The 114,343-nt window shown below is 70.5% G+C and carries 105 protein-coding genes, 1 tRNA gene and 4 pseudogenes (2 of these 110 cut by a window edge); 53 read left to right on the forward strand and 57 right to left on the reverse strand.

Annotated elements, in window-relative coordinates; all coding sequences use genetic code 11:
* The 4 genes in view from zwf to BLS43_RS16480 are tightly spaced (at most 57 nt apart) and all read left to right on the forward strand, a layout consistent with a single transcriptional unit that may run on beyond the window.
* A protein-coding gene (zwf, locus tag BLS43_RS16465) for a glucose-6-phosphate dehydrogenase (RefSeq protein ID WP_093085358.1) crosses the window boundary here: on the forward strand, positions 1-276 show its end. 1,215 nt of this gene lie to the left of the window's left edge; 276 of the gene's 1,491 nt are visible here — the last part of the coding sequence; the start codon falls outside the window, past its left edge; it ends in the stop codon at positions 274-276.
* A gap of 49 nt (positions 277-325) precedes the next feature.
* Positions 326-2,176: a phosphogluconate dehydratase gene (edd, locus tag BLS43_RS16470; RefSeq protein ID WP_093085360.1), complete on the forward strand. Its 1,851-nt coding sequence runs from the start codon at positions 326-328 to the stop codon at positions 2,174-2,176.
* On the forward strand, positions 2,173-2,850 hold the full coding sequence (gene eda, locus BLS43_RS16475) for a bifunctional 4-hydroxy-2-oxoglutarate aldolase/2-dehydro-3-deoxy-phosphogluconate aldolase (RefSeq protein ID WP_093085363.1): 678 nt from the start codon (positions 2,173-2,175) through the stop codon (positions 2,848-2,850). Before edd ends, eda begins: the two co-directional genes overlap by 4 nt.
* Before the next feature lie 57 nt (positions 2,851-2,907).
* Positions 2,908-3,990, forward strand: a complete 1,083-nt coding sequence (locus BLS43_RS16480) for a hypothetical protein (protein WP_093085366.1) — start codon at positions 2,908-2,910, stop codon at positions 3,988-3,990.
* 125 nt (positions 3,991-4,115) lie between these two features.
* Here the strand turns inward: BLS43_RS16480 and BLS43_RS32050 are convergent, their stop codons facing one another.
* Positions 4,116-4,388, reverse strand: a complete 273-nt coding sequence (locus BLS43_RS32050; protein WP_425438552.1) for a transcriptional regulator — start codon at positions 4,386-4,388, stop codon at positions 4,116-4,118.
* Positions 4,389-4,744: 356 nt separating this feature from the next.
* Between BLS43_RS32050 and BLS43_RS16490 the strand changes: the two genes are divergently transcribed.
* A complete protein-coding gene (locus BLS43_RS16490) occupies positions 4,745-5,776 on the forward strand; it encodes an alpha/beta fold hydrolase (RefSeq protein WP_218129862.1) in 1,032 nt (343 codons plus the stop codon).
* Between the two features lie 9 nt (positions 5,777-5,785).
* Positions 5,786-6,469, forward strand: coding sequence for a TetR/AcrR family transcriptional regulator (locus tag BLS43_RS16495; RefSeq protein WP_093085369.1), 684 nt, complete (start codon positions 5,786-5,788; stop codon positions 6,467-6,469).
* 502 nt (positions 6,470-6,971) lie between these two features.
* On the opposite strand, the gene BLS43_RS16500 is transcribed toward BLS43_RS16495, so the two are convergent.
* The 6 genes from BLS43_RS16500 to BLS43_RS16525 form a co-directional block, all read right to left on the reverse strand.
* Positions 6,972-8,615: an SWIM zinc finger family protein gene (locus tag BLS43_RS16500; protein ID WP_093085372.1), complete on the reverse strand. Its 1,644-nt coding sequence runs from the start codon at positions 8,613-8,615 to the stop codon at positions 6,972-6,974.
* The gene (locus tag BLS43_RS16505; RefSeq protein ID WP_093085375.1) at positions 8,615-9,022 is read right to left on the reverse strand and encodes a UPF0158 family protein; all 408 of its coding nucleotides are present in this window, start codon (positions 9,020-9,022) and stop codon (positions 8,615-8,617) included. Before BLS43_RS16505 ends, BLS43_RS16500 begins: the two co-directional genes overlap by 1 nt.
* On the reverse strand, positions 9,016-9,312 hold the full coding sequence (locus tag BLS43_RS30050; protein ID WP_093085378.1) for a hypothetical protein: 297 nt from the start codon (positions 9,310-9,312) through the stop codon (positions 9,016-9,018). The genes BLS43_RS16505 and BLS43_RS30050 overlap by 7 nt, the downstream gene beginning before the upstream one ends.
* Complete coding sequence (locus tag BLS43_RS16515; RefSeq protein ID WP_218129863.1) at positions 9,309-10,424, reverse strand: plasmid pRiA4b ORF-3 family protein; 1,116 nt, start codon at positions 10,422-10,424, stop codon at positions 9,309-9,311. The genes BLS43_RS30050 and BLS43_RS16515 overlap by 4 nt, the downstream gene beginning before the upstream one ends.
* Positions 10,425-10,956: 532 nt before the next feature.
* Positions 10,957-11,472: a PIN domain-containing protein gene (locus BLS43_RS16520; protein WP_143030073.1), complete on the reverse strand. Its 516-nt coding sequence runs from the start codon at positions 11,470-11,472 to the stop codon at positions 10,957-10,959.
* Positions 11,473-11,497: 25 nt separating this feature from the next.
* Positions 11,498-12,637 (reverse strand): ImmA/IrrE family metallo-endopeptidase, encoded by a 1,140-nt coding sequence (locus tag BLS43_RS16525; RefSeq protein ID WP_093085384.1) that lies wholly within the window; start codon positions 12,635-12,637, stop codon positions 11,498-11,500.
* Positions 12,638-13,047: 410 nt separating this feature from the next.
* On the opposite strand from BLS43_RS16525, the gene BLS43_RS16530 reads away from it, so the two are divergent.
* Positions 13,048-13,917: a hypothetical protein gene (locus BLS43_RS16530; protein ID WP_093085386.1), complete on the forward strand. Its 870-nt coding sequence runs from the start codon at positions 13,048-13,050 to the stop codon at positions 13,915-13,917.
* 465 nt (positions 13,918-14,382) lie between these two features.
* On the opposite strand, the gene BLS43_RS32055 is transcribed toward BLS43_RS16530, so the two are convergent.
* Positions 14,383-15,882: a protein kinase domain-containing protein gene (locus BLS43_RS32055; protein ID WP_093085389.1), complete on the reverse strand. Its 1,500-nt coding sequence runs from the start codon at positions 15,880-15,882 to the stop codon at positions 14,383-14,385.
* 2,103 nt (positions 15,883-17,985) lie between these two features.
* Here BLS43_RS32055 and BLS43_RS29430 point away from each other — a divergent pair.
* Entirely contained in the window at positions 17,986-19,512 is a 1,527-nt protein-coding gene (locus BLS43_RS29430; protein WP_143030074.1) for a pentapeptide repeat-containing protein, read from the forward strand.
* A 1,360-nt stretch (positions 19,513-20,872) separates the two neighbouring features.
* Here the strand turns inward: BLS43_RS29430 and BLS43_RS16540 are convergent.
* Complete coding sequence (locus BLS43_RS16540; RefSeq protein WP_245707545.1) at positions 20,873-24,697, reverse strand: AAA family ATPase; 3,825 nt, start codon at positions 24,695-24,697, stop codon at positions 20,873-20,875.
* Positions 24,698-24,880: 183 nt separating this feature from the next.
* Positions 24,881-25,024: pseudogene (locus BLS43_RS31160) on the reverse strand (translation initiation factor IF-2 N-terminal domain-containing protein); the annotation flags it as partial.
* Between the two features lie 372 nt (positions 25,025-25,396).
* Between BLS43_RS31160 and BLS43_RS16545 the strand changes: the two are divergent.
* Positions 25,397-25,969: a hypothetical protein gene (locus tag BLS43_RS16545; protein WP_093085392.1), complete on the forward strand. Its 573-nt coding sequence runs from the start codon at positions 25,397-25,399 to the stop codon at positions 25,967-25,969.
* Between the two features lie 11 nt (positions 25,970-25,980).
* Here the strand turns inward: BLS43_RS16545 and BLS43_RS16550 are convergent, their stop codons facing one another.
* Both BLS43_RS16550 and BLS43_RS16555 read right to left on the reverse strand, forming a co-directional pair.
* Positions 25,981-26,238 carry a hypothetical protein gene (locus BLS43_RS16550; protein WP_143030075.1) on the reverse strand — a complete coding sequence of 86 codons (258 nt, stop codon included), beginning with the start codon at positions 26,236-26,238 and terminating at the stop codon, positions 25,981-25,983.
* 65 nt (positions 26,239-26,303) lie between these two features.
* On the reverse strand, positions 26,304-26,858 hold the full coding sequence (locus BLS43_RS16555) for a hypothetical protein (protein WP_093085398.1): 555 nt from the start codon (positions 26,856-26,858) through the stop codon (positions 26,304-26,306).
* Between the two features lie 552 nt (positions 26,859-27,410).
* Between BLS43_RS16555 and BLS43_RS16560 the strand changes: the two genes are divergently transcribed.
* Complete coding sequence (locus BLS43_RS16560; RefSeq protein ID WP_093085401.1) at positions 27,411-27,647, forward strand: hypothetical protein; 237 nt, start codon at positions 27,411-27,413, stop codon at positions 27,645-27,647.
* Here BLS43_RS16560 and BLS43_RS30055 read toward each other — a convergent pair.
* Positions 27,638-27,784: a hypothetical protein gene (locus BLS43_RS30055; protein WP_176921364.1), complete on the reverse strand. Its 147-nt coding sequence runs from the start codon at positions 27,782-27,784 to the stop codon at positions 27,638-27,640. The genes BLS43_RS16560 and BLS43_RS30055 overlap by 10 nt on opposite strands.
* A gap of 72 nt (positions 27,785-27,856) precedes the next feature.
* Here BLS43_RS30055 and BLS43_RS16565 point away from each other — a divergent pair, with 72 nt between their 5' ends.
* A complete protein-coding gene (locus BLS43_RS16565; RefSeq protein WP_093085404.1) occupies positions 27,857-28,210 on the forward strand; it encodes a hypothetical protein in 354 nt (117 codons plus the stop codon).
* 465 nt (positions 28,211-28,675) lie between these two features.
* Here BLS43_RS16565 and BLS43_RS16570 read toward each other — a convergent pair whose 3' ends face one another.
* Positions 28,676-30,640 (reverse strand): thiol-activated cytolysin family protein, encoded by a 1,965-nt coding sequence (locus BLS43_RS16570; RefSeq protein WP_176921365.1) that lies wholly within the window; start codon positions 30,638-30,640, stop codon positions 28,676-28,678.
* Between the two features lie 197 nt (positions 30,641-30,837).
* Positions 30,838-31,323, reverse strand: coding sequence for a hypothetical protein (locus BLS43_RS30060; RefSeq protein WP_176921351.1), 486 nt, complete (start codon positions 31,321-31,323; stop codon positions 30,838-30,840).
* Between the two features lie 337 nt (positions 31,324-31,660).
* Here BLS43_RS30060 and BLS43_RS31165 point away from each other — a divergent pair, with 337 nt between their 5' ends.
* Both BLS43_RS31165 and BLS43_RS16585 read left to right on the forward strand, forming a co-directional pair.
* Positions 31,661-32,338 carry a response regulator transcription factor gene (locus BLS43_RS31165; protein WP_245707536.1) on the forward strand — a complete coding sequence of 226 codons (678 nt, stop codon included), beginning with the start codon at positions 31,661-31,663 and terminating at the stop codon, positions 32,336-32,338.
* Positions 32,331-34,457: a sensor histidine kinase gene (locus BLS43_RS16585; RefSeq protein ID WP_093085420.1), complete on the forward strand. Its 2,127-nt coding sequence runs from the start codon at positions 32,331-32,333 to the stop codon at positions 34,455-34,457. Before BLS43_RS31165 ends, BLS43_RS16585 begins: the two co-directional genes overlap by 8 nt.
* A gap of 192 nt (positions 34,458-34,649) precedes the next feature.
* Here the strand turns inward: BLS43_RS16585 and BLS43_RS32060 are convergent, their stop codons facing one another.
* A complete protein-coding gene (locus BLS43_RS32060; RefSeq protein ID WP_093085422.1) occupies positions 34,650-35,204 on the reverse strand; it encodes a helix-turn-helix domain-containing protein in 555 nt (184 codons plus the stop codon).
* Positions 35,205-36,211: 1,007 nt separating this feature from the next.
* On the opposite strand from BLS43_RS32060, the gene BLS43_RS30065 reads away from it, so the two are divergent.
* Complete coding sequence (locus tag BLS43_RS30065; RefSeq protein ID WP_176921366.1) at positions 36,212-36,379, forward strand: hypothetical protein; 168 nt, start codon at positions 36,212-36,214, stop codon at positions 36,377-36,379.
* A 119-nt stretch (positions 36,380-36,498) separates the two neighbouring features.
* On the opposite strand, the gene BLS43_RS16595 is transcribed toward BLS43_RS30065, so the two are convergent.
* From BLS43_RS16595 to BLS43_RS30070, 3 genes are all read right to left on the reverse strand, one after another.
* Positions 36,499-37,341: a hypothetical protein gene (locus tag BLS43_RS16595; RefSeq protein WP_143030077.1), complete on the reverse strand. Its 843-nt coding sequence runs from the start codon at positions 37,339-37,341 to the stop codon at positions 36,499-36,501.
* A 108-nt stretch (positions 37,342-37,449) separates the two neighbouring features.
* Positions 37,450-37,731 carry a hypothetical protein gene (locus BLS43_RS16600; RefSeq protein ID WP_143030078.1) on the reverse strand — a complete coding sequence of 94 codons (282 nt, stop codon included), beginning with the start codon at positions 37,729-37,731 and terminating at the stop codon, positions 37,450-37,452.
* Positions 37,732-37,760: 29 nt separating this feature from the next.
* Entirely contained in the window at positions 37,761-37,937 is a 177-nt protein-coding gene (locus BLS43_RS30070; RefSeq protein ID WP_176921367.1) for a hypothetical protein, read from the reverse strand.
* Between the two features lie 211 nt (positions 37,938-38,148).
* Between BLS43_RS30070 and BLS43_RS16610 the strand changes: the two are divergent.
* A pseudogene (locus BLS43_RS16610) lies at positions 38,149-38,484 on the forward strand (histone-like nucleoid-structuring protein Lsr2); the annotation flags it as partial.
* A gap of 417 nt (positions 38,485-38,901) precedes the next feature.
* Here the strand turns inward: BLS43_RS16610 and BLS43_RS16615 are convergent.
* Together BLS43_RS16615 and BLS43_RS16620 are read right to left on the reverse strand one after the other, a co-directional pair.
* Complete coding sequence (locus BLS43_RS16615; protein WP_218129864.1) at positions 38,902-40,491, reverse strand: YfjI family protein; 1,590 nt, start codon at positions 40,489-40,491, stop codon at positions 38,902-38,904.
* Positions 40,488-41,360 carry a bifunctional DNA primase/polymerase gene (locus tag BLS43_RS16620; RefSeq protein ID WP_093085682.1) on the reverse strand — a complete coding sequence of 291 codons (873 nt, stop codon included), beginning with the start codon at positions 41,358-41,360 and terminating at the stop codon, positions 40,488-40,490. Before BLS43_RS16620 ends, BLS43_RS16615 begins: the two co-directional genes overlap by 4 nt.
* Before the next feature lie 70 nt (positions 41,361-41,430).
* Between BLS43_RS16620 and BLS43_RS16625 the strand changes: the two genes are divergently transcribed.
* Positions 41,431-41,856, forward strand: a complete 426-nt coding sequence (locus tag BLS43_RS16625) for a hypothetical protein (protein ID WP_093085432.1) — start codon at positions 41,431-41,433, stop codon at positions 41,854-41,856.
* 2 nt (positions 41,857-41,858) lie between these two features.
* Here BLS43_RS16625 and BLS43_RS16630 read toward each other — a convergent pair whose 3' ends face one another.
* From BLS43_RS16630 to BLS43_RS16670, 10 genes and pseudogenes are all read right to left on the reverse strand, one after another.
* The gene (locus tag BLS43_RS16630; protein ID WP_425438553.1) at positions 41,859-45,032 is read right to left on the reverse strand and encodes an AAA family ATPase; all 3,174 of its coding nucleotides are present in this window, start codon (positions 45,030-45,032) and stop codon (positions 41,859-41,861) included.
* Positions 45,033-45,122: 90 nt separating this feature from the next.
* Positions 45,123-46,082, reverse strand: a pseudogene (gene mobF, locus BLS43_RS32065) (MobF family relaxase); the annotation flags it as partial.
* 292 nt (positions 46,083-46,374) lie between these two features.
* Positions 46,375-47,166 carry a hypothetical protein gene (locus tag BLS43_RS16635; protein WP_425438554.1) on the reverse strand — a complete coding sequence of 264 codons (792 nt, stop codon included), beginning with the start codon at positions 47,164-47,166 and terminating at the stop codon, positions 46,375-46,377.
* A gap of 83 nt (positions 47,167-47,249) precedes the next feature.
* Positions 47,250-47,912: a hypothetical protein gene (locus tag BLS43_RS16640; RefSeq protein ID WP_093085685.1), complete on the reverse strand. Its 663-nt coding sequence runs from the start codon at positions 47,910-47,912 to the stop codon at positions 47,250-47,252.
* Positions 47,909-48,325, reverse strand: coding sequence for a hypothetical protein (locus tag BLS43_RS16645; protein WP_093085438.1), 417 nt, complete (start codon positions 48,323-48,325; stop codon positions 47,909-47,911). The genes BLS43_RS16640 and BLS43_RS16645 overlap by 4 nt, the downstream gene beginning before the upstream one ends.
* Before the next feature lie 2 nt (positions 48,326-48,327).
* Entirely contained in the window at positions 48,328-50,067 is a 1,740-nt protein-coding gene (locus tag BLS43_RS16650) for a type IV secretory system conjugative DNA transfer family protein (protein WP_245707538.1), read from the reverse strand.
* Between the two features lie 99 nt (positions 50,068-50,166).
* Complete coding sequence (locus BLS43_RS16655; protein WP_093085440.1) at positions 50,167-50,685, reverse strand: hypothetical protein; 519 nt, start codon at positions 50,683-50,685, stop codon at positions 50,167-50,169.
* A gap of 245 nt (positions 50,686-50,930) precedes the next feature.
* A pseudogene (locus BLS43_RS31170) lies at positions 50,931-51,152 on the reverse strand (WhiB family transcriptional regulator); the annotation flags it as partial.
* Positions 51,149-51,358: a hypothetical protein gene (locus BLS43_RS16665; protein ID WP_245707539.1), complete on the reverse strand. Its 210-nt coding sequence runs from the start codon at positions 51,356-51,358 to the stop codon at positions 51,149-51,151. The pseudogene BLS43_RS31170 and the gene BLS43_RS16665, both read right to left, overlap by 4 nt.
* Positions 51,359-51,365: 7 nt before the next feature.
* Positions 51,366-51,626 carry an excisionase family DNA-binding protein gene (locus BLS43_RS16670; RefSeq protein ID WP_093085445.1) on the reverse strand — a complete coding sequence of 87 codons (261 nt, stop codon included), beginning with the start codon at positions 51,624-51,626 and terminating at the stop codon, positions 51,366-51,368.
* 254 nt (positions 51,627-51,880) lie between these two features.
* Between BLS43_RS16670 and BLS43_RS16675 the strand changes: the two genes are divergently transcribed.
* On the forward strand, positions 51,881-52,891 hold the full coding sequence (locus BLS43_RS16675) for a helix-turn-helix domain-containing protein (protein ID WP_143030080.1): 1,011 nt from the start codon (positions 51,881-51,883) through the stop codon (positions 52,889-52,891).
* Between the two features lie 20 nt (positions 52,892-52,911).
* Here BLS43_RS16675 and BLS43_RS16680 read toward each other — a convergent pair whose 3' ends face one another.
* From BLS43_RS16680 to BLS43_RS16690, 3 genes are all read right to left on the reverse strand, one after another.
* Positions 52,912-53,811: a 1-aminocyclopropane-1-carboxylate deaminase/D-cysteine desulfhydrase gene (locus tag BLS43_RS16680; RefSeq protein ID WP_176921369.1), complete on the reverse strand. Its 900-nt coding sequence runs from the start codon at positions 53,809-53,811 to the stop codon at positions 52,912-52,914.
* Complete coding sequence (locus BLS43_RS16685; RefSeq protein ID WP_093085450.1) at positions 53,808-55,298, reverse strand: tyrosine-type recombinase/integrase; 1,491 nt, start codon at positions 55,296-55,298, stop codon at positions 53,808-53,810. Before BLS43_RS16685 ends, BLS43_RS16680 begins: the two co-directional genes overlap by 4 nt.
* Positions 55,299-55,406: 108 nt before the next feature.
* Positions 55,407-55,483: transfer RNA gene (locus BLS43_RS16690), tRNA-Thr, on the reverse strand.
* A gap of 123 nt (positions 55,484-55,606) precedes the next feature.
* On the opposite strand from BLS43_RS16690, the gene BLS43_RS16695 reads away from it, so the two are divergent.
* Positions 55,607-56,071, forward strand: a complete 465-nt coding sequence (locus BLS43_RS16695; RefSeq protein ID WP_093085453.1) for a hypothetical protein — start codon at positions 55,607-55,609, stop codon at positions 56,069-56,071.
* A gap of 9 nt (positions 56,072-56,080) precedes the next feature.
* On the opposite strand, the gene BLS43_RS16700 is transcribed toward BLS43_RS16695, so the two are convergent.
* The 4 genes from BLS43_RS16700 to BLS43_RS16715 all read right to left on the reverse strand — a co-directional run bounded on the left by BLS43_RS16700 (position 56,081) and on the right by BLS43_RS16715 (position 62,289).
* On the reverse strand, positions 56,081-57,226 hold the full coding sequence (locus BLS43_RS16700; protein ID WP_093085456.1) for a DNA polymerase III subunit delta': 1,146 nt from the start codon (positions 57,224-57,226) through the stop codon (positions 56,081-56,083).
* A complete protein-coding gene (locus BLS43_RS16705; RefSeq protein ID WP_237195240.1) occupies positions 57,223-59,250 on the reverse strand; it encodes a bifunctional MFS transporter/dTMP kinase in 2,028 nt (675 codons plus the stop codon). The genes BLS43_RS16700 and BLS43_RS16705 overlap by 4 nt, the downstream gene beginning before the upstream one ends.
* A 107-nt stretch (positions 59,251-59,357) precedes the next feature.
* On the reverse strand, positions 59,358-59,828 hold the full coding sequence (locus tag BLS43_RS16710; protein WP_093085462.1) for a hypothetical protein: 471 nt from the start codon (positions 59,826-59,828) through the stop codon (positions 59,358-59,360).
* An 88-nt stretch (positions 59,829-59,916) separates the two neighbouring features.
* On the reverse strand, positions 59,917-62,289 hold the full coding sequence (locus BLS43_RS16715; protein ID WP_245707540.1) for a penicillin-binding protein: 2,373 nt from the start codon (positions 62,287-62,289) through the stop codon (positions 59,917-59,919).
* A gap of 163 nt (positions 62,290-62,452) precedes the next feature.
* Between BLS43_RS16715 and BLS43_RS16720 the strand changes: the two genes are divergently transcribed.
* Positions 62,453-62,761: a WhiB family transcriptional regulator gene (locus BLS43_RS16720; protein WP_281245842.1), complete on the forward strand. Its 309-nt coding sequence runs from the start codon at positions 62,453-62,455 to the stop codon at positions 62,759-62,761.
* Positions 62,762-63,056: 295 nt separating this feature from the next.
* Here the strand turns inward: BLS43_RS16720 and bagB are convergent, their stop codons facing one another.
* Positions 63,057-64,166, reverse strand: coding sequence for an ArsA family ATPase (gene bagB / locus BLS43_RS16725; protein ID WP_093085500.1), 1,110 nt, complete (start codon positions 64,164-64,166; stop codon positions 63,057-63,059).
* Positions 64,167-64,170: 4 nt separating this feature from the next.
* Positions 64,171-65,151, reverse strand: a complete 981-nt coding sequence (gene bagA / locus BLS43_RS16730) for an ATPase BagA (protein ID WP_093085503.1) — start codon at positions 65,149-65,151, stop codon at positions 64,171-64,173.
* Between the two features lie 110 nt (positions 65,152-65,261).
* On the opposite strand from bagA, the gene sp36 reads away from it, so the two are divergent.
* From sp36 to BLS43_RS16750, 4 genes are read left to right on the forward strand one after another with little or no spacing between them, the layout of a single operon-like run.
* Entirely contained in the window at positions 65,262-65,429 is a 168-nt protein-coding gene (gene sp36, locus BLS43_RS16735; protein WP_093085506.1) for a Sp36 family protein, read from the forward strand.
* A complete protein-coding gene (locus tag BLS43_RS16740; RefSeq protein WP_093085509.1) occupies positions 65,426-65,887 on the forward strand; it encodes a RidA family protein in 462 nt (153 codons plus the stop codon). Before sp36 ends, BLS43_RS16740 begins: the two co-directional genes overlap by 4 nt.
* Positions 65,887-66,444 carry a hypothetical protein gene (locus BLS43_RS16745; RefSeq protein ID WP_176921370.1) on the forward strand — a complete coding sequence of 186 codons (558 nt, stop codon included), beginning with the start codon at positions 65,887-65,889 and terminating at the stop codon, positions 66,442-66,444. Before BLS43_RS16740 ends, BLS43_RS16745 begins: the two co-directional genes overlap by 1 nt.
* A 12-nt stretch (positions 66,445-66,456) precedes the next feature.
* On the forward strand, positions 66,457-69,423 hold the full coding sequence (locus BLS43_RS16750) for a hypothetical protein (protein ID WP_093085512.1): 2,967 nt from the start codon (positions 66,457-66,459) through the stop codon (positions 69,421-69,423).
* 180 nt (positions 69,424-69,603) lie between these two features.
* Here BLS43_RS16750 and BLS43_RS16755 read toward each other — a convergent pair whose 3' ends face one another.
* Positions 69,604-70,152: a TetR/AcrR family transcriptional regulator gene (locus BLS43_RS16755; RefSeq protein WP_093085515.1), complete on the reverse strand. Its 549-nt coding sequence runs from the start codon at positions 70,150-70,152 to the stop codon at positions 69,604-69,606.
* A 70-nt stretch (positions 70,153-70,222) separates the two neighbouring features.
* On the opposite strand from BLS43_RS16755, the gene BLS43_RS16760 reads away from it, so the two are divergent.
* Entirely contained in the window at positions 70,223-70,612 is a 390-nt protein-coding gene (locus tag BLS43_RS16760) for a DUF2867 domain-containing protein (RefSeq protein ID WP_093085518.1), read from the forward strand.
* 27 nt (positions 70,613-70,639) lie between these two features.
* On the opposite strand, the gene BLS43_RS16765 is transcribed toward BLS43_RS16760, so the two are convergent.
* On the reverse strand, positions 70,640-71,542 hold the full coding sequence (locus BLS43_RS16765; protein ID WP_093085520.1) for a Gfo/Idh/MocA family protein: 903 nt from the start codon (positions 71,540-71,542) through the stop codon (positions 70,640-70,642).
* A gap of 66 nt (positions 71,543-71,608) precedes the next feature.
* Between BLS43_RS16765 and BLS43_RS16770 the strand changes: the two genes are divergently transcribed.
* Positions 71,609-72,424, forward strand: a complete 816-nt coding sequence (locus BLS43_RS16770) for an NUDIX hydrolase (RefSeq protein ID WP_176921371.1) — start codon at positions 71,609-71,611, stop codon at positions 72,422-72,424.
* Entirely contained in the window at positions 72,424-73,200 is a 777-nt protein-coding gene (locus BLS43_RS16775) for an MBL fold metallo-hydrolase (RefSeq protein ID WP_093085523.1), read from the forward strand. The genes BLS43_RS16770 and BLS43_RS16775 overlap by 1 nt, the downstream gene beginning before the upstream one ends.
* Here BLS43_RS16775 and BLS43_RS16780 read toward each other — a convergent pair.
* The 3 genes from BLS43_RS16780 to BLS43_RS16790 all read right to left on the reverse strand — a co-directional run bounded on the left by BLS43_RS16780 (position 73,165) and on the right by BLS43_RS16790 (position 75,574).
* Positions 73,165-74,388, reverse strand: coding sequence for an MFS transporter (locus BLS43_RS16780; protein WP_093085526.1), 1,224 nt, complete (start codon positions 74,386-74,388; stop codon positions 73,165-73,167). The two genes, BLS43_RS16775 and BLS43_RS16780, sit on opposite strands and share 36 nt — an antisense overlap.
* Positions 74,389-74,467: 79 nt before the next feature.
* Positions 74,468-75,142 (reverse strand): Crp/Fnr family transcriptional regulator, encoded by a 675-nt coding sequence (locus BLS43_RS16785; protein ID WP_093085529.1) that lies wholly within the window; start codon positions 75,140-75,142, stop codon positions 74,468-74,470.
* Between the two features lie 183 nt (positions 75,143-75,325).
* A complete protein-coding gene (locus BLS43_RS16790) occupies positions 75,326-75,574 on the reverse strand; it encodes a hypothetical protein (RefSeq protein WP_093085532.1) in 249 nt (82 codons plus the stop codon).
* Positions 75,575-75,721: 147 nt separating this feature from the next.
* On the opposite strand from BLS43_RS16790, the gene nth reads away from it, so the two are divergent.
* The 5 genes from nth (at position 75,722) to BLS43_RS16815 (ending at position 79,669) form a co-directional block, all read left to right on the forward strand.
* On the forward strand, positions 75,722-76,516 hold the full coding sequence (gene nth / locus BLS43_RS16795) for an endonuclease III (RefSeq protein WP_176921372.1): 795 nt from the start codon (positions 75,722-75,724) through the stop codon (positions 76,514-76,516).
* Positions 76,513-77,133, forward strand: coding sequence for a TlpA family protein disulfide reductase (locus BLS43_RS16800; RefSeq protein ID WP_176921373.1), 621 nt, complete (start codon positions 76,513-76,515; stop codon positions 77,131-77,133). The genes nth and BLS43_RS16800 overlap by 4 nt, the downstream gene beginning before the upstream one ends.
* A 109-nt stretch (positions 77,134-77,242) precedes the next feature.
* Positions 77,243-77,941: an NUDIX hydrolase gene (locus tag BLS43_RS16805; protein WP_093085535.1), complete on the forward strand. Its 699-nt coding sequence runs from the start codon at positions 77,243-77,245 to the stop codon at positions 77,939-77,941.
* A gap of 10 nt (positions 77,942-77,951) precedes the next feature.
* Positions 77,952-79,145 carry a MarP family serine protease gene (locus BLS43_RS16810; RefSeq protein ID WP_093085538.1) on the forward strand — a complete coding sequence of 398 codons (1,194 nt, stop codon included), beginning with the start codon at positions 77,952-77,954 and terminating at the stop codon, positions 79,143-79,145.
* Between the two features lie 116 nt (positions 79,146-79,261).
* Positions 79,262-79,669, forward strand: a complete 408-nt coding sequence (locus BLS43_RS16815; protein WP_093085541.1) for a PaaI family thioesterase — start codon at positions 79,262-79,264, stop codon at positions 79,667-79,669.
* 65 nt (positions 79,670-79,734) lie between these two features.
* Here BLS43_RS16815 and BLS43_RS16820 read toward each other — a convergent pair whose 3' ends face one another.
* Entirely contained in the window at positions 79,735-81,015 is a 1,281-nt protein-coding gene (locus tag BLS43_RS16820; protein WP_093085544.1) for an adenylosuccinate synthase, read from the reverse strand.
* A 140-nt stretch (positions 81,016-81,155) separates the two neighbouring features.
* Between BLS43_RS16820 and BLS43_RS16825 the strand changes: the two genes are divergently transcribed.
* The 9 genes from BLS43_RS16825 to alc all read left to right on the forward strand — a co-directional run bounded on the left by BLS43_RS16825 (position 81,156) and on the right by alc (position 89,108).
* Positions 81,156-81,737 carry a hypothetical protein gene (locus tag BLS43_RS16825; protein WP_176921374.1) on the forward strand — a complete coding sequence of 194 codons (582 nt, stop codon included), beginning with the start codon at positions 81,156-81,158 and terminating at the stop codon, positions 81,735-81,737.
* A gap of 51 nt (positions 81,738-81,788) precedes the next feature.
* Positions 81,789-82,091 (forward strand): urease subunit gamma, encoded by a 303-nt coding sequence (locus BLS43_RS16830; protein ID WP_093085547.1) that lies wholly within the window; start codon positions 81,789-81,791, stop codon positions 82,089-82,091.
* A 76-nt stretch (positions 82,092-82,167) separates the two neighbouring features.
* The gene (locus BLS43_RS16835) at positions 82,168-82,512 is read left to right on the forward strand and encodes an urease subunit beta (protein WP_093085708.1); all 345 of its coding nucleotides are present in this window, start codon (positions 82,168-82,170) and stop codon (positions 82,510-82,512) included.
* Positions 82,509-84,209: an urease subunit alpha gene (locus tag BLS43_RS16840; protein WP_093085551.1), complete on the forward strand. Its 1,701-nt coding sequence runs from the start codon at positions 82,509-82,511 to the stop codon at positions 84,207-84,209. Before BLS43_RS16835 ends, BLS43_RS16840 begins: the two co-directional genes overlap by 4 nt.
* Positions 84,209-85,018 carry an urease accessory protein UreF gene (locus BLS43_RS16845; RefSeq protein ID WP_093085554.1) on the forward strand — a complete coding sequence of 270 codons (810 nt, stop codon included), beginning with the start codon at positions 84,209-84,211 and terminating at the stop codon, positions 85,016-85,018. The genes BLS43_RS16840 and BLS43_RS16845 overlap by 1 nt, the downstream gene beginning before the upstream one ends.
* Positions 85,019-85,029: 11 nt before the next feature.
* On the forward strand, positions 85,030-85,737 hold the full coding sequence (gene ureG, locus BLS43_RS16850) for an urease accessory protein UreG (RefSeq protein ID WP_093085558.1): 708 nt from the start codon (positions 85,030-85,032) through the stop codon (positions 85,735-85,737).
* Positions 85,716-86,528 (forward strand): urease accessory protein UreD, encoded by an 813-nt coding sequence (locus BLS43_RS16855; protein ID WP_093085561.1) that lies wholly within the window; start codon positions 85,716-85,718, stop codon positions 86,526-86,528. Before ureG ends, BLS43_RS16855 begins: the two co-directional genes overlap by 22 nt.
* Positions 86,529-86,541: 13 nt before the next feature.
* A complete protein-coding gene (gene allB / locus BLS43_RS16860; RefSeq protein ID WP_093085564.1) occupies positions 86,542-87,882 on the forward strand; it encodes an allantoinase AllB in 1,341 nt (446 codons plus the stop codon).
* Positions 87,879-89,108 (forward strand): allantoicase, encoded by a 1,230-nt coding sequence (alc, locus tag BLS43_RS16865; RefSeq protein WP_245707541.1) that lies wholly within the window; start codon positions 87,879-87,881, stop codon positions 89,106-89,108. Before allB ends, alc begins: the two co-directional genes overlap by 4 nt.
* A gap of 45 nt (positions 89,109-89,153) precedes the next feature.
* On the opposite strand, the gene BLS43_RS16870 is transcribed toward alc, so the two are convergent.
* Both BLS43_RS16870 and BLS43_RS16875 read right to left on the reverse strand, forming a co-directional pair.
* Positions 89,154-91,832, reverse strand: coding sequence for a molybdopterin-dependent oxidoreductase (locus tag BLS43_RS16870; RefSeq protein WP_093085567.1), 2,679 nt, complete (start codon positions 91,830-91,832; stop codon positions 89,154-89,156).
* Positions 91,829-92,623: an FAD binding domain-containing protein gene (locus BLS43_RS16875; protein WP_093085570.1), complete on the reverse strand. Its 795-nt coding sequence runs from the start codon at positions 92,621-92,623 to the stop codon at positions 91,829-91,831. The genes BLS43_RS16870 and BLS43_RS16875 overlap by 4 nt, the downstream gene beginning before the upstream one ends.
* 141 nt (positions 92,624-92,764) lie before the next feature.
* Between BLS43_RS16875 and BLS43_RS16880 the strand changes: the two genes are divergently transcribed.
* On the forward strand, positions 92,765-93,619 hold the full coding sequence (locus tag BLS43_RS16880) for a phytanoyl-CoA dioxygenase family protein (RefSeq protein WP_218129865.1): 855 nt from the start codon (positions 92,765-92,767) through the stop codon (positions 93,617-93,619).
* A gap of 76 nt (positions 93,620-93,695) precedes the next feature.
* Here the strand turns inward: BLS43_RS16880 and uraH are convergent, their stop codons facing one another.
* Positions 93,696-93,995: a hydroxyisourate hydrolase gene (gene uraH / locus BLS43_RS16885; RefSeq protein ID WP_093085572.1), complete on the reverse strand. Its 300-nt coding sequence runs from the start codon at positions 93,993-93,995 to the stop codon at positions 93,696-93,698.
* A gap of 63 nt (positions 93,996-94,058) precedes the next feature.
* Here uraH and BLS43_RS16890 point away from each other — a divergent pair, with 63 nt between their 5' ends.
* The 4 genes from BLS43_RS16890 (at position 94,059) to BLS43_RS16905 (ending at position 98,776) form a co-directional block, all read left to right on the forward strand.
* On the forward strand, positions 94,059-94,799 hold the full coding sequence (locus BLS43_RS16890) for an aspartate/glutamate racemase family protein (protein ID WP_176921375.1): 741 nt from the start codon (positions 94,059-94,061) through the stop codon (positions 94,797-94,799).
* A 125-nt stretch (positions 94,800-94,924) separates the two neighbouring features.
* Positions 94,925-96,400 (forward strand): NCS1 family nucleobase:cation symporter-1, encoded by a 1,476-nt coding sequence (locus BLS43_RS16895; RefSeq protein WP_176921376.1) that lies wholly within the window; start codon positions 94,925-94,927, stop codon positions 96,398-96,400.
* Positions 96,401-96,518: 118 nt separating this feature from the next.
* A complete protein-coding gene (gene pucL / locus BLS43_RS16900) occupies positions 96,519-97,412 on the forward strand; it encodes a factor-independent urate hydroxylase (RefSeq protein WP_093085578.1) in 894 nt (297 codons plus the stop codon).
* A complete protein-coding gene (locus BLS43_RS16905; protein WP_093085581.1) occupies positions 97,412-98,776 on the forward strand; it encodes a nucleobase:cation symporter-2 family protein in 1,365 nt (454 codons plus the stop codon). The genes pucL and BLS43_RS16905 overlap by 1 nt, the downstream gene beginning before the upstream one ends.
* 50 nt (positions 98,777-98,826) lie before the next feature.
* Here BLS43_RS16905 and BLS43_RS16910 read toward each other — a convergent pair whose 3' ends face one another.
* A complete protein-coding gene (locus tag BLS43_RS16910) occupies positions 98,827-100,074 on the reverse strand; it encodes a DUF6986 family protein (RefSeq protein WP_093085584.1) in 1,248 nt (415 codons plus the stop codon).
* 7 nt (positions 100,075-100,081) lie between these two features.
* The gene (locus BLS43_RS16915; protein WP_425438551.1) at positions 100,082-100,753 is read right to left on the reverse strand and encodes a lysophospholipid acyltransferase family protein; all 672 of its coding nucleotides are present in this window, start codon (positions 100,751-100,753) and stop codon (positions 100,082-100,084) included.
* Between the two features lie 322 nt (positions 100,754-101,075).
* On the opposite strand from BLS43_RS16915, the gene BLS43_RS16920 reads away from it, so the two are divergent.
* Positions 101,076-102,662 carry an ABC-F family ATP-binding cassette domain-containing protein gene (locus tag BLS43_RS16920; protein WP_093085590.1) on the forward strand — a complete coding sequence of 529 codons (1,587 nt, stop codon included), beginning with the start codon at positions 101,076-101,078 and terminating at the stop codon, positions 102,660-102,662.
* A 391-nt stretch (positions 102,663-103,053) separates the two neighbouring features.
* Positions 103,054-104,256, forward strand: coding sequence for a reverse transcriptase family protein (locus BLS43_RS16925; protein ID WP_093085593.1), 1,203 nt, complete (start codon positions 103,054-103,056; stop codon positions 104,254-104,256).
* 70 nt (positions 104,257-104,326) lie between these two features.
* Here BLS43_RS16925 and BLS43_RS16930 read toward each other — a convergent pair whose 3' ends face one another.
* From BLS43_RS16930 to fbaA, 3 genes are read right to left on the reverse strand one after another with little or no spacing between them, the layout of a single operon-like run.
* Entirely contained in the window at positions 104,327-105,412 is a 1,086-nt protein-coding gene (locus tag BLS43_RS16930; protein WP_237195137.1) for an FUSC family protein, read from the reverse strand.
* Between the two features lies 1 nt (position 105,413).
* Positions 105,414-105,827 (reverse strand): DUF3151 domain-containing protein, encoded by a 414-nt coding sequence (locus tag BLS43_RS16935; protein WP_093085725.1) that lies wholly within the window; start codon positions 105,825-105,827, stop codon positions 105,414-105,416.
* 33 nt (positions 105,828-105,860) lie between these two features.
* Complete coding sequence (gene fbaA, locus BLS43_RS16940; RefSeq protein ID WP_093085596.1) at positions 105,861-106,895, reverse strand: class II fructose-bisphosphate aldolase; 1,035 nt, start codon at positions 106,893-106,895, stop codon at positions 105,861-105,863.
* A gap of 100 nt (positions 106,896-106,995) precedes the next feature.
* On the opposite strand from fbaA, the gene BLS43_RS16945 reads away from it, so the two are divergent.
* From BLS43_RS16945 to BLS43_RS16950, 3 genes are read left to right on the forward strand one after another with little or no spacing between them, the layout of a single operon-like run.
* Complete coding sequence (locus BLS43_RS16945; RefSeq protein ID WP_093085599.1) at positions 106,996-107,619, forward strand: RNA polymerase sigma factor; 624 nt, start codon at positions 106,996-106,998, stop codon at positions 107,617-107,619.
* 13 nt (positions 107,620-107,632) lie between these two features.
* Positions 107,633-107,851, forward strand: coding sequence for a hypothetical protein (locus tag BLS43_RS30075; protein WP_176921377.1), 219 nt, complete (start codon positions 107,633-107,635; stop codon positions 107,849-107,851).
* A 36-nt stretch (positions 107,852-107,887) separates the two neighbouring features.
* Complete coding sequence (locus tag BLS43_RS16950) at positions 107,888-108,589, forward strand: DedA family protein (protein ID WP_093085602.1); 702 nt, start codon at positions 107,888-107,890, stop codon at positions 108,587-108,589.
* On the opposite strand, the gene BLS43_RS16955 is transcribed toward BLS43_RS16950, so the two are convergent.
* Complete coding sequence (locus BLS43_RS16955; RefSeq protein ID WP_093085605.1) at positions 108,561-109,607, reverse strand: glycoside hydrolase family 76 protein; 1,047 nt, start codon at positions 109,605-109,607, stop codon at positions 108,561-108,563. The genes BLS43_RS16950 and BLS43_RS16955 overlap by 29 nt on opposite strands.
* A 55-nt stretch (positions 109,608-109,662) precedes the next feature.
* Between BLS43_RS16955 and BLS43_RS16960 the strand changes: the two genes are divergently transcribed.
* From BLS43_RS16960 to BLS43_RS16970, 3 genes are all read left to right on the forward strand, one after another.
* Positions 109,663-110,109 carry a DUF4262 domain-containing protein gene (locus BLS43_RS16960; RefSeq protein ID WP_093085608.1) on the forward strand — a complete coding sequence of 149 codons (447 nt, stop codon included), beginning with the start codon at positions 109,663-109,665 and terminating at the stop codon, positions 110,107-110,109.
* Positions 110,110-110,179: 70 nt separating this feature from the next.
* Positions 110,180-111,388 (forward strand): thiolase family protein, encoded by a 1,209-nt coding sequence (locus BLS43_RS16965; protein ID WP_093085611.1) that lies wholly within the window; start codon positions 110,180-110,182, stop codon positions 111,386-111,388.
* A complete protein-coding gene (locus BLS43_RS16970; protein ID WP_093085614.1) occupies positions 111,388-112,071 on the forward strand; it encodes an SDR family oxidoreductase in 684 nt (227 codons plus the stop codon). The genes BLS43_RS16965 and BLS43_RS16970 overlap by 1 nt, the downstream gene beginning before the upstream one ends.
* Positions 112,072-112,186: 115 nt before the next feature.
* On the opposite strand, the gene BLS43_RS16975 is transcribed toward BLS43_RS16970, so the two are convergent.
* Together BLS43_RS16975 and BLS43_RS16980 are read right to left on the reverse strand one after the other, a co-directional pair.
* Complete coding sequence (locus BLS43_RS16975) at positions 112,187-112,840, reverse strand: TrmH family RNA methyltransferase (RefSeq protein WP_093085617.1); 654 nt, start codon at positions 112,838-112,840, stop codon at positions 112,187-112,189.
* Between the two features lie 130 nt (positions 112,841-112,970).
* Positions 112,971-114,343: the 3' portion of an AAA-type ATPase lid domain-containing protein gene (locus BLS43_RS16980; RefSeq protein WP_093085620.1), read on the reverse strand. 52 nt of this gene lie beyond the right edge of the window; only the last 1,373 of its 1,425 coding nucleotides appear in the window; its start codon lies beyond the right edge, outside the window; the stop codon is at positions 112,971-112,973.

A 114,343-nucleotide genomic window follows, 5' to 3' on the forward strand; every position in this document is an offset into this window, starting at 1 on the left:
GCGGCGCTCGACCTGAGCTTCGCCACCACGTTCGGCCGGCGGCTGCCCGACGCCTACGAGCGGTTGTTGATGGACGTGCTCAGAGGCAATCCGACGCTCTTCATGCGGCGCGACGAGATCGAGGCCGCGTGGTCCTGGGTCGAGCCGATCCTGAACGGCTGGGGGCGCTCGAGGCACGGGCCACGCCCCTACCCCGCAGGAACCTCGGGCCCCGCCTCCGCCACCGCCCTGATCGAGAGGGACGGACGGACCTGGCACGGCGACGAGGACGACTGATCGCCCGACAGTCGCCTTCCCGACTCCCGCTCCACGAGAGGACCGTCCCATGAGCACCCTTCACCGCCGGACCCGGGCCGCGGAGTTGCACCCGGTCGTCCGAGATGTCACCGACCGGATCCGCGGCCGCAGCGCGACAGGACGCGCGGACTACCTCGCCCGGATCCGCGACGCGTCCGCCACCGAGCCGGGTTCTCGCCGCGCCGGGCTCGGCTGCGCCAACCTCGCTCACGGCGTCGCCGCCTGTGGCGGCGACGATCGTGCGCGCCTCCTCGAGCTCACCGCCGACGGCGGCCACACGCTCAACCTGGCCATCGTCACCTCCTACAACGACATGCTCTCGGCCCACCAACCCTTCGGCGACTATCCCGACCGGATCAAGCAGGCGGTTCGCACGATCGGCGGCGTCGCACAGGTCGCGGGCGGGGTCCCGGCCATGTGCGACGGAATCACCCAGGGCAGACCGGGGATGGAGCTGTCGCTGTTCAGCCGAGACGTCATCGCCATGTCCACCGCCATCGCACTCTCGCACGACATGTTCGACGCGGCTGCTCTCCTCGGGGTGTGCGACAAGATCGTTCCCGGGCTGGTGATGGGCGCGCTGGCCTTCGGTCACCTGCCGGCCGTGCTCGTGCCCGCGGGTCCGATGAGCAGTGGCCTACCCAACGATGAGAAGAGTCGCGTACGCCGCCGCCACGCGGCGGGCGAGATCGGCCGTGACGAGCTGCTCGAGGCCGAGACCCGCAGCTATCACAGTCCGGGGACGTGCACCTTCTACGGCACTGCCAATTCGAACCAGCTGCTCATGGACGTGATGGGCCTTCACCTTCCCGGTGCTGCGTTCGTCCCCCCTGCGACGCCGCTGCGCGCGGAGCTCACCGCCGCAGCCGCGCGCCAGGTCCTGGCGAACCGCCGTGAGGGTGTCGGCGCGCTCGGAGAACTCGTCGACGAGCGCACGATCGTCAACGCGGTGGTCGCGCTGTTGGCCACCGGCGGCTCGACCAACCACACGATGCATCTGGTGGCGATGGCAGGCGCAGCAGGCATCGACCTCACCTGGGACGACTTCGACGATCTCTCCGCCGCGGTTCCTCTGGTCGCCCGGATCTACCCGAACGGCCGGGCCGACGTGAACCACTTCCACGCCGCAGGCGGCACTCCGGTCCTGATCGGTTCGCTCCTGGACGCGGGCCTGCTCCACCCCGACGTCACCACCGTCGTCGGGAAGGGTCTCGACCACTACCGCCGCGAACCGCACCTCGACGTCCACGGATGCCTCGCCTGGCGCGATGCACCCCTCTCCAGCGCCGATCGCGGAGTCCTCCGCGGCATCGACGACCCGTTCGCCCCCGATGGCGGCCTCCGCACCGTCCGGGGCAACCTCGGCCGAGCCGTGGTGAAGGTGTCCGCCGTCGACGACGCCGACCGTGTCATCACCGCCCCCGCCCAGGTCTTCGACGAACAGGTCGATCTCCGGGCGGCGTTCGATGCAGGCCGACTCCGCGGCGACATGGTGGTGGTCATTCGCCACCAGGGCCCGCGCGCCAACGGAATGCCCGAGCTCCACGGACTGACCCCCGTCCTCGAGGTTCTCCGGTCGCGTGGACAACGCGTGGCGCTCGTGACCGACGGCCGGATGTCCGGCGCCTCCGGCGCGATCCCGGCCGCCATCCACTGCACCCCCGAAGCGTCAGCGGGCGGGCCACTCGCACGGGTGCGCGACGGTGACCCCATCCGGCTCGACACGCGTGCCGGGACTCTCGACGTCCTCGGCGACCTCGACACCCGATCCCCCGCGCCGCCGCCTACCCGACACGGAACGGGTACGGGGCGGGAGCTGTTCGCCGCGTTTCGAGCCGTGGTCGGTCCTGCGGAGCAGGGGGCGGTGGTAGCCCGATGAGCGTCCCCACGCCCCACACGACCCCGCCGTTCACCTCACCGCTCGACCTCGCGCCCGTGCTACCGGTCGTCGTCATCCGCGAGGTCGAGCTGGCCGTGCCCCTCGCTCGCGCCCTCCTCGCAGGCGGCCTGCCCGCGATCGAGGTGACGCTGCGCTCCCCCGCCGCCCTCGAGGCCTGCAGACGCATCTGCGCCGAGGTTCCCGAGGCTGTCGTCGGCGTGGGGACTGTTCGCACACCCGCCCAGGTCGGGGAGGCCCACGCGGCCGGTGCCCGGTTCCTGGTCAGCCCCGGAACCACCCCGAACCTGCTCGCCGAGATGGTCCAGTGCGGACTGCCGTTCCTGCCCGGAACCGCGACCGTGTCGGAGATGATGAGCGTCGCCGAGCGCGGAATCACCGAGATGAAGCTGTTCCCCGCCGACGCGGTCGGCGGGGTGGCCCTGCTGGACGCCGTCCGCGGGCCGTTGCCGGGCCTGCGGTTCTGTCCCACGGGCGGAATCCGCGCCCACACCGCACACAGATACCTCGCACTCCCGAACGTCGGCTGCGTAGGGGGCACCTGGCTGACTCCGGACGACATGCTCCGCGAGCGGGAATGGGGGCGGATCACCGAGCTGGCCGCCGCCGCAGCAGCACTCGACCGAGGCCGTGACGACCCCGATGACGCGACCTGACCGCCCGACACCCGCGCCGCGCTCCCAGCCGGCCGGTCACACGGCGCCATGACCCGGATGTGGCTGCCGAGCTCACCGTCGACGTCCGCCACGCACGGGGTCGCCCACGAGCACTTCCCGCTGCCGCGGACTCAGTCGTCGCCGTGGGGCCGATCAGCCGCGTTCGTCGGCAGGCTCTCCCGGATCAGACGGGAGCACGGGCAGACCTCCGCCCTGCTGTGGACCTCGGGCATCTCCATCGCCCTCGGCGCGGCGAGCCTTGCCGCCGGGATGCTGGTCGAGGATCAGGGGTGGGTCCAGGACCGGCCGCTCCTGGCCATCGTGTTCTCCGGCCTCACCGGCGCCCTGTTCGGCACCCCGGTCGTTCTGCTCGCCGTCGAGAGGATCTCCTTCGTGCAGGCGCAGAAGGCCCAGCGAGTAGCGGCAGGCACACTGGCCGGTACGGCCGCCGATAGACTCGCCGACGCGATCCGTCGCCTCGTCGCCTTCACCGACTCGCCCGCGCTGGTTCCCGCCATCAACCGCCTCGGCGAGACGGCACGCAGGGTGGAGGCACAGAGGGAGCTGTGGCGGTCGAAGTTCAAGGCTCGTGCGGAACCCTCCTCGTGCCCGGGTCGAGTGTCACCGGATCTGGAACCGAGGCTCTGGGCGGACCTCGCGGAGGCCGCGGCGGACGCACGCACACTCATCGACGAGATCGATGCCGCCGGCGAGGCCCTCAGCTCTGTCATCGGAGACGACGAGCAGCGCAGACGCCTCGCGAGTCAAGCCTCCGCGGCGTGGCGCTTCATCGACGACAAGGTCAAGCCCCGCCTTCTCGAGATCGACGCCCCGTGGCTCGACCAGGCGCTGAGCGGATACCTGCAGACCGTGTTCCACAAGAGTGCTCCGCGCGGAGCCCAGATCTCCCGCTTGTCGAAAGCTCTTGAACGTGGTCGCGATCGGCTCGTCGCCGTGGCCGTTCGTCCACAGCGACTGCTCGGCTCGGGCTCGCACAGCTTCACGGAAGCGGACCTGGTCGGATGGATCGACCTCGACATCGGTGCTGCCCTGACTGAGCTCGAGGATCTGCGACGGCTCGAGGAGAGGGTGACACTCGCACTCCACCAGCTCCGACGAGCGGCGCACGCCGGCCCGTGAGCGCGAGAAGCCGGCGCCCTCAGCCCGACACGGCAACCGGCTGCCTCGCGAAGGAACCTCCCACTCGACGCGCTCGCCGCTCTTCGACCTGGCCTGGGATCTGCACGGTCGCGCGTCAGAACGTGTCACGAAGGCTGAACGGATCCGGCGACGATCTGCTGGAGTGCGCGGACATGGCTTCGGTAGGCCGACCTGCCTCGTGTCGTCAGTGTCAACCAGACGCGTCGAGAGTCCTTCTGAGAGCGTTCCTGTGTGACATATCCAGCGTCGACGAGCGCTGCGACCTGCTTACTCAGCGCGGATGCGCTGAGGCCGACGACGCCCTTGATGACAGCCATCTCCACTGTGGTGCCGGCATCGAGCAGGGCGCAGATCTTCAGCCGGCGAGTCGGGTGGATGACCGGGCCTTGAGCCTGGCGGAGGCCTCACGCGGATCCGGGTCCGGATCGATGGTTGCCATGGCGGCAACCAGATTCGATGGTTTCCTAGGGCAACTATCGGTCCGCCTCGAGCACTACCTGAGACACCCGAATCTGCCACTCACCCAGAAGTGCGCCATCACCAGCGGGACCGGCCAAGAGTGACACATCTGACCGATGCGGCCATTGAGCGGAGACGCAGCTGTCGGTCATCGCAACGGTCGCGGGTCAGGCCTCCGCTGTCGACTTCTCCGCCCTCGCTCTCGCAGCTGCGCTGTTCGGCTAGCGCGGTGGCATCGCCGGCGGCAGCGGCAGACTTGCCAAGTAGCTGACCGATGGTCAAACTACTGACCATGAGTCAGTGCCTGGAGATCGATTCGCAGCGGCGGAGCCGCGGACTGATCGCCGTTGTCGTCGTTGCACTGATCGCCTCGGTCGGTGTCGCGACCGTCGGGCGCTCCACTCCGGTCGGTCACTTCACCTCGGCCGAGGCAGCCGACCGTTACCGCGCCGCGTACGACCTCGCCATGGCGGATCTACCCAGGCCGGAAGCGGTCCTCGACGTGCGCACAAGCTTCGGTGTCGTACGGGCATATCGATTCGCCGGTGCGAACCCCGGCGCCGCCCCCCTCGTGCTGCTGCCGGGCACCATGTCCGGAGCGCCGGTGTTCGCGGACAACTTGCCGTCCCTACGTGCGATGCGGGATGTATGGCTCATCGACCTCCTCGGCGAGCCCGGCCGCAGTATCCAGGACTACCCGATCACAGACGACACGGACAAGGCCCGCTGGCTGCACGAGACCCTCGCAGCGCTGCCGCCGAGGCGCTTCCACGTCATCGGCTTGTCCATCGGCGGATGGACCGCGGCCAACCTCGCGCGTCATGAGCCTGCCGATCCGGGCCGGCGGGTTGTCGCCAGCGTGACATTGCTCGACCCGGTCCACATTCTTGGCGACATCCCACTCGGCACCGTCATCCGCTCGATCCCAGCCACCTTCGACTGGATGCCGAAGTCCTGGCGGGATTCGTTCAACTCCTACACCGCGGGTGGCGCGCCGCTCGGAGACGAACCGATCGCTGCCATGATCGAGGCCGGAATGAGCGGTTACACCATGGTCCAGCCACAGCCCACCACCATCCCGCTCGAAGAGCTGCAAGGCCTCCGTGTTCCCGTCCTCGCAATCATTGCCGGCCGCTCAGTCATGCACGACCCGGCCACCGCAGGACGCGTCGCCGAAGCCGCGTTCGGCGCGCCGAATGTGCGCGTCTACCCCGAGGCCACCCACGCCCTCAACGGAGAGCAGCCACAACGGATCGCCGACGACATACGAGCCTTCCTCGCCCGGCTCGACCCGGTACAGCCCTAGGATCATCAGATGCCGCGACCCCGGACGTTCACCGAGAGCGCGCGGCGTGAGCAACTCATCGCCGTCACTGTGGACCTCGTCGCCGAGCACGGTCGCCGCGGTCTGTCGCTCCAGCGGATCGCGGACGCGGCCGGGATCTCAAAGGCGGCCGTGCTCTACTACTTCCCGTCGAAAGACGCCGTCGTCGCAGCGGCCTACGACACCGTCATCAGCGATCTCGTCGCCCACGTCGGCGCCGCGGTCGAGGCGGCCCCCGACGCGGCGACCGCAATCGAGGCCTATCTCGACAGCCTCCTCACTCATCTCTCCCAGGACGCGCGGCGAGCCCGGCTCCTCGCCGAAGCACTCGGTTCCCACGAGCCACCCGCCGTCGACGCCGGGCCGTCGGCTCCGCACCGCTGGGAGGCGCTCAGCGAGTTGATCAGCACGGCTCAGCGGGAGGGCACCGTCCGCACCGACGCCGACCCACGACTGTCCGCGATCATGCTCTGTGGGCTCGTCGATGCCGTCGTCGCAGCATCGTGGGAGAGCCCAGCGGTCCGCCTGCACGACGCCCGCCCTCATGTGAACGCCTTCGCCCGCCACGCGCTCAAACCCGACACCATCCACCCCGGGCAGGACTCGGTCGCAGACGCGGCCGTGGCCTCCGTACCCACGCCCTCCACACCATCCGGTAGACGCACTTCCGGTTGAGAGCGCTGCGCTCAGCCGAGTCGCACCGCGCCCGCGGACATCGGACTGCGAGCTGCCTGGCTGGCGCTTGACCCGCGCCGGCTTACCGCCGACCGTCTCGGCGATGCAGGTTCGGGGCGTGACCCCGCCCGCCGCAAGACCCTCAGCCAGAAGCGGGCCCGGCGGACCGACGCTCGGCACGGTCGCCATCGAGCACCTGCGACCACGCCTCGATCGTCTCGTCCGGCACCGGCCGGCGAGCTTGCCCGCCGAGCGACCAACCCGACCACTGCCCACCCGGGACTTGACCAGCTTCAGGTGCGCCCCGGGACGCACGCCATGGCGCGCCGGCTCGGCGGCAGGGACCATCAGGCTCCCGTCACTGCTGACGACGACCTCGAACGAGTCCGCGGTCTCAGGCGTGGTGCTCGTAGCTCTTACACGCCATCGCTCGAGCATCGACCTCCAGGCGATCGACGCTGCAAGGCAAGTGTCGATCGGGACGTGGCACACCCCGACACCGTCACCAGCCCCGCGCAGCGAGCAAGGCCACGAGGTTGCGCTTCGCCCGGTGTCTGCGACGCAGCTCAACAAGGTAGTCGGCGAACCCATCCGTCTCGAACAGGGATTTCACCTCGACGAGCAATTCGACGGCCTCGGCGTAGGCGGAGTTGTTCTTTCGACCGATCGCGGCGTCGATCTCTCGTTGGTACAGCGGGATCACCTCCTGCGGCCGCAGCTCCCGGCAGGCTCGAGCCAGCCGCATGACCGTCGAGCCCGAGCAGCCACCCCGCTGTGCCTGCGCCCAGGCGCCGTCGGGGTCGCCCTCCCAGAGCAGCACCTCGACGAGCGGGGAGGCGTCTGCCGCCGGCTGCCAGCGGTACCGCGGAGGTTCGCGCTGGTCGACCTCGACGCGCAGGCGAGCGAACGCGTCGTCGCGTCGAGCCGCCCATGTGCCGGCTCGTCGGGCGTGCTCGGCGAGACGCTGGTAGTTGCCGACGGTCGGTGCTCGGTCGAGCACTCTCCCGAGCAGATCGGCGGCCGCAGCGCCGCGTCCGGCCCGGTGGTGCTCCTCCGCCGCGAGGTCGACGAGCCGTGCGTCGGTGAGACCATGGCTCTCCAGGCCACGCTCCGCCCACCGCAGCGCGTCGTCGTGGCGGTCCGCGCGCTGGAGCCGCTCCGCGATGCGCAGGTACTGATAGCCGGACGACAGGTCCCGGGCCATCGCCGCCACCTCGGCATCGACGTCACCGGTGAGGGCGGCGAGCGCCTCCAGCGTGCTCAGGATCCGCCGACGAGCCGGATCGAAGCCGCCTGCCTGCTCGGGAAGAGCCGCCCAATCCCGCTCGACGAGCTCCCGGTAGAGGGCGAGCCCGGGCTCGCCGAGGAGATCCGCATAGCGGCTGACGGCGTCGTCGAACAGGCCGAGGTCACCGCCTGCCGACTCGCGGGAGTGGAGCCTCCTGGCCAGCTCACGGGGATCGGGACGGATCGCCTCGCACGCCGCCAGGTGAAGGTCTGCCAGCCGGTCACGGAGTCCACCAAAGAGGCCGTCCGAATCGTCGACGTACTCGACGGCCCGCTCGGCACAGTCGCCGGCGTACTCGGTGAGCTCGAGGACCAAATCCGCACGGCCAGCGTCCAACAGAGCCGCCACCCGGTCGACGACGGCATCGACGGTCTGCAGGTGGCCGTACGCCTCGTCGTAGCGCACGTATCCGTGCGGAACGATCGCGTCGTACAGGATGCGCCGCAGGGACTCCGGCGCACCGGGGTCCGCCGCGGCGGCGGCGAGCCGGGTGTGGAGCATCTCGTCGCGGCCCGCGGCGTCCAGGAGCATGTCGATCAGCTCGTCGCGGCCCAGCGTCTCCAGGTAGGCCCGGGGGTCGGCAGCGGTGCCCGGCGAGCCCGCAGCCACGAGCGCGAGCGCCACGCAGTGCTTGCAGAAGGCACCGGTCACGCCGACCGGGCAGGAGCAGCGGAACTCGACGCCGTCCGGGCCGGAGGCCAACTCGACGGCGTAGGGCTCCGAACCGGTCACGGTGGCTCGAACCCCGTCGGCGACGTGCCTGACCGGTCCGACCGCACCCTCGTCGGCGTAGTCGCGTCCACGCCGGACGGTGACCGGGTCGGCCAGCCGCTCGACCTCGGCGACGTCGATGCGCATCAGCGGCTCGCCACCCGGAACCCGAGGTCCGTGAGCCAGGCACGGGCTCGGCCGCGCTTGCGTTCGCCCACCCACTCGAACCAGCGGCTCAGGTCGTGCTCGGAAGTCCTGCGGAGTGTGTCGGCGAACCGCCGGAAGGCACCCCGACCGTGGATCGCGTCGTGCAGGCGCTCGGCGAGACGCGCATCGGCGATGGTGTCGATGAACTCGACCATGTCGCGGTCGCCGTCACGGGAGTCGCCGTCCGCCCAGCGGAAGCGGTCCTCGTCCTCGAAGTCTGGCGCGTCCACGTCCGCACCGTCCTCCGCGGCGTACTCGATCGCCGAACGCGGCCACACCTCGCCCGTCCGCAGGTCGAGGGCACCTCCGGTGGTCAGCGGATCACCCTCGAGGATCTCGCTCAGCATCTCGAGATCCACCGGGAGCGGACGCAGCAGTGGCATCGGCCCGGTCCCAGCGAGCCCGTCGAGCCGCTCAGCGAGCTCGACATCGCCGATCCAGCCCGCGCACGCAACGCGGAACCGCAGTCGGCGGCGAGCGTGGCTGCCCCGTCGACCCGCTGGGCGAGTGCTGTCGCCATCCCGTCCCCAATGAGCTGCCACAGCGGGAGCCGGTCCTCTGCGGCGAGGAGTTCGACGACCGCGGCGCCGTCGCCGCGGTCGACCGCGCCGCGGAGCTGCTGCACCCAGCCTGTCATGGCTTCTCGGCGGCGAGCAGTACCGCGAGTGCCGTCGCACGCGGCAGCAACGTACGGGCCGAGGGACCCGCCTCCCACGTGCGCCATCCTCCGCCGAGAAGATCGAGCGCGCGCAGCTCGGCGGACATCCAGCCCAAGGACGACTCGTGATCGTCGGCCGTCGCGGGACGCCCGCCGACACCCCACCCGTGGCCCATCAGCAGCACGACCCTGCGGACGAGCTCGTCCCGGGCGAGCGGGCCGGATGCGGCGAGGAGCGCAACCGCCGTCGTGGCCAGCATCTCCTCATACCCGCCCGGATCGAACCAGCGACGCAACCGCCGCACGACCTCCAGATCGTCGCGCGCGGCCCGGGTGGGACGCAGCACGCCGCGAGAGAGCCGGGCCGGCCCGACCTTACGCAGGATGTCGTGCAGCACCGCCAGCGCAGGCAGGTCCTCCTCGATCGACGCAGGCCGGCCCAGCGAGTACCACTCCGGACGCCGCTCCTGCACCGCCCGCACGACCACCCGCGGCAGTCGCCCACCCGGCGTCAGCTTCACCCCGCCCGCGAGGAGATCGAGGACGATCCGCACGCTCGCCGGGACCTCGCCCACCGTCTGCCGGACCAGCAGACTCGTCGCCTCCTGGTCGAAGACCGGAAGCTCACCCGCCCACTCCCGCAGGTGTTCGTACTCCTCGTGACCCGGGTCGGCGAGCACCTCGAGCATGTGCTCGTACCCGGGCGCGCCGCCGCAGTCCTCCGGCGGGCAGGCACCCTCGCCCTCCACGCAGCCCGGGACCTCATCGCCGACCCCGACGACCTCGACAGTGTGCTCCCAGCTGTCGCCGAAGTCGTAGTGGTACTCGAAGCGCTCCGGCATTTCCCTGAGCAGGACCGTCGCCTCGTCCTGCGGCTGGAGCTCGTCCTCCCAGTCGGGATCCGGCACGCCGTACCGCGTGCCGCCGACCTCGAACATGTGCAGGTGGCTGTCGGTCCACCCGAGCGCCACCTGCAGCAGATCGTGCAGCTCGGCCAGCGTGGAGGCGGCAGGCACGTCGACCACCCGCACGGCCCGTGGCTCGACGTCTCGCATGGTGATCCGCAGCCGGGTCGTCTGCACGACGGTCACGGTACCGATGCTCTCCAGCACCCGAACCCACAGGAGGGACCCACGTGACCTGTCGCGGATGCCCCTCCGTCATCGGCATTACCGGCATGAGTGCCCATCACAGGACGGCCGGAACCCTGACCCGCCACCCATGCCCGCTCCTACCCCTGACGCGCACGATGATGAACGCACACCAAGAGAGGCCACGCCATGACGCCCTGACCTGCGACTATACGACGAGGGGAGGCCACGCAGATCCTGTCGCAAAGAAGTGGATCCTCACCCAGGCGCCTGACCTGCGAAAATGGAGCCGCCTTGGGGAGTCGAAGCCTAGACCTACGCATTACGAGGCAACCGCTGTGCGTCGCTCAGCGCTCTACCAGCACCGATCGCGCGTCTCACGGCTCTCGCGGCCCTGAGCTCGCAGGCGGAACTAGGGGAGCCATGCCCCGAGCCATGCCCCGCCGGGCCCGCGAAAGGTGCGCCTCTGTCGACACACGGTTACCGCCTGACCGACGTCGAGGCCCGGCTGACCGAACACGATCTGTCCCGCCTACAGCTCCGGCACCACTACCGTCTCGTCGGTCAGCAGTTCCTTCGCCTCGCCCTCCAGCCAGTCCATGAATGGCTTGGGTGGGCAGTGGACCAACCCGAGTCGGCCGCATGCCGTCCGCACCGAGATCTTCAGCGGCTGCCGGTCGATGACATCGTTGGTCACCAGGACAACCTGGCTGGCGGGATGGCGCTCCATCAGCTCGAGCGTCATCGCCAGGACGTAGGGGTCCGCGGGGTCGCGCGTCTCGTCTGCGGCGACGACATCGGAAGCCACTCCCATCACGCGGACCATCGTCTGCTCGGTCGGCTGCGGGTGGCGAAGTGAGTTCTTCGCGTGGGCGATCCAGGCGCCGGGGGCATCCGGATGCTTCACGCCGCTGAGCTCCGTCGCGACCTGCCTGGGGAAGGTCAGCGCACCGAGTTCGACCCGCTGCCCCATCTCGAGCAGCAAGGCCCACAGCTTGTCCACGCCGACGGTCGACTTCATGTCGATCATGATGTTCGCGTCGATCACACAGATCACGGGGGGCGGGAAGTCGTCAGGGGACACGAAGCTCCGGCATCTCGGCGGCGAGTCGTCGTGCGTCGGGCACCTCGATGCGGAGGACGCGCAGCGCGTCAAGGGTCGGCAAGGCCTCGAAGACGGTCTGAATCACGCCAGACCCGTAGGACCGCAGCCGGGCTTCGTAGCGCGGCGGCGACTGCGGGGTGCCCGACGACTTCTTGGCGGGCCGGAACGCGGCCACGACGGCGCCGTATAGGTGCGGCGAGGCCCAGCCCAAGGCGATCAATCGCAACGCGGCAGCTCGGCCACTAACGCGAGCTCGGCGCATCAGCAACTTGACCGTCTCGAGGTCGGCCTCTCCTGCCGCGATCCCGGCTTCCTCGGTGACGGTGCGCACCAGCGTGCTCGGCATGAGCAGCGCGGCCGCGAACTCTTCGCACCACCGCTCGATCACCGGGCCGTCCGCCAGGTCCACCTCGTCGGGGTTGAGGCAGGTGGCGTCGAGGCGGGCGACGAGGTGGCCGAGCTCGTGGCCCATGGTGAAGATGCGGGCCGGGGGCGTGACTCCGCTGGTGTTGAACGCAATGAGCGGAGCGTGATCGTCCCAGGTCGAAAATCCGCGCACCTCGTCCGCGCCGAGCTGCAGCGCGAATACCAACAGGCCGCGAGCCTCCAAGGCCTCCCGCCAGGCGGCCAAGGCCTGATACTCGGTCTTCCAGCGGAGTTGCACAGCCTCCTCGATACCGAGCCACTCGCGCACGACTCTGGCGGCCTGCACCGCGCTAGTCGATGCGGGGCTGAGGATCGGGACATCCACGGGCTCGGCCTCGCGACGAGCCCACGCGACCGTCGCCTGGATTCTGCGTGACTCTCGACCGGCGCGTCGGATCTTCGGGCTCACGTTCCGGGCCACTCCCGGGGGGTGGCGGAAGCTGGACGGCAGGCTCGCCGCCTCGGGTGGGGCAGGCATGAAGAACAGCACGCGGGGCCTACGGAGCTCCTTGGCCAGCGACGTCACCTGACCCCGCGTGGGAGCGGCGTCTCCGCTGGCCCAGGCCTGCACATCGTCGACCGGGACCTTGAGAGCCTCGGCCAGATCCTCGAAGCTGCGACCGTCCTCTTCGATGGCCCACGCGACCACGGTGGGTGTGACGGGTGAAGTGGCAGCGGCCATGACGTCACACCTCCTCGTGCTTCTCTGGGTTCGGTGAGTTCCAGACTACGGCGACGAGCCGCTCACCTGCAGAACTCGTCCCCCTTGCTGAGGGTCGCGCTCCACACCAGGCCCGTTACGAAACCCGGACGCTAGCGTGATGGGACGACCTTTTCGGACAGCAGATGACGGCACGGTCGAGCGATGCACAAGGGGCGAGGGCCCGTAACGCTCAGTACACCCGCCTCGATCATGAAGATCATGGCCCGACCCGTCCCGCCCGAAGGGCGTGAGCGCTACAGGAACCCCCGACCCGGCGTCGTCGCAGGATGCCCGAGCGGTGGGCTTTGGCTCATCCAGTCCGACGTCGACCGTGGCAACGGCCAGCGATGCCACGAGGACTTCACCGTCGATGCCCCGGACCACGCGTAGTGGGCAAGGCAAACCGGCTGCGCAAGCAGCGGCAGATGTGCGTGTTCTGCGGGACCCGTCCGGCAGACAGCAAGGAGCACACCTGGGGGAAGTGGACCCAGCAGGTCCTGCCGGATCCGACCGAGCAGCTCTCCCACACCCACATGACCACGTCGTTCCCCACGCTGGTGGACGGCCGGACCGTTCAGGTTGCGGAGTTCCGGCGGCAGAACGGAGCGATTCGCGCCCACCGTCAGCGCATCGTCTGCTCGCCCTGCAACAACGGCTGGATGAGTGCGCTGGAAACCAGCGCGAAGACGATCCTCAAGCCAATGATGTTCGGCGAGCCCCGAGCGCTCAGCCCTTCCGATCAGGCCTCCCTAGCGCTGTGGGCCGATAAGACCGCCATGGTGAACGAGTTCGGGCACAGGCCGTCCGTCACCGTGTCGGCCGACCAGCGCCGCGATCTCTACCAGCAGCAGCCAGCACCACACACACGGGTCTGGCTCGCGCGCTTCCACGACACCCACGCCAACCTGCATAGCCTCCGCAACGGTCTGACCGTCTTCCCTCGGGACGGCGTCAACCCGGGCCCCAATTTGCGTACCGACACGTTCCTCGTCGGGCGCGTGCTCTTCCACGTCCTCGGCGCTAGCGACGACATCGCCGCTCAGTTCGTCGAGATGGACATCACACGGCCAAACGCGAAGTTCCAGCTCATCCAGATCTGGCCGGCCGCGCAGGAGGCCGTGAGCTGGCCACCCTCCGGGGAGGACTGGACCGACAGCGCGTTCGACCTCCTCGCGCGGATGGCGAAGGAGGAACTGGACAGTGCCCTTCCACCCGGGGAGTTCACCACTGCCGAAGCGATCGGCTTGCCCACCGAGTAGGTGGCCGTCCCGGGTCAGCCCGCGTGCACGACGTCTCGGAAGGTCTCCAGCAGGGCCGCGGCTCGCCCGGCGAGGGCGAAAGAGTCCCGTCTGCAGGATGCCAGCCATCTGATCCGTAGTCGCCGTACGAGCGTGGGCATGAGCGGCGACACGGGAAGATGTGGATAGACCGGCTGCCGGATAGGGCAACAGAGGCAGCAGCGGGACGCAGTTGGTGGCCAAGACCGTGGCCAAAGATCAACTAAGGTTGGGCTCGCCGTGCGGTACGAGAGCTTGCTGCCTCAGCTCGGGCTGGGCGACAACACTCCGAAGCAACCGACGTGCGTCACTCCCTGCTCTACCAGCACCGATCGAGCGGCATTGGGCATCTTGTCCCCGCCGAGCCGCCAAGATCAAGTGCTATGACCAGCTGAACTCAAGGCCGACTCCGGTGTCAAGAAAAAGCTTAGCGAGGGCGCCCGGACGTCAAGTCTCCGACGAACTCATCAGGTTGCCGTTGATTGCATCGAGCGGACTACGCCACCGACGCTGCCGCCCGCCAGCCAACTCGGTCAGAGTGTACCTAACAGTGTCGAGGTCTGGCCGTCGCTCAGGGTCCGGATCAGTCATGCTGAAAGTCAGCTCTACGAGCTTACGAGCAATGCGACGTGAACAACCTGGATGACGAGCACGAATCACATCCCCAAGGTCGTTATCGGGCCTCCTGCGACCCGCGCTCACAATCCGCCCCACTACCCCGATTTCTCGTTTTCGGGTCGCGTCAGCTTCAGAACTCCGCCTGCTAACCCTACTTCGTCCTTCAGTCGGATTCGACACGTAACCAGTCACGCAGAAGCCTAGGACCAAGCCAATCGAGTAGACCTCAGACGACACGCTAGGCGGTCGCCCATCGATTACCTCAGGGTCCGTGAATCTCAAGGTATACATCCTCTTCCTGGCACTATCACGCAAGGACTGCATTGCTCCAAAATCAATGAGAACTAAACCTCTGGAAGGAGTAATAATACAGTTGCTTGGCTTGATGTCGCCATGCATTAGCGGATTTCCGGCCGAATGACTAACGGACGCCAAGGCTGCACATGCGGCTGCGAGGTCCTTCACGTAAGTAAGCAGCTCCACCAGAGAGGCGCGCTTACCGTGGACTACTTCATCGAGCGTCGGACCTTCTACCCACTCCATCACGACATAAGATGCGTCCCCCCTATTTCCGCTCCACAGGTCACCGCGCACATGGGGAGGGGCACCCGTGAATGCATCATACATGCGAACCAGATGTGAGTTCTCTGCAGACAACGAATTCAGAACCGGGAACCAATCCCGAAAGAAGTCAACCGAACCCAGTGCCTCATCCCGATGCTGCCAGGTACGTCTAAACATCTTGACTGCGATACGCACGGGAGAAGAAAGATTCCCCCGGTACTGGGCCGGATAGACAGTTCCCTCACCACCGCTTCGCCCTGGACCCAGCAAGGCGTATCGATCGGGCGCCTCCAGCGGTCCAACGAAAAGAGCGTCCGCGGTATTGAAGCCACTAATGTGGTCGACGCTTGAGGAATCCCCGTCAGGCTCGGTGTCTCCTTGCGTTGAGCCGGCTAGCTCCTGTGCCACAATTTCGGTTGACGATACAGGTACATCTTGCAGCGAATTCCCCGAACGCCTTGGGTCAATGCGCTGATATCTCAGTCTTTCCTCTTCGGCGACTTCCCACTTCTTGCGCCATTCTTCGACATCTCCCTCGCAAGTGCGGACAATCGCCACCGTCGCATCCCAGGTTGGCGGCTGCCTGTACTTGATGTTTCCGCTTAGAGCCTTCGAGACAGCCGACTCCGAGAGATTCGCTCCGATGGACAGGTCAATGTTCCGCAACCCGGCCTTCTTCCGGAGCGCGCGTAGGTCAATGGCAAACTGCTGAAGTGGCCCATTGCCGCCAACCGGGATCTCGCGACGACCTGCGGGCACAGTCACTCCTGCCTTTCACCGCGAATCCTGCAATAGAAATCGCTCGGCCGTCGCTTTGACCAGAGGCCGAACGTTCAGCTCTCCAGAAGCCCCGGCCCCTACACACAGAACCACCCCAACTGATTCGGGGACAGAGTAACCGAGTCTCAGCAGGTAGACCACCGCGGTCAGGTTGATGGCCATTACCAGGAGCTTTACCCAGGGACTCCCGGCAGACTCGTTACGTCCGACCGTCCACGGCTGGCGTGTGCGTCCACAACCCGGCTCCCGGGCCCCACCAAAATCTGCGAGCGTGAAAATCTTCATCGGACTCCTCCTTCACACCACCCGAAATGGCGACCTTTGGGCACGTCAAGCCGTCGACCCCGGGTCGACATTGTCTGCGGGCAGCTGCGAAAGCAAGCAGAACGAGCTTAATGGAAAGTTTCCCACTTTCCATGTTGCTGAACCTCTCACCTGACCGCCTCGGAAACTTTCCGGGGAGTCGGCTGAAAGTTTCTGCGACAGCTCCAGGCATCGGAGAAAGAATTCGACAGTGTGTGGCTGGAGTTGGGCGACTCGGTGGACTGGTCCCCGACGGCGGCTTCGAGCCGGACCGGATCTTCCGCAGGACCCGCAGCTGTTGGAGCTGATACCGGGCGTCGAGTCAGCGCACCTCGACCTCGCGGATGGAGTGGACGGCGCACCGGATGGGGAAGTGCCGGAGGATTTTCAGCCGCCGAACCGGCGCGCCCCGCGAGGGCGCACCACGCGCGCCCAAGATCCGAAACTGCGCGGGGGATCGAGCGTCGCTCGCTCGACGTCGCCGTGCAGATCGACGCATCGGCGGATCGCGCCACGGCCGGACACGAGGTCAACGGCACCTCGGCCACCGCTGGCTCCTCGGGGACAGCTCACCCTCCGACGCATTACGAGGCAACCGATGTGCGCCGCTCAGCGCTCTACCAGCACCGATCGCGCGCCTCACGACGCTCAGCGCGCTCAGGTCGCTGGAGGAACTCCGGCCTCATGCCACGAGCCATGCCACACGGGTGTCGCACTGTTTACTCTCTCTCGACTCGGATTGAGCGCTCCGCAAACGAGGCCGACGCCGCCCGGGGCACCGGATCTCGCGACGGGGGACAGACCTCCGCCATGCTCGATGGTGCTGACAGAGGGGAGCCCACCCTTGACACGCTCCCCCGGCCGCTCAGCCAGTCCGGCGCTTCCCGGCCTGTGGGAACCACGGCCCCTGCCCCACGGCATCACTGCGCTTGTCAGCCACAGATGCAGGTCGCGAGAGTCGGCACCACACCATCGAGGCGCAGCTGCCACGAACCCCATCGGCAGCGCCCTCTTGTCAGAGCCAGGAGTGGCGGGACACGCGAATCTGTAACGGACTACCGACAACGCCCGACTACAAAGCTTGCCGGCCACGAAGGTCACCGCATAGTCTTAGGGGCGTACAGTGGATAGCCTAGACACCTTTGTTGCGTTTCGCGCCTATGCAGCGACAAAGATCGATTATATTGGTCGAAGGATCTCATCAGACCCTCCTCGACCACCTGAAACCTTGACATTCGAGCAGATGCTGAATCGCATCCGCGAACAGCCCATTCCGACGCTGCCGCGACTCTCCGAGGCTCTCCTTATGACTCAAATGCGCGGAACCCTTACCCCACGGGATGAAAATCACTGGAGCCTGGGAGGCCTGACCCGGACGCACGTGCTAATCGGATTCCACATCGTATGCCTGGACCTTCTAGAATACCTTGATGAATTCTTACAGCTCGCAATGGACAATAAGATGGAGTCACGAAGATGGCGCCATACCGACAATGACCTAATGTGGCACTACGACCTCGATACGATCTGCTCCCCACCTCCACCTCCACCTCCACCCTCCACACCAACACCGCCGACGACAGGACCTTGGACCGCCAACTCGTTCAATCCGCTATACGGAGTTCGTCAGGCACCGCGAAACTGGCCGAGCGCTGGAGGGCCGAGCTAGTGCTCACTGCTGCGAGAACCTGCAGCCTATGCGCTGGAGTAGCGATAACCGACGCCCCCGACCTTTTATGCTTTTTACACGCTGATACCGAAAGTCGAAGCTCTCAACTTCAAGACTTGCGAGATGGCGGAACCTGCTGGTTCACTGAATCCACCACGTTGCAACAGGCCGATCTCGACCTAATTCTGTCGTCCGCACCTCGTGACCACGAGGACCGACCCATCCTCCGTGACGCCCGATTTACTGGATGCACCTTCACAGGCTCGGTCCGATTCGCCTCCGCTGGCCACGATGGGCGCCTCACGGCCGTCAGGTTTGTAGAGTTCTGCGACTTCGAATCCGCCACGTTTGAGTCGGATGCCGACTTCACAGAAGGAGTCTTCGATGACTACACCAGCTTCCGATATGCCACGTTCCGTGGAATTGCAGACTTCGAACAGTCGGCTTTCCTTCAAGAGAACAAGGCACTCGAGATGGTCGAGCATCCGGACAGCCCCGCCTTCGCATCGGCCAACTCGAAGCGGCTGAGAATGCTATACCCCGTCAGCTTCGAGAGTTGCCAGTTTGATGGTCCCGCGACGCGATTCGCTGAATCCTGGGCCAACAGCATCATCCGATTCGACGGAAGCACATTTCGATCGGTTGATCTCGGGCCAATCCTCTGCAGAGGTCTCAGGATACGGAATGCCACCTTTACCCAGCGCGCCCGAATTATAGCGCATGGACTCGGCGGAGTCGGCCCAGTCGAGCTAACAGGGGTCGACTTTCAAAGTAGCGCCGCATTGGAGGGCTACTCCGTCGGCATAAGTCTAACGTCTGTGAACTTCACTAGTCCGTCCACAATCAGAGAAGTTCAACCACTTTCGAAGTGGAACCAGCTGTATAGGCTTGAAGGTGGCCGCGAAAAGAGTCTTGCTAGCACGGTGTCGCTGAAGGGTCTGCGAAGCTGCAACCTCAACAATACCGTCTCGGTCGCAAACGTCGACCTGTCGTATTGCTTTTTTGAGGATACGACGAACTTGGATCGATTCCGACTCGAAGCAGGGACAACCTTCCTGGCGATAGGTGGCGCACTAAGAACTAGACGGCGTATCACAGCCCAGGAACGGCGCTGGCGATTCACGAAAAACCCACAATGGGCGGGTTTGAAAGAGACCGGCACTGTCAACCTCTCAAGTTCCTCCGACGCAGACCGGACTCAAGATGCGGTACAGGTCTCAGAGACGTATCGAGCGCTTCGCAAAGGGCGTGAGGACAATAAGGATGAGCCTGGAGCCGCCGACTTCTACTACGGCGAGATGGAGATGCGACGAGCAGCGACAAAGGGTGCCGAGAAGACTCTACTGACTGCCTATTGGCTTGTATCCGGGTACGGTCTGCGAGCCTGGCGGGCTATCGTAACATTGGCACTGTTCCTGGGAATTATTTCTGTGGGATTTGAGTTCTTCGGGTTCACAAATCAGGGCTCGCCAGCCCATCCCAATAGCGTACTCTTTGTGCTCGCGACGATCCTGACGGTTGGCAATGCCACAAACGTACCATTAACCCCTACTGGCGAAGTTCTGCGCCTTCTCCTCAAAGTCGGAGGTCCTCTTCTTCTCGGGCTTGCAGCATTAGCAGTTCGCGGCAGAATCAAGCGATAACGGGCATCATGTAGGTTACTGAGAACCTTCTGCGCCCTGTTGCGTCGGCCCAGCCGGAGAATATGAAAGCTTGAGATAGTTGCCGCCCGGCATGGCTAGACCTCCGGCCTCTTTGCCGGTTGTAGGTACCGCCCAGAGGGCAACTGCGAGCAGGCCGCCTGATCCGTAGTTGGGATGCGGGAGCGTCCATGCTGGGCGACCAGGATCAAAACCGGCACAACGAGCGGCACTTCGCGTGTGAGAGGCAGAGGCTAGCAGCAGTTGGTGGATCAGGCCGTGGATCAAGATCGTTCGCGCCTCGCTCGACCTAAACACCCAGCGACGCTGCGACAGTCGTTCTTGCTCAGGCCAAGCTGGCAATCAGCGGGACCCCTCGCTGATGCCGGCCCGTCACCCGGGCGACCCCAACACCGCAGGCATGGCCTCAGACGTCATGCCCTCGAGGTACTCGCCGATCGCCGACCGGTCACCACCCCTGCGGTGGAAATGTGACGGACAGTACTGTGCGACCTAACCGGCTGATCGAGAGCGGAGAATCTATGCGTCGCATTCTTGGCGTCCACGGGATCGGGAACTACTCCTACTATCGAGATAACAACAAGTCTGTCGAGTTGGCAACGGCCGCTATTTCGGCACGGTGGGCAGGCGCAATCAACACAGCCAGCACCGAACAGTTCGATGTCTCGGTGGCATACTATTCCCACCATTTGCGAAGGGGTCAGCCTCAATCGGTTGCCGATGTCAACCTACTCGACGAGGGAGAGCAAGATCTCTTGGTCCTGTGGGTCGACCAGTTGAATAGGGTCTCGTCCGTCTCGCAAGGCTCCCGGACAATAAGGGCACGGCAAGCAGCTGATTGGCTAAGCCGAAGGTTCGGACCGCCAGCACGCCTCTTCGCCTTGATGTTCTGCCGGGAGGTCCATGCATACTTGCGCCACCGTGACTCACCGCGTCGCATTGCAGCGCGTGAGGCCGTTCAGGAGGCAATCCGCAAATACAGGCCCGAGGTGATCATTGCGCACTCTTTAGGAAGTGTAATTGCATACGAGGCACTACATTCTGAGCCAAACAGCGAAGTCGACCTCTTCATGACGGTCGGAAGTCCACTGGCAATGCCATCCGTAGTATTGCCTCGACTGTATACCGAAATGAACGGAAACATCCGCGAGCGCCCGTCGAATACACGATCATGGGTCAACCTTGCTGACGTCGGAGACATTGTGGCCGTCCCGTCAAGCGGGCTATCTGGTTCGTTCTCGGGCGTCCAGTGCGACCTGCCAGTGACGATTGGAGAATGGGACTTTCACACGTCCGAAGCATACCTTCGGTGTCCCGAGGTACGCGCTCAACTTCGACTATTCTAATACTCAACTTGACGATGAAGATTATTGTCCAGCAACAAACAAGCCACCACCTGGCTTCCTGAAGCCACCAAGAGCATCTCGCTTGAGAGTACGTTAAGTGCCGTAATTGGGGTCGACCCAAAAATTGACAAAACTTCGACAAGCTGCAGATCGTGCAGATCCCACACTTCAACGTCGCCCGCGTCGGTACCAACAAAGGCCACTCTCTGCGAGCGAAAGCTGCCAATCGCGAAGGCAGCATGCCGCCAGCTCGCTCCAATCGGGATTGCCTCAGGCGGCCCAGGAATGGACAGGTTGTGTATCTTAACCTGCCCGTCGGTCAGCGTTATCCTCTTGGCGACGCCACCCACGAAAGAAATTCCGCCTTCTTTCGCCGCTAAGAGCGTACGATCCACAGCAGCGACGTCGCCTGAAATGCTACGGGAACGGAAATCCCAGATAAATCGCGAGCCATCTACGGCTTCGACGGAAACCAGCAGGTCAGCCCCGTTTGGAATAAAGCCTATCCGCTCGATCTCACTCTTGAAGTTCTTTGAAATACCGACCCAGTTCCCTGAGTCTGCTTCATAAAGAGAGACAGAGCCATCGTCGAATCCTACGGCGAAGGCGCGGCAATCTGGCGTGACAGCCACTATCTGTGCAACAGCAGATGGCGTCGAGGGTTCATCGGAGGTGTCAAAACCTCGGTCAGAGCCATCCATGCCCGTTCGCGTTATGCGGACCAGCCCGGCTTCATCGCCCGAGATGACTGCACTCAACGACGAATTGACGGCGACTGCGGAGACAGCGGCGCCATGAACCTTCCATGAGCGAACAAGCCGATTCGTTTCAACATGCCAAACTGTCACGTTACCGTCAGCGTCTCCTGTTGCAACAACTCGCCCCGCAGAGTCGCACGCGTAACACGTGGGGTTGGTGAACCGACGCCACCGAATCACGCCATCTTCATAGTGAAGGCGCAACTCACTGCCATTCCGTAATGGTCTTGTTGTAAAGAACGGACCGCCAGATCCCTGTCTTGCTTCTTCCACTGAGACGTCTACATCGACAAGCTTTCCTGATTGGTCGAATCTTGTATCTTGAAGATCCGCAACCGACGCCGATCGGACCGTGGTCCTGTCTGAGAATGAGACGATAGTTCTGTCGTGCCCCACTCGGACCGCTTCGATATCGGACCCGCCGGTACTGAAGAATTGGCTTCCGGTTACCCGCGCACGGCCGTCTCTCCCTCCGACCGCCCACAATTTCCCACTCCTAGATAGTGCAATCTGAGGTGACTCGGGGGCCTCGAAGCTCACTCGCTTCTCGTTTGTGCCAGACAGGACAAGTTGTGGAGGAAGAGCGCCCATCGACGTCGAAGCGACTACATCTTCCCCATCTGATAGCCGTACCTGAGCAACGGGCCCCGCGTGCCACTCAACCGTCGAGGACTCCTGGGCACGACGCTCGTGCGCGTGACGGGCATGCATACGCATATATCGATCTGGAGCGGAGACCGTCCAACAAGGAGCCCACGTCAGTGGGTCGGGTAACGCGAGCAGTGCGGCGGCCCGAGCTAGCTCAAGCTTTTCCATTCTGATGGCCTTTTGGACAAGATTTAGCCTTCGGTCAGCGTCCTGCTCTGAGGCATCGAGAGATCTTGCCAAATCAATGTTCGCGGTATCACCGACCCCCTCCGTTACCACCAGCCTGATTGCGGCACGATTCAGCAGGAATAATGGATCGTCCACGATCTCTGCAGCTCGCCCTGCATCTGCCGCGTGCGCGAGGGCGTGTCTCAAAAGGTACGGCTCCGCAGCCTCCCATTCTCGGTCAGCGTACTGTCCAAGAGGCTCCAGTACCGCGTCGAGGAACCTGACCGAAGCGTCTTTGCTAACGTCGTGAAGATGATCGACCAATCCTTGGTGGAATAGCCGGTAGACAATGGAAGAGTCGACATCTGATGATTGCCTGAGATAGAATCGCGCCTCGTTAAGAGTGCGGCGGATTGCCGATAACGAGACGTCGGTCATCGGTTCGAACTCTCGAACAACACGCTCAAGAACGGATATGGGCATGCCCTGGCCTTTACCGAGAGCAAGCGCGCACAGAACCGGCCTCAAGAGTGGTGGCTTCTGGTCCCCACTTAAATCCAGTTCCAGAACTGAAGGAAGGTCGTGAGGAACGGCCCTTCCAAATTCCTCGGCGAATGCTGGAGTTATTGTTCTTGCATCCGGGTATTGCCGTAAGAGGTTGCGGGTATATAGCCCAGCAACCAAGAAGGGGCCCCACTCTCGCTTGCGGTTCCTTTCTCGCCTCCAAGCGAGTTGGTGACCTAGCTCAGATGCAAAGGCCCCGGAAACAGCCCCGCTACGGCGGTAGGACGGAACCGCTCGCAATAGCTCGGTGACGTACTTATGTAGATCATCTTCCAACACGTCCTCTGGCACATCGTCTAGGTCAAAAAGCAGTTCGCTCTCTGCGGCCACATCCAAGAGATGGGCGAACTCTGGGTATCTGCGCACTCCTACTAAGACCCGAATGTGCGTCTGTGCTCTAGTCCTAGCCGCCTCGACTAATGGGGTGATCAGGGACCGCGAAATCCTCTCGGGCTCGTCAGCTTCATCCAAGGCGTCCAGGACGATGACAGCGTGCTCTCGCATTCTTAGAAGGTCGTCAACAAGCTGTTCTGGTGATGCAGGATGACGGAGACCCAGTTGTTCCGCGATCGAGCTAGCAACGCTTAGCATCGACCGTCGCCGGGCATGCACAGCAGCGAGTCTTGTAATTGGCAAAGGGGCCTGAGCTACTCGGTCCCATATTGGCCTCGTCGCTGCCCGAAGCTCGCCATGGGCCGCGCAGACGAGAATACCGATCAACGCTGACTTGCCAACCCCAGGACTGCCGGTTACAACCGCGAGGTGTCCGTCTCCGACACCATTGAGCCACGGCGATATTCGCCTAAGCTCACGATCGCGGCCTGAGAAGCAACCAACCATCGCCTCGACGTAGTCAGCGATACCTACCGTTCCGGCCGCGCGATCAAGAAAATGTCTAGCATCAAGCCCGTCATAGAGCTCATCCAAGAAGGGTTGCGCAAGTGTCCGGACGACCGGCCGTGACGAACTGGACGCTGAGGGCTTATGCGACGGATTCAGAAAGAACGGTGGGTCGACACTAGCACTAATGTCCAGTTGAGTTGCAGTGATTTGTTGGCTGTACCCATCACTTTCTTCGGTTTGCCTATTCACCTCTTGTCGGATGGCGCGGGCGATTGTGGAGAGCGGGGCGTTCTCGGCCTCGGGCGAGATGTCTAGCTCGCCTTGTTTCAGCGATCGCAACACAGAAATAAGCGATGCAGTAAACACTCCATCATAGGCGGCCTCGTTACCACTGCAGGCGGCGATCACCCAACCTCGCGCCACCTCCGCATCAATCTTTGACTGCCAGGGCAGCCGAGCGGATAGGCCCGCGGAGCATAGATCAAGCATGAAGAGCGTGCGCGGGGCACCCGGTGTGTTCTCAACGCCAATGAGCCATTGCTGGATGTCCGATCCAGGATCCGTCTTCCCATCAGAACCCAGCACAAAGACGGTGGCTTCGCCAGCGGCAAGCTGACCGTGAGACAGGACGTGCACAAGAAGAATGTCGTTCTCTTCTCCACTGAGCACGAAGTCTTTAACTACAACACCCAGCTGTTCGCTAGTCAGAAACCTCTCGCTCACTAGCGTGGTCCGGTAGCCGAGGTGCTCCAACACCCCGACCAGATCGCTCTCTAGCGTGCTCGCAAATGGAAGATCCTGAAGCTCGCTCGGCGCTTCCTTGCTGCCGAAGTCGCTCACGGAAATGCAGAGAGCCCTGCGCCGAAGGCGCAAACTTGGTGAATTCGAGTATTTCGCTTGCGGGAGAGGTTCAGTTCTTTCGGCCTGAGTCACGGTATCCCGGTCTGCCAATGTAGTTTGGGCGGTTGGGAGAGCTACACGACGAGGACTCGAGGCAGTGGAGGCGAAACCGCCAAACCGTTCGCGGATAGTTGCAACTGTCTCAGGCTCAAGCGTCGACGACGGTGATCTGACATGCGCACCTGCGTCTTCCGCTGCAGCTAAAATAGTCTTGCTTGAAACTCCCAGTTCTTTAGCCAGCTCGTGAACACGCACCCGGTTAGCCATACACGCCGTCGTTCAGGTCGAAACGTGCTTCGAGCAACTTGCCAACTTGGGCATCTGCGGTTCCTTCGACTCCTCGACCGGGCCCAAGTCGTCGCCACGACCTCGCATGCAGTGATGCTACTCGACCGGCAACGTGACCCACATCCCTGCGTGTTGGACTCGTTAACGTTCAAAACTCCGGGGGAGCAGTGACCCCCGCCCTCGCGGCCTCGTCCGCGGCGCGAGAGCATGGGCTCGTTCACGATCGCGAACGATTCCGTCTGAACAAGACCCTCCGGCGGCTGGACCCTCCTGGCCTTGCCGCCCATGACCGATCACAGCCCCGGCCAGAGCAGCCACGATGGCGGTAGCCGAGCCGAGGCGGATGCCCGCTTGGCGTGGTCGCTCGCGGCGAACTGCCTGCTCTACGAGTCCGATCCCGGGCCGGCCGTGCTGAACGTGGCTTCGGCGGCCGAGCCGGTCTGGATGGACCGCTCGACGGCGTGGCAAGACAGCTACGGCCGCTACCTCCTCGAACACCTCGACGCCGACCCCGACCGACTCCGCGCCGCACACACCGCCGCAGCCGCCGACCTCGCCGAGGCCCGCACACTGCGGTTCGCCCTCGACACCTACCGGTCCCGCCGCCGCAGCGGGTTCTCCCGACGGTTCGCCGCCCGGATCCTGCGGCCGGGGCCACGCCGCGAGCTCGTCGGCGTCTACCGCCGCGCGGTCGATCTGTGTCGGCTCGCGCTCGACATCGCCACGGCCGCGGGCGCCGACCAGGACCCGCTCGCCCGCCGGCGGCTGCACGCAGCGACCCGACACCAGAACACCGTCACCGCGCTCGGAGTGATCCCCGGTGTCGCCGAGGCCAGCAGCACCCAGCTCGCCGAGGACCTCGACGAGCTCGACATCCTCGACGCGGGCAATCCCGGCGACTCCAGCGGAACTCCTGAGCCCTGAACGCCTGTCGGTCACAGATCCGCGGGCAGGAGACCTTCGGTCAGGTCGTCGAAATCGAGCCGCCCATCCACGTCCAGGCCCGGCCACACGTACACCGGGACGGGACCGACCTGCATCCGGTACTCCATCCCCGCCCCCTCCTCCGCCACCAGCTGTCGCAGCTCGTCGCACGCCCGCCGTCGTGTGTGGGTCCAGGTTGTCTCGACACCGGCGGCGGTCCAGTCGATGTTCTCCCGTCCTGGCCGCAGCACTCCCACCTTCCATCGCATGCCCGTCACCGAAACGGGAACGGCCCGGCCGCGCCAGCGGCCGGGCCGAACCATCCACAACCCGATCACGGACCGTAGAGCGCATCCACAGTCGCCAACAACGCCGCCGCCTTTCGCCACGCGGCGAGCATCGTGGTGTAAGAGGCTCCGTCGCACAGCTCCCACGTGATCGGCCCGACCTGCAGCCGCAGGATCGACGGCAGCTCCGACCCCCGCCTCCCCGGCAGCAGCCCGCCGGTGATCGTGGCCTCCCCGCCCAGGCGGACCATCGCCGACACCGACCACGGCCCCGCCGTCAGCACCGACCGTCGCGAGGACAGGTGCGGGACAAGCGAGGTCGCCACCGGCGCCGCTGCCGCCCAGGACTGCGCGATCCGCGCAGCGGTGTAGTGGCTACCCAGGTACACCAGCACCGGCCCGGCCGAGAACCCCAGCTGGACCTCCGGGGTCCCGGCGTGCTGCAGATCCAACCGGGTCGGCACCCGCCCGGCCAGCCGCACCGAGAACCCGATCACCTGCCCCGTACCGTCCGCACGCTCGCCGATCCCGCATGCGGCGCCCTCGGGCCTCGTGGTCGTGGTGTCGGTGGTGGTGTTCCGGGTGCGCTGCTTGCTGGTCATGGTGGCCTCCCGCGTCTGCGGAGTCCGGGTCTGTCGGCCCGTCCCCTTAGGGTGGCGGGGTGCTGTCCCCCGCCGCGGTAAGGCGCACCGGCACGGCCTCCGAGGCTCGCAGTCAACGGCGGCCGCAGGCCGTCGCCGAAGGCGATCGCGGAGCCTGCGGAGCGACCGTTTACGGCGAGTGAGGCCGTGCTAAGCCGAGGGCCGACAGGCCCCGCCCGAAGGGGGACCACCCAGCACTTCTCCCGGCCCGCGCGGCCTTGAGCGCACACCCAGCCGGCGCCCGAGCGCGCCACCACTAACCCCAGCCCGTCCTTGGCCGGCATCGCGGCCTGAGAGACGAGAAGGGCGCTATTCGAACACCCGCCGCCAGAGGATCAGCCAGCCGGGTCCGGGCCTGAAGAAGCCGCGCCCCGTTCGCCGTGATCGTCGTGCCCGTCGCCGCGGTAGCGATCCCCAGACCGGGCCAACCCCTCGACTCGCTCGGGGTACGGTGGTCGGGCCGCGCTTCCCCCGCGGTCGACCCACCAGGAACGACCACGATGGGGAGCAGACATGCCCGAGCCTCTCGACCTCCACCAGGCCGCCGCGATCCTCCGCGGCCACGGCGGCGTCGGCACCACTCAGGACGATCGCAAGCTCGCCGCTGCCCGCGTGCTCTACGAGCTCGACGACGAGTTCCGCTGCCGCGTCTGGTCCCGCAAACTGCTCGACGCCCTCGACAGCGGCAAGACCGACGACATCGCCCGCGCCCGCCGCGGCCTGGAGCGCCTCCTCGACGGTCAGCGATAGCTCAGCTGGACGACGACCGGGTCCTCGAGGGCATCGGGCATCGCCGTCATCAGCCACGAGGTTGCTGAGCTCTCCGCTAGCTCGCGAGCGCTCGAGAAGACATCAACCCGGGATAACCCCGGCATCTTCACGCTCATCCTGGACCTCCTCATGGGTAACGACAAAGCTGAGTAGGACGAGCTCGACTCTGGCCTGTGGGGAGGAATTCAATGACAGACGAGATCTGGCAATATCGGTTCGATCGGATCCGCACGCAACAGAGAGTGGCCGATCAACGCTACTACTTTCTCGTCAAGAAGAAGTCGGAGGCAGCAGCTGACTTCAACTCACACCCGAGCGAGGAAACACGTCGGCGCTACCTCGAAGCGCTGCGAGAGAGTATTGAGAACCTTGAGCTACTCTACTCGCTCGATCTGCACGTTGCCGCTCTGGCGAAAGGTGTGGATCCGGAGTGGGATAAGGAGGCCGAGAACGGTGTCGCCGCAACGGCGATCCGGCTTGAGATGAACTACGACGACCTGAGGCCAGGCTCCCGATTCGGGCTCACGATCGCCGACCTCTGAACGCTCGCGCCACCCAAGCCAACTGTCATATTCGCCGAATATCGGCCCGCTCGTCGTGCGAGTGCGACAATGTCTGTCGATAGGGTCTAGGTATCGCGGCCGTCGGCTACGCCGCCGTCACTCGGCTCACCCCTGTTGACTCTCGCGACTGACAGAGCAGCCCGGAAGTCCAGCCCCGCATTCACTCGTCGCGTTAGCAGGGTTGAGGTGAGACTCGGTGAAATCGCCAGTCCGGGAAGCGACGTGGACCAATGGTGTGATGTGAGGTCGACGGAACCGCCCGTCTACCAGGGAGCTCACCCCTTCGTGATTATGCTACGCCGCACCGGCTCCGGCCGGCCCGTCCAGCAGTTACTGTAAAGGCTCAATGCTGGCTTCAAGCAGTGTTTCGGTGAGGTTGGCTCAAGACAGCTGGGCGACCACCGCAGAAGTGATCGCGGTGGTCGCCCAGCTTCCGACGAACGTCTAGCCGGCCGCGTTCACCGTAGGAACCCGGCGCCTGACGCTGATCGTGACATCGAACGTCCCGTTTCCGTTCGTGAGGTCGTCGTCGTTGATGTTTAGCCAGAGCACCGCCTTGTCCCGTTCTGTCGGCACGTTGAATGTGCGTCCTGAGCCGACCTGAAACCAGTTGGTGTTGTCGAACCCGGCGAGCAGGCTGGAGCCTCGCACGTCGACATTCTGGTCCAGTGAGTCCTTGCCAGGCTGGAGGGGATACCAGGGCTTCGGCGGGCCGTCCAGACCCTCCGGGCCGTTCTTACCGATGAAGATCCAGCCGGCCCAGATCTGCCCGGTCGCTGTGATGATGACCTGGTCACCCCGGTTGACAGTGATGCCAGTCGAGAACGGAGCCGACCCAGAGCCTTCGCCCATCTGGTAGGTGCCGAGAACCTCCCGCCCGCCGTAGACGTTGGCGTCGACGATCTTGATGGGGTCAGCTGCCCGCGTGACGCTGACGATGTTGTGAGGCGGAGCCATGTAGCGAACCGTGTACTCGATGGGCGCTGCGGGCCTGTCGGCCGCGATGCCGATCTGAGACTGGATCCACGGAACAAGGCCGTTGGCCGGGTCGATGATGGGAGCTCCGGCCGCACCGGACGAGCCGCCCACGACAACGGCTGTGACAGAGGAGCTCGCCAGAACCGCCTTGGCGCTCGCATCCAGATTCGCGCCACCCGAAACCGCAGCGCTCCACGACGCGTTTAACGCTGCCTTCGCCTCGGCGCTCGAGTAGGCGCTGTCGATGAGGAAGGTCAGCATCCGGCCGTACGTGACCGTCGCGATGTAGCAGGGCGGGTTGTTCGGACCCGCGTACAGCTGCACGTCCGGGAGGGTGACGTCGTCGGCGAAGAACTGCAACGGTGAACCATCTGGAGAGAACGCGACCTGATAGTAGACCTGCGAGAAAGTGCCGAACGTCGTCGAGCGCGTTAGCTTGTTCGAAAGGTCCGCCTTCGCGTCGACGCCCCAGCCTGTCCCCTTCAGATTGAGTCCGGTCTTAACCATGGCCTCTTCGACGGAAGATATCTGCTCAAGGCTGAAGCGCACCGCGGCCGCGGCATCGTACGGCTTGAGGTCGTCGAGAAGCTTCGCCAGCGCGTCGACGTACGAGGCCAGGTCGGGGGTCTCCAGCCTCGTCGACTGGGAGCGCTGAGCTCCGCTCGTCAGGTCTGTCGTTAGGGTTATGACGCCTGGCGAACGGTGCAGGCCGATCGGCGCCAGGGCTCCTGGGAGGACGGAAGCGCCGGTAATGGCGGAGCCCGGCCAGAGGACGTCGGCGATGGGGCTGATCTCGACGAAGTTTGTGACTTCGCGTGCGATCCTCACCCGGCGGCGTCGCACCTCCATGGGGACGCCGTCGATCAGGTCGATGCGCACGTCGTCAGTGCCGGGAACGGGAGTGTCGCCGGGCGGCTCGTAGGGAAGTGGACCGATGCTGTTGATGTAGTTGTCCACGTCGACGACCCGCAGCGCGGCATCGAAGACGCCGAGCGGGCGGCCGATCGTGTCCGCGTGGAGAAGGTCGATGTCCGCCGCTTCGACAGGATGCGCATGGTCCCGTGGAAGGACGGAGAGGGTCTGCGCATCGGGGACGGGACGTAGCTTTCGCCCCTCTGCCAGGTAGGCAACCGGCCCACCGACCTTGGGGGGATCGTTGAGCACCCACAAGGTGCCGTCCCGCATCGGCGGGAACGGGCGTCCGATGCTCAGCTGCTTCTGAGCTGCGGGTGCTGCTGCAGGCGGTTGTCCGGTGGCGACGATTGAGACGGGCCCGGGGTGCGGAGCGGTGATCCTGTCCGTCTTGACTGCATCCCATCCGCGCGGGTCAAGCGCGTGAAGGGTCACATAGTCAGGGACGAGACGCATCATGTCGCCGTCGACCAGGTAGATGTTCGGTCCGTTGCTCTTGACGAACTTGCGGTTGGCCACTTCGCTCCAGTCATCAAGAATTAATAGAGAGTCTCGATGGCATTGACGTCGCACTCTGAGCAATGGATTTGAGCAGGCGAGTGCATGGACGCCCATGCGCATCAGAGATAACCAGCCGCATCGCGCTGGTTATCTCTTCACAGGTACCGGTACTAGTGTGCGAGGGAAAATGGGGAGAACTACGTATGTCGGCCTGTTCAGCGGCCGCCCGGCGCGGACCTTGTCCCTGCAACAAGCCTGTACATCGCGTACCTGGCTGCGGCCACCACGTACACAGCGGCCAGGATGAAGGAGGCGCCGGGGAAGCCGAAGGGCGAGCCCTCGCCGTTCGGGCCCCCGCTGCTCTCGGCCACCGGGCCCCCGAAGATCCAGCCGAGCGTGATGAGCGGTACGACCCACCACGAGAGAACCTTCGCCCTCGCCGACCCCACCGCGGCGAGGACGAGACCAGCCAGCGTCACGATCATCGCCAGCGGGTAGAGCGGGCCGGTCGAAGCCGGATCGCCGGTCGCGACAGTGGCAACGGCACAGACCACGAACCCGGCGACTCCGACCGCCGTGGTCCACGCTCCGATGCGGCCTGCGGCACCGTCGCGTCCCGCTTGCGCCGCCCGGAGGGCCAGCACGACTGCAAGCAGCGCCAAGGCGAAGGGCACCAGTAGCGCGGTGAAGACGACGTCCACCCACGACTCCAGGGGCCGTGCCCCACCGACGGGATGCCAGCAGACCACGAAGGTCGCGGTCGCGGCTGCCACACCCGCGGCGACAGTCAGTGTGCGGACGAGCCGCCTGCGGGCCATCTCTTGGTCGAGATCCGTCATCATCTGCCCTTCGGATCGATCCCGGACGGCGTCCGCGGTCGCGGCTACGAGACTCGTCTCGCACGTCGAACCCGCCAACGGTGCAGGTACGGGACTTCCCGGCGGTTCGCACACCCGTCCAGTGGGGGTGTGGGCACCCCTTGGTGGGCGGTGTGCACGCAGGGTGGGCACGAAGGGTTCCCGATGGGAGGATCGTCCAGTGGCGGAGCGACGCGTTCGGGTCGTCCTCGCCGAGGACAGCTTCCTCGTGCGGGAAGGCGTGCGCCGGCTGTTGGACACCGACCCGGCCGTCGAACTGGTGGACGCGTGCGGCGACCTGCCTAGCCTTATGGCGGCGGTCGACCGGGCTCAACCGCAGGTGGTCGTCACTGACATCCGCATGCCGCCGGGCGACACGGACGAAGGGATCCGGGCCGCCGAGCTCTTCCGGTCGACCCGCCCCGGCCTCGGAGTGGTTGTGCTGAGCCAGCACGACGAGCCCGAGTACGCCCTCAAGCTCCTCTCCGGTGGCTCCGCGGGCCGGGCCTACCTGCTAAAGGACAGCCTGGCCGATCCCGCGCCGCTGCTGTCCGCGGTCCACGAGGTGGCACTCGGCGGATCCTTCATAGACCCGCGCGTAGTCGATGCGCTCGTGACTGCCAGGTCGAGGCGACGGGGTGGCCCGACGGAGCAGCTCACGGCACGGGAACGGGACGTGCTCTCCGTGATGGCCCAGGGGTGGAGCAACGAGTCGGTCGCGGACCGGCTCGGCCTATCTGTGCGCATGATCGAGAAACACATCAACTCGATCTTCGCGAAACTCCGACTGGCAGGCTCCACCGACGTCAGCCGTCGGGTCAAGGCAGTTCTCATCTACCTGAGCGAGACAGGTGACTGACCACGGCAGGTGGCTGCGGCCGCCCACCGCGATAGCCGGTACGGCCTTCGTCGTCGTCGTCGCGCTGCTGACAGCGAGCATCGCGGTGGCGGCGACCCTGCGACCGGCCGGGATGACTCCCCTCGGCATCGACACCGTGCTGTTCGCCCTCCGCTACCTCTGCCTCGCCGCAGTGGGGTCACTGGTCGTCGCGACGGCGCCCCGGCAACGGATCGGCTGGCTGCTCCTAGGCATGGGGGCGACCGCGGGGGTAGTCGGGGCGTGCGCCGAGGGCGGGCGACAGCTCTACGCGACCGTCCCTGACCTCGGTGCGGTGGTGTACCTGGTCGGCGACCAGTTCGCGAAGATCGCGTTGCTGCTGCTGGGTCTGCTGTTCCTGCTCTTCCCGACGGGTCGGACGGAGACCAGAACAGCACGTGCGATCGGATGGGCCCTGACCGGCGTCGTGGCGCTTGCAGTGCTCGCGGAGCTCGTAGGGCCCGGGCTGGTCCCCGACCCCGTTGCCGGTGTTGCCGCTCCGCCGAACCCGCTGGGCACGGACTGGGGTCGGGCGCTCGCCCCCGTGCAGGGGCCGATCGGGTTCGGTTTGGCAGTGGCGCTTCTGGTGGCGGCCGCCGGGACTCTCGTCGGCCGGTTCCGGCGTGCCGATCCCGAGCAACGGGTGCGGCTGAAATGGTTCGCCGTCGCCGCCGTCCTTCAGACGGCGACGACCGTCATCGACGCCGTCCTCACCGGAACATCCCTCGACGCCAGCGGCTGGCCTGCCGTTCCGGTGCTCGCGATCTACGCACTGGCCGCGTTCGGCATGGCCGCCGCGATCGGCATCGCGATCCTGCGGCACCGCCTCTTCGACGTCGACGTGATCCTGAGCCGCGGCCTCGCGTACGGCACGCTCGCCCTGCTGATCGCTCTCGGCTACATCGGTGCGGTGTCCGGCTCGGGCCTGCTCGCCATGGGCCCGGTCCCGGCAGCAGCGGTCGTCGTCGTCTTCACCGCATTCGTGGGCGCCGTGTTCCTTCCCCTCAAGTCCCGGCTCGACCGGATGGCCGAGCGTCTGGTGTTCGGCACGCGGGCCGGGCCGCACGAGGTCCTCGCCGACTTCACAGCCCACCTCGATGGAACCGAGGACCACGACGAGCTGGTTCCAGCCATGGCACGGCTCGTCGCGGAAGGCACGGCCAGCGACGGAGCGACCCTGTGGCTCCGTCCCCGGCCGGGCACCGAACTGCAGCCCAGCAGTTGGCCACCCGGCGCGCACGTGTCGAACGAGGCCGCCACCCGCATCGCACCGATCCAGCACTCAGGGACGGAGCTGGGACACGTCTGCGTGCACCGCCGCTCGGGACGCCCACTCGACCGCACCGAGGCCAGGCTGATGGACGGGCTCGCGCTCCAATCCGGGCTGGTGCTACTCAACGCCGGACTCCAACGTGAACTCGAGGGGCGCCTCGACGAGCTCACCGCCTCCCGGCAACGTCTCGTCGTCGCCCAGGACGACGAGCGGCGCAGGATCGAACGGGACCTACACGACGGGGCCCAGCAGATCCTGATCTCGCTCCGCATCAAAGCCGGTATGGCTCCGGCCGCCGCACGGAAAGGACCCGAAGAGCTCGCTGCGCTCGTCCACGAGATGCAGGCCGAGATCGGAGAGGCGGTGGAGTCCCTTCGAGGCCTTGCGCGCGGCATCAGGCCCGCGCTGCTGGAATCGGAGGGCCTCCGCGCCGCGCTCACCGCACGGGCCAGACAAACCAACGTCTCGATCGAGGTCCGCTGCGGGACCGAGCGCTTCCCGCGAGACCTCGAAGCCGCGATCTACTTCTGCTGCTCAGAAGCACTGCAAAACATCGCCAAACACGCCGCGGCGGCCCACGGCTCCATCCTCGTGCGACGTGAGCGCGGCAAGGTGTGCTTCGAAGTGCACGATGACGGACGCGGATTCACCCCAGACACGGTGAACGCCGGCAACGGCCTGAACAACATGCGAGACAGACTCGACGTGCTGTCGGGTGACCTCACCGTGCGGTCCACCCTCGGGGGCGGAACAACGATCGCCGGATGGCTCCCACTCCCGGCCCACCCAACCTCGGCGTGCGACGAGCCGCTAGCACGACAGAGCTAACGCTCCACGCGTCATGTCCGGGCATAGCCGACGGACATCGCGCTGCGTGTCGCGCACGGGGTGGAGCCAGGGCCTTCGCCGATCGAGACAGGTCGAACCTTCACGCGCCCGCCAAGTTCGACTGTGCTGGCCGACACCTGGCAACCTTAAAAAAATGTCATATGCCGGGTTATCGGCGAGGCTGGACAGTTCTCATGGGTTAGAACCGCCAGAACGCGGAAGATTCGGCCATCTCGACGCCCTGGCAAGAGATTCTCTCCAGCGATGACGCTCAGCTTGTGACTTAACTCCAAGAGCATCTAGAATTAGCATTAGACGATCAGGGGAGGGTAGACTTCGCCCTTGAATGTAGTCTCTAATCGTAGTGAAGGACATGACTGGCTGACCGGACGGACTTTCGATTCGATGAGCGAGAGCCCGGAAGCTAAGCCCTGATTCATCCTTGAGCTTCGCCAATTCGGCAGAGAATGTCTCTCGACTATCCCTCGTAGGCGAATACGATTCTAGCGACGGCGATTCACGAGACTCAGCGACACCTGCTACCCAAAAAGTCATTAGTTCGTTCTGAAGCTGCTCGTCTCCGAGAGCAGCTGCCAGAGCCGTGACAACCCTCCTGCTTGGCATTTTCGGTCCAGTCAAAGCCCTATAGATGGTCTGACTGGAGAAGCCGGTGAGTTCGCCCAGCACCGCGGCGGAGAGGTCGCCATGCCGAAGAACCTCGTGCTGCAGCTTGAGGAAGAAGTCCATGCGGGCGCCGCCGGGGAGGCCACGCGGTCTACGTAGCGGTTTCTTCGCCACACCTAAACCCGTCCTGGCCTCCAGAGGCCGCTTATCGACTTATTGAGAGCCTTCTGACACGTTAATATAACTCTAGCATGTGCTCGACGTTCTTTCTCGTCCAAGGTGCTTGACCTGGTACTTCGACCGCCCGATGCTGCGCGTGTACGAAACTGTTGGGCAACAGTGTCGTACACACCTACCCGTACTCGACGGCTCCAGCCGAGCCGTCCGCATGAAGTGAGGGAGCCGTGAGCGTCCGTCGAGCTTGGAGCGCACCGAACCGCAAAGGACGACGAGATGCACGATCGACTGAAAAACGGCACGATCGAGCTCACGACCACACCGACAGGGCGATGTACACATTTACCCTTACGCTAACTCTTGCTGCACTTACTACCATCGTAGTCTTTGGCCAAGCGGACGGCGCCCTTCTGGCAGGTGCGGCGGCATTCATTACCGCAGCTATGCAAGGCTATACGCGATTCAAGCTGGCTCGTTCCACCTCAGCCCAATCAGAGAGCAAAGAAGACCCAAGCGATCAAGGCAACCCACCATGATCGTGGTCAAGATGCAACTTGCGCCAGTCGCCATGTCATAGTCCGCCCTTATCGGCTCCGGGTGCGACCCTCGATGGCCTCGCCAGAGACTCGATGTCATCCGCACCACGCGGTCTCCCCTGGATCCTCCTCCGCCCTACGGTCGAAGTTGTCGGAGATGAGGCAGACTCCCTCGACCTGAGACAACTCGAGAACGGTGATCTGGTATAAGCGGGCCGACGTCCATCTCGCGGCGCGAGATCGCAGAAGCGTTCTCCCGGCATGAGTTCGCCACGGCCTACCCCCACCTGGCTGACAACGTCCATTGGGCCGCTCACGGCGTCTCGACTATGACCGGTCGAGGCGTTGTGATTGCTGCCTGCGAGGAGACCCTGACTCATCTCGACGGAACCGCCACGACCCTTCGAGTCGTGGCGTGTGATCGACGCGGGCGAGGACGTGGTCATCGATGTCGTCGCCCGCTACGACGGCCCTGACGGGTCCGCCATCGTCGCCTCGTGCGACCTCTACCGGTTCGCCGCCGCCACCATCACCGCGATCACGTCCTACACAGTCGAGCTCCCGCCGACCCAAGCCGACACGTAGACGACCTCGGCACCCGCGGCACGGCACAACGATGGGGCTTCGCCCCGCGCGCAGGGCCCGGAGGCCATCGCTCTCGTGGCGCTCACCTGGTCGCCTGGTCGACGTCGGCGAGTGACGGATCAGCGCTGCGCCGAGCTCCAGAGCGTCTGCTCCGCTGCCCCCGGTCCGGTAGCGGGCCGGACGATGCGCAGGACACCGTTGTCGAGCACGAGGCGGGTGTTGTTGCCGTCTTGGGCGGGGCTGCTCCAGATTCGCTGGCCGCTGCCGTCCTCGGCGTAGAGCTGGTAGTCGAAACCGGCTCGCTTCGCGGTCTTCCATTTGTCGGACACCATCAGCAGCGCCCACACGGCGTTCTGCGGAACGTTGCGGCCAGGCTTGTAGACCACGATGTTGCCGTCGGACTGGAACACCAGGTAGTGGCCGCTCTCCGCGGCGTAGTTCCGGTCGACGGCGAACGTGGTCCCGTACGGCAGCGGGAACGACACCTTCTGCTGCACCTGCACGGTGTAGGTGCCCTCGTTGGTGAAGAACTGCCCGAACTTGTCGTTCACCGCCACGTAGAGATCGTTGGCCGGTGCGACGCCCGACCACCCGCTCTTCCCGACGAGGAACGGCTCGCCCTGCCCGAACTTGGCGACCAGCGCGTGCTGGGGCAGTTTCGGGCAGAGGAACTCCTTCGTCGACGGCTGCGGTCTCGCCTGCACCGTCCATCCCGCGGCGTCGCGCCCACCGTTGATGCGGTTGCCGTCGGGGTCGAACCAGGACACGCCGTTGTTGAACCTGGGCACCCCGGTCTGGCTGGACCCGGTGAGGGTGATCGTGAGCTCGTCACCGGCGTTGCACGCTGCCGCGGCCTTAGCCCAGTACAAGCCCTCCGTGGCCTGCCGATCAGAGTCCTTGTACGTCCGGCCCTTGTCCTCGAAGTGCGTCTGCACCGTCGCCGTGACAGGAGGCAAAGGCATGGTCGAACCCCTTCGGTCGAGCTGCCGCGAATCGTCAGCGCCGGAAGTACTCGACGGCTTCATCGTCGGCGTTACGACACCACGTACTCCCCCGGCACGGTCGGCGAACTAGGTTTCGAGGCCGTTGGTCGCTGTGTCCGGGTGGCGCTTCATCAGCCGGGCGGCGGCCGTCTTCATCCCGTCGTTCGAGGCGAGTTCGTAGGTGAGGAACTCGAGGACGGCTTCGAGTGGCTCGTCGAGTACGACGTCGGCCCAGACATCGAGTGCGGCGTAGACCTCGGCAGTCACTTCCAGTTCGATCTTGACCGTCGGGATCGACCTCAACGGCTGCACCCGCGACCGGCTCTGCACCCGCCGAAGTAGCCCATGCCCGGAGATCGACGGTTCCACACCCGTTGTTACTCCGTGACCTGGTGATCTCAGAGTGTCGGAAGCAGCCGAGCCGTGAACGCCCGCAGCTCCTCGTTCTGGGCGAGCTCGTAGGCCAAGGCACTGAGCACCGACTCCACAGACTCGTCGAGAACCGCGCCGGCCCACCCCTGGAGCTCGGCGTGGATGACGTCCGGGAGCTCCACCACGACGGAACGGTTACTCATCGCCGAGTCCATGCCTCGGACCGTACCCGCATCCGCGGGATGTCGACGGCGCAGCCGGTAGGCCGAACGGCGGCGCGGTGACATTTGTCGAGACGTACGCGAGAAGGCGGGGCTGGGAGGAATTCCGGGTGATTCGGTCTGTACTTTCCGCCGGTTGCGTGGAAAATCGGGGACGAGTCTTATCGAGCAACGAATGAACGGACGTGCCCCGATGGCCCGCGTAGAGTCAGTCTCCCTCGTCGATGACCTCGACGGCGGTGTCGCCGACGAGACAGTCGCCTTCTCCCTCGACGGGAAGGAATTGGAGATCGACCTGTCCAGCACTCACGCGACCGAGCTGCGTGAGGCCCTGGCTCCCTACGTCGGCGCCGCCCGCAGGATCACCGCGACTCGCCCGCACGCACGGGCGGCCACGACGCGCACGACGCGCACAGCTGGCAACCGTGAGGAGAACGGCCGGATCCGGGCTTGGGCGCTCGAGCAGGGTATGAAGGTCTCCGAGCGAGGCCGCATTCCCAGCGAAGTGCTGCACGCCTACGCCGACCGCGCCGCGATCGCCGACACCGCGCCACGGCCCTCCTCGACCACGGCCGGGAAGGTGGCCGATAAGGCGGCCGAGTTCTCCGGCACGAGTTCCGGTGATGCGGCCGCGGCCACTGAGAAGCCCAAGCGTCGCTCCCGGAAGAAGGCGACCACAGCCGCCTGAGTTCGGGTCGACACGATCGTCGGTGGCGCGCCGGGCCGGTGCCGCCGTCAGCACGACGAGCCGAGGGCGCCTCAGCCTTGGGCCAGGGGGGCGCCCAAGGCCGAGGCCTCAAGAGGGTGCCCGGTCCGGTCGGGGTGAAACGATCGTCCCTTGTGGCGGATCCGTCGCCCCGTTGGCCGCTGTGACGAGCGAACCGATCGCTCGGCTCGCACCGTTGGGCGGTCGTGCCGCGAAAGCCGCGAAAGCCGCAGAAGGTCCTCACCCGTCGACTTTCGCGGCTTCTGCGGCTTTCGCGGCACGGGGATGGACCTCCCACACCGGCGAGGACGGTCGACCGCCGGTCGGTGCGGCGGGAGCCGCCCGGCGGAGATAGCCGTGGGCCTCAAGGAGAGTGAGCGGTCCTTCGAGGTCGGTGACCTTGCGAAAGCGTGCGCGGGAGAGCCCGGTGAAGGCGTCGCGGCGGGTGAACCGCTCAGAGCCGGTGCGGCTGATCCAGTCCAGGACGGCGTGGGCGTCGTCGATGGTGGGGTCGGCGCCCATCTGGTCAAACACGGCCAGGGCGTGCCCGAGGAAGTAGTGCCCCAACCTCGCTGCCGCGTCGAGGTGTCTGCCCGGGATCGGCTGGCCCCAGCCGGTGGGTAGCACGTCGGCGATGTACAACAGCCCGGCCAGACGTGCGATCGCGCCGTTGAGCTTCGATGCCCAGTCGGCCATGTGCGCGAGGTCGGCGTGCGGAGCCAGGCGGGGCTCGAGTCGACGTTCGAGGTCGAGCATTTGGCGGTCTGCGTCCCCGCCCAGCCGAAGGCGCAGCGGGTCGGTGTGGTCGGCGAGGAGCAGGACGAGCCTGCTCAGGCGGCTGGCGTAGGTCTTGTCCACCGGGGCCGGGACTGCGGGCGCGCCGACCTGGCGGCGCCCGACGGTGTTCACCGGGAGTGAGTAGAGGATGCGAGCCAGCAGGCCGCGGCCGCGGAACCCCGGGATGCGGGCGATGTCGGTCAGCACCTCGGGCTGTGCAGCGAGGCCGAGGGTGAGTGCGGGGGCGGCGACGTGCTCGGCCGGTCGCCCTTTGCGGTCGACGCGAAGCAGGTCCCCTGCGTGCCCTTTGAGGAACACCTCCAGCGAGGGGATCCCGCTGGAGTAGCGGCCGGCCAGGGTGCTGAAGATTCCGCCCTCGGCCGACAGCACCGCCAGCCGCCCCTGCTGTTCGGCGAGCAGCGACGCCGCTGCCTCGGTCGTGACGTCGTCGGCGATCAACCGCGGGACCGCCGACACCGGCCGCTCGGCCTGGAGTGTGGCATCGGTGGCTGCGGCAAGCGCTTCGGCGCGGGCGGCCGGGTCGCGCAGGTTCACGGCGTCGAGCGCGCGGCGCTCGGCCTCCTTGGCCGCCATCTTGCGCGTCAGCTCGGCCTCGACGATCCGCGGCCGAGCCACTTCGATGAGCTGCTGCTCGGCGTCCAGCAACGGTGCGGTCATGGCGGCGAACACCGCGCTCTTGCGCGAGCCCGGGGGCATCGCGACCACCGTGTACAGGTTCAGCGGCTCCCGCCACCCGGGCCGGATCTCGATCTCCGCCCGCCCACCCGCCGCGGTGGACAGCGCAGCGAGGGCGAGGCAGCCGGGCAGGTCGAGCGGAGTCTGGGTGAACTCCGCGACCGCCAACACCATGTCGCCCACCCACGGCGGGAGCGCGTCGACCGGGAACGGCGGAACCAGACGCCGCGGCGTCAACGGCGTCGGGCCCGCCTCCCACCCCAGCGGCTGTGGTGTGTCCTCGCCGTGGAGGACGGCGAGGCGATGGTCGGCGTCGAGGCCGGCGAGGATGTCGCGCCCGCTGCGGCGCTGGGTCACGGTCGATCACTCCCCATCGGGGTCGCACGGGGCTGTCGGGCGCCGGCGTTCAGGCCGGATCGGATCGTCCGGTCGGCCTCCCCGGCCGGGAGACCGACCGCCGCGGAGGCCTCGGCCAGCGCGGAACGGGCCAGCCCGTCTGGGAGGAGCCCGGTCGCGACGAGCTGTCCAAGAGCGAACGCCGCCTTGTTCAAGCTGGCGTTCCGGTTCCCGTGGCCTGCGGCCAGGACTCGGTCGAGCTGGCCGCGTAGCGCCGCCGCGGCGTACTGCGAGCGCCGCCCGACGATGTCTAGGACCGGCCCCAGCCCCGGGCGCGGTGTGGCCTTGTCCTGCAGGAGCTCGACGATCCAGGTGGGCAGGGCGGCGACCTCGTCGTGGTCGTTGCTGCGGTACCGACGGCCCCGCACCACCGACCCGGCCGCCACCACATAGCCACCGGCGGCGCGGACGTCGAGCAGCCAGCCAAGTCGTCCGACACTGTTCTTGATCCGAGCCCCGGCGGGCGCGGTGAAGTACCAGTGCTCGCCGCCGGAGGGAGTCTGCGTGGACAGCGTCTCCCACGGCAGCGGCTCGTCGTGGTCGGCCGCGAGCGCGGCCAACACGTCGACGCCGTCACGGATGCCGGGCCGGTCCCACTCCGGCGGACGGACCGAGCCGTGGTCGGAGGTGTCCAGATCGAGAACCACCAAACCCGAAGGGCCACAAGCGATCGCCACGTTCAGACGGGGCTGCTGTGACCATGCCTTGCGGATCCGGGCGGGATCAGTGGTGGCTCGGGCCCCCCAGTCGCGGATGGCGGGTCGCTTGTCCCCGGGGCGCAAAGGGAAGACATGCCAGCCGCGGGCGACATGCTCCAAGGCGGCACGCATCAGCTGATCAGCCACGATCGTCTCCAGTCAGCGGTGTCGAGGCGCCTGCGTGTCGTGGGACTCTGGGCGGGTGCGCGTGACCGAGCGCGATCTGCAGCAGATCCCGCCGGGCAACCTCCGGGTGCCCCGCGGGGAGTTCGGCGCGCTCTGGACCGCGGCGGAGGAGCTCAACGCGGCCAACGGTGAACGCGGGGTCTTGGACTGGGCTCCGGCTGGGGTGGCGCTGACGTGCCGGTGGCTGGCCCGCGCGGTCAGTCAGACGTCGAACGGGCGGCGCATTCCCACACCGGCCCCGGTCACCGATCGTGCCGTCCTCGCGTTCGAGGAAGCCATCGAGGCCGAGTACCTGGCGGCGGAGAAGCTGCTCGCCCGCCCTGTGACGCCGGCGATGGTCATCACGCAGCCGGGCTACGTCGAGGCTGTGGCTGCGACGCTGCGGTGGGCGTGGCGGGTACAGGGCGCGGCCCCGGTTCTGGTGCCGGTCGCTGCTGGCTGAGGTCACGTCCGCTCCCAGGCGCTGTCGTTGACCGCCTCTTGCTCGTCGGTGGTGTCGTGGCTCGGCGATCGCCACGCTTCGGCGGCGAGTTCCTCGGCCTCCCGGCTGCCGTCGTAGATGTCGCGGGCGTGGATCTCGGCCAGGGCGCGATGGGCCCGGTCGATCGCGGCCGAGGTCTCGTCTGCCGTCGGGACCCGCACGGAGTCCTCGTGGCGAAGCCGGTCCTCGCCCGCGGCGGTCTCGCGGATGTCCACCACCGGATCCACGTTGCCGGCGCCGGAATCGCCTCGGGGGTCGTCGAATTCGTAGTCGGCGACGACGTCGCGGTGCCGCTCGTCCTCGATCTGAGCGTCGCGGTGCGCAGCCAGCCACTCCTCAGCAGTGACCCGCGGGTCCTCGTCGATGTCGTCGGCATGGCGCAGGGACAGTTCGACCTGAGCGCGTTCCCCGGCCGCGCGGGTTCCCGCGGTATGCGCAAGCCACCGGGCGCGCGCGTCATCGAGCTGCTGGAGCTCCGCGGCACGCTTGTCGAGGGTCTCGGCGAGCGCGATCGCGTCCCGGCTCTGGCCGGTGAGCTGTTCGCGGTCGGCACCGTCGAGGTCGGCCTCGGCAGCGAGGATGACGGCTCGGTGTCGTTGAGTCTCGGCGGCCTGGTGGGTTCCAGCGAGTTCGTTGGCGACGTAGCGGGGCCCCCACGCGGCTTCCCGTTCGGCTGCTCTGATCCGCATGCGGAGCTGGCCGTCGGACATCTCGACCTCTTCGCGGTCGATCTCCGGGCGGCCGAGGGCCCGCCAGGCGTCCCGATACGCGGCGAACGCCTCGACCTGTCCCGGGGCAGGCGCAGGCCCGAGCGCATCGGTGTCGTCGGTGTGGCCGCGCAGCTCCCGGTATGCCTCCACCCGCCCTACGTCGGAGCGCCACTGGCGTAGATCGACCAGGTCTGCGGGGGGCTCGCCGAACTCGCGCACCGCCCAGCCCGGTGGGTCCGCGACCGCGGCGTCCGCGAGCCGAGCAGTCCGGTCATCGGCAGCCTCGGCGAGACGGTCGAGGTAGGCCTGCCACTCCGCGTCGTCCACGCGCGGGGTGCGCTCGGCCCAGCTGCTGGTGGTGGGGTCGAAGCGGTGCCGGTCGGTGATGCGGGAGTAGATGACGTTCGTGGCGTTGCGGACCCCGTCCAGAGACCTGTCGGTGATGGCGTCGGTAAGCACCTGGCGGGGGTCGTGGCCGGCGAGCTCGGCTGAGCGCAGGACACGGGTGAGCGAGGCGGCGCCGTCCTCGGCGGCGATCCTCGCCCGGTCGCGAATGCCGAGGGTGCCGTCGGCGGCAAGATCGTCCAGCCACGTCGAGGTCCGGTGGGTCGCGGCGAGCTGCGCTGCGTCGGCAAGCAGCTCCGCTGGGGTCCGCACCGACTCCGTTTCGTCTGTCGCGCGGTTCGCGGTGGCGAGCGCGGAGAGCTGATCGGTGCGCCCGTCCGGGTCGAGGACCGCGGCGAGTGCTGCGACCGGGTCCCGGCGCACGGTCTGGTCGGGGCGACCGTCGGCTGGGTCCTCCACGACGGTCTCGGTGGAGATGTGGGCGGTGTTGTTGTCCCGGCCGCGGGACATCCCGACGTAGAGGGCCGAGGAGGCGGTGCGCGGGGTGACCACGGTGTGGCTGGTGTCGACCGTCGCGCCCTGCGCGGAGTGCACTGTGCAGGCGTAGGCCAGCGCCAGGTTGTCGGCGACGTAGTCGGCGGGCAAGACGATGGGCTGTCCGTCGCGCGTGGTGACTGCGAATGCTCCGTCGTCGCGGACGGCGGTGACCTGGTAGGTCTCGCGGTTGATCGGGCCGCGGCGGTTGCCCTCGACCCCGGCCAGGTGCCAGCCGTTCGCCCGCGCCTCGACCAGGTCCCCGACACCGGCGTACGTGCCCTGCAGCCCGAGCGGGACACCGTGCTCGGCGACCCGTCCGAGCCGGACGAGCTCGGCGCGCAGCTGGGCGGAGAGGCGGGCGGCTTGTTCGTTGGTGTCGACCAGCAGCAGCGACCGCCGGCCAGCGAGAGTGTCGGCCAACCATGCCCGTGACGCGGACGCTTCGGCCTGGTCGGGGTTGCCAGCGTCGAGCAGGCGGCCGTGGCGGTGGTAGTCGCCCAGCACCCGTTCATCTCCTGCCCGCAGTCGCAGGGAGGCGGCGCGTTCCCATTCGGCGGTGAACCGGCGGGCGTCGGCGAGCTCGTAGTGGGCGCCCGCTCCTGCGAGGAGCTCCATTCCGCCGCCTGCGCCGACGGCGGCGAGCTGCTTGTGGTCCCCGACCAGCAGCAGCTTCGCCCCGGCGTTGTCCACATGGGTGTGGATGGCGGCCAGGGCGGTGGTGTCGGTCATCGCCGACTCGTCGACCACTACAAGGTCCCCGGCCCGCAGCCGCCACGCCGAGTCCTCGGTGTGAGCGCGGCCGTCGGCTGTGGGTGCGGAGAGCCGGTCCTGGGTGGCGAGCCAGCGGGCGACGTTGCGGGCGGTCAGGCCTTCGCCGGCGAGTACGTCGGTCGCGACCTGGGAGGTCGCTAACCCGAACACCCGCCGCTCGCCCGTCTCCCCGTGCAGTTCGGGGTCGGTCCATGCCTTGGCGAGGGTTCCGACGACGAACGACTTCCCCGTCCCTGCCGGGCCCACGAGGGATTCCAGCCGTGCTCCGGAGGTCAGGACTCCGCGGACGGCGGCGGCCTGGTCGAAGCCGAGCTCGATACCCGACTCCCGCAGGCCCTCGAGGAACCGTGCCGCCTGGTGCGGGGCGAGGGCAGGGCCGTCGCGGTCAGCCGTGGCGGCGACGAGGATCCGCTCGGTGCGCAGCTGGTCCGGGGTCGCGAACAGCCGCCCGCCCGGGGCTTGGTAGGCGGAGTCGCCGTTGGCCAGCTGCAGCTCCGCGGGCAGCGCCGAGGCGCCGGGACGTTCAGCGTCCAGGGCGACGGCGTAGCGCAGGCCCTCCTCTGCCAGGTCGTCGAGCAGCCTGGAGACATCGGTGCCGTCGGCGAGGCCGAGGTGATCGGGGAGGGCGGCGTTGATCGCCCTCGTGAGGTCTGAGCGGGTCCAGCCGGACTTGCGGGACTGGACGTCGGCGAGCGCGGTCTCGATGACCGCCTGCGGCGACCAAGACTCCGCCGACGGACCAGCGCCCCGCGCGTCCAGGGCGGCGCGGGCCACCCCGGTAAGCCCGTCGGCGACCTCCGACCTGAGGGTGGTGTCGATGCGGTCGAGGAGCTGGGCGCGGGTCTCCCCGTCGTGGGTCTTCAACCGCCGGGTCGCAAAGGTCGCCTGACGCGACAGCCGGTCCCGCTCCAGCCCGTTCGGGGCACGCCCGAACCGCTCCTCGAACGCTGCGATGAGCTCGGCGGCCTTCGCGGTGACATCGCGGCGCCGTGACGAGATCAACGCCATCGTCTCCGGCGCCACCCCCACCACCTCCCGGGAGCGGCCGTCGGGGCGCGTGGCGAACCGGACCCCCAATGCGTGGCTCAGGCGTTCCTCTGTGGTGCGCTCGGCGACCGCCCCGGCGGCGCCGCGCCACCGGAAGATCGAGCGGCCGTCGAGGGTGCGCCAAGCCCCGTCCGGGCCCTGGACGCGGTTGAGGATCGGGTTGTGGACGTGCAGCTGCGGATCGTGGTCACGGGAGTCGTGTTGGAAGAACGACGTCCCGATCCAGTCGTGCGCATCCACGTACCGGCCCGCGGCGCCGCCGTGGTGGCCGATGCGGGAGTAGCCGGCCTTGTCGGACAGGTACTCCAGTGCGGCGTTGTTGCCCGCCCAGATCGCATCCTCCACCGCCGTCCGGAACCGACCCCACGCCTCGGCAGTGTCGAGGTCGCCGGCCGTACGAGCCTTGGTCTCTTCGGCGTTGAACGCTGTGTGAAGCAGGGTCACCGACTTCTGAACGCTGAACGTCACGTCCAGGAAAGCGACGTTCTGGCGCACCTTCTTGCCCGCCTCCACCCTGAGTTCGGCGCGGCGTTCAGGGGAGGCGTTCGGCTCGTGTTCAAGGGCAAGGCTGTACAGCTCCTCCTCGGTCTTGAACCTCCGGCCGGTGTGCCCGAGCAGCGTGGCCACCTCGTCCCACCGGGCCGGATCGCGGAAGCCCTCGGCGCGGGGGTCCAGGAACCGCTCGAACACCGCCCGCATGTCCTGCGCGTCCACCAGGCCGGTGAGACCGAGTCGCTCGGCCCCGCGGCCCCACCACCGCCCCGGCGGCTCGCCCTCGGTGACCGCGCCCGTGTAGTAGTTCTCCCGGCCAGTGGCGACCTCCTTGAGCAGGTAATCAGGGCTGTAGCCAGGCCCGACGGTCAGCATCCCGACCACCCCGAAAAGATCATGAAGACGCCGCCACGGAGATCAACAGCGACTGCGCAGCCGACGCTCGCACGCCCGGATCGGCCGGAGGCCGGACCGCCCCCTCGGATCGTGATGCATAGGTGTGAGTCATTTGATCTTGGTCGTTGAGTAGTTCGCTTGGAGTAGTTGCGGTTGCTGTTGAGGTCGTTGGTCGTGGTCGTCATCGGTTGCTCTTCTTCTGAGAGTCGGAGGAGCTGGAGTCGGGATCGTGAAGGTTTTGGTCGGTCGTGGTGGTGATCAGGTGCAAGGCGATCGGCGTGGTTTCCGGGCCGCCGGTGTCGTCGCGCAGCGCCTTGAGCGCCGCGGACGCGGTGCCGCGCGACACCCCCGCGGTGTCCTGGAGCTCGGAGACCGTCGGCCACTCCCGATGCGCCGCCCGGTAAGCCAGCGCGACCTCCTGAGCGCGGTCCCGCGCCGGGGACGGAGCCGCCGCTGCACGCTCAGCCGGGTCGCGCCCCTCGACGTGTTCACCGCCGCCGCCCAGCACAGCCGAAACCCCTGAACGCTCCACCTCGGCCACCGTCTCGACCCCGGGCCCGGGCACGTAGCCCAACCCGCTGTTCAGCCCAGACGAGACCGCCTGAACACCCGGCGCTGAACGCTGAACACCCGGCACCGCTGAACGCTCGCCACCGGTGTCCGGCCGCTGTACGTGTTCAGGGGCGGCCAGTAGGTAGAGCAGGTGCGCGACGACCGCGGCAGCGATCGCGGGCCACGCGCCGATCGCGAACCGCAGCCACGGCGGCGCCGCCAACGCCCCCGCCTCCCCGGCCAGGAACACCGCCTGCGCGAGCCCGGACATCCCAGCGGCGACCACGACGACGGTCCACGCGTAGCGGGCCGCCGAACCCTGCAGGCGCGCAGTGGCGGTGTAGGCCACCAGCGCGAGCCCGTCGGTGATCAACGGGTAGAGCCACGCGATCGGGCCCGGCACCCGCGAGGCCAACGCCACCTCGTAGAGACCGTGCGCTGTAGCGACCGCGGCCCCGACGGCTACGGCGAGTCCGGGCAGCCATACCACCGATCGCTTCCAGCTCACCGCGGACCTCCGCGCAGCGCAGCGCCGATCCGGGACTCCGGGGACGGCGGCGGCTCGGGTGCCGGCTCCTCGCGGGCCTCGGCCCACCACTGCCCGATCCGGTCCAGGTCGGCCTCGGAGGGGACGGTGGGGGCGCCGGTGACCTGGTCGGGCCAGCCGGGGCGGGTCTGGTGGTTCTCCCGCGAGCACACCCCCGCCGTCGCCTTGATCCGTCGGACCACACCCGGACGCTGGCGGTCGTGCCAGTCCCCCGCCAAGGCGACCGACGCTGCCGGACCCTGGTAGGCGGCGGCCCAGGCATGCATTAGCCAGAGCAGCTCCTCCACCACGTGCGGGTGCCAGCACCAACAATCGGGGAAGGACTCGACCGCGTCCGGGTACCGCAGATAGACGATGGCGAGCCAGCCCGCGAGCTCGTCGAGTAGCCGCCCGGTTACCTCGACGTCGGTCGGGGCCATCAGCCAGGACGGCGCCGGGGTCGGCGGCTTCCGCGCGGCCAGCGCGGCGACGGTCTCCCCCAGCTCCGCGACCAGGCCCGAGAGGGTGTCCACCCGCGCCGGGAGCGGGGCAAGCAGGCGGCGCAGGCCGTCGACCTCGCGGGCGAGCCCGGCCGTCGCGGCGTCGGGCTCGGTGGGCTCGGCGGGGTTGGGCGGGATCATGCCGACCACCCGTCCTCGGCGCGCTCGGCCCACATCGCGGCCTGCAGATCAGCGCGGGCGGTGTAGCCGGGGCTGTGCTCGCGATCGACCGCGGCCGCCGTCGTCGCCCATCCAGCGGCGTTGACCGCGGCCCGCGCGCGGGCGTCGGCGGGGTTCTCTCCGGCCTCGTAGTCGATCCACTCGTAGTCGCGGCGGATCTCCGCGACGTCTCCGGAGTCGAGGCCCCAGCGGTGCACCGAGTAGCCCAGGCGGGTGCTGGTGTCGTCGAGGTAGTCCCGGACCATGCTCTCGGCGACTTCGCGCGAGCGGCCGGTCTGCTCGGCGATCAGCTCGACTGCCTCGCCGCGGGTCAGCGGCACCAGGTCCTGCTCGGGCTCGGACCAGTCGTTCACGCTGATGCTGTTGTCGGACATGGTCACTCCTCCCTCGCGGGGGTCGGGACGATCTCTCCGTCGACGACCAGGACGTCACCCAGCAGCACGGGCGAGGCGGGTCGCGTGAACTGCGGGCCCGGCCAACCCGGCACCCAGCGCCGCAGCACCCACCGGGCCGCGGGGACCTTGTCGACGCCCCGGACGACCCGGCCCGCGGTGCTCGGGCGGCGACGGGCGAGACGGGTCCAGCGCACGTCGCGGCGCCGCCACGCCATCTGTGCCCACCCGACTACCGGGGGCATGCCCCGGCGGATCACCAGCACCTTCCCTGCGGGCAGGTTCGCGATCTGCGCCGGCGACAGGACCGAGGTCTTGCGCGTCCCGCGGGCGACGGTGTTGCCGCGCGGGTCGAGGGTGTCGGCCGGCTCGTCCCGCTCCCCGGTCAGGGTCGACCAGAACTGCAGGTCGTCACGGTCGCGGGTGCCGCCGAACACCATCACCGCACCGGCGTTGTTCAGGATCGTCGCCGCCCCGTGCTCGCCGTAGCGGGCGAGCAGCTGCGCGCGGGACTGGACGACGACGAGGATCGACACCCCGCGCCCGCCCATGTCCGCCGTCCACGACTCCAGCGGGACCGGGCAGATCAGCGCGGCCTCGTCGAGCGCGAGCCGCAGTCCCGGGTCGAGACGCCCGCCCGGCTTGGTGGCCGCGATCCGGCGGGCCTCGCGGGCGATGAACCCGGTCAACGCGCACACCAGCGGCGCGGTCGGGGACTCGTCCCCACCGAGCAGGAACACCGTCCCCCGCACCAGCAGCAGGTCATCGACGTCCAAGGGGCGCGCACCCTCGGGCCCCAGCCCTGCGGCCGCTCGTGCGGGGGCGGAGGTGAGCCAGCCGAGCGCAGGCATGATCGTCGAGGTGATCGAGGTCCGAGTGCGGTCGTTTGTGGTGACGAACTGCTCGAACGACACCCCGAAGCCGGGCTCCGGGGACCGGCGCAGTAGCGCAGTCACCTCCTTGCGGGCGGTCTCGGGGTCGGCGGTCCAATCCATGACCTCCCGCATCGACCTGTGTCCCAACGCTGCGGCGTGCAGCAGTGCCTCCAGGACTCGGCGGCCCTGCAGCTCCCAGTACTCCCGATCCCCACCCCCGGACGACGACACCGCCGAGAGCAAGTCCGCCGCGCGCTCTGCGGCAGCGACGGGGTCCTCGCAGCCGGTCAGCGGGTCGAAGGTGACCGTCGAGGCCACCTCGCCCAGACCGGCCGGGTTGAACACCAGCACCGGGCCCTTGCGCTCCCGGTACGGAGTGCACAGTTCTAGGAGGTCCAGGCGGGTGCTGGTGGCCAGGACGGCGCCGGGGGCGTCGATGATCTGCCCGGCAAGCCAGCCGGACTTTCCCGAGCGCGGCCCGCCGACGGAGACGACGACGTCCTCGTTGGACGACCACACCCACTGCCCACCGGAGCGGCACAGCCGCACCGCGACCTCGGGGACCGGGAGTGTCATCAGCTCCCACCTCGACAACGTCTCTAGGGACGGGCGGAGGGTGGGGGCTCGGCGCAGCATCGCTGCGGACCCGCCGAAGCGGACGATGTCGACCGATGAGGCGACACCGGACTTGCGCCGCGATCGGGCTCCCCACCGGGAGACGACCGACGCCGATCGCGTCCAGCGATACCGCAGGAAGATCAGCAGCCCGAGGGCGGGCACGAGCAGCAGCGGCCAGGGCAGCCCTCGCAGGATCGTCAACGCGGGCAGCAATGCGAACAGGCCTAGCACGAGGGCGATACCTCGAGCTCGGCGTGTCCAAGCCGGTACGGCGGCTGCGACCAACCCAATCAGCAGGACCGCGGTCGGGCTCCACAACATGTCCATCCGTCAGTCCCATCCCGTGTCTACGCGCCATCTCGCGAGCGCTGCCTGATGACGGGTGCAGGTCGTCGCGTGTCCGGATTCCTGGTCATCTGGGTGCGAGCTACCGATCGGCCCGTAGTCGGTCACGAGCTCGCCGCAGGATCTGCAGCGCCAGTAGGTCGATGGGGTCCGAAACGGATGCTGAGTAGGCTCGGCTCGCCGCCCCTCGACGACCTCGGCAAACGCCGCCTCGTCGCGCGGGTCGTCCGTTGTTCTGTCGGAGAGCCCCAGTGCCTCCCCGATCTCCTCCCACGACCGGCCAGCGGCGCGGGCGTCCCGAGCCTGGTCGACGAGCAGACCGCGGGCAGCGCTCACCAATGCGCGCGCTGCACGCACGCCAGGCATGGGATCCACCAGGCGTTGACGGGTCAACATCTGGTAGCCGGGGATAGGTTCGACCACGATCTCGCCGTCGAACTCTTCGGCTGCGATCTCGAAGGCCAGAGATTCCAGCCGACGGCCAACACCGATGGGCGCCATCACCGACCACTCCTCACGCCGCTCACGCGCTCGTGGTTCTCGGTCCCTTGTTCCTTGTCCGACTGGGCGCGAACCTGCGCAGCCCACCGCGTCACAGTCCGCTGCGTGACGGCGAACTGGGCGGCGACCTCGGCGGGAGGCGCGCCACGCTGAATGGCTAGTCGTCCAGCGGCCGCAACCTCACGCCGATCACCCACGACGGGCGGCCCGAGCCGCCCACTCGGCTTCAGGACCTCCGCGGGAACCGGCAGCTCACGTCGCTCATCGGCGGTCAGACCGCCTGCGATGCCGTATGGGAGCGAGCGACGCGCCCAAGTCCTGCACTTCATGAGCACCGGGCACCGAGCGCAGACTTTCTTGGCCGCAGCGATCTCCGCGACCGCCTGCGCTCCCCGCTCGATCACGGGGAAGAAGAGCTCAGGGTCTTCGTCGGCGCATGCGGCACTGTCGCGCCAGTCGACTGCGCTCACGGCTGCTCACCTCCGGGCTGGTTGAGCACCGGAGTCGAGGCGCCGTCGAGCGTTGAGAAGAACGTGGCCGCGGCGTCGGGAATGCCCTGTCCGAGCGGCGTTGCGACGAGGACGAGGAAAGCGATGAGTGAGAAGGCGATCGCGGCTCCCGCCAGCCTCGCCTTGGCGCACAGGAAGGCTCCGAGGACAGCGAGGAAGATCAGCACCCCGGGGCTAGGCATGACGCTCCTCGCGCATCGCGGTGGCCTCGGCCGCCCACGCGGCGGCGTACTCCTCGGCGACAACGGTTCTGCCAGCCAGCGCGTCGGCGATCAGCCGCTCAACGAAGGCCCGAGGCACCAGTGCCTTCGAGCCGATCTTCACGGCGGGGAAGGCGCGCGCCTCGACCTTCCTGCGGATCGTCATGTCCGAGCAGCCGAGGGCGAGCGCGGCGGCATGGATCGTCATCAACGGGTGGGCGGTCGGTTCGTTCACGAGGTCGCCTCCTGGGTTCTGGGAGGACCGTCGGGGCGGCGAGAGTTCGTTGCCCGTGTAGTCCTGGGAGTGACATCAGGAAACGACGGAACGTGAGTGCGAAACACCCTGCGTGAGCGCCAGCTTGATCGGCAGAATTTCCCTGTCAAACGGGGAAGGATCGTCTATGCTGACCTCAAACGCCGAGAGGGGCGGGCGAGATGGCGGCACGGCCCCGAAGCCAGCGACAGCTTCAGATCCAGCGGTCGCGCGAGATGCGCAACGACGGCCACACGTGGACCGAGGTTGCCGCCGAGTTCCGCGAGACCTACCGGGTCAACGCGCGCGTGGCGCTGCGCGTCGCGCACGGATGGAGCCAGGGGGACGTTGCGGATCGTTGGAACGAGCTGTGGCCGGACGATCCCAAGACCTTCAAAAACATCTCGTACTGGGAGCGGTGGCCTGCGGAGTCGGGCTACGAGCCGTCGCTCGAAGTGCTCGCGAGGCTCGCGGAGATCTACGCCTGCCACCTCACAGACCTGCTCGTCGACGTCGGCGACCATCGCGCGGCCGACCCCGTGCAGCGGGCCCGAACCGAGCTGGCACGCTTGCCGGCAGTGGTGACCACAGGTGAGCAGGAGCTATCACAGGACACCAGCGACGACGTTGGTGCAGGCCGCGCTGCGCTCCGCGAACTCGCCGAGCGGCTCGAGCGCACCCCGGCGCAGGACGTCGCCGAACAGCTCGCGATCTGGGTGAGCCAGCTCGATCCGGCCTTCGACCGGCGGTCTCTGCTGGTGAAGCTGGGATTCGCCTTCACCCTGGCCGCGGCTACGCCCGCTGTCGACGCCCCGCGGCCCGCTACAGCGGCCGTTCCCGGGACGCTCGACCTTTCCGGGGTCTGGAAGAGCGAGTACAGCTTCTACAGCGACGGGCGGGGTCAGGAACTCGCATCGACTCACTACGTCGTCATCCGGCACCAAGGCAACGCGTTGAGCGTCGAAAGCCTGCCTCACAGCACCGGTTCGGAGCTGCGTATGGAGCTCGCCCTCGATGGCATCAGCGCGACCGGGACGTGGGAGGAGAAGACCTCACCCACGGGCTACTACAAGGGCGCGGTCTACCGCGGCGCGACGCAACTGCTCGTTGAGTCCGGTGGACAGATGACAGGCCGGTGGCTCGGCTTCGGGAAAAGGTTCCAGATCAACAACGGCGCTTGGGAGCTTCGTCTCGAATCCAGGTCGATCACCCCGGACAGTGTTGCCGAGTTCGCATCGCGCGTCTGACCAAGCGAACGTCTCCTGCTTCAGGCGTCTGGTGGACCGGTGACGACCGCGACGATGACTGACCCAGACGGGAACTGTCGCGTCGAGGCCATGTCGACGATGCCCGCCAACATCTTGGCGACATACGTCAGTTCCAGGTCGACGCCGTGCCTCACCTCGAAGTCCTGTGCGAACTCCCGCAGTTCGGCCGGGCGTCGGGCGAAGCCGCCGAAGTGGTAGTCCAACTGCAGATCCCAGTTGTCGGTTACCTGCCCCGCTACTCCCTGAAGCCCGCGCACGTCGTCGGCGAGAAACGCGCCGCCCTTGAGCGAGGAGAAGCCGAGCACCCGCACGCCGCTCGGGACGGCATACGCGAGGCCGGCCAATGTCCCCCCCGTACCGACCGGCGCGCAGAGGACGTCGTAGGGGAAGTCGATCTCAGCCGGTAGCTCAGCCACACCGCGTACGGCTGCTGCGTTGCTTCCACCCTCAGGAACGAGGAAGAACTCCCCGAACCGCTCCTGCAGCGGGCCGAGGACTTCGTCCGACGTCTTGATCCGGTATCGGTCCCTGTCGATGTAGGCCAGCGTCATATCGCGGGTAGTGGCATAGGCGAGAGTCGGATTGTGGGGCAGGTGCTCCTCGCCTCGAATGACGCCCACGGTCTCGAAGCCGAAGTAGTAGCCCGCGGCTGCAACCGCGCGGATGTGGTTGGAGTAGGCACCGCCGAAGGTCAGGAGTTTGGTCTGTCCAGCTGCCTCGGCGTCTTTCAGGTTGTACTTGAGCTTGCGCCACTTGTTGCCGGGGATCTCCGGGTGAATGAGGTCGTCCCGCTTGAGGAGAAGCCGCACACCGTGGCGCTCGAGGCGCTCGTCGTGGATCTCCTGGACAGGAGAGGGCACGACGAGTTCCAGCTCGTCGAGGTGGCTCTCGACCGTCACGATGCCTCCGGACGTGCTCCCTTCGCGACGACCCAGCGGTTGCCGCTTCGTTCGATGATGCCCTCTCCGCCCAACGTCGTGACGGCGCGCTGGGCGGTGGACCTCGCCAGGCCGAAGTAGGCAGCGATATCGGGGACCGTCGGGAGGAGGTCACCTGCGGCCAGCTCGCCTGCAAGCACGGCACGTCGCAAGTCGACAGCGACCTCGGCGTAGGTCGTTGCACCGGGCCGGAGGTACTCGGCCATCGGACGGCTCATCCGAGCCAACCGGCGCGACGTTCCCAAAGCCTCGACGGACCCCGCGGCCGCCGCCATCGCGCGCAGCGTCGTCAGGTCACCCGCCAGCAATTCGGCGGCTCGCTGGTCGGCCGGCTTGGTCCAGCTTGCGTAGACCCGCAGCGTGGTCGCGCCCCCATCGCTGTGACCGAGCCTGCCGGCAGTCGTCCGCAGGTCGACACCGGCCGCAAGGAGCTGGGTCGCGTTGAAGTGGCGGAGGTTCTTCAGTGGCTCGGTGATGCCGAGCCTGTTGGCGACCTCGCGGTAGCCGTGGGTGAAGTGGTCCGGATGCCACGGGGCGGTGCCCGCGGGATTCGGCGAGAAGACGAACGCATCAGCGGCAAGCAGGAGCCCGGCGGGCGCCAAGGCGGCGTCTCGGGCTGCTCGGAACCCGTCCAGCAGCTCGACGGAGACCGTGTCGAGAGACAACAAGCGTTCCTCGCCGGTCTTTGTGCCCTTGAGCTTCCGCTGACCCGACCGGACGACGTAGCTCGAGCGGACCCGCAGTAGCCCGCGCTCCAAGTCGAAGTCTGACCAGCGCAGGGCGACGAGCTCGCCGCGGCGGGCGCCGGTCGTCACCGCCAGCCAGAGGAAGACGCCGAGCTCCTCGTCGCCCGCACCGGCAGCGTTGAGGAGCGCGGCAACCTGCTCGGGGCGAGGCGGGAGCGCCTGACGCCGAGCGAGCTTGGGTGGGTGCGCGTAGTCGGCCGGGTTGCGCTCGATCCATCCCCACGAGACGCCGTAGTTCAGCGAGGCCGAGAGGATCGCGTGCACACGCCGAACCGCTCCCGCGGACATCGGCTTGCACACATGGCCGGGCATCGGGCTCTTACAGAGCTGGTTGCATCGGCGCAGGTGTGTATAGAGCTTGTCGAGGATGTCCACCCGGTGCTGGAGCTTCCGGATCGGCATGTCGCCGAGCGCAGGCTTGATCGTGCGGCGGATGTAGCCCGCCGAGGTCTCCGCAGTGCTCAGCTCGTGATCGACGGTCTCCATCCAGCGGTCCAGGAGGCTGGCGACCGTGCGCTTGAGCTCCACCTTCTCGCCGGTGTCGGCCAGCGCGAGGAGTCGCTCGATATCCGCCTCGGCCTCCGCCCAGGTCCGGCGGTTCTCACCGCGGAGGTACATCTGCCGTTGGGTGACAGGGTCCTTGCCCGCGTACACGCGCGCGCGAAAACCTGACCTTCGAGTCTCGACCGAGCCCCTCGCCATGAGCAGAAGCTAGGCCAGAACGGCGCGGACATGCCCGTACTCATGCCCCGGGCGGATCAGATGTGGATCATTCTGCGAGAGAAACAGGCTGCTGACCTGCTTCTTCTGTGGAGCCGCCTTGGGGAGTCGAACCCCAGACCTACGCATTACGAGTGCGTCGCTCTAACCGACTGAGCTAAGGCGGCGTGGTGCGTGGCAAGTCTAGCTACCGGGGTCCGGGCGGTTGCACGGCCCCCGCCTCGTCACCCGTGTGGGTCGTTCTGGCAGGTCAGGATGCCGACAGGCGCCAGCGCCGCGACGATTGGCGCATGACGGTGGCCACGGACCCGCGCATCGGGGAGCGTCTGGTCGCGGCCGGGATGGTCACGGCGGAGGAGCGGGACTGGGCCGTGGAGGTGGCGGCGCGGAACGGGGCTCGGGTGGGGGCGGTCCTCGTCGCCGCCGGGCTGGTTCGGCGGACCGACCTGTACCGGCTGCTCGCGCGGACGTGGGAGCACCCCTACATCGACCTGGCGGACACCCGGACCGACCGCAGCCTGCTCGACGGGCTCGACCCGCAGACGTTGCGCACGCAGGGATGGTTCCCCGTGCGCCGGGAGGGCGGGGCGTCCTCGTCGCGACGTTGGAGCGGCCGACCGACGAGGTGGGCGACACCGGCCGCCGGACGGCCTGGGCGTTTGGCGGCCGTCGGGGCCGTGCAGGTGGTCCTGGCCTGGGTCTGGCCGCCGACCAGCCCGGGGTTCGAGGACTGGCTCGCGGCGCTGACCGGCTGACGCGCGCGGTTACCCCTGATGGAGCCTGGTCATCATCGCCTCGACCGCGATCCGCGGTTTCACGTTCAGCTCCAGGGCCTCGCGGCAGGCCAGGACCGACTCGAGCCTGCGCAGCGCCGACTCCGGGGTCCAGTCGCGGGCGGCCTGCCGCACGTCCGACTCGCGGTCCGGGTTGGTCAGGGCGACCTCGGAGCCGGCGACGAGGACGTCACGATAGAAGCTCGCCAGGTCGACCAGCGCGCGGTCAAGCGCGTCCCGTTGGGTGCGGGTGTTGCGGGACTTCTGCTTCCTCTCGAGTTCCTTCTCGGCGGCCTTGGCGCTGCGCGCCGCCTGCGCGACGCCCTTGCCGACCCCGCCCGCGCCCATCGCGACGGCGAGCTCCTCGCGCTCGGCGGCGTCCCGGGACTCGCTGACGTCCGACGCCTCCGCCTCGGCCTCGCGCACCAGGTTGTCCGCGAAGGCGAACGCGTCTCCCAGGTGCCGCAGCCGCAGCGGAACGCCGAGGACGCGTTCGCGGCGCTGCCGGGCGTGCTCGTTGCGGGCCAGGTGCCGGGCCCGGCCGACGTGCCCACCAGACACCGACGCGGCCCACCGCGCCATCTCCGGCTCGATCCCGTCCCGCTCGACGAGCACCTCCGCGACCGCCTCGGGGCTGGGCGTGCGCAGGTACACGGTGCGGCAACGGGAGCGGATGGTGACCGAGACGTCCTCGGGGTGGTCCGACGGCGCGCACAGCAGGAACACGGTCTGGTCCGCAGGCTCCTCCACCGCCTTGAGCAGCGCGTTCGCCGCGCCCTCGGTGAGCCGGTCCGCATCGGTGATCACGACGATCTGCCAGCGGCCCGTGGAGGGGCGCCGGGCGGCGAGCTGCACGAGGGTGCGCATCTCCTTGACCGAGATGGACAGCCCCTCGGGGACGATCTCCCGGACGTCCGCGTGGGTGCCGGCGAGCACCGTGCGGCAGGACTGGCACTCCCCGCAGCCGCCGGTCGGGCACTGCAGGGCGGCCGCGAAGGCGCGGGCGGCGGTGGAGCGCCCGGACCCGGGCGGGCCGGTGAACAGCCACGCGTGCGTCATCGCGGTGGGGTCCGTGGCGGCGGTGCTCAGCTCCTCGACGGCGGCCGGCTGGCCCACCACGTCACGCCAGACACTCATCGGTGGGCTTCGGCGGGTTGTTCGGGGGTGGGCGGCAGGGAGGGTGTGACGCCGGTGAGCACACGCGCCGCGACGTCCTCCGGGTCACCGTCCGCCGCCACGACGACGTACTGCTGCGGCTCGGCGGCCACCAGGCCCGCCAGCAGCCGCTGGACCCGCCCGTGCTCCTCGCCCGCGAGGCCCCCGGGCGTGCCCTCGGCCTCACGGTCCAGCAGCACCGAGATCTGCGGCCGCAGCCCGCCGGTGGACCAGGCGGCGAGCCGTTCGAGCTCACCGCGCTCCAGCTCGGCGTCCATCCGGTCCACGGCCACGCCGAACTGCGCGATCGGGCTGGCCATGAAGCGGTCGACGACGACCACGGCCCCCTCGTCCAGCGCGGGCCGGATGATCCGCTCCACGATGTCCGCCCGGATGGCCGCCGCGGCGAGCACCTTGGCCCGGGCGCTGGACAGATGGGCCTCGCGGGTGGCCGCGGCCCAGCGGGACGCGTCCCGCTCGCTGTCCTCCGGCTCGACGACGACGTGGCCCCGCTCCCGCAGTGCGGCCGCCAGCCGGGCGGTCTGCTCCGCGGTCTCAGCCGGGGTGGCGCCCTCGACCGCGATCAGCGTGCCCGAGCCCCGCCGCGTCTCCCCCGAGCGCAGGGCCGACAGCAGGTCACCGAGCAGCGGCTCGAGCCGGCGCTCGTCCATCTGCCGGTACGCGAAGGTGCCGATCACGGCGGCGAGGATGCCGCCGCCCGCCAGCACGAACCGGGTGCCGTCGACGGTGAAGGTGTGGGCGAACAGGGTGATCGAGCGGGTGCTGACCAGGCCGACGACGACCGGGACCAGCGACATCGAGCCCAGCAGGACGAGGCGGACCAGGGACTGGACGAACGCGACGATGCGGCCGCGGATGTCGTCCGCCACCTGCGACCCGATGATCGTGAGGCCGGTGAGGAAAGCGATGCCGGCGAACCCGCCGACGAGCGCCACGGCCAGGATCGCCATGAAGAGGTAGCCGGACACCGCGACGATCACCAGCGCCGCCCCGGCCCCGACGATCGCGGTGCCGAACAGCCGGTTGTGCGGCAGCCGGTGCGCGAGCCGGGGCGCGACGCCCATGCCGCCCGCGAGTCCGACGAACACCGCGGTGAACAGCACGGAGTACGCGGCGTCCCCACCGCCGAGGCTGGCCGCGTAGAGCTTGGCGGACGCGATCACCGCGCCCCCCGCCGCGAACGCGCCGATGATGCCGAGCACCAGACCGCGGATCAGCGGGGTGGTGGCGACGAACGTGAAGCCCTCGCGCAGCAGCGTGAGCAGCTTCGGCGGGGCCTCCTTGTCCGGCCCGCCCCCGCGCCCGGAGATCTCCGGGATCCGGAACCAGACGATGATCGCACAGAGCAGGAACGCACACCCGTCGAGCACCAGGGCGACGTAGACGGTGGTGAGGCTGGACTCCCCGCTCGCGGCCGGGAGCAGGTGCCCGATGCTGGACACGACCGTGAACAGGCCCGACGCGACCAGCACGGACACGCCGTAGGTGACGACCAGGGCGAGCTGGTTCGCCGTCTCCACCTGGTCCTTGCGGCGCAACAGGTTGGGGACCGACGCGTCCTTGGCCGGGATCCAGAACATGGCGCACATCTCGATCAGGAAGGTGGCGGCGAACAGCCACCACAGCGACCCGACGAGCGGGATCGAGACGAAGAGGCAGAACCGCAGCACGTCGCAGGTCACCATGACCTTGCGCCGGTCGAAGCGGTCCGCCAGGGCGCCCGCGAGCGGGCCGAGCAGCAGCGCGGGCAACAGCTTGGTGGCGACGACGCCGCCGAGTGCGAAGCTCTGCGCGGCGTAGCCGGTGGTCAGCTGGGTGGCCAGCGAGGTGAGCGCGAGCAGGCTCAGCCACTCACCCGTCGCGGTGACCGCGGTGACGGCCCAGAGCCGCCGGAACGCCGGGATGGCGAGGACGCTGCGGACACGGTGGGCGGTGGGCGCGGGACTGCTCGCGCCGCCGGGGATCTCGGCTGCGATCGCGGACACCTCCACTGGTCTGGCGCGGGCCGGAGCTGCGGGGAGTCGTCCACCGACCGTGGAACCAGGGTAGACGGGGGCACCGACGGGTCTCGCCCGGCACCGACGAGGCCCGCTCAGGGGTTCATCAGCGAGTACCCCAGCTGCAGCAGGATCACCAGGTAGACGGCGACGAAGAACAGCGTCATCGTGCGCGAGCCCGCGCGGGCGCGCAGCAACCGGGACAGCCCGAGCTCGGCCTCGGTGTCGATCGGCGGCCGGTGCTCGATGCCGTTGACGATCGCCCCCCGCGGCTCCGGGCGCGACCTGCGGGTGGGGCGGCGCAGCAGCGGTTCCGGGGTGACGCGGGCCAGGTCCGGTGCGCGCGGGGCGGGGACGGGCGGGGCGGGCGTCGGAGGAGGCGCGAGATCAGCGAGGCCGGCGAGGTCTTCGGGGTTCGGGGGTTCGGGCTCGCGGGGTTCGGGCTCGCGGGGTTCGGGGTCACGGGTCGGGTCGTGGCGGCCGGTGGTCCACGGGGCGGGACGCGCCGGGCGCCGGGTGAACGGCATCCAGCGCACGAGCACGCCCGCGCGGTCCAGACCTGTCATGACCTCGGATCGTAGGACGGTCGGCGCCGGAGCACAGGTCATGCGCCCGGCGCGTCCGCACTGGGATCCCCGCCCCGCACGGCGGGGGTCAGCCCTCGTCCCCGCCCTCACCCGGCGGCGGGGCGCCCTCGCCGCCCTCCGGCGGGGCACCTTCACCGGGCGGCGCGGGCGCGGGCGGGACGGTGCCGCTGCTGACCTGCAGCACGATCTGCTCACCGGGCAGGGCGGTGCCGCGCGGGCTCTGCCCCACGACCGTGCCCGCGGGGGCGTTGTTGTCCACGGTGCGGCTGCCCACCTGCCAGCCCGCCCGCTGCAGGACGGCGCGGGCGTCGTTCTCGCCGCGACCCACGACGTCCGGCACCCGGGTCTCGGCGCCGCCGGTCAGGTACCGGTCCTCGGCGGGCGGCAGCGGCAGCACCGGCGTGCCCTCGACCATCGGGGTGACGGCGCCGTACCAGGTCTCGGCGGGCGTCTTGCCGCCGAAGATGTTGCCGCTGCGGCAGGCGAAGGGCGCGCCCGCGCCGTCGCACAGCTCGCGCGGCGAGTTCGAGTTGTCGAAGGTGATCACGGCGCCGGACAGGTTCGGCAGGAACCCGACGAAGGCCGCCGACTTGTGCTGCTGGGTCGTCCCCGTCTTGCCGCCCATCGGCCGGTTCCACCCGACCTGGCGGGCCGCGCTCGCCGAGGTCCCCGAGATGTCGTCCTTGGACAGCCCGTGGAACAGGGTGTTCGCCAGGCCCGGCTCCACGACCTGCTCGCAGGGGGCATCGGTGATCGCGACCGGCTGCCCGGCGGCGTCGGTGATCGACTCGATGGGGCTCGGCGGGCACCACACGCCGGAGCTGGCGATGGTCGCCCCGACGTTGGCCAGCTCGAGCACGGACGTCGGCGAGACACCCAGGGTGAACGACGCCTGCCGCTGCTCCTTGGTGACCTGCGCGATCGACTTGTCCGTGCGCCGCCCGGTGCCCGGGTCGACGAACGGGGTCGTGGCCAGGGACTTCATCCCGAGGCGGACGGCCATGTCCACGACGTCCGGCACGCCGGTGAACTCCTCGAGCTTGATGAAGGCGGTGTTCGGGGAGGTGGCGAGCGCGTCCTGCAGGCTCATCCGCTCCGCGTAGGTGCCCGCGTTCTGGACGGGGATCGGGCGGCCGCCGCCGTCGAGGTAGATCGGCGACGCGTAGCCCGACGGCGGCACGGACATCTGGTAGTTGATGCCCAGCCCCTTCTCCATGGCCGTGGCCGCCGTGAAGATCTTGTACGTGGAGCCGGCGCCGAGGTTGACCGGCTCGTAGGGCAGTCCGTAGCTCGTCTCGAGGGCCTCCGCGTTCAGCCCGTAGGTGCGGCTCGACGCCATGGCGAGCACGCGGTGCTTCTCCCGACCGGGCTCGACCAGCGACATCACGTTGGCGACGTTCGGCTGGGTCGGGGGGACCTCGCCGTCGAGCGAGGCCTTCATCAACGTCAGCTTCTGGCGGTCCAGGGTCGTCTTGATGGTGTAGCCGCCGCGCGCCACCTGCTCCTGGCTGAAGCCGTGCTCGGCCAGGTAGGTGGACACGTACTTGCAGAAGAACCCGGCGTCCCCCGCCCCGATGCAGCCGTTCGGCCGGGTGTTGAGCGGCGACGCGACGCCCAGCGGCTCCGCGATGGCGGCCCGGGCCTGCTGCTCGTTGATCATGCGCTGTTCGAACATCTGGCTGATGACGAGGTTGCGCCGGTCGAGCGCGGCCTGCGGGTTGGTGACCGGGTCGGTCGCGGAGATGTTCCGGACCATGCCCGCGAGCAGCGCGGACTGCGCGACGGTGAGGTCCTTGGCCTGCACCCCGAAGTAGGTGCGGGCCGCGCTCTCGATGCCGTACGCGCCGTTGCCCCAGAAGACGATGTTGAGGTAGCGCGCGAGGATCTCGTCCTTCGGCAGCTGACGCTCGAGCTGCAGCGCGACGCGGGCCTCGCGCAGCTTGCGGGCCGGGGTCTGCTCGGTGGCCTTGAGCCGCTCCGCGTCGGTCTTGGCCTCGACGTAGAGGGTGTAGTTCTTGACGTACTGCTGGGTCAGCGTCGACGCGCCCTGCACGACGTCACCGGACGCCGAGTTCGCGATGACCGCGCGGATCGTGCCCTGCCAGTCCACGCCCTGGTGCTCGTAGAAGCGACGGTCCTCGATGGCGACCATCGCGCCCTTCATCGCCTCCGAGATCTGCCCGGCGCCCACCTGCTGCCGGTTCTGATCGAAGATCCAGGCGACCGGCAGGCCCTGGTTGTCGGTGAGCGTGGTGGTCAGCGGCAGGCCGCCCTCGACGAGGCTGCTCGACGTGGAGTTCACGCTGTCGCCCGCGTCGTTGCTGATCAGCCCGACCCCGGCCGCGAAGGGGAACGCCATTCCCGCCGTGACCACTCCGGCGAGCACGCACAGGCCGAGGAGTAGGGCGATCGGCCGAGCGAGACGACGCGGAGGAGCCACAGAGGGGAGGGTACCGACCCGAACGTGAAGCTCGGGTGGTTCGTCGGCGGTGTCGCAAGTTGAGTAGTTCTGCGTGCTGTCGGCGGGAACCGGACGCTCGCAGAATCCGTCTCAGATGCCGAACGCGGGCCGCCCCCGGCCCGCCGTGCCGAGGAGACGACCGGTGACCACCGCCCTGACCAGCTGGAACTGGCGTGTCGCGGCCCGCTGCCGCACGACCGATGCCGAGGGGTTGTTCGTGCGTGGCGCGCAGCAGCGGGACGCGCGGGGTTTCTGCCGCGCCTGCCCCGTCCGCACCGAGTGCCTGGCCCACGCGCTCGACGAGGGCGTCGAGTTCGGGATCTGGGGCGGCACCACCGAGCGGGAGCGCCGCGCGCTGCTGCGCTCCCGCCCGGACGTCGAGAGCTGGGCGGACCTGCTGGGCGCGGCCCGGCAGGCCTTCTACGAGAACGAGGGGCGTGCGGCCGGGTGAGTAGATCGCCCGCGAGAGATGAGTGGGCGTCACCCATGTGTCCGGGGCCGCCCGGCGGGACCCTTCTCCTGGCACCGATGAATCAGGGACCGACTCCCGGTCTCCCCATCAGTGACCCAGACCACACAGGAGGCCCGCGATGTTCACCCCGATCTGCTGCCCCGGCTGTACCGCCATCGTCATCGTCCCCGACTTCAGCGCCGACTTCGCGGCCCTGGGCAGGCACTGCCCGTGCTGCGGCATCGACGTCAACGAGGCCCGCCACGCCGAGCTCGTCCCCGTCCCGGCGAGACTCTCAGCGGAGGGAGCGGACGGATCCCGCCGATGACGCGGGCGGGTCCTGGACCGCCAACCGCTCGCCGACGGTGCGCAGGCCGTCCAGGTCGGCGATGTCGCCCGCCACCGCGGGCACCCGAACCACCGGGACGGACGGGTGGGCGCCCGTGAACCGGGCGAGCAGCCGCTCCTCCCGGTCGGCGAGGTCGACCCGGTCCGCGTGCAGCCGCAACACGGCGCTCGCGAGCCGCGAGGACCCCGCGTTCTCCGCCGCCGTCCGGGCGCGCGCCGCCGACAGCGGGGCGAGGACCGGGTGGGTGCGGTTGAGCACCAGCCCGGCCAGCGGCATCCCCTCGCTGCCGAGCCGGTCCACGAAGTAGGCGGCCTCGCGCAGGGCGTCCGGTTCGGGGGCCGCGACCACGAGGAACGCCGTCCCGTCCGACCGCAACAGCTCGTAGGTCGTCGTCGCCCGCTCGCGGAAGCCGCCGAACATGGTGTCGAAGGCCGCGACGAACGCCGACGCGTCGGTGAGCAGCTGGCCGCCGACGATCGTCGAGACCGCCTTGGTGAACAGGCCGAAGCCGGCGCCGACGACCTTGCGCAGCCCCTTGCCGCCCGCCCGCGCGGGCGCGGACAGCAGCCGGATCATGCGTCCGTCGAGGAAGCGGGACATCCGCTGGGGGGCGTCGAGGAAGTCCAGCGCGGAGCGGGACGGCGGGGTGTCGACGACGATCAGGTCCCACTCGCCGCGCGCGTGCAGCTGCCCCAGCTTCTCCATCGCCATGTACTCCTGCGTTCCGGAGAACGAGCTGGAGACGGTCTGGTAGAAGGGGTTCGCGATGATCTTCGCGGCCCGTTCGGGGGTGCTGTGCGCCTGCACCATCTCGTCGAAGGTGCGGCGCATGTCCAGCATCATCGCGTCGAGCGAGCCCGCGGCCGAGGCGGGTTCGTTGGACAGCTCGTCGAGCCCCAGCGCCTGGGCCAGCCGACGGGCGGGGTCGATGGTCAGCACGACCACCCGGCGCCCGCGCTCGGCGGCCCGCAGCGCCAGCGCCGCCGAGGTGGTGGTCTTGCCCACTCCGCCCGACCCGCAGCAGACGACGATGCGGATCGCCGGGTCGTCGAGCATCTCGTCAATCACGCGTGATCAGCTCCGCCAGCTCGTAGAGCCCGCCCAGGTCCACCCCGGCGAGGAGCTGGGGCAGCTCCACCCGCGGGACGTCCGCCCGCGCGGCGAGCCGCTCGCCCGCCGCCGTCTCCGCGGCCACCCGCACGGCGTGCTCGACGGTCTCGGCCACCAGCCCGTCGAGCACCTCGTCGGTGAGGTCGAGACCGGCGGCGACCAGCCCGGTCCGGATCCGGCCCGCGTCCACCCGGCCGCTGGCCGCCGAGGCCACGGACCGGTCCGGCAGCCACTGCTCCCGCACCCGGTTCACGATCACCGAGCCGACCGGCAGGTTGGCGGCGCGCAGCTCGCGGATGGCGTCGAGCGTCTCGGTGACGGGCAGGTCCTCGAGCAGCGTGACCAGGTGGACGGCGGTGCGCGGCGAGTGCAGCAGCGCGACCACCCCCTCGGCCTGGCTGTGGATCGGGCCGGTGCGCGCCAGCTCGGCCATCGCCTTCGTGACGTCCAGGAACGTGACCAGCCTGCCGGTGGGCGGCGCGTCGAGCACCACGGCGTCGTACACCGGCCTGCCGTTCTCCGTGCGCGCCACGCACTCCTTCACCTTGCCGGTGAGCAGCACGTCCCGCAGGCCGGGCGCGAGCGTGGTGGCGAACTCGACCGCACCCATCCGCTTCAGCGTCCGGCCCGCCATGCCGAGCTTGTAGAACATCTCGAAGTACTCCAGCAGGGCGGCCTCGGCGTCCACGGCCAACGCGCGGACCTCGCCGCCCCCGGGCGCGACGGCGATCCGGCGCTCCTCGTAGGGCAGCGGCGCGGTGTCGAACACCTGGGCGATGCCCTGGCGGCCCTCCACCTCGACGAGCAGGGTGCGCCTGCCGTTCGAGGCGAGCGCCAGGGCGAGCGCGGCGGCGACCGTCGTCTTGCCGGTGCCACCCTTGCCGGAGACCACGTGCAGACGAGCCGCCCACGGATCAGCGGGAGCACTCACGAGACGAAGCGTAGGCGCCGCCCCGGCCGACCGCGCGCAGGCGGCCACTCGCCGCACATCCCGCCCACCGACCCCGTACCGGGTGACGGGCCCCGGTTACTGTGCGACGCATGAGCGACCTGGTCAGGTGGGAGTACCTGAACGCCCCCCTGCTGATCCACAACACCAAGGCGATCCTGGACAACTTCGGCCGCGACGGCTGGGAGCTGGTCTCGGTCGTCCCCGGCGCCACGCCCGAGAACCTGATCGCCTTCTTCAAGCGGCCGGTGCAGTCGTGACCACCCCCTCGCAGCGCCTGGCCGAGCTGGGCCTCACCCTGCCCGCCGTCGCGGCGCCCGCCGGGTCCTACATCCCGGCGAAGGCCACCGGGTCGCTGGTGTTCACGGCGGGCCAGGTGCCGTTCGTCGACGGGAAGCTCCCTCAGACCGGCAAGGTCGGTGCGGACGTGACCGCCGACGAGGCTGCGGAGCTCGCCCGGATCTGCGCGCTCAACGCGCTGGCGGCGATCGATGCGCTGGTGGGGATCGACAACGTCAAGGGCGTCGTCAAGGTCGTCGGGTTCGTGGCCTCCGCGCCCGGGTTCGGCGGTCAGCCCGGCGTGGTCAACGGTGCGTCGAACCTGCTGGCCGAGGTCTTCGGGGACGCGGGCCGGCACGCCCGCTCCGCGGTGGGCGTGGCGGAGCTGCCGCTCGACGCCCCCGTCGAGGTCGAGCTGATCGTCGAGGTCGGGTCCTAGTGGACACCGCGGCGGCACACGAACTGCTCCTCCGGCTGGCCGGTCGGCTGCCGGACGACGTGTCGTGGCGACTCCGGGACTGGCTGGCGGCGGGCGCCGCGGGGCCGGTCGGGTCGCTGCTGCCGCGGGCCCTGCTGCGCAACCGGATCGGCGTGACCGACCACGAGCGCGAGCTGCTGGCCGCGACCAGCTTGTCGCGACTGGTGGACGCCGTCCTCCCGGGGGTCGAGCCGCCAGCCCCCTCGTTCGCCGCGGGCCCCGAGATCCCCGATCTCGCCGTGCTGACGGCGATGGCGGTCGTCGCCGGGCGCGCCGAGGAGCTGCGGGACGCGCGGCGCGGAACCCAGCGGGTCCTGGTCGTGACCGGCGCGGACCGCGCCTGGGAGCTGACCGGCACCCTGCAGCGGCTGCTGCGCGTGCACGGCGACCGCACCCCCTGCGTCGAGGTGCTCCCCACGGACCTCGAGCCGCCCGCCTACCACCAGGCCGCCATCGTCGGGTCCCGTCCGGTGTGGACGGCCCCGGCGCGATCCGGCGTGCCGGTCCCCACGAACTGAGGAGGGCCCGCGATGGCCCACACCCACTCACTGCTGCTGTCCCTCGCAGGCCGGGTCGACGACGACCTCCTCGCCACCGCGCGCGAGCTCGTCGCCGTGGGCGAGGAGCCGCAGGCGCTGGAGATCCTGGTCGCGACGCTGATCGCCGACCGCACCCCGCTGCCCGCAGGTGTGCGGGCGCAGGTGGTGGAGCTCGCCGCGGGCCTCGACGTGGACGCCACGGAGCTGGCCCCGGAGGGCGAGGGCCGGGTCCACGTCTTCGGGCCCGGGCCGCAGACGCGGCTGCCGGAGCTGGTCGCCGCCGCCGCGCCCGCAGGCTCGACGGCGCTGCTGACCTGGCGAAACACGCCGGCGGGGGGCGCGCCCGGGCCGGTGCCGCACCCCGTGGTGCTGGTGGAGCTCGGCGAGGGGTCCTACGCGCCCGAGGTCGTGTCCTACCGGCTGGGGGCGCACCTGGCGCGGGCCGGTTTCCCGGCGTCGGTGGAGGCGTACACGCCGGCCGACGAGCTGCCCGCCTACCAGCGCGCGGCGCTGGCCGCGGCGGGTGTGCAGCGGCCGAGCCCGGTGCCGCGCGACAGTGGGCCGGCGCCCCTGGAGGTGCCGCCCATCGCACCGATGTCCGCACCGACGTCCACGCCGCCGACCGCGCCTGCGGAGGCCCTGGTGGATGCGCCGCCGACCGGCCCGGTCGTCGCGGCGGCCCCGCCCCAGTCCGTCGCGGCCCAGTCCGTCGCGGCCCAGTCCGTCGCAGCCCCGGGTGCGCCCGCGCCCGGCGAGGCGCCCGGAGCCCACCGCGGGCGGCCCGACGAGCCCGACTCCCCGTCGTTCGGCGGCCTGCTGACGCACCCGCCCTCCTTCACCACGACACCCGCCGGGCCGCCGGCCGCGGGCGGCGAGAACGGACTCGTGCCGCTCGTCGGCGTGCCCGGCAACGCGGGTGGGCCCGAGTTCGGCGGACCGGACGCGGCCCGCCCGGGCGGTGCGGCGCTGCCGCCCAGGCCCGGGTTGCCGCAGCCCGACGGCCTCACCGGGTCGGGTGTGAACCAGCACGGGGCCGACCAGCACGGGGTCGACCAGCACGGGGTCGACCAGCACGGGGTCGACCAGCACGGGGTCGACCAGCACGGCGTGGGTCAGCACAGCGTGGACCAGCAGGGGGCGGACCAGCACGGCGCCGCTCCGGATCACCGGGCTCCCGCGCCCGGCACTCACCTCGGCGGGTCCCCGGCCCCGCGCGGCCCCGTCGCCGGGCCTCCGGCCCCGGGCGCGCACGCCGCCGCGCCCCAACCCGCCGGCGTCGAGGCCCAGGCGCCGGTCCCGCTCGTCGACGGCGAGCGCGGCCCCCGCCCGCCGTTCGCTCCGGGCGAGTCCGCCGAGTCCCGTCCTCTCCGTCCGGTGCCGCGCCCCTCGCCGGTCGCCCGCACCGAGTCGCGGCTGCCCGAGACCGGGGCCGCGTCTCCGGGCCCCGCGGAGCCGCCCACGGCGCCGTACGGCACCGAGCGGTCCCGCCGGTCGGGTCCGTCGCTGAGCGTGGTCCCGCCGGTGCCGGGTCAGGAGGTGTCGCGCGGGCCGCGGCCCGCACCCGTCACCCGGCCGACCCCGGTCGTCCCCTCCGACGCCGAGCCCACCCCGATGCGCCCCTGGCCGGTCGCGGCGTCGCCGGAGGACCGGGACCCGCCGCTGCTGGCGTCCATGCACGATCCGTTGAGCGGCCCGCTGCGCGAGCCCCTGCTCGACGCCCAGCTCGACCGGGCCGACACCGGCCCCCTCGCGACCCCGCAGTCGGGTCCCGACCTCGGCGCGCCCTCGGACCTGTCGCGCTTCGCGGTCCCGTCCCCGCCCGTGGAACCGGACCCCGCCTCCGTGGACGTCGAGCCCGCGGCGGCCGGTGCGCCCGGTGAGCAGTCGACGGTCCGGCCCCCGGAGCGGTCGTGGACACAGGACTGGGCGTCGGGTGCCTGGGCGATGCCGACCCGCCGTGCGACCCCGGAGGACGGTGCGGCGAGCCCCGCCGACCCCGCCGGATCCCGGGAGGTCACCGGCCCGGTCCGACCGGACAGCGAGCCGGCGCCCGCCGACGACGAGATCTCCACCCACGAGACCGGCGAACCGCAGGACGAGCCCCCGCCGGGCGTCTCGGCCGGCGCCGCCGACTCCACCGAGGCCCCCGAGCCCGACGGCCTCGAGCCGGCGCGCCGCGAGCCCGCGGACGCCCACCGCGCGGCCGACCTCGATCTCGAGGACCGCGACCCCGCTGAGACCGACGCGGGCGTCGAGGACACCGCCCTCGTCGCCACCGACCCGACAGCCGGGCCGGACGAGCGGCCCGCGGACGCCGAGCGGGAGCCGGCCGACACCGAGGTCGCCGAGAACAGCGGAACCCCCGAGACCGCCGAGCACGCCGAGCACGCGGCCGGCACCGGGACCGCGGACACCGACGAGGACCCCAGCGTCGCTGCCGACGACGCGCCCACCGGTCGTCGGGCGGCCGTCGACGGGCGCCCGACCATCCAGGCGCTGCCGGGCGGACGTCGCCGGGCGCGGCACCGCCCCGAGGACGCCGACCCGTGGGGTTTCGCGGGCGAGGTCGCCGTCGGCGACGACGGGCTCCCCCCACCCCGCCCGGTCCCGCGGACGATCCCGCGGGTGCGCCGCGCGGCGGGGTCGGATGGCCCCGGCGGCCTCTTCGGCCCCGGTGAGGTGCCGCCCGCACGGGCGGACGGGCCCTTCGGCACCGGCCCCCGGCCGGGCAACCCCGACGAGGGTCCGGCGGTCCGCTCCGGGAACGGGCACGCCCCGGCGCCCGAGAACGGTGCGGACGGCGGGGAGACGGGCATGTCCCGCGCGTTCGACTCGCCGAGCCCCGACTCCCTGGCCTCGCTGTCGAGCCGGGAGCAGGAGTTGCTGCGCAGGCTGCACCAGGAGCTCGCGGTGCGCGAGGAGCAGCCCGAGCGCCGCCGCAACGGCTCGGAGAACTAGTGCCCCGTCCAGGAACGTTGGGGCCGGAATCGGGGGATCCAGCCGCTCGTGGGCAAGGCGCCGCCCCGGTCTCGTACCGGGCGTACTCGGCCGGGGTGGCAACGCCGCCCACGGGTGGCTGGGCCGCCGAGTTCGGTCCTGAACGTTTCTGGACGGGGCACTAGGTCCGCACCAGGTCCCCTAGGACCACAGCAGGTCGGCGGCCCGGGCCAGCACCTCGTCCCGGGTCCGCCCCGGGTGGTCGGCGGCGAGGAAGTGGGCGCCGATCGCGGCGCAGAAGGCGAGCAGGCTGCGGGCCTCGACCTCGTCGGGGTCGGTGCAGACGGTGCCGAGGGTCTCGCGGAGGAGCGCCATCCGCCGGTTGTCCACCCGTCGCAGCCGGGCGGCCACCTGCGGGTCGCGCCGCGCCCAGTCCCGCACCGCCAGGTCGATCGGCAGCAGGCGCTCGCCGGAGAAGGTGAGCACCCCGGCGCGGTGGGCCTTCGTCCGCGGGTCGCCGCCCTCGGCCTCGACCCGGGCGAGGACGCTGTCGACCGCCTCGCGCTCCCACGCGTCGAGCATCGCGGTGAGCAGGGCCTCTCGGTCCGCGAAGTAGCCGTAGAACCCGCCCTTGGTCACGCCGAGCGCCTTGGCCAGCGCCTCGACGCGCACGGCCTCCGGCCCGCCGTCCGCCAACGCGCGCAGCCCGGCCTCGACCCAGCTCTCCCGCGGTGTCCGCGCGACGCCCATCGCCGTCCTTCCCTCCTGTTGTACGCGACCGTATAGTGCCCATCTATACGGCACCGTATAGTAGGCGGCCATGCTCACCCGGACCGACTACCAGGACCACTTCCGCCATCCCGTAGCCACGTCCGCCCCGGCCGACCGGTGGGCGCGCGCCCTGTTCGGTGCCCGCCCGTCGCCGGGCGAGCGGTTCCTCTGGCAGGTCCTACTCGGCCTGCGTCTGCACGCGGGACCCGACACGATCGCGGGCTGGCCGGTCGTCGAGCGGTCCCCCGAGTCCGTCCTGCTCCTCACGAACAGCAGGTGGATGACGGTGACCCTGCAGGTCACCGCCGACGACCACGAGATCGCCCTGACCACCCGCGTCCAGTACGACCGGCCCGTCGCGCGGGTGCTCTGGGGCGCCGTGCTGTCCCGCGGCCACCGCGCGCTGGTTCCCGGCGTGCTGCGCGCCGCACACGTCTAGGAGACCCGCCCTCCTGCGCGCCGCCCGCTACGGCCGCGGTTCTTCCGCAGACTCCTCGACCAGCGCCTCGACCTGCGCGAGCACCTTCTGCAGGTGCAGGCTGCGCGCGGCCGACTGCGGGCCGTCGGTGCGTCCGGCGGAGACGTCGACGAGGAACTCGTCGAGCAGCACGCCGTAGGCCACGGCGGCGTCCGCGGGGCGGTCGGTGACCCGGTGCCGCCCGGCGGAGCCGTAGGCCGTCACCTCCATCTCGGTGGGGTCCACCGGCATCGCCAGCGACAGGACGTACGTGCTGGTGGCACCGCCCGCGTGGCGCAGCCCGAACCGCCAGAGATCCGGCTCGCCGCGGTGCGCGAAGTCCACGCCGACCACCTCGCCCAGCGCCGCGTCGAGCAGGTCGACCAGGTGCGGGCCGATGTCGAGGAGCGCACCGCGCTCGGCCCGCCAGGCCGACCCGGCGTAGGGCCCGCCCAGCAGTGCCCCCGACAGCCAGCGGGCGCTCCCGCTCGTCGAGACGTCCGCGGGGCCGGTGAACCCGGCCAGGAACTCGCGGACCGGCGGGTGGAAGCGGAGGGTGAACATCGTCGTCGAGACGACGCCTGCCGCCGCGATCGCCGCCGCGGCCCGTTCCGCCGCAGGTACGGAGTCCGCCAGCGGCTTGTCGAGGATCAGGTGCCGCCCGGCCTCCGCGGCCTTGACCGCGAGGGAACCCTGCACCGCGGGTGGCACGGCGAACGCCACGGCGTCCACGCCCGCGAGCAGCGCGGCGAGATCCGGCTCGAACGCGGTGCCGTGCTCGGCCGCCAGCTCGGCCCCCGGCTCGGGACGCCGGGTCCAGACCCCGGCGAAGTCCACGTCCGGGTGGGCGGCCAGGGCCGGGGCGTGCACGGTGCGGGCCCAGGGACCCGCGCCGATCAGTCCGATGCGCATGCGGCCATCCTGCCGTGGCGTTCTTCACTGTCACGACCACGGGCGCGAGGCCGTAGTGTCCGACGGGTGAGCGTCGATGGGGACACGCCGATCAAGGCGGCCGCGACCGTGCTGCTGCTCCGGGACGAGCCGGACCCGCCCGCCGGGGTGCCGCCGCTGCAGGTCTTCCTGCAGCGGCGGGTGAAGCAGATGGTCTTCGCGGGGGGCATGACCGTGTTCCCCGGCGGCGGCGTCGACCCGACGGACGTCCCGGACCCCGAGCGCTGGGCCGGGCCGGACGCGCAGGCGTGGGCCGACCTGTTCGGCATCGACCCGGACGTCGCAGGCCAGGCCGTGTCCGCGGCGGTCCGCGAGGTGTTCGAGGAGTGCGGCGTGCTGCTGGCGGGCCCGCCCGGCGGCCCGCCCGGGTCGCTGACCTCGCAGGCCCCGTTGTGGCGCAAGCACCTCACCCAGCACACCACGACCCTGAGCGAGATCCTCGTCGACTCCGGGTACGTGCTGCGGACGGATCTCCTGCGCCCGTGGGCCCACTGGATCACCCCGCCCGAGGAGAGCCGTCGCTACGACACCCACTTCTTCGTCGCCGCGCTGCCCGCGGGCCAGGAGGCGGACGCGCACACGACCGAGGCGATCGACGCCGGCTGGTGGCATCCCGGCGCCGCGCTCGCCGCCGCCGAGGCCGGCGAGCTGCTGCTGATGCCGCCCACGCTGCTCTCGCTGCGGGACCTGAGCGCGTTCTCGACCACGGCCGAGGCGTTGGCGGCCTGCGCCGACCGCGACCTGACCCCGGTGCACCCCCGGTTCCGCCGGGACGGATCCGGCAGCGTGATCATCCTTCCGGACGGGTCGGAGCACCCGTTCACGCCTCCCGTGGCGTCCTGATGGAGTACGGCCGCCTCCGCGAGGTGTCCCCCGTCGTCTCGGTGCTCCTGGAGCACAATCCCGGCCCGATGACCCTGGAGGGCACCAACACCTGGGTCCTGCGGGCGCCGGGCGAGCGCGAGTGCGTGATCGTCGACCCGGGCGAGGAGCAGGACGAGGAGCACCTGCAGCGGGTCGCCGCGCAGGGCCCCGTCGCGCGGATCCTGATCACCCACCGCCACCACGACCACTGCGGGTCGGCCCGCAGGCTCGCCGCCCTCACCGGCGCACCGGTGCACGCGCTCGACCCGAGCGTCGGGTCGGAGACCCTGCGAGACGGCGAGGTGGTCGCCGCGGCCGGGTTGGAGTTCCACGTCGTCGCCACGCCCGGACACACCACGGACTCGACGTCGTTCCTGGTCCACGGCCCCGGCGAGGGCCCGCCGCCGCTGCTGGCCGGCGACATGATCCTCGGTCACGGCACCACCGTGATCGCGCATCCGGACGGGGCGCTCGCCCCGTACCTGTCGAGCCTGGACTGGTACGCCGATCTGCCGCCGGGGACGCTGTGCCTCACCGGCCACGGCCCCGAGCTGCCGGACGCCGCGGAGATCGCGAAGCACTACCGCACCCACCGCGGGCATCGGCTGGAGCAGGTCCGCGCCGCGCTGCAGACCCTGCCCGCGGGCGCGACGCCGCGCCAGGTCGTCGAGGCGGTGTACGCGGACGTCGACCAGGCGCTGTGGGACGCCGCGGAGCTGTCAGTGAAGGCTCAGCTGGACTACATCCGCGGGTGACTCGATCGTGCGGCGGCGCAGCCACAACACCGCGCCGACCAGCACACCCGCGACCCCGCCGACGGCGAACGCACCGGAGGCGCCCCACGCCTCCACCACGGTGCCCGCGACGGACTGGCCCACGGCCGCGCCGACAGTGATCGCGGTGACGACCCAGCCGAAGGCCTCCGTCTGGGTGCCCGGCGGGGCGACGACGTCGACCACCAGGGACTGTCCGGTCGTCTGCGGGGTGATCAGGCCGCCCGCCAGCAGCATCGCGACGACCAGCAGCGGCAGCGAGCTCGCGGTGGCCCACATGAGCAGCACGAGCACGCCGAAGCCCGCGACCAGCACCGGCATGCGCAGGTGCAGGGCACGCGGCCAGGGCCGCATGCCGTAGAGGACCCCGACGATCACGGACGTGACCGACCAGGCCGACAGCAGGGCGCCACCGAGCCACGGCTCGCCGTGGCCGCCCGCCACCGCGGGCACGCCCAGCTCCACGGCGCCGACGACGAGGCCGAAGCCGAGCCCGCTGAGGGCGGCGGTGCGCATCCCGGGCGACCCGATCGCGCCGAGCAGGCTCGGGCGGACGGCGGGCCGCATGGCGGGCGTGGCCCGCACGGGGCCCGTCAGGGCGAACCCGACGGCGCCGATCACCGTCGCGACCACCGCGACCGCGGTGCCCGTCCCCGGCCACGGGGTGGACGCCAGCAGGGCGGCGAGCCCGGGCCCGAGGATGAAGAACACCTCGAGGCTGATCGCCTCGTAGCTCAACGCGGCCTCGCGCCGTCGCCCCGAGACCAGGCGCTCCCAGAGGGCTCGGGTGGCCGCGGGCATCGCCGGCATGACCAGGCCGCTGGCGAACGCCAACCCGACGACGACCGGCACCGGCGCGCCCCACTCGACCCCGGCGACCAGCGCCGCCGCGGCGAGGGCGAACAGGGTGGACACGACGAGCAGCACGCCGGACGGGCCGCGCCGGTCCATCAACCGACCCTGTGCCACCGTGCCGATCGCGACGCCGACCAGGGATCCCGCGGACACCAGTCCGGCCGTGGCGAACGAGCCCTCGGCACGCTGCACGTAGAGCAGCGTGCCGAAGCTGTACATCGCGATCGGCAGCCTGCCGATCGCGGAGAAGACCACGGGCAGCGTGGCGCCGGGCACGGACAGTGCGGAGCGGTAGTCGGCGAGCGAAACGGACACGCTGACGAGGATCGCACAGTCTGGTACGCACGTACCAGTTTTTTCCCGGAGACCTCGGTTACCCGAGGTCGGACCGGACCTACCGGGCGCGGCGCGCCAGGCGCTCGGGCTCCAGGATCAGCACGCTCTTGCCCTCGAGCCGGAGCCAGCCGCGGTGCGCGAAGTCCGCCAACGCCTTGTTCACGGTCTCGCGGGAGGCGCCGACGAGCTGCGCGATCTCCTCCTGGGTGAGGTCGTGGGTGACCCGCAGCAGGCCGGACTCCTGGGAGCCGAACTGGCGCGCGAGCTGCAGCAGCGACTTCGCCACGCGACCGGGCACGTCGGTGAAGATCAGGTCGGCCAGCATGTTGTTGGTCCGGCGCAGCCTGCGCGCCAACACGCGCAGTAACTGCTCGGCGATCTCGGGACGCTTGCCGATCCACTCGCGCAGCGCGGCGCGATCCATCGAGAAGGCGCGGACCTCGGTCACCGTCGTGGCCGACGACGTGCGCGGGCCCGGGTCGAAGATGGACAGCTCGCCGAACATGTCCGACGGCCCGGCCACCATGAGCAGGTTCTCGCGACCGTCCGGCGACTTCCGGCCGATCTTCACCTTGCCGCTCGCGATGATGTAGAGACGGTCACCCGGCTCGCCCTCACTGAAGATGACGTGCCCACGCGGGAACTCCACGGGCTCCAGAGCCTGGGCCAGCACTTCGGCTGCGTGCGGCTCCACACCCTGGAAGATCCCAGCCCGGATCAGAACATCGTCCACAACACCTGCTCCTCGTTCACATCCCTCGCGGCGTCAGCGGGGATCATCGGCGCGCCAGTCTAGGGGGTCAATCCGCCGGATGTGACGAGCACTGCAGCAACACCGTGCCCGATCGGGGTAATCGGACCGGAACATCGACCCTTGGAGCCCCCCACCCGGACGACCTGCGAGAGACCGAACGGGCTACGAGGACACCTTACTCCGTCGCGGCCCGCGCTTCCCGCCCCGGTTCCGGAGCCTGAACAGCTCCAACGCGCGGACGGTGCCCTGGCGGAACAGCGCCCGGACCTCGTCGGGCCGGGGACGCTCGAGCAGCTCGTCGAGCTCGTCCTGGCGCAGGGTGGACTCCCGCAGCCGGGACTCCACGCGCTCCATGCCCAGCGCGAAGAACATCACCAGAAGCGGTACGAGGACGGCCAGCCACGCAGTCATATCGGGAACGATGATGGCCTACCCGGCTCGCTCCGACGGCACCGGGGTCCCGGCGTGTCGCGATCGTGACGGGTGACCTGCAGTGATCCTCCGTGACTCTGCGTACCGACGACGGGAGTGTCGGTGGTCGGACGTAGTCTCGCGGGCGTGACCACCACACTCCGGCGCCCCACGAGCCGCGAGGTCGCGAAGCTGTCCGCGCGGATCTCCGCCGGGGAGAGCAGCATCGGCCGCGCGCGCCGGGTCGGGCGCATCCTGCGGGCCCTCGCCGTCGCCTATCCGGACGCGCACTGCGAGCTGGACTTCACGACCCCGCTCGAGCTGGCCGTCGCCACGATCCTGTCGGCGCAGTCGACCGACAAGAAGGTCAACGAGATCACCCCGCCCCTGTTCGCCCGCTACCGCACGGCGGCGGACTACGCGGGGGCGGACCGCACCGAGCTGGAGGAGTACGTCCGACAGACGGGCTTCTACCGCAACAAGGCGAACTCGCTGATGGGCCTCGGCGCGGCGCTGGTCGAGCGGTACGGCGGCGAGGTCCCCGCGAACCTCGACGATCTCGTCACGCTGCCGGGAATCGGCCGCAAGACCGCGAACGTCATCCTGGGCAACGCGTTCGGCGTCCCCGGCATCACCGTCGACACCCACTTCGGGCGGCTCGTGCGGCGCTGGGGCCTCACCCGGGAGGAGGACCCGGTCAAGGTCGAGCACGAGGTCGGCGCCCTGATCCCGAAGAAGGACTGGACCATGGCGTCGCACTACGTGATCTTCCACGGGCGCCGGGTCTGCCACGCCAAGAAGCCGGCCTGCGGGGCGTGCACGCTGGCGATGGACTGCCCCTCGTTCGGGCTCGGCCCCGAGGACCCGGTGGCCGCGGCGAAGCTGGTCAAGGGCCCGGAGGCGCCGCACCTGCTCGCGTTGGCGGGGTTGGGCGAGGCGTGAGCGGGCCGCGGGCGGCCCTGCGCGGTCACGGCCGGGAGCTGGTCAGCACGCTGGTGGTGCTGGCCCTGGTCGTCGTCGGTGTGGTGCTGCTGTGGCCGCGGGACCCCGCGCCGAGCTCCCCCGCCGCACCCGCGCCGACCGGGGCGGCGGACCTCACCGAGCTGCGCGCCCGCGCCGCCCTGCCGAGCTGCCCGCCCGGTTCCCCGCCCGCCGGGCCCCTGGCCGGGCTGAGCGTGCCCTGCCTGGGGGACGGCGCGGCCGCCGGCCTGGGATCCGGGCAGGCGCTGATCAACGTCTGGGCCTCCTGGTGCGCCCCCTGCCGGGAGGAGCTGCCCGCGCTGGCCGAGTACGCCGCCCGCCCCGGCGCCGTCCCGGTGCTGCTGGTGGACATCCAGGACACCGACGCGGCGGCACTGCGCCTGCTCACCGAGCTCGGCGTGCGGCTGCCGTCGGTCACCGACCCGGACGGCGCGGTCCGCGCCGCCCTGCAGGTGCCGCCCGCGATCCCCGCGAGCTACGTCCTGCGCGCGGACGGCTCGGTGGCCCGCGTCGACCCGCCCGTCCCGTTCACGAGCGCGGACGAGGTCGCCGCGGCAGTGGAGACTCTGACCCGATGAGCACCCACCCCCTCCCCGGCGAACGGCGCGTTGGCTCGCCAGGTGTGAGTGAACGCGCCGCTCGCTCACCAGGTCTGAACGAAGGCGCCGTTCGTCGCGCGGGTGTGCGATGAGCGAGATCCTGCGTCCCGAGGCGGTGCCCGCGTTCCTGGAGCCGCTGCTGCGGGGGGTCGCGGGGGCGGGTGCGCGCGAACTCAGCCCCCACCGCCGGCTCCCCCCGCCGCAGGCGAGCCGGCGCGCGGCGGTGCTCATGGCGTTCGCCCGGGGACCGGAGGTGCTGCTCGTCGAGCGGGCCTCGACGCTGCGCAACCACGCGGGTCAGGTGGCCTTCCCCGGCGGGCGGCTCGACCCGGGCGACAGCGGGCCGATCGGTGCCGCACTGCGCGAGGCCGAGGAGGAGACGGGGCTGGACCCGGCGGGCGTCGTGCCGCTGGCGTTGCTTCCGGAGATGTTCATCCCGCCGTCGGGCTTCGTGGTCACCCCCGTGCTCGCGCACTGGGCCCGGCCGACGCCGGTCCGGGCCGTCGACGAGGCGGAGACCGCGCAGGTCCTGCGGATCCCGGTCGCGGCGCTGACCGACCCCGCGAACCGGATCACCACGCTGCACCCCAGCGGGCACACCGGCCCGGCGTTCCTGGTGGCGGGGGTCCTCGTGTGGGGCTTCACCGGGGGCCTATTGTCCGCCCTGTTGGATCGTGCGGGATGGGCTCGTCCGTGGGACGAGTCGCGCGTTCTGGAGCTGGGCGCGGCCTGGTCGGCCGCCCGGTCACAGTCACAGCACACCGGGCAGGAGGCCGCGGGTACGTGAGGGGCGGGACATGAGCTGGGTCGACGTCGTGGTGGTCGTCCTGGCCCTGATCGCCGCCGTGTCCGGCTGGCGACACGGCCTCGCGGTCGCACTGCTGTCGTTCGTCGGCGTGCTCGGCGGGGCCGTCCTGGGCGTGCGGCTCGCGCCGCTGCTGGTGGACGGCATCGACGCGCCGACCACACGGATCATCGTGAGCATCGTCGTCGTGGTGTTGCTGGTCGCGCTGGGCGAGACGATCGGGGTGTACTTCGGCCGCAAGATCCGGGACCGGATCCGCGGCGAGAACGTCCTCACGGTCGACTCGACGCTCGGCGCGGTCGTGCAGGCGGTCACGGTCGTCCTCGCGGCCTGGCTGGTGGCGCTGCCGCTGGCGTCGGCGAGCTTCCCGGGGCTGGCGGCGAGCGTCCGCAGCTCCGAGGTGCTCAAGGGCGTCGACTCGATCATGCCGGACCAGGCCCGCAGCCTGCCCGCCGAGCTGCGCACGCTGCTGGACCGCTCGGGCTTCCCGGACGTGTTGAGCCCGTTCCAGGCCACCCCGATCCAGCAGGTCGGCCCGCCGGACCCGGCGCTGCTCACCCTGCCCGTCGTCTCCGAGGTGCGGGACCGGGTGCTGAAGATCCACGGTCGCGCGCCGTCGTGTCAGCGGCAGCTGGAGGGGACCGGGTTCGTGGTCGCCCCGCAGCGGGTCATGACGAACGCGCACGTCGTCGCGGGGACGAACGAGACGACCGTCGAGATCGAGACCTCCCGCGGCGTGCGCCGGCTCGACGCACGAGTCGTCAGCTACGACCCCGAGGTCGACATCGCGGTCCTCGCCGTGCCGGACCTGGACGTCGAGCCGCTGGTGTTCGCCCAGACCCCGGCCCGGGCGGGGGACGACGCGATCATCCTCGGCTACCCGCTCGACGGCCCGTACACGATCTCCGCGGGCAAGGTGCGCGACCGCATCCAGCTCCGCGGCCCGGACATCTACGACGCGAACACCGTCACCCGGGACGTCTACACCGTCCGCGCCAAGGTCCAGTCCGGCAACTCCGGCGGTCCGATGATCGCCCCCGACGGCCAGGTCCTCGGTGTCGTGTTCGGCGCGGCGCTGGACGACTCCGAGACCGGCTTCGTCCTCACCGCCCCCCAGGTCGCGCAGGCCCTCGCCCAGGCCCCCGCGGCCACCCGCGCGGTCGGCACCGGCACCTGCGCCGCCTGACCGGCCCGGGCCCCCGCGAGTCCCCACTCCAGACACGCGAGTCGGACGGCACGGCCCAGGAGTCGGACATCCGGCGACTCTCGATCATGGCGCTCCCGTGACGTAGCGTCGGCATCGTGGCCGACGACGTCCCACCGGGGTTCGCGCTGATCGAGACCTCGGCGTTCATCCAGCACCTCGGCGGGCTCTACCGCCATCCCGAGACCGGCGTCTTCGGCATGCGCACGCTGCCGGAACACGCGAACGCCCACCTCAACGTCCACGGCGGTTTCCTCGCCACCCTGGTCGACGTGGCGGTCTCCCGCGGAACCCGGCTCACCCTCGGGGACGGCTCGATGGTCAGCACCGTCACGATGACGCTGAACCACCTGGAGCCGGTGCCGATGGGGTCCTGGGTGGAGGCCCGCCCGAGCCTGGACCGGGCCGGCAGCCGGACCGTCTTCACCTCCTGCGAGGTGTCCGTCGGCGAGCTGCTGGTCGCGCGGGCCACGGCCGTCCTCGCGCGGCACCGCCCGAAGTCCTGACGTCCACCGCGAGGCCGGAGGTCGACGACCCCCGGCCCCTGATGCGGGACTCGCGTGAGTAGCGGTCAGACCTCGCGGGTGATGGTCTGGTCCCGGCCCGGGCCGACACCGATCGCGCTGACCGGGGCGCCCGTCAGCTCCTCGATGCGGTGGACGTAGGCCTGGGCGTTCACCGGCAGGTCCTCGAACGTCCGGACGTGCGAGATGTCCTCGAACCAGCCCGGGAGCTCCTCGTAGACCGGGACGGCGTGGTGGACGTCCGTCTGGGTCATCGGCATGTCGTCCACCCGCTTGCCGTCGACCTCGTACGCCACGCACACCGGCACGCGCTCCAGCGAGGACAGCACGTCCAGCTTGGTGAGGAAGAAGTCCGTGATGCCGTTGACGCGCTGGGCGTACCGGCCGATGACGGCGTCGAACCAGCCGCAGCGCCGCGGGCGGCCGGTGGTGACGCCCACCTCGCCGCCGGTCTTGCGCAGGTACTCACCGGACGCGTCGAACAGCTCGGTCGGGAACGGGCCCGAGCCGACACGGGTGGTGTACGCCTTGAGGATGCCGATGACCCGGTCGATCTTGTTCGGCCCGATGCCGGAGCCCACCGCGGCGCCGCCGGCGGTCGGGTTCGAGCTGGTCACGAAGGGGTAGGTGCCGTGGTCGACGTCCAGCAGGGTGCCCTGGGACCCCTCGAGCAGGATCGTGTCGCCCGCCTCGAGGGCCTGGTTCAGCAGCAGCCGGGTGTCCGCGATGCGGTGCTTGAAGCCCTCGGCCTGCGCGAGCACGCCGTCGACGACCTCGGCCGGGTCCATCGCCCGCCGGTTGAAGACCTTGACCAGCACCTGGTTCTTGAAGTCCAGGGCCGCCTCCACCTTCTGGTGCAGGATCTTCTCGTCGAGCACGTCCGCCACCCGGACGCCGACGCGCGCGACCTTGTCCTGGTAGGCCGGGCCGATGCCGCGACCGGTGGTGCCGATCTTGGACTTGCCCAGGAAGCGCTCGGTGACCTTGTCGATGGCCACGTGGTACGGCATGATCAAGTGCGCATCCGCGCTGATCAGCAGGCCCGTGGTGTCCACGTCCCGCTTCTCGAGGCCCTCGAGCTCGGTCAGCAGCACGCCGGGGTCGACCACCACGCCGTTGCCGATGACGTTCTTGGCCCCCGGGGTGAGGATGCCGCTCGGGATGAGGTGCAGGGCGAAGTCCTGGCCGTCGGGCAGCACCACCGTGTGGCCGGCGTTGTTGCCGCCCTGGTAGCGCACGACCCACTGCACGGACCCGCCGAGCAGGTCCGTCGCCTTGCCCTTGCCCTCGTCGCCCCACTGGGCACCGATCAGCACGATCGCCGGCATGTGAGACTCCAGTCCTGGCTTGCGGCGGGAGGGTAACCGATCAGGTGGCTACGATCGATCAGGAACTGGTGCTGCTGACCTGTGCCGACAGGCCCGCGCGCCGTTTCCCGTTCCAGGGTAATCGGCTACCGGCCGCGCTCGTGCACGTCCCCGCCGTGTCGCTGCCCGCACGGCCCGGGAAGAGGGACGTCGACCCGGTGCTGAAGGAGCGCGAACCCCGGCGGGTCATCGTGCACGGCAGCGACGCGGACCTGGCCGCCGTGCTGGTCAGGTTGTTGCGGCGGGACCGGCTCGACGTCGAGGTCGCCTTCGTCCCCGCCACCCGGCGCTCGGCGGTGGCGATGGCCTGGAACCTCCCGCGGGACGCCGCGGGCCTCGCCCTCGACGCACCCGCGCAGCCCACCCCGCTCATCCGGGACGACTCCGGCGGTGTGCTCGTCGGCCGCGGCGTGGTCCGCGACCTGGAGGGCGAGGCGTACTGCGACGACACGCTGGTCCTGCGCGGGCGGACCCGGCGGCTGGTGGCCGTCCCGGGGCCCGACGGGGTGTCCGCCCTGCCCGGCAGGCGGGTGCGCGCGGCGACCGGGCGGGCCCTGCAGATCGGCTGCGTGGAGGCGTTCGTCGAGGTGGAGGGCGTGCCGCACCCCCGTCCGGTGCCGCGCTGGACCTGGTACCGGCACACGGCGGACTGGCTGTTCGTGCGGCCCGGGAGCCCGCGTTGATATACGCGCCCCGAAACGGGGGCGAAACATGAGCGCCGTAGAACTGTCGCCATGCACCTGAGCCCTCAGGAGCGGGACAAGCTGCTCATCCACGTCGCCGCGGACGTGGCCCGCGCCCGCCAGTCCCGCGGCCTGCGCCTGAACTACCCCGAGGCCGTGGCGTTGATCACCGACCACGTCGTGGAGGGTGCGCGGGACGGGCGCTCCGTCGTCGAGCTGATGCAGTCCGGCCGGACGGTCCTCACCCGCGAGCAGGTCCTCGACGGCATCCCCGAGATGATCGACTCGGTGCAGGTCGAGGCCACGTTCCCGGACGGCACGAAGCTCGTCACCGTGCACTCCCCGATCGCGTGAGCGAGCGCATGCGATCGAACCGACAGACACGGCGCGGTCGCGAATGCGGGCGACGAGCGCCGGCGAGGAGGCGGCGATGAGCGGGCGGCGGAGCTCCGGCTGGGCGCCGGGACAGATCATCCCGGGCACCGAGCCCGTCGAGCTGAACCCCGGGCGCGAGCGCACCACCCTCGTCGTCACGAACACCGGCGACCGGCCCGTGCAGGTCGGTTCGCACTTCCACTTCGCCGCGGTCAACCCCGGCCTGGCGTTCGACCGCGAGGCCGCCTGGGGCACCCACCTCGACATCCCGGCGGGGACGTCGGTGCGGTTCGAACCGGGCGTCGAGAAGGAGGTCGTGCTCGTGCCGCTGGCCGGCGCACGGCGCGTCCCGGGCCTGCGCCCGGAGTGGGCGGGCGACCTGGATCGGAGCAGCGAGTGACCAGCATCGAGCGCGGCCGCTACGCGGACCTCTTCGGCCCGACGACCGGTGACCGGATCCGGCTGGCCGACACGGACCTGCTCATCGAGGTCACCGACGACCTGTCCCGCGGGCCCGCCTCCGGGGACGAGGTGATGTTCGGCGGCGGCAAGGTCATCCGCGAGTCCATGGGCCAGTCCCTGGTCACCTCCGCGGAGGGCGCCCCGGACCTGGTGATCACCGGCGCGGTGATCCTCGACCACTGGGGGATCGTCAAGGCGGACGTCGCGGTCACGGACGGGCGCATCACCGGCATCGGCAAGGCGGGCAACCCCGACACGATGGACGGGGTGGACTTCCCGATCGGGCCGTCGACGGAGATCATCTCCGGCAACGGCAAGATCCTCACCGCGGGCGGCATCGACGTCCACGTCCACTTCATCACCCCCGGGTTGGTCGACACGGCCCTCGCCGCGGGCCTCACCACGCTCGGCGGCGGCGGCACGGGACCGGCCGAGGGCACCAAGGCCACGACCGTCACCCCCGGCCCCCGCAACCTCGCGCGGATGTTCCAGGCGCTGGACCACCTGCCGATCAACGTCCTGCTCATGGGCAAGGGCAACACCGTGTCCGCGGACGCCCTGTGGGAGCAGCTGCGCGCGGGTGCGGGCGGCTTCAAGCTGCACGAGGACTGGGGCACCACCCCCGCCGCGATCGACGCCTGCCTGCGGGTCTGCGAGGAGTCCGGCGTCCAGGCCGCGATCCACACGGACACGCTGAACGAGGCGGGCTTCCTGCAGTCCACGCTCGAGGCGATCGCGGGGCGCTCCATCAACGCGTTCCACACCGAGGGCGCGGGGGGCGGGCACGCGCCGGACATCATCGAGGTCGTCTCGCAGGCCAACGTGCTGCCGTCCTCGACCAACCCGACGCGCCCGCACACCGTCAACACCCTCGACGAGCACCTCGACATGCTGATGGTCTGCCACCATCTCAACGCGTCGGTGCCCGAGGACCTGGCCTTCGCGGAGAGCCGCATCCGGCCGACGACGATCGCCGCCGAGGACGTCCTCCACGACCTCGGCGCCATCTCGATGATGAGCTCGGACAGCCAGGCCATGGGCCGGATCGGCGAGGTGATCATCCGGACCTGGCAGACCGCGCACGTCATGAAGGCGGCGCGCGGCGCGCTCGACGGTCCGGCGGACAACCTGCGCGCGCAGCGGTACGTCGCGAAGTACACGATCAACCCGGCGCTGGCGCACGGCATGGCCTCGCAGATCGGGTCGGTCGAGGTGGGCAAGCTCGCGGACCTGGTGCTGTGGGAGCCCAAGTTCTTCGGCGTGCGGCCGGACGTGGTGCTGAAGGGCGGGTTCATCGCCTGGTCCCAGATGGGGGACGCGAACGCCTCCATCCCCACCCCGCAGCCGGTGTTCGCCCGCCCCCAGTTCGGCGCGGCACCGCTGGTGGCGAGCGCGACGTCGCTGAACTTCGTGGCGCCGATCGCGCTGGAGTCCGGGTTCGGCGAGGGGCTGGCGAAGAGCGCGGTGGCCTGCGACGACACCCGCTCGATCACCAAGTCGTCGATGCTGCTCAACGACGCGACGCCCGAGGTGAAGGTCGACCCGGACAGCTTCGAGGTGCGGATCGACGGCTCCGTGGTCGAGCCCGCCCCGGTGTCCGAGCTGCCCATGGCCCAGCGCTACTTCCTGTTCTGATGGGCCTGACCTCGCTCGTCCTCGCCGACGCCCGCTTCCCCGGCGGCGGTCACGTCCACTCCGGTGGGGTGGAGGAGGCGGTGGCGCGGGGCCTGGTGCAGGACGTGGAGACGCTGCGGGGCTTCCTGCTCGGCCGCCTCCGCACCGCGGGCCTGGTCGCCGCCGCCTTCGCGGCCGCGGCCGCCCGCCTCGCCGCTCGGGGCACCGACGCTCGGGGCACCGACGCTCGGGGCACCGACGCTCGGGGCACCGACACTGACGCTTGGGCGGCCCAAGCGTCGCCGGCGGGTGCTTGGGCGGCCCAAGCGTCAGTGGCCGGCGCTTGGGCGGCCCAAGCGTCACGAGCCTGGGGCGCGCTCGACGCGGAGTTCGACGCACGCACACCCTCGCAGGCGCAGCGCGAGGCCTCCCGGGCCCAGGGCCGCGGGACCCTGCGGGCCGTGCGCGCCGCCTGGCCCTCCCCCGTGTACGACGAGCTGGGCCCCCGCCCCCACCACGCGCTGCTGGTCGGGGCGGTGTGCGGGATCGCGGGCGAGCCACCCGAGGAGGCGGCCCGCTGCGTCGCCTACCTGGCGGTCTCCGGCCCGGCGTCGGCCGCGGTGCGGCTGCTCGGCCTCGATCCCTTCGCCGTCAACGCCGTGCTGATCCACCTGGAACCCGCGCTCGACGCCGTCGTCGAGACCGCCGTCCACACCGCCGCCCACACCGCCGTCACCGAGGACCTCCCCGCACCCGGCGCCCCGGTGCTCGACCTGCTGGCCCAGGCCCACGTCGCGCACCGCGGCAGGCTGCGGCTGTTCGCCTCCTGAAAGGACCGACCATGAGCGACGACCACGGGCACGGCCACGGCCACCTGATCTCCTTCGACCCCACCGAGACCGACCACGACCACCACGAGGCCACGCCGGCGAGCGGGCGCGCGGTCCGGATCGGCATCGGCGGGCCCGTCGGCTCCGGCAAGACGGCCCTGGTCGCGGCCCTGGCCCGCAGCCTCGGCGAGCGCGTCCGGCTGGCCGTGGTGACGAACGACATCTACACCACCGAGGACGCGGACTTCCTGCGCCGCAACGCCGTCCTGCCCCCGGAGCGGGTCGAGGCCGTGCAGACCGGCTGCTGCCCGCACACCGCGATCCGGGACGACATCACCGCGAACCTGGACGCGATCGAGACCCTGGAGGAGCGCTTCGGGGACCTGGAGCTGGTGCTCGTCGAGTCCGGCGGCGACAACCTCACCGCGGTGTTCTCCCGCGGCCTCGTGGACGCGCAGATCTTCGTGGTGGACGTCGCGGGCGGGGACAAGGTGCCCCGCAAGGGCGGCCCCGGGGTCACCACCGCCGACCTGCTGGTGATCAACAAGACCGACCTCGCGCCGCTCGTCGGCGCGAACATGGACGTGATGACCGGCGATGCGACGCGCATCCGCGGCGCGCTGCCGGTGATCACCCAGTCCCTCGTGGAGGACCCGGCCGCGACCGAGGTCGGCGCCTGGGTGTTGGAGCAGCTGGCGTGCGTGCCCGCGCGCTCCTGACCGTCGAGCGGGTCGGGGACCGCAGCGTCGTGCGCGAGCTGCGGTCGCAGTCCCCGCTCTCGCTCGTCCCCCGGCGCGGGACCGCCGCCACGCTCGATCCCGCCGCGACCGTGCACCTGGTGGGCTCGGCGACCACCCCCCTGGGCGGGGACGACGTCGAGCTGGCCGTCCACGTCGGACCGGCGGCCAAGCTGGTGCTCACCGGGGTGGCCGCGGCCGTCGCGCTCGCCGGGACCAGCAGCCTGACCCTGCGCTTCACCCTCGACGAGGGTGCGACCCTGCAGTACCTCCCCGAGCCCACCGTGGTCACCGCCCGCGCGGACCACCACACCCTGCTCCGCACCGAGCTCCACGAGACCGCGCGGGTCCGCCTGCGCGAGATCCTGGTCGGCGGCCGGGCGGGCGAGCAGCCCGGCCGGTACCGGGGCACCACCCGCGTCGCGACCGGCCTCGGCTCGTGTCCCGTCCTGCACCAGACGCAGGAGTTCGGCGATCCCGCGCTCCAGGCGTCGAGCGCCGTGCTCGCCGGGAACCGGGTGCTCGGGACCGAGGTCCTGCTCTGGGGCGCCGACGGCGAGGCCGCGACCGGGGAGTCCTGGGCCTTGACCCCGCTGGCCCGCCGCGGGAGCCTCGCCACCGCCGTCGGGCCGGACGCGGTGAGCACCCAGCGCGCCCTCGCCCAGGCCGTCGCCGCCCATCCGGGCTGGGCGGAGTCGTCGAGCGAACGGACCCTTCGCTCACTGGGTATGAGCGAGAACGCCGTTCGCTCCACAACGGAGGAGACACCGTGACGGAGGAGACACCGTGACCGAACTCGACCTCGTCATCCGCGCCCGCCGGGTGATCACCGCGTTCGGCGAGGTGAGCCGCGCCGTCGGGGTCCGGGACGGCGCCATCGTGGCGATCGAGCCCCTGGAGTTCGACCTGACCGCGGACACCGTGGTCGAGCTGGCGGACGACGAGGTGCTGCTGCCCGGCCTCGTCGACACCCACGTGCACGTGAACGAGCCGGGGCGCACCGAGTGGGAGGGCTTCGCGTCCGCCACGGCGGCGGCGGCCCTGGGCGGGGTCACCACGATCATCGACATGCCGCTGAACTCGATCCCGCCGACGATCGACGTCGCGGCCCTGGAGGTCAAGCGCAAGGCGGCCGAGACACAGTCCCATGTGGACGTCGGTTTCTGGGGCGGGGCGGTGCCCGGCAACGCCGACGAGCTCCGCGGCCTGCACGACGCCGGCGTGTTCGGCTTCAAGTGCTTCCTGCTGCACTCCGGTGTGGACGAGTTCCAGCCGCTCCCGCCGGAGGACCTGGAGGGCGTGCTCGAGCGCATCGCCGCCATGGGCTCGCAGCTGATCGTGCACGCCGAGGACTCGGCCGCGATCGACCGCGCCCAGACCCCGCACGGCGAGCTGTACCAGAACTTCCTGGACTCCCGTCCGCGCGGCGCCGAGAACCTGGCCATCGCCTGGCTGTTGGAACGCGCCCGCTGGACCGGGGCGCGCGTGCACGTGCTGCACCTGTCCAGCTCCGACGCCCTGCCCATGCTGGCGAGCGCGCGGCGGGACGGGGTGCACGTCACCGTCGAGACCTGCCCGCACTACCTCACCTTCAACGCCGAGGAGGTCCCGGACGGCGCCACGCAGTTCAAGTGCTGCCCGCCGATCCGCGAGGCCGAGAACCGCGAGCTGCTCTGGGACGGGTTGGGCGACGAGACGATCGACATCGTCGTGTCCGACCATTCGCCCTGCACCGCCGAGCTCAAGCACCTCGACACCGGGGACTTCGGCACCGCCTGGGGCGGCATCGCGTCGCTGCAGGTGGGGCTGTCCGCCGTGTGGTCCGGGGCGCGCACCCGGGGCCACGACCTGAGCGACGTCGTGGAGTGGATGGCGACCGGTCCCGCCCGGCTGGCGGGCGTGGCGCACAAGGGCTCCATCGCGCTGGGCAACGATGCGGACTTCTGCGTCTTCGCCCCGGACGCCGCGTTCGTGGTCGACGCCCAGCGGCTCGCCCACCGCAACCCCGTCACCCCCTACGACGGCCGCGCGCTCTCGGGGGTGGTCCGACAGACCTGGCTGCGGGGGGCCAGGATTGACGTCGCCGGCCCACCGGCCGGCACGCTGCTGCGACGAGGAGACCGATGACCCGGCCCACCACCCGCCCCACCCGCTCTCGGACGGGAGACGCGGCCCGGCTCGACGGCCCGGACATGGACGCCGACTTCGTCCGGCTGCCGGACCTCGCGGCCCGCCGCCTCGGCGGCGCCGTGGTCGCCGCCAACGACGACTTCTTCGCCGACCGCGCCGCCCTGGTCATGCCCGGACCGGTGCAGCCCCGGACGGAGTTCGGCTACCGCGGCAAGGTCTACGACGGCTGGGAGACCCGGCGGCGCCGCGAGCCCGGCAGCGACCACGCGATCGTCCGCCTGGGGATCCCGGGGATCGTGCACGGCGTCGTCGTCGACACCTCGTACTTCCGCGGGAACTACCCGCCGGAGATCTCGGTCGAGGCCACCGCGCTGGAGGACTACCCCGGCGAGGCCGAGCTGGCCGCGGCCGAGTGGGAGACGATCGTCCCCCGCTCGCCCGCCAAGGGCGACCGCGCCAACGTCTACGACGTCCAGTCCTCCCACCGCTGGACCCACGTCCGGCTCACCATCCACCCCGACGGCGGCGTCGCGCGGTTCCGGGTCCACGGCGAGGCGGTGGTGGACCCGCGGCTGCTGCACGGCACCGTCGACCTGGCGGCGCAGGATCGCGGCGGGCTCGTGATGAGCTGCTCGGACATGTTCTTCTCCTCACCCGCGAACCTGCTGCTCCCCGGCCCGGCGCGGAACATGGGCGAGGGCTGGGAGACCGCGCGGCGCCGTGACTCCGGCAACGACTGGGTGATCGTGAAGCTCGCCGGCGCGAGCAGGCTGCGCGACATCGAGTTCGACACCAGCCACTTCGTCGGCAACGCGCCCGGCCAGGTGCAGATCTCCGGTGCCCGCATCGAGGGCGACGTGCCGGCCGAGGCCCTGGCCTCCCGCCTGTGGACCCCGCTCGTCCACCGCCGGATCGTCCGCCCCGACACCCCGCACCGCTTCCAGATCGGGCAGGGCGCGGGCGTCGTCACCCACCTGAAGATCGACATCTTCCCGGACGGCGGGTTCGCCCGGCTGCGGGCGAACGGCGAGCTGCTGGAGTCCGAGGTGGAGCGCAAGGCGGCCGCCTGGCTGGACGCGCTGCCGCCCATGCACCTGCGGGACGCGCTGACCGGTGCGAACCTGGACCCGGCCCTGATCCGCGGCGCCCTGGCCGCCGCGGGCAACCCGACGAGCCGGTGGGCCCAGGAGCTCCTCGACGCGTTCGCCCCCCGCCGCCTCTGACGCATCATGGAACCATAACGGCCGTTTCGGGGCTCGAAAACGACGTTATGGTTCCATAATGCGGGGTTGGGTCAGGCGCCACACGCGGTCACGGCTGAAGGGTTGTTCGTAGGGGCGTGCTCCCAGCGCCCTGCGGATGGCGTTGCCGATCGCCGGGGCGACCGGGTTGTACGGGGACTCGCTCATGCTCTTGGCGCCGTAGGGGCCGAGCGTGTCGCTGGTCGTCGCGAAGTAGACCTCGGTGTCGGGGATGTCCGCCATCTGCGGCACGCGGTAGGTGCGGAACACCGGGTTCAGCACCTCGCCGTGCTCCCCGATCAGCACCTCCTCGTACAGCGCCGACCCGATCCCCTGTGCCACACCGCCTTCGACCTGGCCGCGGCACTGCTCGGGGTTCATCACGGTCCCCGCGTCCGCGGCGTGCACGGACTGCAGGATCCGCACCTCGCCGGTCTCCGGGCGCACCGCGACCCGGACGGCGTGCACGTTCGACGACAGCGACCGCTGCTCCCCGAACTCGGCCCCGGTCCCGGTGAGGGGGCCGATCTCGGCGAACGGGACGAGCCCGGCCGCGGTGCGCACGCCGTCCCGCTCCAGGACTCCGTCCGCCCGCGACAGGATCTGTGCGCGGAGGTCCAGGGCCGCGCCGTGCAGCGCCTTGCCCGCCACGGCGGTCCCGGCCGAGGCGAAGGCCCCCGTGTCGTACGCGACGGCGTCGGTGTCCGCGACGCGGAGCACGATCCGGTCCACAGTGGTGTTCAGCGTGGACGCGACGATCTGGGTGAAGACGGTCTGCGAGCCGTTGCCGAACTCGACGGTGCCGACGTCGACGCGGTAGGTGCCGTCCGGCTCCAGGTGGATCGCGGCGTGCGCGACGTGCCCGAAGGGCGGCACCGTGGTGATCAGCGCGAGCGCCATGCCCTCACCGACCCGCCACCCGGGCGGCGGCTCCACCCCGTTTCCCCTGGCCAGAGCCTCCTCCGCCAGGTCGAGGCACTGGTCGAGGCCGTAGCTGCCCCACACCAGGTCCGGCTCCGGTTCGGCGTGCTGGGCGACGAGCAGCGGGTCGCCGTCCCGGACGACGTTCCGCCTGCGCAGCTCGAAGGGGTCCAGCCCCAGCTCGATCGCGAGTTCGTCCATGGCGGACTCCACGCCCAGGATCACCTGGCCCAGGCCGTAGCCGCGGAAGGCGCCCGACGGCACCGTGTTCGTGTAGACGACCTCGGCGTCGACGTGCTTGACCGGGCAGCGGTACACGCTCACCGACTCCGCGATCGCATGGAACAGCACGCCGCGGGAGTGGTTGCCGTAGGCGCCGGTGTCGGACAGGACGTCGACCTTCATCGCGGTCAGCACACCGTCCGCCGTGGACCCGAGCGTGACGCCGACGCGCATCGGGTGCCGCACCGAGGTGCGCTGGAACTCGTCGGTGCGCGACAGCTCGTAGGACACGGGGCGCCCGGTCCGCAGCACCGCCCACCCCACCAGGTCCTCGGCGAAGATCTCCTGCTTGCCACCGAAGCCGCCGCCGACCCGGGCGGTGTGGACCCGCACCCGGTCCTCGGGGAGCCCGAACAGCCGGGCGAGCTCGAGCCTGGTGAGGAAGGGGACCTGCGTGCTCGCGCGCAGGACGAGCCTGCCGTCGTCCTCCAGCCACCCGATCGCGCCGTGCGTCTCCAGCTGCGCGTGCGAGACCCGGGAGGTGCGCCACGTCCCGGACACCGTGTGCGCCGAGGCCGCCAGCGCCGCGTCGACGTCTCCGCCGTGTCCACCGTGGACCGCCAGCACCACGTTGCGCCCGGCCTCGTCGACCCGGTCCGCGGGCGTCCGGTCCGGGTGGAGCAGCGGCGCGCCGGGGCGCCGGGCCTCCTCGGGATCGACCACGGCGGGCAGCACCTCGTAGTCCACGACGAGCGCGCGACACCCCGCCTCGGCCGCCGCCACCGACTCGGCGACGACGGCGGCGACCCGCTGTCCCACGTGGCGGACGACGTCGTCCAGCATGCGGGTGTCGTCGGGATCGTCCTCGCGGTGCTCGTGCCGGCCGGTGGAGTACCTCTCCTGCGGCGTGTTCTCGTGCGTCAGCACCAGGACGACACCCGGCACCGCCTCGGCGGCGGACGTGTCGATCGACCGGATGCGGGCGTGCGCGTGTGGCGCGGCGAGCACGCGTAGGTGCAGGGAGCCCGGGACGGCGAGGTCGAACGTGTAGGGCTCGGTCCCGGTCACCACGCGTCGCGCGGCGGGCGGGTTCGGCGAGTCGCCGACGCCGCACCCGGGCGCCGGCCGCGGCGGGTCCCCGCGCACCCCCGCCTCGATCGCCTGCCGGACGGACCGGTACCCCGTGCAGCGACACAGGTTGCCCTTCATCCGGCGCGGCAGGTCGTCCGTGGAGTCCAGCGTGGACGCGGCGACGATCATCCCGGCCGTGCAGAATCCACACTGGAACCCGAAGTGGTCCACGAAGGCCTGTTGCATCGGGTGCAGGTCCTCGGGCGTCCCGAGCCCGGAGACCGTGGTGATCTCGGCGCCGTCCGCGCGGACCGCGGGGTAGAGGCAGGAGCGGACGAGCGCCCCGTCGACCAGCACGGAGCAGGCGCCGCAGTCGCCCGCGTCGCAGCCCTTCTTGACCTCGAAGTGCTCCTGGTCCCGCAGGAAGGTGCGCAGGCACTGGCCGGGCTGCGGCTCCCCGGACCCGGCGACACCGTTGATCGAGAACTTCACGCCAACTCCTGCCGGATTTCCTCGAGCAGCACCCCGCTGACCTGGCGGCGCCAGTCCGCGGAGCCGAGCGGGTCGGTGTAGTAGCCGACGGCCGCGTCGACGTCCGCCCGCAACGCCGCCGCGCCCGGGAGCGCCGGGTACCGCAGCACGGTCGGGGAGGCGGTGGCCGCGGTGATCACGAAGACCGCCTCGCCGCCCGGGTCGACCCGGCCGGTGAGCACGGCACCGGAGCGGCCGAGCTCGGCGAGCGCGATCTTGCGGAACGCGGTGCGGGCCGCGAGCACCCGGGCCGGGATCTCCAGGGCGCGCAGTACCTCGCCGGGCGCGAGCGAGGTCGTGCCGTTGCCGGTCGCGAGCTCCGCCACCGGGATGCGGTAGTCGTGGCGTCCGCCGCCCGAGGGCGCCCACACGAGCGCGACGCCGTCGAGCGCCGCGCACAGCGCCACCATCCCGGCGGCGGCGAAGGCCCGGCAGACGTTCCCGCCCACGGTGGCGACGGTCCAGATCGTGCTGCTCGCGAGCAGCGCGTTCGCACACTCCACGGCGAGCGGCGGCCGGTCCGGGTGGGCCAGGAGCTCGGCGATCGTGCAGGTCGCGGCGATGGACAGGCCCTCGTCGGTGCGGGTGAGCGGCGCCCAGCCCATCGTCGTCAGGTCCACGAGCCCGGTCGTGTCGAGCTGCGGCTCGGAGTAGAGCCAGGTCCCCCCGCCGAGGATCCGCTCACCCGGCCCCAGGGCCAGGTCGGCCCGGGTGCGGGCGCGGCGGTAACCGGTGACCGTGTTCAGATCCATGCACCTCTCCTCGGGGGGACGGTCCTGAGCAGATCGTGCCGCCGCGCCCCCGGCAATGCCCGTCATGTGAACGTAACGACGGATTCCCACACGGCCCCGCTATGCTGGTTGAACCACTTGGTTCAAATCTGGAGGCCCCCCGTGGAGACCCTCGACCTCGCCGCGTTCACCGACCTGGGCGTGCACACCCCGGACGACCTGCCTGCGGCGGCCGAGTTCTACCGCCGCTGGGGCTTCGTGGTGCTGCGCGACCTCATCCCGACCGACCTGCTGGAGACCATCGAGGCCGAGTGCGTCCTCGCCCAGCGCGGCGTGCTCTCCGGGGCGCTCGCCGGGCGGCACGGCTCGACCAAGTACCTCGACTCCGAGGACAAGGCCGAGAGGTTCGTGAACTACGTCGAGCACGTGGAGGAGCTGGCCCCCTCGATCGGGACCGCGCTGGCCCTGCCCGCGCTGCGCGCCCTGCTCGGCGACCTGCTCGGCCCGGGCTTCTGGCCGAGCGTGAACGGGGTGGTCTACCAGGACGCACGCCCCGGCCGGGAGTCCGGCTACAGCCGGATCGGCTGGCACGCGGACTGGCAGGCCGTGCCGCACCTGGACATCTGGCCCGGCACCGCGTTCACGATCCACGTCGACGGCACCAGCCCGGCCAACGGGTTCCTGCGCGTGGTCCCCGGCAGCCACCTGTGGGCCACGCCGAGCCCGTACGAGAACGTGAACGGCGCGGTCGTCCCCGAGGGCGCGCCCGCCGCCCGCGGCTACACCGACACCCCGCCGCCCTTCCCGATGCCGCTGGGCTTCGAGAAGGTCCGCGGCGAGCTCCCGGTCTACGCCGAGCGCGGCGACGTGATCCTGCACGACGCCTTCCTCTGGCACTCCGCCGCCCGCGCGACGGACGACGCCACCATCCGGCGCCACGTCCGCGGCGGCTGGCAGGGCGGCGACCCCTCGTTCCGGGAGACCGAGACCGGGTTCGTCAAGAACGCGGCCCGGTGACTCGCGCCTTCGGCGCCTGTGAGTGGTAAGTGGTGCTCTGGCACCACTTACCACTCACGAGCGACGGAGTCGCGGGTCAGGAGCCGCGGTAGGTCGTGTAGCCGTACGGGCTCAGGAGCAGCGGCACGTGGTAGTGCCCGCGCTCCGGGTCCGCGGTGAAGGCGACCGTGATCTCCGGGTAGAACTCGCCCGCGACCGCGAAGACCAGCGTGTACGTGCCCGGGCGCAGGGCGCCGGTGTAGAGGTCGCCGACCCGGCCGTCCGCGTCGGTGACCCCGGTGAAGGTCTCGCCGTCGGGGTCGGTGAGGAGGACCGCGATGCCTGCCGCCGGGCGTCCCAGCGCCGCGTCCAGGACGTGGGTACTGATGCCTGCCATGGCGGGAGCATCGCACGAATCCCCAGTTCACCGGCCCGTAACAACCCTTGACGAGGAACTAGCGTGGACGACGTGCTCCTCACGGTGATCAACCCCAACACGACCGAGTCGATGACCGCGACCATCGGCAAGGCCGCGGCCGCCGTCGCGAGCCCGGGCACCACCGTGCGCGCAGTGACCCCGGCGATGGGGCCCGCCTCCATCGAGAGCCACTACGACGAGGCGCTGTCGGTGCCCGGGATGCTCGCCGAGATCGCCGCGGGCGAGCGCGCGGGGTCCGACGGCTACGTGATCGCCTGTTTCGGCGACCCCGGCCTCGACGCCGCCCGCGAGCTCGCCCGCGGACCCGTCGTCGGGATCGCGGAGGCGGCCATGCGCACCGCCTCCTACCTGGGCAGGGGGTTCTCCGTGGTGACCACGCTGGGGCGCACCATCGGCCGGGCCCAGGACCTCGCCGAGCACTACGGCGCCGCCCGCGCCTGCCGCGGGATCCGGGCCTGCGAGATCCCCGTCCTCGAGCTCGAGACCGATCCCGCGGCCCGGGACCGGATCACCGAGGAGTGCAGGCGGGCGGTCGCCGAGGACGGGTCGGACGCCGTCGTGCTCGGCTGCGCGGGCATGGCGGACCTCTGCGCGCACATCTCGGCGGCGGTCGGGGTCCCCGTGGTGGACGGCGTGGCCGCGGCGGTCCGCACGGTCGAGTCGCTCGTCGCGCTGGGCCTGCGCACCGGAGACCGCGGCGAGTTCGCGACCCCGCCCGCCAAGGCCTACACCGGAATGCTGTCGGAGTTCCAGATCCGGTGAGTGCATATATGTTGAGTTCCGCTTAACGCCGGGGACGAACTCGTGAATACTGCCGATCACCCGGACGACCCCTCCGACCAGGACTTACCGTCATCGCACGGTCGGGTGAGATGACGGAGGGTGCAATGGCGGAATCAGTGGAGGCGACCCCGGTCGCGACGAGTGGGACCCCGGGTGAGATCAAGCCCGGATACGACGAACGCCTCACCAACGAGGACCTCGCACCACTCAAGAAGCAGAGCTGGACCTCGTACAACTTCTTCGCCTTCTGGATGTCCGACGTCCACAGTGTCGGCGGGTACGTCACCGCCGGGTCGCTGTTCGCGCTCGGCCTCGCGGCGTGGCAGGTGCTCGTCGCGCTGCTGATCGGCATCACGATCGTCTACTACCTCTGCAACCTCGTCGCGCGACCCTCGCAGGCCACGGGCACCCCGTACCCGGTCATCTCGCGGGTCTCCTTCGGCGTGCTGGGCGCCAACATCCCGGCGATCATCCGCGGCCTGATCGCGGTCGCCTGGTACGGCATCCAGACCTACCTGGCGTCGCACTCGCTCGTCATCGTCGCACTGAAGCTGTGGCCCGGGCTGGCCCCGATGGCCGAGCAGGACAGCGGCTTCGCGGGGCTGTCCGCACTGGGCTGGATCTGCTTCCTCGCGATGTGGGTGCTGCAGGCCGCGGTGTTCTGGCGCGGCATGGAGGCCATCCGCCGGTTCATCGACTTCTGCGGGCCCGCCGTGTACGTCGTGATGTTCCTGCTCGCGGGCTACCTCGTGATCAAGGCGGGCTGGAGCAACATCGACCTCAACCTCTCCGAGGTCAACCTCTCCGGCTGGCAGTCCGTCGGCGTGATGATCACGGCGATCGCGCTCATCGTCTCCTACTTCTCCGGCCCGATGCTGAACTACGGCGACTTCGCCCGCTACGGGCGCACGTTCAAGGACGTGAAGAAGGGCAACTTCCTCGGCCTGCCGGTCAACTTCATCGTCTTCGCGCTGCTCGTGGTCATCACCGCCGCCGCCACCCTGCCCGTGTTCGGCAGGCTGATCACCGACCCGGTGGAGACGGTCGCGCAGCTGGACAGCACGTTCGCCGTCGTGCTCGGCGCGCTGACGTTCATGATCGCCACGATCGGCATCAACATCGTCGCGAACTTCGTCTCGCCCGCCTTCGACTTCTCCAACGTCAACCCGCAGAAGATCAGCTGGCGGATGGGCGGCATGATCGCCGCCGTCGGGTCCGTGCTGATCACGCCGTGGAACCTGTACTCGAGCCCCGAGGTCATCCACTACACGCTGGACACCCTCGGTGCCTTCATCGGCCCGCTCTACGGCGTGCTCATCGCGGACTACTACCTGATCAAGAAGGGCAAGGTCGTCGTCGACGACCTGTACACCCTCAAGGCGGACGGGACCTACCACTACAGCAAGGGTTACAACCCCGTCGCGATCGCCGCGACGGCGGTGGGCGCGGTCCTGGCCATGGCCGTGGTGCTGTTCGGCTCGTCCACCGCGGCGGCGTTCAGCTGGTTCATCGGCGCGATCATCGCCTTCGCGCTGCACTGGGTCCTCTCGCGCAGCCGCGCCACCACCGCGGCCGCCTGACCGGCGCACCCGGCGGCCCCGTGTCCGGTTCACCGAACCGGACACGGGGGCTGACCCGCGCGTAACACTGCGTGGGGACCCTGGTCGTCCCCACCCCGTTCGAACCCTCGGAGAACACATGGGCATCGCGCTCGGCTACAACCAGTACGGCAAAGCGGAGTGCCACATGGTGCACGTGGACCGCTCCACGCCGGTCCACCAGATCACCGACGTCACGGTGACCAGCCAACTCATCGGAGACTTCGCCGAGACCTTCCACACCGGGGCGAACGACAAGGTCATCGCCACCGACACGCAGAAGAACACCGTCTACGCGCTGGCCAAGCAGCACGGCGTCGGCACGCCGGAGGCCTTCGGGCTGCTCATGGCCCGGTACTTCGTGGACGGCTTCGACTACGTCACCGGGGCGCGGCAGGAGGTGAACCTCGACCACTGGGAACGGATCACCACCTCCGAGGGCCCGCACGACCATGCGTTCTCCCGCACCGGCACCGAGGTGCGCACCTGCGTGGTGACCAAGCACGGGGAGTCCGAGACGGTGATCTCCGGGCTGTCCGGGCTCGTCGTGCTCAAGAGCACGGGGTCGGAGTTCCACGGCTTCCCGGACGTGCCCTACACCTCTCTCGTCGAGACCGACGACCGCATCCTCGCGACGGCGGTCAGCGCCCGGTGGCGCTACATCGGCACGGACGTGGACTGGGACAAGTCCTTCGCGTCCATCCGGCAGATCCTGCTGGACAAGTTCGCCCTCACCCACTCGCTGTCGCTGCAGCAGACGCTCTACGCGATGGGCGAGACCGCCCTGGAGGCCCACCCCGAGGTGGCGGAGATCCGCTTCTCGATGCCCAACAAGCACCATTTCCTCGTCGACCTCTCGAAGTGGGGACTCGAGAACCCGAACGAGGTCTGGTACGCCGCCGACCGCCCGTACGGGCTCATCGAGGCTTCCGTCATCCGGGACGACGCGCCGCCCGCCGGAGGGGTGTGGGAAGGCGTGAAGGGCTTCATCTGATGACCGACACGGACGAGACGACGACCATCCGGCCCGAGGACGAGAAGGTCCCCGTCGGAAAGGCCTTCTTCTTCGGGCTGCAACACATCCTCGCGATGTACGCCGGCGTGGTGTCGCCGCCGATCATCATCGCGTCGGCGGCCGGGCTCGCGCCCGCGGACCAGGCGCTGCTGGTCACCGCCGCCCTGTTCGTGTCCGGCCTCGGCACCCTGCTGCAGTCCCTCGGACTGCCCTACGTCGGGTCGCAGCTGCCGCTGGTGCAGGGCGTGTCGTTCGCCGCGGTCGGCACCATGACCGCGGTCGCGACGAACGAGACCATCGGGGACCCCGCCGCGCGCATGGCCACGATCTTCGGGGCCGTGCTGGTCGCGGGGCTCATCGGGTTCGTGATCGCCCCGCTCTTCGCGAGCCTGGTGCGGTTCTTCCCGCCCGTGGTCACCGGCTGCGTCATCACGATCATCGGGCTGTCGCTGTTCCCGGTCGCGCTGCGCTGGATCCGCGGGAACCAGATGGTGGGCGGGCAGCCGAACCCGAACTACGCCTCCGGCACGTCGTTGCTGCTCGGCTTCCTCACCCTGGTGGTCACGCTGGCCATCGCGCGGTTCGGGCGCGGGCTGGTGTCGCGGCTCGCCGTGATGCTCGGCCTGGTGGTCGGCACGCTCGTCGCCACTGTGATGGGCCGCGTGAACTGGGGGGCCGTGGCGAACGGGCCGATCTTCGCGCTGCCGCAGCCCTTCCACTTCGGGTGGCCGCTGTTCTCCATCGGCGTGATCGTGTCCATGACCGTCGTGATCCTGGTGATCATGGCCGAGACGACGGCGGACCTGCTGGCCGTCGGGGAGATCCTGGGCACGAAGGTCGACAAGAAGCGGATCGCGGCGGGCCTGCGCGCGGACATGGCCGCCACCACGGTGTCGCCGGTGTTCAACGGTATGCCGATCTCCGCCTTCGCCCAGAACGTCGGCATGGTGGCGATCACCGGCATCAAGTCGCGGTTCGTCGTCGCCGCGGGCGGCGCGATCCTCGTGGTGCTCGGCCTGCTGCCCGTGCTCGGCCGGGTGATGAACGCGATCCCGCAGCCGGTGCTCGGCGGGGCCGGGATCGTGCTGTTCGGCTCCGTCGCGGCGGCCGGCATCCGGACACTGTCCAAGGTGGAGTTCACGAACTCGAACATCCTGATCGTGGCCACGTCCATCGGCGTGGGCCTGATCCCGATCACGGTGCCCGAGGTCTACACCCACCTGCCCACGTGGCTGCACCAGATCGTGGAGTCCGGCATCAGCGCCACGGCCATCGTCGCGGTCCTGCTGAACCTCGCGTTCAACCACTTCACCACGACCGAGGAGCCCGCGCCCGACCACTGACCCCGTGAGTGGCGATAGTCGTTATAGCGACTATCGCCACTCACGGGTCGTCAGCGGTGGGGGCCGGGGGCGGGGCGACGGGCGAGCCGGGCCAGTTCGTGGGCGTCCGCGCCGGTCGCCTTCTGCACCCACTCGTCGTCCAGCGCGCCGCAGTCGACGCCGCGGAGCAGGAAACCCGACAGCGCGGTCGCTGTGGCGGGCTCATCCATGAAGCCGCTCTCGGAGCGCTCGCGGTAGGCGCGCAGCCGGGCGGCGGCGGACTCGGCGGAGCCCTGGAAGAACGCGAAGTTCGCCACGAACCGGCTCGGCAGCTGCGCCGGGTGCAGGTCCCAACCCTGGTAGAAGCCGCGTTCGAGAGAGCGGCGCACCAGACGGCCGTGCAGCGCCCAGGCGGCCCGCACCTGCTCCGGGTCCCCGACCGGCAGCACGTTGGTGGACCCGTCGGACAGCCGGACGCCGGTGCCCGCGGCGGCCACCTGCATCACCGCCTTGGCGTGGTCGGCGGCCGGGTGCTCCATGCTCTGGTACTCCGCGGCGATCCCGAGCGAGGCCGAGTAGTCGTAGGTGCCGTAGTGCAGGCCGGTGCAGCGGCCCGCGCCCTCGGCGATCATGCGCGGCAGCGGGGAGGCGCCGTCCGGGCCGATCACGGACTGCGGCGTCTCCACCTGGATCTCGAACCGGAGCGTGCCCGCGGGCAACCCGAACTCCGCCTCCAGCGACTCGCAGGTCGCGACCAGCGCCGTGACCTGCGCGAGCGCGGTGACCTTCGGCAGGGTCACGACGAACCCGGAGGGCACGCCGCCCCGCGCGCAGAGCTCCCCGACGAACCCGACGAGCGTCCGGACCCCGCGCCGCCGGGTCGCCGCCTCGAAGCTGCGGAACCGGATGCCCGTGAAGGGCGGCGCGGCGCCCGCCGCCACCGCGGCCGTCAGCTCCTCCGCGGCGCGGACGATCTCGGCGCCCTCCTCGGCGTCCGAGCGGGTGCCGTAGCCGTCCTCGAAGTCGATGCGCAGGTCCTCGATGGGCTCGGTGGCGAGCTTGTCCCGCACCCGTCCCCGCAGGTCCGCCGGGGCGTCCCAGATCGAGGGGAGGTCTCCGGCGGCCGCGTCGAACACCTCGAGCGCCCGGGTGCCCCAGTCCGTGACGATCCCGCGCGAGAACCGGTGCGCGGGCACGTAGACGGTGTGCACGGGCTGGCGGGTCCCCGGGTCGCCGGGGTGCAGCGCCGCGACCTCCGCGTCCGCCGCGGCGAGCTCGACGTCGAGAGCATCGGCCAGGGAGTCCGCGAGATCGGTCATGGCCGCATTATGCGGCTTGCGTCCCCGGGCGCTGGTGGTAGCGGTCCACGTAGACCTGCCCGGACAGCTCGGCGATGGCGTCCATCACCTCGTCGGTCACGGCGCGGCGGATGGCGGCCGAGCCCTCCAGCCCGTCGTAGCGGGAGAAGTCCAACGGCTCGCCGAACCGCACCTCGACGGGTGCGAGGCGCGGGATCCGGCGGCCGACCGGCTGCACCTTCTCCGTGCCCAGCAGCGCCACCGGCACCACGACGGCCCCGGTCGAGAGCGCCAGGGAGGCGACCCCGGTGTGCCCGCGGTGCAGCCGCCCGTCGAGCGAGCGCGTGCCCTCGGGGTAGATGCCGAAGGCGCCGCCCGCGCGCAGGACCGTGCGGCCCGCGTCCAGAGCCGCGAGCCCCGCCTTCGCGTTCCCCCGGTCGACCGGGACGTAGCCGAGCGCGGTGAGGAAGCGCGCGACCAGGCGGCCCTTGAGGCTGCGCGAGGTGAAGTACTCGGCCTTGCCGAGGAACGCCACCGGGCGAGGGGTGACCAGGGGGATCACCGCGGTGTCCACCGCGGCGCGGTGGTTGGCCGCGAAGATCACCGGGCCGGTCGTCGGGACACGCTCCGCCCCCACCACACGCGGCCGCCAGATGAACCGGACGAGTGGCGCCAGGACCCACCTGATCAGGAACTGCATGATGCGTTCAATCCTCCCCGAGGCGTGAGCACACAGTGTCGCCCACCGCGTGTGACGCCCAGATCACCGCTGGCAAACGTACTCGGGTCGGGCCGGCTGCGGATCCGCTAGTGCGGTGACCACGAACGTTCGCCGGTCCTCGCGGGATCCGGGCGGTTCCTCGCAAGGCGCCCCCGTCGCGGTCACCGCACTAGGTGCGGTGACCCCGTAATCCGGTTGCGCCCCGTGGCAGGGTGGATCTCGACATGAGGCACTGACACCGTCCCCGCCCGGCCGTGGATCACCCGTCGGGCGTCGCCGTGGACCCTCCCGGTGGTGTCGCATGCCTGCTCCCCTGATCGCCCACGACCTCGTCCGCACGCTCGGCGACCGCCGCGTGCTCGACGGGGTCTCCCTCACCGCCGCCCCCGGCCGCCGGATCGGACTGATCGGCGAGAACGGCGTGGGCAAGTCGACCCTGCTGCGGCTGCTCGCAGGGACCGACCGGCCCGACGGCGGAACCGTGACGCGGCCACCCGACCTGGGGTTCCTGCAGCAGGAGCTGCCGTTCACGCCGACGGTCACGGTGGCCGGGGTGGTCGACGACGCGCTGCGTGAGGCCCGCGCCGCGCTCGCGGACCTGGACCGGCTCGCGCAGGCGATGGCGGAGGATCCCGCGCTCGCGCAGCTCTACGGCGAGCGGCTCGAGTGGGCCGAGGAGCACGCGGCGTGGGACGCGGACCGGCGGGCGGGGCTCGTCCTCGACGGCCTGGGCCTGGGCTCCGTGGCGCCCTCGCGGCCGGTCGGCTCGCTGTCGGGGGGCCAACGTGGACGGTTGGCGCTCGGCGCCCTGCTGATCCGCAGGCCCACCGCCCTGGTGCTCGACGAGCCCACCAACCACCTCGACGACTCCGCCGCCGCCTTCCTCGAGACCGAGCTGCGCGGCCTGACCGGGGTGCTGGTGGTGGCGAGCCACGACCGCGCCTTCCTCGACGCGGTCTGCACCGACCTCGTCGACCTCGACCCCGCCCTGGACGGCCCGACCCGCTACGGCGGCGGCTACTCCGCCTACCAGGAGACCCGGCGGCGGGAGCGGCTGCGCTGGGAGGAGCGGTTCGAGGCCGAGCAGGAGGAGCTGCGGGCGCTGCGGCACTCGGTCCGGGTGACCGCGCACCGGGTCGCGCCGCACGACCGGCCCATGCCCGACCGGGACAAGATGGGGTACGGCCGCCGCGGCCAGCGGATCGAGAAGCAGGTGTCCAGCCGGGTCCGCAACGCCGCCCGCAGGCTCGAGGACCTGGAGCGCGACCAGGTGCGCAGGCCCCCTGCGCCACTCCGGTTCCGCGCCCCGGCCCTGGCCCGGTCCGCGCCGGACGGACTGCTCGTGTCGCTGCGGGGGGTCCGGGTGCCCGGGCGGCTGGCGATCGACCGGCTCGACGTCGGCGCCACCGACCGGATCCTCGTGACCGGCCCGAACGGCGTCGGGAAGTCGACGCTGCTCGCGGTGCTGGCCGGTGCGCTGGACGCCGAGGGGGACATCCACCGCCTGCGCACACCGGCGGTGGGTCTGCTTGCCCAGGACACGGTGTTCGACCGTCCTGATCGGACGGTGGCGCAGACCTGGGCGACCGCGCTGGGGCCCGACGCGGTGTCCCTCGCCTCGCTCGGCCTGGTCGCACCGCGCGACCTCGGGACGCGGGTGGGGGACCTGTCCGTCGGGCAGCGGCGGCGGCTCGCGCTGGCCCTGCTGATCGCCGACCCGCCCGAGCTCCTGCTGCTCGACGAGCCCACCAACCACCTCTCCCCGACCCTGTCCGACGAGCTCGAGGAGGCCCTGGGCACCGGCCCCGGCGCCGTGGTGGTGGCCAGCCACGACCGCTGGTTGCGCCGCCGGTGGGCGGGACGGGAGGTGCGGTTGAGCCCGCCGTGACCGCACGTTTCGTGCGCTGCACGGTCCGCGGTCGTGGGCGGCGCGCGCGGTCCGCGCCGCACCACGCGCACGAAACGTGCACCGCGGGACCGTCGGGGGTGCTCGGTACCGTGTGGGCGATGTCGCGGTGTTCGGACGAGTCGGCGAACCGTCGGGCCCTCGGGCCCGGCCTTCGCGGCTCCGGGGCAACCCCGGAGTGCACCATCCCTGCACCGCACGGCGTCCCGCGCGCGGCGGCCCGCACCACGGGGACGTGGGCGCGCGGCGGACGAGAGCCCAGGTCGTACGGGCACCGCGACATCACCCGCATGATCCACCGTCGGGGAGCGGGCCGGTCGGGGAGCGACCGGGTCCCTCCCGACGTGTGGATCACGGCCGTCGGGTCCGCGCGGTGACCGATCCGGAGGCGGTGCTGCGGGCGCTGCTCGGGGTGCCGTGGCGCCTCGGGGCCCTGACCCACACGCTGGGCGAGGTCCTCGGGGAACGGGCGCCCGAGGTCGCCGCCCGGCTGGTCGATCAGTGGCCCGAGGCGCCGCGGGCCGCCCACGCCGAGCTGCTGGCGGGGATCCGGGGCGCGCTCGGGCGCCGCATCGTCGTCGAGGAGCCGGCACCGGTGTGGCGGTGGCCGGTCGCGCGCTGGGCGAGCGTGGACGAGCTGGCCGCCGGGCTGGACCTGCGCGCGGGCGAGCCGGAGTGGTTCGCCGACCCCGGCGGCTGGCTGCGCCGGGCCCCGGAGGGGCCGCTGCACCACTACCGGGCGGTGTGGCGCGGCGACCGGCTGATCGAGACGCCCGGGCCGCGGCTGGCCGAGCTGCAGCGCCGGATCGGGCGCCGCGTGCTCGGGCGCATCCCGGTGCACCCCGCGGCCCACGGCTACGTGCGGGGGCGCTCCCCGTTCACCCTGGCCGCCGAGCACGCGGGCCGCGCCATGGTCGTGCGGCTGGACGTCGAGGGCTTCTTCACCCGCATCGGGCCCGCCCGCATCGCGGGCCTGCTGCGCGCGGCCGGCTACCCGGCCGCCGTCGCGCGGGTGCTGGCCGGGATGCTCGTGGCCAGTACGCCCCGGGCGGTGCTGCGGCGCGGCCCGTCGTCGCAGCGGCAGCGACTCGCGCTGCCGCACCTCCCGCAGGGCGCACCGAGCTCGCCCGCCGTGGCGAACCTGCTGGCCCACGGGCTGGACCGGCGGTTGGGCGGGCTCGCCGCGGCCGTCGGCGCACGGTACGGGCGCTACGCGGACGACCTGGTGTTCTCCGGCGACGAGCTGCCGGTGCACGGGCTGGTCCGGCGGGTGTCGGCGATCGCGGCGGCGGAGGGCTTCACCCTGCGGCCGGACAAGACCCGGATCATGCCCGCGCACCACCGCCAGCGGGTCACCGGCCTCGTCGTCAACGCCACCCCCGCCGCCTCCCGCCGGGACTACGACGACCTGCGCGCGCTGCTCCACAACTGCGTCCAGCACGGACCCGACGGCCAGAACCGCGAGGCGCACCCCGCCTTCCGCGAGCACCTGCTCGGCCGGATCGCGTGGGTCGGGGCCGGTCGCCCGGCCCGCCGGGCCCGGCTCCGGGAGCTGTTCGACCGCATCGCGTTCTGAGCCGCCCCGAGGTCGTGCGTGGGAAGTGGTGCTCTGGCACCACTTCCCACGCACGGGCGGCGGAGCCGCGCTACAACTCGGCCCGCAGCGCGGCGACGGCCTCGCGGCGGGTCAGGCCCGTGGCCTGGAGGAGATCGATCGCGATGGAGCGCAGCTGGGCGACCATGACCTGCTCGGACATGCCCAGGTCACCCGCTTCGGCGAGGATCGGGGCCTCGTGCACCAGCTCGAGGATCGCGTCCCGGGCCTGCTCCCGGTGGCCGCCGCGCACCTCGTCCGCGAGCCTGCGGACGGCGGTGGCGAGCTGGGTGACGGCGTCCGGCAGGGCGTCGACGGCGGGTTCGTCGTCCTGGAGGGCGGCGAGGGCCCGCCGGGCGAGGACCCGGGTGTTGCGGAAGGCGTAGTCCACGCGTTCGGCGAGCTCGGAGAACCGGGTGAGCTCGGCGCGGTGCGGGCGCCTGCCGGGGGCGACGGTCGTGACCTCGCGCCCGGAGCGGACGGCGGCGCGCAGGTCGTCGACGATCGGCTGGGAGGCGCGGGCGCGGGACAGCGCGGCGCTCGCGGCCTGCTCGTCCCGGGCCCGCAGCGCGTCCGCGATCCCGAACAGGACCGCGGACAGCTCGTCGAGCGCGTGTCGTGCCTGCCTGCGCACCGGCCCGAGCGGGTGGGACGGCAACACCGCCACCACCAGCACGCCGACGGTCCCGCCGATCAGCGCGTCGACGCACCGGTCGATCCCGCCGGTGTCCCCCGGCGGGAGCAGGGTCGCGACCAACACCGCGGACGCACCGGCCTGGGCGACGATCAGCGTGCCGCCGTCGGTGAACACGGCCGCCGCGACGGCGAGCATCACCACCAGGGCGATCTGCCAGACCCCGGTGCCGATCCAGGAGATGAGCAGGTCGCCGACGAGTACGCCGAGGCTCACCCCGACGACCAGCTCGCCCGCCCGCCGCAGCCGCGAGCCCAGGGACACCCCCAGGCTGATCACGGCCGCGATCGGGGCGAAGAAGGGCCGGGCGTGCCCGACCAGGTCGGCGGCGACGAACCAGGCGAGCCCGGCGGCGAGGCCGCACTGCACGATCGGCAGCGCGGACGCGCGCAGGCGGCGACCGCCCAGCGCCAACCGGGCCCGGGCCCGGCCCGCGACCGTCACCTCAGGAGACGCCCAGGGCGGCCGCGGCCTCCGGGTCGGACTCGGTGATGAACGTCCGCAGCCGCTCGACCTCGTCGGTCTCCCCGATGGCCTCCGCGGCCCGGTACAGGGCACCGAGCGCACGCAGCACGCCCCGGTTGGGCTCGTGCGCCCACGGCACCGGGCCGAAGCCCTTCCAGCCGTTGCGGCGCAGCAGGTCCAGCCCGCGGTGGTAGCCGGTGCGGGCGTAGGCGTAGGCCGCGACGGTGTGCTTCTCGGCCAGGGCGTTCTCCGCCAGGGTGGCCCAGGCGAGCGAGGACGCGGGGTTCGCCGCGGCGACGTCCGCCGGGTCCTCGCCCGCGGCGAGGGCCGCCGCGGCGGGGTCGACGGGCAGGCGGGTCGGCTCAGGCCCCAGCAGGTTGCCGTGCACACTCATGCCGCCCATCCTGCCTCGTCGGCCCGGACGCGGTCAGCCGGCCAGGGACTTGCCCGCCGACTTCAGCGACTCGCACGCCTCGACGACCCGCTCCGACATCGCGATCTCGGCCTTCTTGCCGTAGGTGCGCGGGTCGTAGGTCTTCTTGTCGCCGACCTCGCCGTCGACCTTCAGCACGCCGTCGTAGTTCGTGAACATGTGCGCCGCGATCGGGCGCGTGTAGGCGTACTGGGTGTCGGTGTCCACGTTCATCTTCACGACGCCGTAGGACAGCGCCTCGTGGATCTCCTCCAGCAGCGAGCCGGAGCCGCCGTGGAAGACCAGGTCGAAGGGCTTGGAGCCCTCCGGGAGACCCAGCTTCGCCGAGGCGACCTGCTGGCCCTCCTTGAGGATCTCCGGGCGCAGCTTCACGTTGCCCGGCTTGTACACGCCGTGCACGTTGCCGAACGTGGCGGCCAGCAGGTAGCGACCCTTGTCGCCGCCGCCCAGCGCCTCGACGGTCCGCTCGTAGTCGCCCGGGGCGGTGTAGAGCTTCTCGTTGATGTCGTTCGCGACGCCGTCCTCCTCGCCGCCCACGACCCCGATCTCGATCTCCAGGATGATCTTCGCCTTGACCGCCTCGTCGAGCAGCTCGGCGGCGATCTTCAGGTTCTCCTCGAGCTCGGTGGCCGAGCCGTCCCACATGTGGGACTGGAACAGCGGGTTGCGGCCCGCGTCCACCCGCTCGCGGCTGATCGCGATCAGCGGCCGCACGTAGGTGTCCAGCTTGTCCTTCGGGCAGTGGTCCGTGTGCAGGGCCACGTTCACCGGGTAGGAGTCCGCGACGACGTGGGCGAACTCGGCCAGCGCCACGGCGCCGGTGACCATGTTCTTGACCCGGGTCCCCGACAGGAACTCCGCGCCGCCGGTGGAGACCTGGACGATGCCGTCGCTGCCCGCCTCAGCGAAGCCACGCAACGCCGCGTGCAGGGTCTGCGAGCTGGTGACGTTGATCGCCGGGTAGGCGTACTCACCGCTCTTGGCCTTGTCCAGCATCTCGTTGTAGATCTCGGGGGTGGCGATCGGCATCTGCGCGCTCTCCTCGGGGTCCGCCGGGTGTCGCCCGTCAGTATCGCCCACCAGGCGCGACTCACACGGGGACGTCAGTCACGCTCGTTAAGGTAGGCCCGTGGGGGTTGGAGCGGGAACGGGTGGGTTCGAGAGCCCGGTCGAGCAGACGGTGGACCGGACGCTGAGCCGGTTGCGGCGCATCGACTCGCGTCCGGACCCCGAGGTGGAGGCTCCGCAGGCGGGCGGCCCGCTCACCCTGGCGGACCTCTACCGGGACCACCGGATGCGCCTGGTCCGGCTCGCCGTCCTGCTCGTGGACGAGCCCGCCACGGCCGAGGACGTCGTGCAGGAGGCCTTCGCGGGCCTGCACCGGCACTGGAGCGGCCTGCGGGACGAGGCGGCCGCCGTCGGGTACCTGCGCACGGCGGTGGTGAACGGGTCGCGGTCGGTGCTGCGCCGGCGTCGCACGGCCCGGGAGTACGTGGCACCCCACCAGGTCAACGCCCGCTCCGCGGAGTCGCTGGCCATGCTCTCCGCCGAGCACCAGGCCGTGGTCGACGCGCTGGGCACCCTGCCGCCCCGCCAGCGCGAGGTCCTGGTGCTGCGCTACTACGGGGGACTGTCCGAGGCGGAGATCGCCGAGGCCGCCGGGATCACCCGCGGCACGGTGAAGTCGACGGCGAGCCGCGCGCTGGACACGGTGGCCCGGGTCATGGCCGAACGGTCCGGCGGACCGGGGTGAGAGACTGGCCGCCGTGACCCACCCCGAGGACAGAGTGGCCGAGGCGCTCCGGGCCCAGGCCCGGGTCTCCGCGACCGGCCTGCCGCCGCGCCCGCACGGTGACCCGCGAGCCGCCCTGCGCCGCCAGATCACGCTCGCCCTCGCCGTCGCGCTGCTGGCCGGGGTGCTGTTGGGGGTCGGGATCGCGCTGGTGTCGCTGCTCGCCCCCGGGGTGCTTCCCACGGTCGGCTGACGGGGCCCACAGGGTGGCCCGGTACCGTTTCGCCCTGTGACCACCACCCTGGCGCTCGGTCCCGAGTGGCTGAAGCCCGACGTCATCATCTCGTGGCTCGGCCCGTGGGCGCTGCTCGGCCTGGCGCTCATCATCTTCGCGGAGTGCGGCCTGCTGCTCGGCTTCTTCCTGCCGGGCGACTCGCTGCTGTTCACCGCGGGCCTGTTCGTCGCGACGGGGGCGATCGGCACACCGCTGTGGGTGGTGTGCGTGCTCCTGGTGGTCGCGGCGTTCGTCGGCAACGTCGCGGGGTACTGGATCGGCCGCAAGGCGGGTCCGGCCATCTTCGACAAGCCCAAGAGCAGGCTGTTCAAACCCGAGCACGTCGAGAAGACCCAGGGCTTCTTCGACAAGTACGGCAACCGGGCCATCGTGATGGCCCGGTTCGTGCCGATCGTGCGGACGTTCATCACGGTCATGGCGGGCGTCGGGCGGATGGAGCCGAAGCGGTACTTCACCTACTCGCTGATCGGCGGGGTGGCGTGGGCCGCGGGCGTCACGGTGCTGGGCTACTTCCTGGGCCAGTTCCAGGTCGTCCGGGACAACATCGAGCTCATGCTCATCCTGATCGTGCTGATCTCCGTGCTGCCGATCATCGTCGAGGTGATCCGGGCGCGGAGGCAGAAGCCCGCCGCGGGGCTCGACCCCGACGCCACGGTGCAGCTCCCGGTCATCCGGCCGGACGACCGGCGGCACTGACCCGCGCCGCCGCCTCCAGCAGCATCCAGGCGCTGAGCTGCACGGACAGGTCCCCCTCCGGGGCTCCCGGCGCGGGCACCCGGGCGGCCTTGCGCCAGTCGTGGGCGAACGCGGGGCCGTGCGGGGTGTCGGCACGGTGCTCCCAGACGGACTCGGCGCTGGCCAGGACCAGGTCCCGGGCGTGCGGGAGAGCCGGTAGCCGGACAGCGGCCTCGGCCAGGTAGCGGGCGAGGATGCCGTTGAACAGGCCGCCGTCGCCGCCGTCGTCGTAGCCGCCGACCACACCGTCCGGCTCGGCGAGCCGGGCCGCCGTGGCCTCGAGGACCCCGCGGGCCCGCTCCCGCCACCGGGCGTCGCCCCGCCGCCGCGCCAACTCCACGCAGGCCCCCAGGTAGACGCCCTGGCAGTAGGTGTAGGTGGTCGTCTCCCGCGTCCCGCCCACCCGGATCCCGTCGATCACCAGACCGCTGTCGGGGTCGACGAGGTTCTCCGTCATCCAGTCCGTGAGCGCCGCCGCCCGCTCGACGTCCCCGGTGCGGGCCAGCAGGATCGCCGCCGGGCCGTTGGCGGGGGCGTTCTTGAAGTCGTCCCCGCGGCGCCACCAGATGCCTCCGCCGAGGTCGTCGGTGTACCCGGCGCGCAGGCGCGCGGTGATCGCCGCGACGGCCCGCGCACCCGAGCGGGCCCGGGGCCCCGCGCGGTGGACGGCCAGGCCGAACCAGGCGATGTCGTCGTAGTAGTCGTTCGTCCAGCGGCCGAGGTTGCGCAGCCGCACGCCACGGACCAGGCCGGCGATCTGTGCGGACCGGCGGGGCGTCGGGCTGCGCTGCTGGGCGTCGACCAGGCAGTCGAGGAGATGGGCCTGCCACCAGTAGTGCCAGGGCCCGAAGCGGCGGGCGCGGGGGCTGCGCACCCGGCCGATCCGGGTGGCGGGAACGGACCCGCCGACGCGATGGAGGTACCGGGCCACGACGGCGCGTTCGGCGGCGGCCGCGCGCTCTGTCCACAGGGTGGTCATCACCCCTGATCCTGGCAGAGGGAACTTGTCGGGGGTCGGCCCTACCGTCCCGGGCATGAACCACGACACCCCCGCCTCCGTCCATCGCGCCGACCAGTACGAGGCTTGGCAGCGCGAGACCATCCGCCGCCACGGCTGGGCGCTGCAGGCCGTCCTGGGAGACGTCGAGGGCCCGCCCTTCGTCTACACCGTCGGGCTGTCCGGCTTCGGGCATCCCGAGCTCATCGTGTTCGCGGTGGGCCGGGCCACCGCCGCCCGGCTGCTCAACCGGCTGGGCGCGTACGTCCGGATCGGCGGCCGGCTCGGCCCGGGGGACACCGTGGGGTTGCCGGACGGGCTGGTCAGCGTGGTGGAGTTCCCCGACCCGGAGCCCTGGCTGACCGCGGCGCAGCGGCTCTACCGCACGCCGGGCGGCCCTCCCGTGGAGGCGTTGCTGGTCATCCCGGAGGAGGGGTACGCCGAGCTGCCCGGCTCGGACGGGCCGTGCGTGCTCTGCGAGTGACGCGGCAGTCCTTGCTGAGTCTCGCTGCGCAATGCAGACTGGGTTGCAGTGAGAGACCCAGGAGGTCGTGATGCGTGACGCAGTGATCGTCGAGGCCGTCCGGACACCGGTCGGCAAGGGCAGGCCGGGCGGGGCGTACGCCGAGGTCCATCCGGTGGAGCTGCACGCCCACGCGCTGCGCAGCCTCATCGAGCGGGTGCCCGGGTTGCGCCCGCACGAGATCGACGACGTGATCGGCGGCGTCGTCGGGCAGGTGGGCGAGCAGAGCGGCAACACCACCCGGTTCGCCGCGATCGCGGCCGGACTGCCCGAGTCGGTGCCCGGCGTGACCGTGGACCGGCAGTGCGGGAGCAGCCAGCAGGCGCTGTCCTTCGCGGCGAACGGGGTGATCGCGGGCGAGTACGACATCGCGATCGCCTCGGGCGCGGAGTCGATGAGCCACGTGCCGATCGGCAGCTCCGCGCTGGTCGACGGGGTGCGTCAGGACGTCGCGGGCCCGTCGATCAGCCGGATCTACCCCGGCGGGCTGATCCCGCAGGGCGTCAGCGCCGAGCTGATCACGCGGAAGTGGGGGCTCTCCCGCACCCGGCTGGACGAGTTCTCCGCGGAGAGCCACCGCCGCGCCGCGGCCGCCTGGGAACAGGGGTTCTTCGCCTCCCAGGTGGCGCCGGTGAAGGTCACCCACGCGGACGGCTCCGTCACCCAGCTCGAGCGGGACGAGACGATCCGGCCCGGGACGACCGTCGAGACGCTGGCCGGGCTGCGCCCCGCGTTCGCGGACCAGCGCTGGACCGACCGCTTCGGCGAGCTCGACTGGTCGATCACCGCGGGCAACTCCTCGCCGATCAACGACGGCTCCGCGGCCCTGCTCGTCACCACCTCGGAGATCGCGGCGGCGCGCGGCTGGCGGCCGCGGGCGCGCGTCCACACCACCACCGTGACGGGCGACGACCCGATCTACATGCTCACCGGCATCATCCCGGCCACGGCGAAGGTGCTGGCCAGGGCCGGGCTGACCATCGCGGACATCGACGCGTTCGAGGTCAACGAGGCGTTCGCGCCCGTCGTCCTGGCCTGGCTGGCCGAGACCGGCGCGGACCCCGCGAAGGTGAACGTCGACGGGGGCGCGATCGCGATCGGGCACCCGCTCGGCGCGAGCGGGGCCCGGCTGGCCACGACCCTGCTCGGCGTCCTCGAGCGGACCGGCGGGCGCTACGGCCTGCAGACCATGTGCGAGGCGGGCGGCACCGCCAACGCCACGATCCTGGAGCGGCTCTGATGCAGATCGCCGGAAGCACCGTGCTGGTCACGGGCGCGAACCGTGGGCTCGGCGCCCACCTGGCCCGGCAGCTCGTCGAGCGCGGGGCGAAGACGGTCTACGCGGGCGCGCGGAACCCGAACACGGTGACCGACCCCCACCTCGTCCCCGTGGCGCTGGACGTCACCGACGCCGCGGCCGTCGCCGAGACCGCCGCGGACCTGCCGGACGTCGACATCGTGATCAACAACGCCGGGCGGGCCGGCGCGGGCTCGCTGCTCACGGGAGACCTCGACGCGGCCCGCGCGGAGTTCGAGACGAACCTGTTCGGTCCGGTCACCGTGGCGCGGGCCTTCGCGCCGGTCCTGGCGCGCAACGGCGGCGGGGCGGTCGTGAACATCCTGTCGGTGCTCTCGTGGCTCGCGCTCCCGCCCTCGGGTGCGTACTCGGCGTCCAAGGCCGCGGCCTGGTCGTTCACGAACTCGCTGCGGGCGGAACTGCCGGACACCCAGGTCCTGGCCGTGCACGTGGCCTACATGGACACCGACATGACCGCCCGGCTGGAGGTTCCGAAGATCTCCGCGGCGGGCGTCGCGACCCAGATCCTGAACGCGCTGGAGGCCGGCGCGACCGAGCTGCTGGCGGACGACGTCAGCCGCCAGGTGAAGGCGGGCTTGTCCACCCCGCTCGCCGCGCGAGCGTGACCTGAGCGCTCCGGAAGGCACGCTCCGGTGACACTCGGCGCACCCCGACTGCGCGGGCGTCACCGGAGCGCGGTGCCGAGAACGCTGCCGTCACGTTCGCGGGTCGGCGGTGCGCTCACCAGGCGGTGTCGAGGTCCGCGTGCTGCCGGACCCAGGTGTGCATCACGATCCCGCCTGCCACGCCGGCGTTGATCGAGCGGGTGGAACCGAACTGCGCGATCGACACCAGCAGGTCGGCTCCGGCCCGGGCCTCGGGGGTGAGGCCCGGGCCCTCCTGCCCGAACAGCAGCACGCAGTCGCGCGGGAGCTCCGCGGTCTCCAGCCGCACCGAGCCCTCGGTGTTGTCCACCGCCACGACCGCGAGCCCGTGCGCGCGGGCGAACGCGACCAGACCGGAGACGCTCTCGTGATGGTGCAGCGTCTGGTAGCGGTCGGTGACCATCGCGCCCCGCCGGTTCCACCGCCGTCGTCCGACGATGTGCACGGCCGCCGCGGCGAAGGCGTTGGCCGTGCGCACCACGGTCCCGATGTTGTGGTCGTGGCCGAAGTTCTCGATGGCGACGTGGAAGGGGTGCGCCCGCGCGGCGAGGTCCGCCACCACCGCGTCCCGGCGCCAGTAGCGGTAGGCGTCCACGACGTTGCGCCGGTCACCGCCCGCCAACAGCTCGGGGTCGTAGCGGGGGTCGTCGGGCGGCGCGCCCACCCACGGGCCGACCCCCACCTGCCCGGGCACCGCCCACTCCGTCGCCCCGGGATCGTCGTCGCTCACGGGCGGCCATTGTGCCCGGCCGCCCCACCCCGCACGTTTCGTGCTCTCCGTGCTGTGCGCACCACCGTGAGCGCACACAAATCGTGATCATGCAGCACTGGGAGCACGAAACGTGCGATCGTGGTCGGCGCTACTCCGGGCGGATGCCGTACTGGGTGATCTTGCGGTAGATCGTGGCGCGGCTCATGCCCAGGTTCTTCGCGGCCTGGGTGACCGTGATGCCGGGTTCGGCGAGGGCACGGGCGATCTCGTCCCGCTCCAGGGTCTCGATGCGGGTCAGGGTGCGGCTGGACCCGCAGAGGACCTCGGGGGCCAGGTGGTGGACGTCGATCACGTCGCCCCTGGTCACGGCCTCGCGGACCACGCGCCGGAGCTGTTCGGCGTTGCCGGGCCAGGCGAAGGTGCGCAGGGCGCGGGCCGCGGCGGGGGTGAAGCGCACCGCGCGGCCCCGGACGACCTCGCCGAAGTACTCGGCCAGCGGGAGGACGTCGTCGGGCCGTTGCCGCAGCGGCGGCAGCGAGACCACCGTGTCGAGCAGGCGGGAGAGCGGGTGCGGGATCCCCGCGGCCTCCGACGCCGTCACCGCGAGCGAGGCGCCCCGCGCGGCACCCACGATCGTGGCCAGCTCCGAGGCCGCCCACAGCGGCAGCGCGTCCACCCCGCCCGCGATCACGCTGGTGCGGTCCTTGGCGAGCTCGGGGGTCCACAGCGCGAGCCAGGAGTCGGCGTCCCGCGGGTCCGGCGGGCGGGCGTTGAGGATCCGGTGGTCGCGGTGCACCCGGCGCAGCGCCGCGGCGAGCAGCGCGGTCTTGCCGACGCCGGCCTCCCCGATCACGCCCACCGTCCGGCCGGACCGCAGCGCCGCGACGGTCTCGGCCAGCGCGGACTCCCAGGCCTCGCCGAGGGCGGGCGGCGACGCCGTGTCGCGCTGGGCGGTGAACACGCGGAAGACCTCACCCTTGGGGGTGGGTCGGGCCTGCGCCCCGCGGCCGCGGGCGAGCATCAGGGTGGAGGTGTGGCCCGCCGCCGTCTGGGCGAGCGCGAGCAGCAGACCCGCGGACTTCTCCGACCAGGTGGTGAGGTTGACGCTGCCGAGCAGCCGTCCGAACACGGGGTCCATGACCGGGGCGGCCGCGCACGTGTAGCCCCACAGCCCGGTGCAGTAGTGCTCTTCGCCGCGCACGAGCGACGGCGCACGGTCGGCCAGCGCGAGGCCCAACCCGTTGGTCCCCGCCTCGCGTTCGGAGAAGGCGAACCCGGGGGCCAGGTAGGTCTTGTCGAGCGCGCTGACCAGGGCCGACTCGTCGCACACCCGGCTGAGGACGAGGCCGTCGGCGTCGGTCAACATCATGCTGACGGGCTCGCCGGACAGGGTGTCCCGCAGCCCGCCCAGGATCTCCTGGCCGCACTCGTAGAACAGCGATCCGTCGACCGCGCTGTCGACGCCGCCGCTGAACGCCGGGTTCACGGCGTCGAGCGGGATGCCGTAGTCCTCGCTGCGCC

The organism is Pseudonocardia oroxyli (assembly GCF_900102195.1).
GTDB classification, from domain to species: Bacteria; Actinomycetota; Actinomycetes; order Mycobacteriales; family Pseudonocardiaceae; genus Pseudonocardia; species Pseudonocardia oroxyli.

What these genes read in the sequence shown, in the direction of transcription:
- BLS43_RS16895 (WP_176921376.1), top strand. Translation starts at nt 94,925, where the DNA reads ATGGCGGAATCAGTGGAGGCGACCCCGGTCGCGACGAGTGGGACCCCG.
- alc (WP_245707541.1), top strand. Translation starts at nt 87,879, where the DNA reads ATGACCCGGCCCACCACCCGCCCCACCCGCTCTCGGACGGGAGACGCG.
- BLS43_RS16555 (WP_093085398.1), bottom strand. Translation starts at nt 26,858, where the DNA reads ATGACCAGCAAGCAGCGCACCCGGAACACCACCACCGACACCACGACC.
- BLS43_RS16920 (WP_093085590.1), top strand. Translation starts at nt 101,076, where the DNA reads ATGCCTGCTCCCCTGATCGCCCACGACCTCGTCCGCACGCTCGGCGAC.
- BLS43_RS16490 (WP_218129862.1), top strand. Translation starts at nt 4,745, where the DNA reads ATGGTCAAACTACTGACCATGAGTCAGTGCCTGGAGATCGATTCGCAG.
- BLS43_RS16550 (WP_143030075.1), bottom strand. Translation starts at nt 26,238, where the DNA reads ATGCGATGGAAGGTGGGAGTGCTGCGGCCAGGACGGGAGAACATCGAC.
- BLS43_RS16750 (WP_093085512.1), top strand. Translation starts at nt 66,457, where the DNA reads ATGGCCCACACCCACTCACTGCTGCTGTCCCTCGCAGGCCGGGTCGAC.
- eda (WP_093085363.1), top strand. Translation starts at nt 2,173, where the DNA reads ATGAGCGTCCCCACGCCCCACACGACCCCGCCGTTCACCTCACCGCTC.
- BLS43_RS16955 (WP_093085605.1), bottom strand. Translation starts at nt 109,607, where the DNA reads ATGACCACCCTGTGGACAGAGCGCGCGGCCGCCGCCGAACGCGCCGTC.
- BLS43_RS16970 (WP_093085614.1), top strand. Translation starts at nt 111,388, where the DNA reads ATGCAGATCGCCGGAAGCACCGTGCTGGTCACGGGCGCGAACCGTGGG.
- BLS43_RS16820 (WP_093085544.1), bottom strand. Translation starts at nt 81,015, where the DNA reads ATGCCGGCGATCGTGCTGATCGGTGCCCAGTGGGGCGACGAGGGCAAG.
- edd (WP_093085360.1), top strand. Translation starts at nt 326, where the DNA reads ATGAGCACCCTTCACCGCCGGACCCGGGCCGCGGAGTTGCACCCGGTC.
- BLS43_RS16905 (WP_093085581.1), top strand. Translation starts at nt 97,412, where the DNA reads ATGACCGACACGGACGAGACGACGACCATCCGGCCCGAGGACGAGAAG.
- BLS43_RS16620 (WP_093085682.1), bottom strand. Translation starts at nt 41,360, where the DNA reads ATGCGTGCCGCCTTGGAGCATGTCGCCCGCGGCTGGCATGTCTTCCCT.
- BLS43_RS32060 (WP_093085422.1), bottom strand. Translation starts at nt 35,204, where the DNA reads ATGGACTTCTTCCTCAAGCTGCAGCACGAGGTTCTTCGGCATGGCGAC.
- BLS43_RS16915 (WP_425438551.1), bottom strand. Translation starts at nt 100,753, where the DNA reads ATGCAGTTCCTGATCAGGTGGGTCCTGGCGCCACTCGTCCGGTTCATC.
- BLS43_RS16675 (WP_143030080.1), top strand. Translation starts at nt 51,881, where the DNA reads ATGCGCAACGACGGCCACACGTGGACCGAGGTTGCCGCCGAGTTCCGC.
- BLS43_RS16830 (WP_093085547.1), top strand. Translation starts at nt 81,789, where the DNA reads ATGCACCTGAGCCCTCAGGAGCGGGACAAGCTGCTCATCCACGTCGCC.
- BLS43_RS16645 (WP_093085438.1), bottom strand. Translation starts at nt 48,325, where the DNA reads ATGTCCGACAACAGCATCAGCGTGAACGACTGGTCCGAGCCCGAGCAG.
- BLS43_RS16640 (WP_093085685.1), bottom strand. Translation starts at nt 47,912, where the DNA reads ATGATCCCGCCCAACCCCGCCGAGCCCACCGAGCCCGACGCCGCGACG.
- BLS43_RS16710 (WP_093085462.1), bottom strand. Translation starts at nt 59,828, where the DNA reads ATGACAGGTCTGGACCGCGCGGGCGTGCTCGTGCGCTGGATGCCGTTC.
- pucL (WP_093085578.1), top strand. Translation starts at nt 96,519, where the DNA reads ATGGGCATCGCGCTCGGCTACAACCAGTACGGCAAAGCGGAGTGCCAC.
- BLS43_RS16835 (WP_093085708.1), top strand. Translation starts at nt 82,168, where the DNA reads ATGAGCGGGCGGCGGAGCTCCGGCTGGGCGCCGGGACAGATCATCCCG.
- BLS43_RS16685 (WP_093085450.1), bottom strand. Translation starts at nt 55,298, where the DNA reads ATGGCGAGGGGCTCGGTCGAGACTCGAAGGTCAGGTTTTCGCGCGCGC.
- BLS43_RS16810 (WP_093085538.1), top strand. Translation starts at nt 77,952, where the DNA reads ATGAGCTGGGTCGACGTCGTGGTGGTCGTCCTGGCCCTGATCGCCGCC.
- BLS43_RS16525 (WP_093085384.1), bottom strand. Translation starts at nt 12,637, where the DNA reads ATGGCCGCTGCCACTTCACCCGTCACACCCACCGTGGTCGCGTGGGCC.
- BLS43_RS16790 (WP_093085532.1), bottom strand. Translation starts at nt 75,574, where the DNA reads ATGACTGCGTGGCTGGCCGTCCTCGTACCGCTTCTGGTGATGTTCTTC.
- BLS43_RS30070 (WP_176921367.1), bottom strand. Translation starts at nt 37,937, where the DNA reads ATGAGTAACCGTTCCGTCGTGGTGGAGCTCCCGGACGTCATCCACGCC.
- BLS43_RS16560 (WP_093085401.1), top strand. Translation starts at nt 27,411, where the DNA reads ATGCCCGAGCCTCTCGACCTCCACCAGGCCGCCGCGATCCTCCGCGGC.
- BLS43_RS16775 (WP_093085523.1), top strand. Translation starts at nt 72,424, where the DNA reads ATGGAGTACGGCCGCCTCCGCGAGGTGTCCCCCGTCGTCTCGGTGCTC.
- BLS43_RS16805 (WP_093085535.1), top strand. Translation starts at nt 77,243, where the DNA reads ATGAGCGAGATCCTGCGTCCCGAGGCGGTGCCCGCGTTCCTGGAGCCG.
- BLS43_RS16500 (WP_093085372.1), bottom strand. Translation starts at nt 8,615, where the DNA reads ATGCGCATCGACGTCGCCGAGGTCGAGCGGCTGGCCGACCCGGTCACC.
- BLS43_RS30050 (WP_093085378.1), bottom strand. Translation starts at nt 9,312, where the DNA reads ATGACAGGCTGGGTGCAGCAGCTCCGCGGCGCGGTCGACCGCGGCGAC.
- BLS43_RS16875 (WP_093085570.1), bottom strand. Translation starts at nt 92,623, where the DNA reads ATGGATCTGAACACGGTCACCGGTTACCGCCGCGCCCGCACCCGGGCC.
- BLS43_RS16765 (WP_093085520.1), bottom strand. Translation starts at nt 71,542, where the DNA reads ATGCGCATCGGACTGATCGGCGCGGGTCCCTGGGCCCGCACCGTGCAC.
- sp36 (WP_093085506.1), top strand. Translation starts at nt 65,262, where the DNA reads ATGAGCGACCTGGTCAGGTGGGAGTACCTGAACGCCCCCCTGCTGATC.
- BLS43_RS30055 (WP_176921364.1), bottom strand. Translation starts at nt 27,784, where the DNA reads ATGAGCGTGAAGATGCCGGGGTTATCCCGGGTTGATGTCTTCTCGAGC.
- fbaA (WP_093085596.1), bottom strand. Translation starts at nt 106,895, where the DNA reads ATGCCGATCGCCACCCCCGAGATCTACAACGAGATGCTGGACAAGGCC.
- BLS43_RS16845 (WP_093085554.1), top strand. Translation starts at nt 84,209, where the DNA reads ATGGGCCTGACCTCGCTCGTCCTCGCCGACGCCCGCTTCCCCGGCGGC.
- bagB (WP_093085500.1), bottom strand. Translation starts at nt 64,166, where the DNA reads ATGCTCGACGACCCGGCGATCCGCATCGTCGTCTGCTGCGGGTCGGGC.
- BLS43_RS16495 (WP_093085369.1), top strand. Translation starts at nt 5,786, where the DNA reads ATGCCGCGACCCCGGACGTTCACCGAGAGCGCGCGGCGTGAGCAACTC.
- BLS43_RS16960 (WP_093085608.1), top strand. Translation starts at nt 109,663, where the DNA reads ATGAACCACGACACCCCCGCCTCCGTCCATCGCGCCGACCAGTACGAG.
- uraH (WP_093085572.1), bottom strand. Translation starts at nt 93,995, where the DNA reads ATGGCAGGCATCAGTACCCACGTCCTGGACGCGGCGCTGGGACGCCCG.
- ureG (WP_093085558.1), top strand. Translation starts at nt 85,030, where the DNA reads ATGAGCGACGACCACGGGCACGGCCACGGCCACCTGATCTCCTTCGAC.
- BLS43_RS16695 (WP_093085453.1), top strand. Translation starts at nt 55,607, where the DNA reads ATGACGGTGGCCACGGACCCGCGCATCGGGGAGCGTCTGGTCGCGGCC.
- BLS43_RS16480 (WP_093085366.1), top strand. Translation starts at nt 2,908, where the DNA reads ATGTGGCTGCCGAGCTCACCGTCGACGTCCGCCACGCACGGGGTCGCC.
- BLS43_RS16760 (WP_093085518.1), top strand. Translation starts at nt 70,223, where the DNA reads ATGCTCACCCGGACCGACTACCAGGACCACTTCCGCCATCCCGTAGCC.
- BLS43_RS16565 (WP_093085404.1), top strand. Translation starts at nt 27,857, where the DNA reads ATGACAGACGAGATCTGGCAATATCGGTTCGATCGGATCCGCACGCAA.
- BLS43_RS16595 (WP_143030077.1), bottom strand. Translation starts at nt 37,341, where the DNA reads ATGCCTTTGCCTCCTGTCACGGCGACGGTGCAGACGCACTTCGAGGAC.
- BLS43_RS16505 (WP_093085375.1), bottom strand. Translation starts at nt 9,022, where the DNA reads ATGCTGAGCGAGATCCTCGAGGGTGATCCGCTGACCACCGGAGGTGCC.
- BLS43_RS16700 (WP_093085456.1), bottom strand. Translation starts at nt 57,226, where the DNA reads ATGAGTGTCTGGCGTGACGTGGTGGGCCAGCCGGCCGCCGTCGAGGAG.
- BLS43_RS16965 (WP_093085611.1), top strand. Translation starts at nt 110,180, where the DNA reads ATGCGTGACGCAGTGATCGTCGAGGCCGTCCGGACACCGGTCGGCAAG.
- BLS43_RS16910 (WP_093085584.1), bottom strand. Translation starts at nt 100,074, where the DNA reads ATGACCGATCTCGCGGACTCCCTGGCCGATGCTCTCGACGTCGAGCTC.
- BLS43_RS16935 (WP_093085725.1), bottom strand. Translation starts at nt 105,827, where the DNA reads ATGAGTGTGCACGGCAACCTGCTGGGGCCTGAGCCGACCCGCCTGCCC.
- BLS43_RS16755 (WP_093085515.1), bottom strand. Translation starts at nt 70,152, where the DNA reads ATGGGCGTCGCGCGGACACCGCGGGAGAGCTGGGTCGAGGCCGGGCTG.